Source organism: Lysinibacillus sp. NPDC098008, from assembly GCF_044760715.1.
Taxonomy (GTDB): domain Bacteria; phylum Bacillota; class Bacilli; order Bacillales_A; family Planococcaceae; genus Lysinibacillus.
In genome coordinates, this window is sequence record NZ_JBIWBA010000015.1 from 1 (window position 1) to 99,865 (window position 99,865).

General features: G+C 39.6%; 98 protein-coding genes, 1 other RNA gene and 2 pseudogenes. 32 read left to right on the plus strand and 69 right to left on the minus strand.

Annotation, left to right across the window (positions count from 1 at the left end; translation table 11 throughout):
* Nucleotides 1-123 precede the first annotated feature (123 nt).
* On the minus strand, nucleotides 124-561 hold the full coding sequence (locus ACIQVU_RS13020; protein WP_340805333.1) for a general stress protein: 438 nt from the start codon (nucleotides 559-561) through the stop codon (nucleotides 124-126).
* A 151-nt stretch (nucleotides 562-712) separates the two neighbouring features.
* Nucleotides 713-1,153: a Dps family protein gene (locus ACIQVU_RS13025; RefSeq protein ID WP_340805332.1), complete on the minus strand. Its 441-nt coding sequence runs from the start codon at nucleotides 1,151-1,153 to the stop codon at nucleotides 713-715.
* 197 nt (nucleotides 1,154-1,350) lie between these two features.
* Between ACIQVU_RS13025 and pepF the strand changes: the two genes are divergently transcribed.
* Nucleotides 1,351-3,162: an oligoendopeptidase F gene (pepF, locus tag ACIQVU_RS13030; protein ID WP_340805331.1), complete on the plus strand. Its 1,812-nt coding sequence runs from the start codon at nucleotides 1,351-1,353 to the stop codon at nucleotides 3,160-3,162.
* Between the two features lie 219 nt (nucleotides 3,163-3,381).
* Entirely contained in the window at nucleotides 3,382-4,365 is a 984-nt protein-coding gene (locus tag ACIQVU_RS13035; protein ID WP_340805330.1) for an SEC-C domain-containing protein, read from the plus strand.
* Between the two features lie 1,094 nt (nucleotides 4,366-5,459).
* On the opposite strand, the gene ACIQVU_RS13040 is transcribed toward ACIQVU_RS13035, so the two are convergent.
* Nucleotides 5,460-5,651 carry a zinc-finger domain-containing protein gene (locus tag ACIQVU_RS13040; RefSeq protein WP_340805329.1) on the minus strand — a complete coding sequence of 64 codons (192 nt, stop codon included), beginning with the start codon at nucleotides 5,649-5,651 and terminating at the stop codon, nucleotides 5,460-5,462.
* Between the two features lie 157 nt (nucleotides 5,652-5,808).
* On the opposite strand from ACIQVU_RS13040, the gene ACIQVU_RS13045 reads away from it, so the two are divergent.
* The 5 genes from ACIQVU_RS13045 to ACIQVU_RS13065 all read left to right on the plus strand — a co-directional run bounded on the left by ACIQVU_RS13045 (nucleotide 5,809) and on the right by ACIQVU_RS13065 (nucleotide 9,944).
* Nucleotides 5,809-6,198 (plus strand): ribonuclease HI family protein, encoded by a 390-nt coding sequence (locus tag ACIQVU_RS13045; protein ID WP_340805328.1) that lies wholly within the window; start codon nucleotides 5,809-5,811, stop codon nucleotides 6,196-6,198.
* 224 nt (nucleotides 6,199-6,422) lie between these two features.
* Nucleotides 6,423-7,223, plus strand: a complete 801-nt coding sequence (locus ACIQVU_RS13050; protein WP_340805327.1) for an amino acid ABC transporter substrate-binding protein — start codon at nucleotides 6,423-6,425, stop codon at nucleotides 7,221-7,223.
* 62 nt (nucleotides 7,224-7,285) lie between these two features.
* Nucleotides 7,286-7,942: an amino acid ABC transporter permease gene (locus ACIQVU_RS13055; protein WP_340805326.1), complete on the plus strand. Its 657-nt coding sequence runs from the start codon at nucleotides 7,286-7,288 to the stop codon at nucleotides 7,940-7,942.
* 11 nt (nucleotides 7,943-7,953) lie between these two features.
* Entirely contained in the window at nucleotides 7,954-8,700 is a 747-nt protein-coding gene (locus ACIQVU_RS13060; protein WP_340805325.1) for an amino acid ABC transporter ATP-binding protein, read from the plus strand.
* Nucleotides 8,701-8,960: 260 nt separating this feature from the next.
* Nucleotides 8,961-9,944 (plus strand): arsenic resistance protein, encoded by a 984-nt coding sequence (locus ACIQVU_RS13065; protein ID WP_402895902.1) that lies wholly within the window; start codon nucleotides 8,961-8,963, stop codon nucleotides 9,942-9,944.
* 20 nt (nucleotides 9,945-9,964) lie between these two features.
* On the opposite strand, the gene ACIQVU_RS13070 is transcribed toward ACIQVU_RS13065, so the two are convergent.
* Together ACIQVU_RS13070 and ACIQVU_RS13075 are read right to left on the minus strand one after the other, a co-directional pair.
* Nucleotides 9,965-11,143: an MFS transporter gene (locus tag ACIQVU_RS13070; RefSeq protein ID WP_402895904.1), complete on the minus strand. Its 1,179-nt coding sequence runs from the start codon at nucleotides 11,141-11,143 to the stop codon at nucleotides 9,965-9,967.
* Nucleotides 11,144-11,148: 5 nt separating this feature from the next.
* Nucleotides 11,149-11,547, minus strand: a complete 399-nt coding sequence (locus tag ACIQVU_RS13075; RefSeq protein ID WP_340805322.1) for a MarR family winged helix-turn-helix transcriptional regulator — start codon at nucleotides 11,545-11,547, stop codon at nucleotides 11,149-11,151.
* A 146-nt stretch (nucleotides 11,548-11,693) separates the two neighbouring features.
* Here ACIQVU_RS13075 and ACIQVU_RS13080 point away from each other — a divergent pair, with 146 nt between their 5' ends.
* Nucleotides 11,694-12,248 carry a DJ-1/PfpI family protein gene (locus ACIQVU_RS13080; protein ID WP_340805321.1) on the plus strand — a complete coding sequence of 185 codons (555 nt, stop codon included), beginning with the start codon at nucleotides 11,694-11,696 and terminating at the stop codon, nucleotides 12,246-12,248.
* A 123-nt stretch (nucleotides 12,249-12,371) separates the two neighbouring features.
* Here ACIQVU_RS13080 and ACIQVU_RS13085 read toward each other — a convergent pair whose 3' ends face one another.
* The 5 genes from ACIQVU_RS13085 to ACIQVU_RS13105 form a co-directional block, all read right to left on the minus strand.
* The gene (locus ACIQVU_RS13085) at nucleotides 12,372-12,698 is read right to left on the minus strand and encodes a DUF3889 domain-containing protein (protein WP_340805320.1); all 327 of its coding nucleotides are present in this window, start codon (nucleotides 12,696-12,698) and stop codon (nucleotides 12,372-12,374) included.
* 61 nt (nucleotides 12,699-12,759) lie between these two features.
* A complete protein-coding gene (locus ACIQVU_RS13090; RefSeq protein WP_340805319.1) occupies nucleotides 12,760-12,894 on the minus strand; it encodes a hypothetical protein in 135 nt (44 codons plus the stop codon).
* A 14-nt stretch (nucleotides 12,895-12,908) separates the two neighbouring features.
* A complete protein-coding gene (locus ACIQVU_RS13095) occupies nucleotides 12,909-13,133 on the minus strand; it encodes a hypothetical protein (protein WP_083448589.1) in 225 nt (74 codons plus the stop codon).
* Between the two features lie 181 nt (nucleotides 13,134-13,314).
* Nucleotides 13,315-14,151 (minus strand): type II pantothenate kinase, encoded by an 837-nt coding sequence (gene coaW, locus ACIQVU_RS13100; protein WP_340808555.1) that lies wholly within the window; start codon nucleotides 14,149-14,151, stop codon nucleotides 13,315-13,317.
* A gap of 394 nt (nucleotides 14,152-14,545) precedes the next feature.
* Nucleotides 14,546-15,280: an SDR family NAD(P)-dependent oxidoreductase gene (locus tag ACIQVU_RS13105; protein WP_340805318.1), complete on the minus strand. Its 735-nt coding sequence runs from the start codon at nucleotides 15,278-15,280 to the stop codon at nucleotides 14,546-14,548.
* A gap of 181 nt (nucleotides 15,281-15,461) precedes the next feature.
* Here ACIQVU_RS13105 and ACIQVU_RS13110 point away from each other — a divergent pair, with 181 nt between their 5' ends.
* On the plus strand, nucleotides 15,462-16,283 hold the full coding sequence (locus tag ACIQVU_RS13110) for a squalene/phytoene synthase family protein (protein WP_340805317.1): 822 nt from the start codon (nucleotides 15,462-15,464) through the stop codon (nucleotides 16,281-16,283).
* A 39-nt stretch (nucleotides 16,284-16,322) separates the two neighbouring features.
* Here the strand turns inward: ACIQVU_RS13110 and ACIQVU_RS13115 are convergent, their stop codons facing one another.
* A complete protein-coding gene (locus tag ACIQVU_RS13115) occupies nucleotides 16,323-16,811 on the minus strand; it encodes a metal-dependent hydrolase (protein ID WP_340805316.1) in 489 nt (162 codons plus the stop codon).
* Between the two features lie 180 nt (nucleotides 16,812-16,991).
* Here ACIQVU_RS13115 and ACIQVU_RS13120 point away from each other — a divergent pair, with 180 nt between their 5' ends.
* Complete coding sequence (locus ACIQVU_RS13120; protein WP_340805315.1) at nucleotides 16,992-17,618, plus strand: nitroreductase family protein; 627 nt, start codon at nucleotides 16,992-16,994, stop codon at nucleotides 17,616-17,618.
* 327 nt (nucleotides 17,619-17,945) lie between these two features.
* Nucleotides 17,946-18,434, plus strand: a complete 489-nt coding sequence (locus tag ACIQVU_RS13125) for a hypothetical protein (RefSeq protein ID WP_340805314.1) — start codon at nucleotides 17,946-17,948, stop codon at nucleotides 18,432-18,434.
* Between the two features lie 57 nt (nucleotides 18,435-18,491).
* On the opposite strand, the gene ACIQVU_RS13130 is transcribed toward ACIQVU_RS13125, so the two are convergent.
* Nucleotides 18,492-18,782, minus strand: a complete 291-nt coding sequence (locus tag ACIQVU_RS13130) for a hypothetical protein (protein WP_340805313.1) — start codon at nucleotides 18,780-18,782, stop codon at nucleotides 18,492-18,494.
* 146 nt (nucleotides 18,783-18,928) lie between these two features.
* Between ACIQVU_RS13130 and ACIQVU_RS13135 the strand changes: the two genes are divergently transcribed.
* Complete coding sequence (locus ACIQVU_RS13135; RefSeq protein WP_402895909.1) at nucleotides 18,929-20,089, plus strand: pyridoxal-phosphate-dependent aminotransferase family protein; 1,161 nt, start codon at nucleotides 18,929-18,931, stop codon at nucleotides 20,087-20,089.
* A 141-nt stretch (nucleotides 20,090-20,230) separates the two neighbouring features.
* Here the strand turns inward: ACIQVU_RS13135 and ACIQVU_RS13140 are convergent, their stop codons facing one another.
* Both ACIQVU_RS13140 and ACIQVU_RS13145 read right to left on the minus strand, forming a co-directional pair.
* On the minus strand, nucleotides 20,231-21,547 hold the full coding sequence (locus tag ACIQVU_RS13140) for a D-serine ammonia-lyase (RefSeq protein WP_340805311.1): 1,317 nt from the start codon (nucleotides 21,545-21,547) through the stop codon (nucleotides 20,231-20,233).
* Entirely contained in the window at nucleotides 21,540-22,013 is a 474-nt protein-coding gene (locus ACIQVU_RS13145; protein WP_402895971.1) for a YaiI/YqxD family protein, read from the minus strand. The genes ACIQVU_RS13140 and ACIQVU_RS13145 overlap by 8 nt, the downstream gene beginning before the upstream one ends.
* 174 nt (nucleotides 22,014-22,187) lie before the next feature.
* On the opposite strand from ACIQVU_RS13145, the gene gdhA reads away from it, so the two are divergent.
* The 3 genes from gdhA to ACIQVU_RS13160 all read left to right on the plus strand — a co-directional run bounded on the left by gdhA (nucleotide 22,188) and on the right by ACIQVU_RS13160 (nucleotide 25,190).
* Nucleotides 22,188-23,561, plus strand: coding sequence for an NADP-specific glutamate dehydrogenase (gene gdhA, locus ACIQVU_RS13150; RefSeq protein ID WP_402895911.1), 1,374 nt, complete (start codon nucleotides 22,188-22,190; stop codon nucleotides 23,559-23,561).
* A 165-nt stretch (nucleotides 23,562-23,726) separates the two neighbouring features.
* Complete coding sequence (locus ACIQVU_RS13155; protein ID WP_340805309.1) at nucleotides 23,727-24,413, plus strand: phosphoribosylaminoimidazolesuccinocarboxamide synthase; 687 nt, start codon at nucleotides 23,727-23,729, stop codon at nucleotides 24,411-24,413.
* Between the two features lie 123 nt (nucleotides 24,414-24,536).
* Nucleotides 24,537-25,190, plus strand: a complete 654-nt coding sequence (locus ACIQVU_RS13160) for a YIP1 family protein (RefSeq protein WP_340805308.1) — start codon at nucleotides 24,537-24,539, stop codon at nucleotides 25,188-25,190.
* Nucleotides 25,191-25,232: 42 nt separating this feature from the next.
* Here the strand turns inward: ACIQVU_RS13160 and ACIQVU_RS13165 are convergent, their stop codons facing one another.
* The 7 genes and pseudogenes from ACIQVU_RS13165 to ACIQVU_RS13195 all read right to left on the minus strand — a co-directional run.
* Nucleotides 25,233-26,435, minus strand: coding sequence for an NAD(P)-dependent malic enzyme (locus ACIQVU_RS13165; protein ID WP_340805307.1), 1,203 nt, complete (start codon nucleotides 26,433-26,435; stop codon nucleotides 25,233-25,235).
* Between the two features lie 421 nt (nucleotides 26,436-26,856).
* The gene (locus ACIQVU_RS13170) at nucleotides 26,857-27,687 is read right to left on the minus strand and encodes an MBL fold metallo-hydrolase (RefSeq protein WP_402895914.1); all 831 of its coding nucleotides are present in this window, start codon (nucleotides 27,685-27,687) and stop codon (nucleotides 26,857-26,859) included.
* A 54-nt stretch (nucleotides 27,688-27,741) separates the two neighbouring features.
* Nucleotides 27,742-28,296: a hypothetical protein gene (locus ACIQVU_RS13175; RefSeq protein ID WP_402895916.1), complete on the minus strand. Its 555-nt coding sequence runs from the start codon at nucleotides 28,294-28,296 to the stop codon at nucleotides 27,742-27,744.
* Nucleotides 28,280-29,053 carry a hypothetical protein gene (locus ACIQVU_RS13180; RefSeq protein ID WP_340805304.1) on the minus strand — a complete coding sequence of 258 codons (774 nt, stop codon included), beginning with the start codon at nucleotides 29,051-29,053 and terminating at the stop codon, nucleotides 28,280-28,282. Before ACIQVU_RS13180 ends, ACIQVU_RS13175 begins: the two co-directional genes overlap by 17 nt.
* A 172-nt stretch (nucleotides 29,054-29,225) precedes the next feature.
* Complete coding sequence (locus ACIQVU_RS13185) at nucleotides 29,226-30,020, minus strand: sulfurtransferase (protein ID WP_340805303.1); 795 nt, start codon at nucleotides 30,018-30,020, stop codon at nucleotides 29,226-29,228.
* Between the two features lie 10 nt (nucleotides 30,021-30,030).
* Nucleotides 30,031-33,642 carry a dynamin family protein gene (locus ACIQVU_RS13190; protein WP_402895919.1) on the minus strand — a complete coding sequence of 1,204 codons (3,612 nt, stop codon included), beginning with the start codon at nucleotides 33,640-33,642 and terminating at the stop codon, nucleotides 30,031-30,033.
* 98 nt (nucleotides 33,643-33,740) lie between these two features.
* Nucleotides 33,741-33,904 (minus strand): annotated as a pseudogene (locus ACIQVU_RS13195) (c-type cytochrome biogenesis protein CcsB); the annotation flags it as partial.
* On the opposite strand from ACIQVU_RS13195, the gene ACIQVU_RS13200 reads away from it, so the two are divergent.
* The 5 genes from ACIQVU_RS13200 to ACIQVU_RS13220 all read left to right on the plus strand — a co-directional run bounded on the left by ACIQVU_RS13200 (nucleotide 33,873) and on the right by ACIQVU_RS13220 (nucleotide 37,616).
* A complete protein-coding gene (locus ACIQVU_RS13200; protein WP_340805301.1) occupies nucleotides 33,873-34,154 on the plus strand; it encodes a LytTR family DNA-binding domain-containing protein in 282 nt (93 codons plus the stop codon). The pseudogene ACIQVU_RS13195 and the gene ACIQVU_RS13200 overlap by 32 nt on opposite strands.
* A gap of 490 nt (nucleotides 34,155-34,644) precedes the next feature.
* Complete coding sequence (locus ACIQVU_RS13205; protein WP_340805300.1) at nucleotides 34,645-35,106, plus strand: chemotaxis protein CheX; 462 nt, start codon at nucleotides 34,645-34,647, stop codon at nucleotides 35,104-35,106.
* Between the two features lie 223 nt (nucleotides 35,107-35,329).
* On the plus strand, nucleotides 35,330-35,452 hold the full coding sequence (locus tag ACIQVU_RS13210) for a hypothetical protein (protein WP_340805299.1): 123 nt from the start codon (nucleotides 35,330-35,332) through the stop codon (nucleotides 35,450-35,452).
* A 24-nt stretch (nucleotides 35,453-35,476) separates the two neighbouring features.
* Nucleotides 35,477-35,968 (plus strand): cupredoxin domain-containing protein, encoded by a 492-nt coding sequence (locus ACIQVU_RS13215; protein WP_340805298.1) that lies wholly within the window; start codon nucleotides 35,477-35,479, stop codon nucleotides 35,966-35,968.
* Nucleotides 35,955-37,616, plus strand: coding sequence for a b(o/a)3-type cytochrome-c oxidase subunit 1 (locus tag ACIQVU_RS13220; protein ID WP_340805297.1), 1,662 nt, complete (start codon nucleotides 35,955-35,957; stop codon nucleotides 37,614-37,616). Before ACIQVU_RS13215 ends, ACIQVU_RS13220 begins: the two co-directional genes overlap by 14 nt.
* Nucleotides 37,617-37,656: 40 nt before the next feature.
* Here ACIQVU_RS13220 and ACIQVU_RS13225 read toward each other — a convergent pair whose 3' ends face one another.
* From ACIQVU_RS13225 to ACIQVU_RS13350, 26 genes are all read right to left on the minus strand, one after another.
* Nucleotides 37,657-39,150, minus strand: coding sequence for a carboxypeptidase M32 (locus ACIQVU_RS13225; protein WP_402895922.1), 1,494 nt, complete (start codon nucleotides 39,148-39,150; stop codon nucleotides 37,657-37,659).
* Nucleotides 39,151-39,404: 254 nt separating this feature from the next.
* Entirely contained in the window at nucleotides 39,405-40,352 is a 948-nt protein-coding gene (mdh, locus tag ACIQVU_RS13230) for a malate dehydrogenase (RefSeq protein ID WP_340805295.1), read from the minus strand.
* The gene (locus ACIQVU_RS13235; RefSeq protein ID WP_340805294.1) at nucleotides 40,352-40,708 is read right to left on the minus strand and encodes a BMC domain-containing protein; all 357 of its coding nucleotides are present in this window, start codon (nucleotides 40,706-40,708) and stop codon (nucleotides 40,352-40,354) included. The genes mdh and ACIQVU_RS13235 overlap by 1 nt, the downstream gene beginning before the upstream one ends.
* Nucleotides 40,701-40,985 carry a EutN/CcmL family microcompartment protein gene (locus ACIQVU_RS13240; RefSeq protein ID WP_340805293.1) on the minus strand — a complete coding sequence of 95 codons (285 nt, stop codon included), beginning with the start codon at nucleotides 40,983-40,985 and terminating at the stop codon, nucleotides 40,701-40,703. The genes ACIQVU_RS13235 and ACIQVU_RS13240 overlap by 8 nt, the downstream gene beginning before the upstream one ends.
* A 36-nt stretch (nucleotides 40,986-41,021) precedes the next feature.
* Nucleotides 41,022-41,891 (minus strand): phosphate propanoyltransferase, encoded by an 870-nt coding sequence (locus tag ACIQVU_RS13245; RefSeq protein WP_340805292.1) that lies wholly within the window; start codon nucleotides 41,889-41,891, stop codon nucleotides 41,022-41,024.
* 12 nt (nucleotides 41,892-41,903) lie between these two features.
* Nucleotides 41,904-42,494 (minus strand): phosphate propanoyltransferase, encoded by a 591-nt coding sequence (locus tag ACIQVU_RS13250; RefSeq protein WP_340805291.1) that lies wholly within the window; start codon nucleotides 42,492-42,494, stop codon nucleotides 41,904-41,906.
* Between the two features lie 81 nt (nucleotides 42,495-42,575).
* Nucleotides 42,576-42,854, minus strand: a complete 279-nt coding sequence (locus ACIQVU_RS13255) for a BMC domain-containing protein (protein WP_004269321.1) — start codon at nucleotides 42,852-42,854, stop codon at nucleotides 42,576-42,578.
* Between the two features lie 16 nt (nucleotides 42,855-42,870).
* Nucleotides 42,871-44,361, minus strand: coding sequence for an aldehyde dehydrogenase family protein (locus tag ACIQVU_RS13260; protein ID WP_340805290.1), 1,491 nt, complete (start codon nucleotides 44,359-44,361; stop codon nucleotides 42,871-42,873).
* A 15-nt stretch (nucleotides 44,362-44,376) separates the two neighbouring features.
* Complete coding sequence (eutL, locus tag ACIQVU_RS13265; RefSeq protein ID WP_340805289.1) at nucleotides 44,377-45,027, minus strand: ethanolamine utilization microcompartment protein EutL; 651 nt, start codon at nucleotides 45,025-45,027, stop codon at nucleotides 44,377-44,379.
* Between the two features lie 12 nt (nucleotides 45,028-45,039).
* Complete coding sequence (eutC, locus tag ACIQVU_RS13270; protein WP_402895927.1) at nucleotides 45,040-46,038, minus strand: ethanolamine ammonia-lyase subunit EutC; 999 nt, start codon at nucleotides 46,036-46,038, stop codon at nucleotides 45,040-45,042.
* 9 nt (nucleotides 46,039-46,047) lie between these two features.
* Entirely contained in the window at nucleotides 46,048-47,418 is a 1,371-nt protein-coding gene (locus ACIQVU_RS13275; protein WP_340805287.1) for an ethanolamine ammonia-lyase subunit EutB, read from the minus strand.
* Nucleotides 47,419-47,423: 5 nt separating this feature from the next.
* Nucleotides 47,424-48,845, minus strand: coding sequence for an ethanolamine ammonia-lyase reactivating factor EutA (locus tag ACIQVU_RS13280; RefSeq protein WP_402895930.1), 1,422 nt, complete (start codon nucleotides 48,843-48,845; stop codon nucleotides 47,424-47,426).
* Between the two features lie 19 nt (nucleotides 48,846-48,864).
* Nucleotides 48,865-49,362: a EutP/PduV family microcompartment system protein gene (locus ACIQVU_RS13285; RefSeq protein ID WP_340805285.1), complete on the minus strand. Its 498-nt coding sequence runs from the start codon at nucleotides 49,360-49,362 to the stop codon at nucleotides 48,865-48,867.
* Nucleotides 49,363-49,372: 10 nt separating this feature from the next.
* The gene (locus ACIQVU_RS13290; RefSeq protein ID WP_274796475.1) at nucleotides 49,373-49,714 is read right to left on the minus strand and encodes a BMC domain-containing protein; all 342 of its coding nucleotides are present in this window, start codon (nucleotides 49,712-49,714) and stop codon (nucleotides 49,373-49,375) included.
* A 21-nt stretch (nucleotides 49,715-49,735) separates the two neighbouring features.
* Nucleotides 49,736-50,983, minus strand: a complete 1,248-nt coding sequence (eutH, locus tag ACIQVU_RS13295) for an ethanolamine utilization protein EutH (protein ID WP_402895933.1) — start codon at nucleotides 50,981-50,983, stop codon at nucleotides 49,736-49,738.
* Between the two features lie 84 nt (nucleotides 50,984-51,067).
* The gene (locus ACIQVU_RS13300) at nucleotides 51,068-51,646 is read right to left on the minus strand and encodes an ANTAR domain-containing response regulator (protein WP_340805283.1); all 579 of its coding nucleotides are present in this window, start codon (nucleotides 51,644-51,646) and stop codon (nucleotides 51,068-51,070) included.
* Nucleotides 51,639-53,045, minus strand: a complete 1,407-nt coding sequence (locus ACIQVU_RS13305) for a sensor histidine kinase (RefSeq protein ID WP_340805282.1) — start codon at nucleotides 53,043-53,045, stop codon at nucleotides 51,639-51,641. The genes ACIQVU_RS13300 and ACIQVU_RS13305 overlap by 8 nt, the downstream gene beginning before the upstream one ends.
* 285 nt (nucleotides 53,046-53,330) lie before the next feature.
* The gene (locus tag ACIQVU_RS13310; protein WP_402895935.1) at nucleotides 53,331-55,238 is read right to left on the minus strand and encodes an ATP-dependent DNA helicase; all 1,908 of its coding nucleotides are present in this window, start codon (nucleotides 55,236-55,238) and stop codon (nucleotides 53,331-53,333) included.
* An 85-nt stretch (nucleotides 55,239-55,323) separates the two neighbouring features.
* The gene (locus tag ACIQVU_RS13315) at nucleotides 55,324-56,460 is read right to left on the minus strand and encodes a THUMP domain-containing class I SAM-dependent RNA methyltransferase (protein WP_340805280.1); all 1,137 of its coding nucleotides are present in this window, start codon (nucleotides 56,458-56,460) and stop codon (nucleotides 55,324-55,326) included.
* 4 nt (nucleotides 56,461-56,464) lie between these two features.
* A complete protein-coding gene (locus tag ACIQVU_RS13320; protein ID WP_340805279.1) occupies nucleotides 56,465-58,210 on the minus strand; it encodes an EAL domain-containing protein in 1,746 nt (581 codons plus the stop codon).
* A 413-nt stretch (nucleotides 58,211-58,623) separates the two neighbouring features.
* An RNA gene (gene rnpB / locus ACIQVU_RS13325) (RNase P RNA component class B) lies at nucleotides 58,624-59,004 on the minus strand.
* Nucleotides 59,005-59,064: 60 nt separating this feature from the next.
* Nucleotides 59,065-59,382 (minus strand): cell division regulator GpsB, encoded by a 318-nt coding sequence (gene gpsB, locus ACIQVU_RS13330; RefSeq protein ID WP_340805278.1) that lies wholly within the window; start codon nucleotides 59,380-59,382, stop codon nucleotides 59,065-59,067.
* A 121-nt stretch (nucleotides 59,383-59,503) separates the two neighbouring features.
* Nucleotides 59,504-60,751, minus strand: a complete 1,248-nt coding sequence (locus ACIQVU_RS13335; RefSeq protein ID WP_402895938.1) for a ribonuclease H-like domain-containing protein — start codon at nucleotides 60,749-60,751, stop codon at nucleotides 59,504-59,506.
* A gap of 169 nt (nucleotides 60,752-60,920) precedes the next feature.
* Nucleotides 60,921-63,191: a DEAD/DEAH box helicase gene (locus ACIQVU_RS13340; RefSeq protein WP_340805276.1), complete on the minus strand. Its 2,271-nt coding sequence runs from the start codon at nucleotides 63,189-63,191 to the stop codon at nucleotides 60,921-60,923.
* On the minus strand, nucleotides 63,166-63,549 hold the full coding sequence (locus ACIQVU_RS13345) for a YppE family protein (protein ID WP_402895940.1): 384 nt from the start codon (nucleotides 63,547-63,549) through the stop codon (nucleotides 63,166-63,168). Before ACIQVU_RS13345 ends, ACIQVU_RS13340 begins: the two co-directional genes overlap by 26 nt.
* A 56-nt stretch (nucleotides 63,550-63,605) precedes the next feature.
* Nucleotides 63,606-63,800, minus strand: coding sequence for an endonuclease (locus ACIQVU_RS13350; protein WP_340805274.1), 195 nt, complete (start codon nucleotides 63,798-63,800; stop codon nucleotides 63,606-63,608).
* 338 nt (nucleotides 63,801-64,138) lie between these two features.
* Between ACIQVU_RS13350 and recU the strand changes: the two genes are divergently transcribed.
* Both recU and ACIQVU_RS13360 read left to right on the plus strand, forming a co-directional pair.
* Nucleotides 64,139-64,780 carry a Holliday junction resolvase RecU gene (gene recU, locus ACIQVU_RS13355; protein ID WP_402895942.1) on the plus strand — a complete coding sequence of 214 codons (642 nt, stop codon included), beginning with the start codon at nucleotides 64,139-64,141 and terminating at the stop codon, nucleotides 64,778-64,780.
* 3 nt (nucleotides 64,781-64,783) lie between these two features.
* Nucleotides 64,784-67,456, plus strand: a complete 2,673-nt coding sequence (locus ACIQVU_RS13360) for a PBP1A family penicillin-binding protein (protein ID WP_340805272.1) — start codon at nucleotides 64,784-64,786, stop codon at nucleotides 67,454-67,456.
* A 147-nt stretch (nucleotides 67,457-67,603) separates the two neighbouring features.
* On the opposite strand, the gene ACIQVU_RS13365 is transcribed toward ACIQVU_RS13360, so the two are convergent.
* From ACIQVU_RS13365 to ACIQVU_RS13390, 6 genes are all read right to left on the minus strand, one after another.
* Nucleotides 67,604-67,918, minus strand: coding sequence for a YpoC family protein (locus ACIQVU_RS13365; protein WP_340805271.1), 315 nt, complete (start codon nucleotides 67,916-67,918; stop codon nucleotides 67,604-67,606).
* Entirely contained in the window at nucleotides 67,915-68,577 is a 663-nt protein-coding gene (gene nth / locus ACIQVU_RS13370) for an endonuclease III (protein WP_402895945.1), read from the minus strand. Before nth ends, ACIQVU_RS13365 begins: the two co-directional genes overlap by 4 nt.
* Before the next feature lie 12 nt (nucleotides 68,578-68,589).
* Nucleotides 68,590-69,318, minus strand: coding sequence for a DnaD domain-containing protein (locus ACIQVU_RS13375; RefSeq protein WP_340805269.1), 729 nt, complete (start codon nucleotides 69,316-69,318; stop codon nucleotides 68,590-68,592).
* 78 nt (nucleotides 69,319-69,396) lie between these two features.
* The gene (gene asnS, locus ACIQVU_RS13380; protein WP_402895947.1) at nucleotides 69,397-70,692 is read right to left on the minus strand and encodes an asparagine--tRNA ligase; all 1,296 of its coding nucleotides are present in this window, start codon (nucleotides 70,690-70,692) and stop codon (nucleotides 69,397-69,399) included.
* A 28-nt stretch (nucleotides 70,693-70,720) separates the two neighbouring features.
* Nucleotides 70,721-71,914, minus strand: coding sequence for a pyridoxal phosphate-dependent aminotransferase (locus ACIQVU_RS13385; protein WP_402895949.1), 1,194 nt, complete (start codon nucleotides 71,912-71,914; stop codon nucleotides 70,721-70,723).
* Nucleotides 71,915-71,930: 16 nt separating this feature from the next.
* Nucleotides 71,931-72,413 carry a cell wall elongation regulator TseB-like domain-containing protein gene (locus ACIQVU_RS13390; RefSeq protein ID WP_340805266.1) on the minus strand — a complete coding sequence of 161 codons (483 nt, stop codon included), beginning with the start codon at nucleotides 72,411-72,413 and terminating at the stop codon, nucleotides 71,931-71,933.
* A gap of 371 nt (nucleotides 72,414-72,784) precedes the next feature.
* Between ACIQVU_RS13390 and ACIQVU_RS13395 the strand changes: the two genes are divergently transcribed.
* The 4 genes from ACIQVU_RS13395 to ACIQVU_RS13410 all read left to right on the plus strand — a co-directional run bounded on the left by ACIQVU_RS13395 (nucleotide 72,785) and on the right by ACIQVU_RS13410 (nucleotide 78,147).
* Entirely contained in the window at nucleotides 72,785-74,485 is a 1,701-nt protein-coding gene (locus ACIQVU_RS13395; protein WP_340805265.1) for a multicopper oxidase family protein, read from the plus strand.
* 139 nt (nucleotides 74,486-74,624) lie between these two features.
* Complete coding sequence (locus ACIQVU_RS13400) at nucleotides 74,625-76,382, plus strand: ABC transporter ATP-binding protein (protein WP_340805264.1); 1,758 nt, start codon at nucleotides 74,625-74,627, stop codon at nucleotides 76,380-76,382.
* Between the two features lie 14 nt (nucleotides 76,383-76,396).
* Entirely contained in the window at nucleotides 76,397-77,074 is a 678-nt protein-coding gene (locus ACIQVU_RS13405; protein ID WP_402895952.1) for a response regulator transcription factor, read from the plus strand.
* Entirely contained in the window at nucleotides 77,071-78,147 is a 1,077-nt protein-coding gene (locus ACIQVU_RS13410; protein WP_340805263.1) for a sensor histidine kinase, read from the plus strand. Before ACIQVU_RS13405 ends, ACIQVU_RS13410 begins: the two co-directional genes overlap by 4 nt.
* A gap of 18 nt (nucleotides 78,148-78,165) precedes the next feature.
* Here the strand turns inward: ACIQVU_RS13410 and ACIQVU_RS13415 are convergent, their stop codons facing one another.
* A complete protein-coding gene (locus ACIQVU_RS13415; protein ID WP_340808552.1) occupies nucleotides 78,166-78,753 on the minus strand; it encodes an NAD(P)H-dependent oxidoreductase in 588 nt (195 codons plus the stop codon).
* Between the two features lie 119 nt (nucleotides 78,754-78,872).
* Between ACIQVU_RS13415 and ACIQVU_RS13420 the strand changes: the two genes are divergently transcribed.
* A complete protein-coding gene (locus tag ACIQVU_RS13420) occupies nucleotides 78,873-79,310 on the plus strand; it encodes a MarR family winged helix-turn-helix transcriptional regulator (protein WP_340805262.1) in 438 nt (145 codons plus the stop codon).
* Between the two features lie 39 nt (nucleotides 79,311-79,349).
* Here ACIQVU_RS13420 and ACIQVU_RS13425 read toward each other — a convergent pair whose 3' ends face one another.
* The 5 genes and pseudogenes from ACIQVU_RS13425 to ACIQVU_RS13445 form a co-directional block, all read right to left on the minus strand.
* Complete coding sequence (locus ACIQVU_RS13425; RefSeq protein ID WP_340805261.1) at nucleotides 79,350-79,859, minus strand: QueT transporter family protein; 510 nt, start codon at nucleotides 79,857-79,859, stop codon at nucleotides 79,350-79,352.
* 151 nt (nucleotides 79,860-80,010) lie between these two features.
* A pseudogene (locus ACIQVU_RS13430) lies at nucleotides 80,011-80,758 on the minus strand (3-oxoacyl-ACP reductase).
* A 52-nt stretch (nucleotides 80,759-80,810) separates the two neighbouring features.
* A complete protein-coding gene (locus ACIQVU_RS13435) occupies nucleotides 80,811-81,035 on the minus strand; it encodes a DUF2829 domain-containing protein (RefSeq protein WP_340805259.1) in 225 nt (74 codons plus the stop codon).
* An 87-nt stretch (nucleotides 81,036-81,122) separates the two neighbouring features.
* Nucleotides 81,123-82,430, minus strand: a complete 1,308-nt coding sequence (locus ACIQVU_RS13440) for a GHKL domain-containing protein (RefSeq protein WP_340805258.1) — start codon at nucleotides 82,428-82,430, stop codon at nucleotides 81,123-81,125.
* A gap of 206 nt (nucleotides 82,431-82,636) precedes the next feature.
* Nucleotides 82,637-84,073 carry a spore germination protein gene (locus tag ACIQVU_RS13445; RefSeq protein WP_402895956.1) on the minus strand — a complete coding sequence of 479 codons (1,437 nt, stop codon included), beginning with the start codon at nucleotides 84,071-84,073 and terminating at the stop codon, nucleotides 82,637-82,639.
* Nucleotides 84,074-84,267: 194 nt separating this feature from the next.
* Between ACIQVU_RS13445 and ACIQVU_RS13450 the strand changes: the two genes are divergently transcribed.
* From ACIQVU_RS13450 to ACIQVU_RS13460, 3 genes are read left to right on the plus strand one after another with little or no spacing between them, the layout of a single operon-like run.
* Nucleotides 84,268-85,377 (plus strand): YibE/F family protein, encoded by a 1,110-nt coding sequence (locus ACIQVU_RS13450; protein WP_340805257.1) that lies wholly within the window; start codon nucleotides 84,268-84,270, stop codon nucleotides 85,375-85,377.
* Complete coding sequence (locus ACIQVU_RS13455) at nucleotides 85,374-86,144, plus strand: YibE/F family protein (RefSeq protein WP_340805256.1); 771 nt, start codon at nucleotides 85,374-85,376, stop codon at nucleotides 86,142-86,144. The genes ACIQVU_RS13450 and ACIQVU_RS13455 overlap by 4 nt, the downstream gene beginning before the upstream one ends.
* 60 nt (nucleotides 86,145-86,204) lie before the next feature.
* Complete coding sequence (locus ACIQVU_RS13460) at nucleotides 86,205-86,831, plus strand: HAD hydrolase-like protein (RefSeq protein ID WP_340805255.1); 627 nt, start codon at nucleotides 86,205-86,207, stop codon at nucleotides 86,829-86,831.
* 15 nt (nucleotides 86,832-86,846) lie between these two features.
* Here ACIQVU_RS13460 and ACIQVU_RS13465 read toward each other — a convergent pair whose 3' ends face one another.
* The 3 genes from ACIQVU_RS13465 to ACIQVU_RS13475 form a co-directional block, all read right to left on the minus strand.
* Nucleotides 86,847-87,815 carry a VanW family protein gene (locus ACIQVU_RS13465; RefSeq protein ID WP_340805254.1) on the minus strand — a complete coding sequence of 323 codons (969 nt, stop codon included), beginning with the start codon at nucleotides 87,813-87,815 and terminating at the stop codon, nucleotides 86,847-86,849.
* Nucleotides 87,816-88,074: 259 nt separating this feature from the next.
* Nucleotides 88,075-88,683 carry a CAP domain-containing protein gene (locus ACIQVU_RS13470; protein WP_340805253.1) on the minus strand — a complete coding sequence of 203 codons (609 nt, stop codon included), beginning with the start codon at nucleotides 88,681-88,683 and terminating at the stop codon, nucleotides 88,075-88,077.
* 231 nt (nucleotides 88,684-88,914) lie between these two features.
* The gene (locus tag ACIQVU_RS13475) at nucleotides 88,915-89,541 is read right to left on the minus strand and encodes a transmembrane-type terpene cyclase (protein ID WP_402895959.1); all 627 of its coding nucleotides are present in this window, start codon (nucleotides 89,539-89,541) and stop codon (nucleotides 88,915-88,917) included.
* 146 nt (nucleotides 89,542-89,687) lie between these two features.
* Between ACIQVU_RS13475 and pgeF the strand changes: the two genes are divergently transcribed.
* The gene (gene pgeF, locus ACIQVU_RS13480) at nucleotides 89,688-90,449 is read left to right on the plus strand and encodes a peptidoglycan editing factor PgeF (RefSeq protein WP_340805251.1); all 762 of its coding nucleotides are present in this window, start codon (nucleotides 89,688-89,690) and stop codon (nucleotides 90,447-90,449) included.
* A gap of 76 nt (nucleotides 90,450-90,525) precedes the next feature.
* Here the strand turns inward: pgeF and ACIQVU_RS13485 are convergent, their stop codons facing one another.
* The 6 genes from ACIQVU_RS13485 to ACIQVU_RS13510 form a co-directional block, all read right to left on the minus strand.
* A complete protein-coding gene (locus tag ACIQVU_RS13485) occupies nucleotides 90,526-90,735 on the minus strand; it encodes a hypothetical protein (protein WP_340805250.1) in 210 nt (69 codons plus the stop codon).
* Nucleotides 90,736-90,770: 35 nt separating this feature from the next.
* Nucleotides 90,771-92,261 (minus strand): NCS1 family transporter, encoded by a 1,491-nt coding sequence (locus ACIQVU_RS13490; RefSeq protein ID WP_340805249.1) that lies wholly within the window; start codon nucleotides 92,259-92,261, stop codon nucleotides 90,771-90,773.
* A 110-nt stretch (nucleotides 92,262-92,371) separates the two neighbouring features.
* Entirely contained in the window at nucleotides 92,372-93,634 is a 1,263-nt protein-coding gene (gene preA, locus ACIQVU_RS13495) for an NAD-dependent dihydropyrimidine dehydrogenase subunit PreA (RefSeq protein WP_402895962.1), read from the minus strand.
* Between the two features lie 14 nt (nucleotides 93,635-93,648).
* A complete protein-coding gene (locus ACIQVU_RS13500) occupies nucleotides 93,649-95,016 on the minus strand; it encodes an NAD(P)-dependent oxidoreductase (RefSeq protein ID WP_402895964.1) in 1,368 nt (455 codons plus the stop codon).
* A gap of 91 nt (nucleotides 95,017-95,107) precedes the next feature.
* On the minus strand, nucleotides 95,108-96,511 hold the full coding sequence (hydA, locus tag ACIQVU_RS13505) for a dihydropyrimidinase (protein WP_402895966.1): 1,404 nt from the start codon (nucleotides 96,509-96,511) through the stop codon (nucleotides 95,108-95,110).
* A gap of 36 nt (nucleotides 96,512-96,547) precedes the next feature.
* The gene (locus ACIQVU_RS13510) at nucleotides 96,548-97,792 is read right to left on the minus strand and encodes a Zn-dependent hydrolase (RefSeq protein ID WP_402895968.1); all 1,245 of its coding nucleotides are present in this window, start codon (nucleotides 97,790-97,792) and stop codon (nucleotides 96,548-96,550) included.
* 139 nt (nucleotides 97,793-97,931) lie between these two features.
* Here ACIQVU_RS13510 and ACIQVU_RS13515 point away from each other — a divergent pair, with 139 nt between their 5' ends.
* Nucleotides 97,932-99,101 (plus strand): PucR family transcriptional regulator, encoded by a 1,170-nt coding sequence (locus ACIQVU_RS13515; RefSeq protein WP_340805244.1) that lies wholly within the window; start codon nucleotides 97,932-97,934, stop codon nucleotides 99,099-99,101.
* 110 nt (nucleotides 99,102-99,211) lie between these two features.
* Here ACIQVU_RS13515 and ACIQVU_RS13520 read toward each other — a convergent pair whose 3' ends face one another.
* Nucleotides 99,212-99,709, minus strand: a complete 498-nt coding sequence (locus tag ACIQVU_RS13520) for a methylated-DNA--[protein]-cysteine S-methyltransferase (RefSeq protein ID WP_340805243.1) — start codon at nucleotides 99,707-99,709, stop codon at nucleotides 99,212-99,214.
* Nucleotides 99,710-99,865 lie beyond the last annotated feature (156 nt).

The following is a 99,865-nucleotide window of genomic DNA, read 5'->3' on the forward strand; positions in this document are numbered from 1 at the left end:
GGTTTTGGCTATCGAAATGAAAACCGTTTATTTCTTCGTTTACGTTTAGAAATAGGTCACTGATTTTGTCACCCACGGCTTTTGGTGAAGAACCATAATTATCCCTTTTCGTCTATTCACTATTTATAAAAGTCGTCGATACTGCTCTGCCTCAATTGAGCGCTTTTGCTCATCTAAACGCTTATCGAGCTCCTCTGCCGTAATTGGCTGTGTTTCTAGTGGATCTGAATCGTCCCCATGCTCAGCAAATAATATAATGCTGCCCTGCTCTACAAGATGTGCATAGTAGGCTGTTTGAGCTTCTGTTAACGGAAATCGCTTTAAGCCCTCTGCCACCGCTGAATCGCCTGTAAACCATGACTTAAATTGGTCTCGCCAATTACCAGCCTCATATGTTTGCACATCATCATCCCATTTAACATCCTCTAGCTGCTCAGCATCCTTGGCAATAATATGAATATCCTCTTTATGATAGCCCTCTAAACGCATGCTTTCTAAAATATGAAGCATTTCATCCTTTGTATGAGCCACTTCAATTTGTGGGTTTTGTTCATGCATCATGTTCAATTCCTCCTAATTTATATGGCTTAGTTAGCTTATTACCCTTCCACCCTATAACCAAACCAGCTTTTACAAACTGTTATCAGATTGTTATCTATTTGTTACAAAAAAAGCATTTGGAACCGTGCAAGCTCCAAATGCCCATTATATGCTACTTGCTAAGGAAGGCTTTTAGCATCCATGTATGTTTTTCAAGTGATTGATACATGGCATTTAGTAAGTCCTCTGTACGGTCGTCCCCTTCTTCTGCTGCAAGCTCCATTGTTGAATTTAAGGCTTTCATAACCTTTTCAAAGTCCTCAATTGTTGTTGCAACCATTTCCTCTGTTGTTTCATTTCCTGTTGCTTCCTCTACATACGATAGCTCAAGATGCTCTTTTAATGTCGCTACAGGCTTGCCATCCTTTGATAAGATACGCTCAGCAATCTCATCTAAATTTAAAGTGGCTTCATTATACAACTCTTCAAATTTTGCATGGAGTGTAAAGAACGCATGTCCTGTAACATACCAATGGTAGTTGTGCAGCTTTGTATAAAGCACAGACCATGTGGCAACTAACTTATTTAATTGTTTGTTTAAATTTTGTGTCATACGTATAGCTCCTCCAATATATGAAATGTTCTAGCCATTTATATCAAGCTGGCTACGTACTTATTGTTCCCACCTGACACTATTTCAAACATCTATTTTACAATATAAGAATATTGCCACTATTCTACGTAATTATTTCCCTTTCCGAAATAGTTTCGTTATAATAAAGTCACTTACATATGAAGGGGTGTTCAAAAATGGATGTTTTACCATTACGCAAAGATGTTGCGGTAGAAGAAACTTGGGATTTAACCGCCTTACTAAAAAACGATGCTGATTTTGACCCAATGCTTGCGCAGCTTGTAGAGGATGCACTTCAATTTGGGCAACAGTTTCAAGGGACAATTACAAATGCACAGCAAGTAATTGATGTACTAACAGCCTTTGAGGAACTCTATAAAAGCATTGTTCCTATCGGCACATATGCTAGCTTAAATCTTCAAGTAGACCGTACAGACGATAAAGCACAAATGCGTGCTGCTAAGTATAGCTCAGCCATCGGTAAAATTAGCAGTGCAATCGCTTTTGTTCGCAGTGAGCTGCTTGCCTTAGATGAAGCCATTTTACAGGAAGCCGCAGCAGTCAACCCGCTGTATCAGCACTATATTGCCGAGCTCTTAAAATACAAGCCCTATCAACTGCATCCTGAGGTAGAAAAAGCGCTTGCTGCCTTTAGCTCAACATTTGACGCACCATACGAAATCTATAACACAACAAAATTAGTGGATATGGACTTTGGGGAATTTGTAGTCAATGGTGAAAACCATCCGCTTAGCTTCGTACTTTTTGAAAATGACTGGGAGTTTGAAGCCGATCTAGATGTACGTCGTGCCGCATTTACAGCCTTTTCAAGCAAGCTGCGTGATTATCAGCACACAACTGCACAGGTTTATAACACACATATCCAGCAGGAAAAAACAATGGCAGATTTACGAGGCTTTAAGTCTGTCATTGATTATTTACTATTAGATCAGGATGTCGATGCTGCTCTTTATCATCGTCAAATTGATTTAATTACAACAGAGCTTGCGCCACATATGCGTCGCTATGCCAAATTAATTCAAAAAGCAAACGGCATTGACCAAATGACCTTTGCAGATTTAAAAATAGCGCTTGATCCCGACTATGACCCACAAATCTCAATGGCTGAGGCGAAGGAGTACGTTGAGAAGTCATTAGCAGTAATGGGAGAGGACTATAGTCATTTAATGGATAGAGCCTTTGCTGAACGCTGGATTGACTATGCACCAAACAAAGGGAAATCAACGGGGGCCTTTTGTTCAAGTCCATATGGTAGCCACCCTTATATTTTAATGTCATGGAATGAGCGTATGAATGAAGTCTTTACACTTGTTCATGAGCTTGGCCATGCGGGGCATTTTGCGAATACACATGCGCATCAATCTTATTTCAATAGTCGCCCTTCGCTCTACTTTATTGAAGCGCCATCTACAATGAATGAAATGCTGCTTGCTAATTATTTATTAACACACCATGATGATCTACGCTTTAAACGTTGGGTGATTTCGAATATTGTATCGAAAACATATTATCATAACTTTGTTACACATTTACTAGAGGCTGCTTATCAGCGTAAAGTATATGAGCTTATTGATGCTGGTGAAGCTGTCAATGCTACTATCTTAAATCACTTAAAACGTTCTGTACTTGAAGATTTTTGGGGTGATGCAGTCGATATTTCTGAGGGTGCTGAGCTTACATGGATGCGTCAACCGCACTATTATATGGGGCTGTATCCATACACATATAGCGCAGGCTTAACCATTTCTACACAGGTATCTCAGCGTATTTTACAAGAAGGTGATGTAGCCGTGCAAGAATGGCTAGCCGTGCTACAGGCTGGTGGCACAAAATCGCCTGTAGAATTAGCACAAATGGCGGGCGTGGATATTACAACGGATCAGCCATTAAAAGCTACCATTGCCTATATTGGTCATTTAATTGATGAGCTGGAACGCTTAACACTTGAAATCGAAGCTGCCCAATAATTGAAAACGGTGCTGTGCTTGATGGCGCAGCTCGTTTTCTTTTTTAGTTCTAAGTAGCACTATGCGTACATATACTAGAATCAGGGCGTCCCGCTATGTTTTTAGATATTTCAAAATAGATAATCATTTTTCTTCATACAAAAGTACCGTTATTATTAATAGTGCGCAAATTATTTAGCAATACATTGATTAACAATTTTCAAAGGAAGTGTTCTAATTATGGTAAAACGTAATGATCCATGCCCATGCGGTAGCGGCAAAAAATATAAAAAATGTTGTGAAGGCAAGCAACAAGTAACAGTAGAAGCTGTACAGGTTGAAGAATTAGAGCGTGTGCTGCAAACATTTTATCTAGAATATCCTGAGCGTAAAGATGTTCGTGCTTATATCGAGCATGTGGGCACATGGCAGCCTAAATTAGAGAGCGTTCTACAGCGTGAGCTAATTGAAGCCATTGCGCTAGACGACTTTTTCTTCCATCAAGAGCCCTCTATTTGGAAAGGCTATTTAAAGAAAACAAAGAAAAAGGCGGTCAGACCTTCCACTGTCAAAGTGCTAGAAGAATGGTCACAGCCAACGCTTTTTATTGGTACGGTGTCTGCTGTTGAGGAAAAATATTTTAAAGCTACACATTTGCTCACAAATGAGGAGCTATATATTCGTCGTGAAAATAATAAGCCAATTCCAGAGGGTATGCAGGTCTTTGCCTTTATCTTACCTGATGGGACAGCCAAATCGACACATTACTTAGCTGTATCCACGCTTATTTTCTTCCCAGACGATCATGCAAAAGTATTTGAGGAATTTAAGAAAAACTTTGAGGCATCTAACAAGAAGGTTCATGTATTCTTAAAAGAAGAGCATTTAATGTTCTGGGAGTTACTTGTTTCAAATGGTTATAAGGGAGAGGAGTTCACAAACTTTGAGAGCAATGTGCTAAGACAGGTGAAGGACTTTTTAGAGCAAAATAATCGTGAAACAGAGCCAATATTAGAGCTGTTAGAGGATTATTTAATCGAGGGACAACCTTCTGCTCGTAAAGAGGCTGCTATTGCTGCTGGCGCTATTCGCTATGGTCAGGAAAAGGAGCTGTTTGAATCGCTATCGATGACGGTAAAAGAAATTGCCGCAACATTCGATATTTCTGCCTCCTCCCTTACAAAGTATTACCAAGATTTAAGTAGCTATGCTGCGACAAAATAATCATCATTCAAAAAAGCTACCTTTATCACAAAGGTAGCTTCAGACTGTAGACAAACTCAATGAATTTTGAGTTTGCCTACAGTCTTTTTTCTTTTACAATGAAATCAAGGAAAGCCGTTGATTGCCACTACGGGCGGACGCTTTCCGCGGGAGTCGCCGCCCCATATATGTCAACTTAAGAGAATTTTAGAATCAAATGATTGTTTTTCCCTATTTGATGGTATAAGTAATTACCATCAATTGTAAGGAGGGATACCATATGAAGCACAAACATCCTGTTTTTCAGATGAAGCAGTTGTTTGACCTTCTGTCGCCCAAAAGAACTGTCCCGCATTGCTAAAGAAACCAACTTTATTCAAAGGGAACGCAAGTTAAATGTAAACACATTTCTTGCCCTGCTTTTCGACCAGCCCGGCATGATTGCGAGGTGTTCTCTCACTCATCTGTGTGCTAAGCTGACCAAACAGAATCTTTCCATGTCCAAACAAGCGCTTGATAAACGGTTTAATGAGTATGCCGTCAACTTTTTGGAACAGATTTTTCTTCGATTATTTGAGAACCTATCCATCTAAGAGTTCTCAAAGTTACCCATTGCCAGCACATTCAGATTCAGAAGTATACGCATCCTTGATGGCAGTTCCATTAAGTTACCTGATGCCCTTCAGTTGGCTTTTCCGGGTACAACTGGAGCTGGCGTGAAATGAACGTGAACAAGTAGAAATGTTAACGCTTGTTTCCAAGACCATTTAGTAGGAAAATTAGAGGCTGCTATTGATTTTTCATCTAACCATTAGTAGGAAATCTCTATTCATCACAAAAGAAATGATGCATCATGAACTCCTCCATGCAGACCATCTATTTATTGATGCTACACAAAGAAATTTTTCCATAAGCATGTATATATTAAAAATAAACACTATAGAAGAAAAAATGTTAGACCATTTACAAGTTTGGTCTAACATTTTTTTGCGTTATTAGAACACATATACTTTAATAAATCACAAAAATAACATTCATTTTTTGATTTTTCTCAATAAAATGAGTTATGTCCCAGCCTCTTTCCATCGTTAAACATCATTATATAAAGGGAGAGATTATTTGCTATAAACTTTTAAAAGCTCTTCTCCTAAAAACTGTAGCTTTTCGCCAACTGAACAGGATTCAATGCAGAAGCGATGAGCTCCAGGTTTCCCACGTTCTTTACGCAACTGCTGAATAACGAGGCAATCTGCACAATACGTGTCATGCAGCTCGTCAATATCCTTCATAACCATCACTTTATCCATACGAAACTCTCGCTCCTTTCAGGTTATGCTCAAAATTCGCTTCTTTCTATTATGAAGCGTTCATTTTAAACAAGCAACTATTTTGTCTATTTTTTCAACAATGTCCATCACCATGTTGTACAATAACAGGGAAGTTAAATTGCAAAGTAGGGATAATATGCTAGAAGTATATATTGATGCGGCAAGTGCAGGCAACCCCGGTCCTAGTGGTATTGGACTTTTTATCAAAGGGGAAGGTCACCATCTACAAATAAGTGAGTATATCGGGCAAACAAACAATCATATTGCTGAATTTACAGCTTTAATCCGTGGTCTTGAAGAGGCACAAAAGCTCGGCTCCACATTTGTATCTGTACGCTCTGATTCCAAAATTGTTGTTGCCTCTATGGAAAAAGAATATGTGAAAAACGAGGAATTTAAACCTTATCTTGAAAAGGCTTTAGCGCTTGCAGCAAGCTTCGAGTTATTTTTTATTAAATGGATACCTGATGCACAAAATAAAGCAGCAGATGCTTTAGCACGCCAAGCCATTCATAACCAACATTAATCAGACATTAACGGGGACTGTTTGCTAAGCAGTCCCTCTTTCACCCCACTCCTGCCACTATATTTATTGTCCCACCATATTATTTTTCAAAAAATGCTGGAAAATACGCTTTATTTTCTGATTAATACCAAACAATATTGACAATGTTGTAGCATGGTGATACCTTTAACACATTAGTGATTTAGCAAACGAAAGTGAAATAGTATAATTGGGGGAAATAAAGGATGAAACGTATTGTAACTTTATGTATGATGCTGATGGCAGTAATTGTGTTAGCAGCATGCAGCACAGCAAAAGAGGATTCGGCGGAAAAAAAGCCGGCAGCATCTGCTGACAACGAAAAAATTATTATTGGTATTGACGATAAATTTGCACCAATGGGCTTCCGCGATGAAAAAAATGACATTGTTGGCTTTGATATTGATTTAGCACGAGCAGCAGGAGAGCATATGGGCGTAGAGGTAGAATTCCAGCCAATTGATTGGAAAACAAAAGAGGCAGAGCTGCTGAGTGGACGTATTGATTTAATTTGGAATGGCTATACAATTACAGATGAGCGTAAAGAAAAAGTATTATTTACGAAGCCATATCTTGAAAATGCACAAGTTGTTGTAACAAAAGCGGATTCAGAGATTGCACAGCTAAGTGATTTAGCAGGTAAAGAAATCGGTCTTCAATCCCTATCCTCTGCGGCAAACGCATTAAATAGCAACCCTATTCATCAAGAAGTGAAAAACATTACAGAGTTTGCGGATAATGTACTAGCTTTATCTGATTTAAAAACAGGCCGTGTAGATGCTGTTATTATTGACGCTGTTGTGGCAGAATATTATATGACACAGGAGCCTGATACATTTAAGCTATTAGAAGAATCACTTGCACCTGAGCAATACGGAATTGGTGTAAAGCCAGGCAATGAAGCATTATTAGAAAAACTACAAGCTGCACTCGATAAAATGAATGAGGATGGTACGGCTGCTGAAATTTCTACAAAATGGTTTGGCGAAGATAAGGTATTAAAATAATGATAGGATTTTAGTAAGAGTTTCCTTTGTGAAGCTCTTACTCTTTTTGGAGGGACTTTGTTATGGCGGATTACTGGCAAACTATGATATTGCCGATGCTAGAAGGTGCGAAAATGACTGTATTACTGTTTATTATCGCGATTCTAGTATCCATTCCATTCGGCTTTTTATTAACACTCGCAGTAAAAAGTCGTATTAAACCACTTGCTTGGCTTGCACATACATATATTTACATCATGCGTGGTACACCGCTATTACTACAACTATTATTAATTTGCTTCGGTTTACCGATGCTGCCAGTAGTCGGTGAATATTTAGTGCTTGATCGTTTTGTGGCTGCTTGCCTTGGCTTTATTTTAAATTATGCTGCCTATTTTGCAGAAATTTTCCGTGGTGGGCTTCTTGCTATTGATAAAGGACAGTATGAGGCAGCCCAAGTTCTTGGCTTATCAAAATGGCAAACGACAACACGCGTTATTTTGCCACAAATGTTTCGTGTAGCATTGCCAGCATTATCAAATGAATCAGTAACATTAATTAAGGATACGGCTCTACTCTATGCGGTCGCTGTGCCAGAGCTGCTGCATTTTGCACAAACAGCCGTTAATCGTGACTTTACCATTACGCCATTCTTTATTGCTGGAGCTATTTATTTACTAATGACACTTGTCCTAACAGTGTTCTTTAAATGGCTGGAAAAACGCTTTAAATTTGAATAGAGGTGATACATATGGCATTGATAGAGGTAACAAACTTAAAGAAAGCCTTTGATAAGGTAGAGGTTCTTAAACAAATTACATTTACAGTAGAGAAAAATGATGTCATTGCTGTTATCGGTCCCTCTGGGTCAGGCAAAAGCACAATGCTACGAAGCTTAATTCATTTGGAAGAAATTGATGGTGGTAGTATTTTAGTGGATGGCGATTATCTGGTGCAGGAAGGTAGCTATGCAAAGCCACAGGACATCAAAGCTTTAACAGCGAAAATGGGTATGGTCTTTCAACACTTTAACCTGTTTCCCCATTTAACGGTGCAGCAAAACCTTGAGATGGCTCCTCGCCTATTAAAAACAGAATCAACAGAAGCCATTACGGCTCGCTGCCATGACTTATTAAAGAAAACAGGGCTTGCTGATAAAGCAAAGGCATACCCTGCCAATCTATCAGGCGGTCAAAAGCAGCGTGTAGCTATTGCCCGTGCGTTAATGATGAATCCTCAAATTTTATTATTTGATGAGCCAACCTCTGCCCTTGATCCTGAGCTAACAGGAGAGGTTTTAAAGGTTATGAAAAGCCTAGCGGAAGATCATATGACCATGATTGTTGTAACGCATGAAATGGGCTTTGCACGAGAAGTTGCCAACAAGGTAGTCTTTATGGATGGTGGCGAAATTATCGAAACTAACCATCCCGATCAATTCTTTACAAATCCACAGAATGACCGCACAAAGGCATTTTTGCAAAAGAATCTTAAATAAGAGCATGGAGAGTAGCTATTGTGCTGCTCTCCTTTTTAGTAGGCTTGTATCAAGGCTGTCGCCACACTGAGAAATTTATAAATAAGGCAATATCTATTTTGACGAAGAGTGCTAATTATGCATAACTATTGGCAATAATCCCTTCAGCTATAGTTATTGTTCATTATAGTATAATAGTTAAAGTACATTTAAAATTAAAAGATCGTTATTATGAAGCTATTAGCATTACGTCTTAAAAAGTAAAAGGAATGGTAATTAGGATGTTTACAAGAGAATGGTTAGAAAGTCAACAAATTTGGGTCTATGGGATTGCCCTGCTACTTGGTGGAATGATAGGACTTCTACATGAGGATTTTGGCAGCAGCTTGGATTGGACGATTTCACCACTAATCGCCATTCTTATGTATGGAATGTTTGCGCAGATTCCATTTTTAAAGCTACGTGAGGCAGTAGCAAACTTTAAATTTATTGCGGCATTATTAATCGGGAATTTTTTAATTATCCCTATTATTTTCTGGCTATTAACAATGCTACTTCCACAATCTCCACCTGTTTTATTAGGTATTTGTTTAGTATTGCTAACACCATGTATTGATTATGTTATTGTCTTTACACAGCTTGGTAAGGGCAATGCGCAACTAATGCTAGCCGCTACCCCTATTTTATTTGTTGTCCAAATGCTCTTACTACCATTGTATCTATGGCTATTTATCGGTAAGGAAATGGTAGGCATTGTACAAATAGCGCCATTTTTAGAAGCGTTTTTATTACTAATTATTGTTCCTTTGCTGATCGCCATTATGACACAATTATCGGCTCATAAAAATAGGCTTGGCGAAAAAGTGTTAGCGCTAACAGCATGGCTGCCCGTACCATTTATGGCGTTTGTTTTAATGGTGGTGGTCGCCTCACAAATTGGCAAAGTCTACAATGATTTTGAGGTTATTGTCCGCGTCATCCCTATTTATGTTGCTTATTTAATCATTACACCTATTACCGCCCGTTCTCTTGCAGTAATTTTTCAGTTGGAGCAAGGTGCAGGACGAGCATTAATTTTTAGTATGAGTACAAGAAACTCGCTCGTAGTTCTTCCACTAGCATTAGCTTTACCAGCATCATGGGCGACATTGGCAGCAGCGGTTATTGTTACGCAAACGATTATGGAGCTAATTGGAGAGCTTATTTATATTAAAATCGTTCCTAAATGGTTATTGAAGGATAAAGTACAAGGCATTAAGCGTTAATATGCTCAATGCCTTGTACTTTATGGATGAGCTCTCTGTTTTGCAAGACGTAGTAGATAAATTATCAACACAACACCAAGGACCATTGCCGCTGTTCCATAAACAACAGCATAGCCTGCCTGTACAGCCACCATGCCTAAAATATAGGAGCCCAGTGCAATGCCAAGATCGAACATCGTAAAGTATGTAGCAGTTGCATAGCCACTACGTTGAATGGTTGTTGATTGAATAGCTAATGCTTGGAAGCTTGTTGTTACGGCTCCATAGCCAAAGCCCACAAAAATGGCGGCACTTAAAAAAAGCACTGCCCCTTCTACAAATGCCAGCATAACAAGTCCAATGGCAAAGGATATCAAACCGGGCAAAATCACATAGTGCGGCCCCTTTGTATCATAAAGCTTGCCTGTATAAGGTCGCGTAATAAGCATTGCTGCTGCAAACACCGCATAAAAAAGGCTGGCAATAGCCATTAAGCCCTTTTGCTGTGCATAAATTGATAAAAATGATAGGACGCTTGCATAGGCAAACGATACAAGGCTCGCAATGGCGGCAATTGGCAATGCTTTGCGCTCAAATAAATCATTAAATTTAAAGATTAATGCTCCTTTTGAGGCAGGCTTTGGTAAATCATCTGTATTTACCGTTAATGCACAAAAGCCTCCTGCCAATATACAAATGCTCATCACAATAAATAATACGTTAAAGCTACTATATTGAATTAATAATAAGCCGATAAATGGCCCGATGACAACGGCAAGATTCGTGGACATGGTGAAATAGCCTAAGCCTGCCCCTTTGCGCTTAGCGGGAATAATATCTGCTGCTAGCGAGCCTGCTGCTGTTGTAATAATACTAAAGAAAATTCCTTGAATAAATCGAAGCCCAAGTAAAAGCCCGAACGGATGAATCACTAAATACAATACTGTACAAATAAAATAGCCTATTAATGATACTAGTAATAGCTTTTTCTTACCAAAAACATCTAATAGCTTCCCTGAGAATGGACGTACAATAATAGCGGATAGTAAAAAGCCGGATAATAATAGACCCGCCTCCTTATCCGTTTGATGTAGTTCCCCAATGGCATAAAGCGGCAAAGTGGTAACAAGCCCGTAAAAAACAAAAAACACTGACATATTCGTTAAAAACAGGCTTATAAAACGCTTTGTCCATATTTGTGTATGCTCTTCTTGCTGCATGTCAATCAACCTTTCATTTTTTCCAATAGCCCTATAAATTGCTGCTGCTCCTCAACAGTAAGGGAGCCAACCATTTCTTCCTCAAATGCTAAAATCGTTTCCTGAATGGCTGGTAAACGCTCCTCAGCCTGTGCGGATAAGGTAACAATTTTTTCACGCTTATCCTCACCATCTAAGCGTTCAACCCAGCCCAATGTTTCAAGTCGTGTAATCGCTCTTGTAATACTCGGCGCCTCCACATTTAAGTATTTCCAAATTTGGGTTAAGGTCATGGATCCGTTTTTATGTAAACAATATAAAATCGCCCATTGCGAGCTATATAACTCATGCTGCTTTAACACTTCATTTAAGCAATTTGTTAAATAGCGGCTTTTTTGAAATAAAGCATGGAATATTGGATTCATCTAGTAGCCTCCTACAATTATTTAACTAGCTAAATAAATACTATACGCCTCCTTTTTTTCTTTGTAAAGGTTTCTTTATTGGGAAGGAGATTTTTAAGCTATGTCGAATTTAGCAGTTAGACTCACAATATAAGGGAGATGAAATCATGGGCAAAAAGGTATTAATTTTAGCAGGGGATGCAGTAGAGGCTTTAGAAATTTATTATCCGTATTATCGCTGTTTAGAGGCAGGCTATGATGTGACCATTGCAGCTCCGTCCGCAAAGAAATTACAAACGGTTTTACATGATTTTGTAGATGGCGTCGATACATATATCGAGCGTCCTGCCTATGGGCTAGAGGCACATGCCGCATTTGCAGATGTTGATCCAGCTCAATTTGATGGACTAATTATTCCTGGTGGTCGTGCGCCAGAGTATATTCGTTTAAATGAGCATGTACCAGCGCTTGTTAGCCATTTCTTTGAAGCTAAGAAACCAATTGCTGCTGTTTGCCACGCGGCGCAAATTTTTGCAACGATTCCTGAAGTATTAAAGGGACGTGAGCTAACAGCCTATATTGCCTGCAAGCCAGAGGTGCAAGTAGCAGGAGGCACTTATATTGATGCTAATCTCCATACAGATGGTAATTTAGTAAGTGGACATGCATGGCCTGATTTACCAGACTTAATGCGTGAATTTATTGATAAATTAGAGGGTTAACCAATAAAGTAAAACGTCCAATCGGATTTTTACAGGCTGTTGATCCCCCACTTAAGTATCTGATGTCTTGAAATGGGGGTCTTACAGCCTGTTAATACAGGATAAATGAGGATGCCATCATTTCTAGGCATCCTCATTATTTTCATGCAATGCAATATGAATAAGCTCCCCTGTTGCAGTGATATAGCTAATTCGAACATATACACCGAATTCCTTATCACCCTGCGTTAGCCAAAGCTTAAACTTTTCAATCGTTGATTCTCCATGAACTTCTTTACCCTCATGCAAATAATCCACAATCTTCGCTTGAGGATATTTTGCCTTTACCTCCTTGACAGCCAATTGCCCCCATTTGGCATAAGCTGGTGCTTCCTGTTGCGCATTGACGATAGGTAAAGGTGCTGTATAACCAACCAAAAAAAGCGTCAGCATAAAAGAAAGTTTTTTCATAGCGGAATCCCCTCGTATAACAGACATGCTCCTAAAGCATACTACTAAAGGAGCTGTATTTTTATGATTGCTTTGGCTGCTGAGGATTATTATGAATCACTTGGTTAAACTCTGCTGAGTATTCCTCACGATCATTTTTATTGTGCGGCTTTTCCTGCTTCTTCTTTTTAAAGCTTGTTTTACTCTTTTTTGCCATCACAAATCACTTCCTTACTTTGTTTTATTGGATTGCTGATTTTTATCATGGTTTGTTTTATTGTTTTTATTTTTTGCCTTTGCATCAAATTCAGCGCCAAACTCCTCATTTAAGTTATCGTTCGGGTTATTATTATTGCTATTACTACGATCGAGGTCTTTGCTTTTGTAGGTTCCAAAAGGATTATGCGTTCTAACATTCATCGTTTTATTATTATTGCGATTATTGCGTTTGCCCACGTCACTTCACCTCCTACTTGTAATGTGCTCAAATAGCGGCGTTTTATGTAACCAATTACGTCCCAGCGTACATCCGCCGGAGCTTTTATCTTTGTTCAGTGAGCGTTTGGACACCCACTGAACCAAAATAAAAAAATGTACATTACTAATTGATCTTAGCCATGTACATTCGTTTCTGTCCCTAGACAGGTGTATATTCTGTAATATTAAGCAATGCCCCAACAGCGCCTGAAAAGCCATGGTCATTAATAAAAACAGGTGTATGTTTTTTTGTGCGTGTATAATTTGCAATTACACGCGAAAGATGCTCATTATTGCTTAACGTTGAGCCAATATACACAATATGCTGCGTATGTTTTTCCTCTGCATATTGAATACTTAATGTTGTAATCACCTCGCCTACAAGCCCTTGGACAGTCGCAATAATATCCTGTGCTTGGTGCTCAGTTGACTTAGTAATGCCTACTTTCCCAAAATTACTAGCTGTTAAATGGCCATCAATCGGTGTGTCCATGCCTTGATAAATATCCTTTACCAATAAATCAATGCCCTCACGGTTGCCACCTACCGCTAATTCCCGTATTTCATTATAATCTGTAATGCCCGTTGTAAGCGCTGACAATCCAATTAATGTCCCGCCGCCAATGCCTGTCCCGCCAACACGTATATGTGTATTGCCTTCCATATAGTGAATGGAAGTACCTGTCCCAATATTTGTAATAATACTACGCTCAAAAAAGTAGCCTTCTTTATTGAGTAAAAATCGGACACCTTTCAATGTTGCTTCAAATTCCACTATATAATGAATCGATTTCATTGTTTTAATGACATCAAGTAATTGTTCTGTACGTCCCCCCGTCACACCAATATCCTCAATACCTGGATGATTTATAATCCATTCCTTTACAGTGTGCAAATCATTCGACGGAAAGGTTTTTAAAACAAGCTCATTGCTTTTGTCTAAATAAGCAACCTTTGTCAATGTGCCACCTGCATCAATTCCTATAGCCTTTGGCATGCCAATCTCCTTTGCTTTTATTGCATATACCATCGTACTTAGTAGCCGATGATTCATAAAACTATGCTCTCTTAGGTGTCAAAGATTTTATTGCAGCGCTATTTGTGCAAACCTGAAAAAATCTTGACTTCTCTATTTGTTCTCGAAAGGCTAAATGTTCCCTTAAATAATGTACCGCTATTTTCGCCCTTTCTAAACTTTAACGCTGTTGAAATAATTGTGCAATAACTTCATAAATTTTCATGAAAAAATCACGAAAAATAGCAAAATTTTTCTATTTTATCACTGTATTTTCATGATTTTTTATAACTTTATCATCATTCTACTAAAAAAAATAAAAAAAGTGAAAATACCTGCTTATTAGGCATTTCCACTTTGTTTTCAGATTTTTGGATTAACGTGCAGAGTAACCACCATCAATTACAAGCTCGCTCCCTGTAATATAGGAAGCTTCGTCTGATGCTAAAAATAAAATGGCTTTTGCTACCTCTTCAGGCTGTCCAAGACGTCCCATTGGTGTAGCTTTGACAAGCATCTCCATTGCTTCCTTTGCCTCTGATAATTGAGCGGTCATAGGTGTTTCAATAACACCAGGAAATACAGTATTTACTCGAACATTGTATGCACCAAGCTCTGCTGCGGCTGCACGCGCAATCGCACGTAAAGATCCTTTCGATGAGGTATAGGCATTAAAGCCTGCACCAATAATGGCTGTATAAGAGGATGTATTAACAATGGAGCCCTTCCCTGCTTCCTTCATATACTTAGCTGCATGTTTAATCCCAAGGAATGGGCCGAATGCATTGATATTATGCATCATTGTCCAATCAGCCTGTGAAATTTGCTCTGGGTCTTTTTCCGAGGAAATACCAGCATTATTAATTAAAATATCTAGTCGACCATATTTAGCAATAATAGCTTCCATTACCTCCGCCCAATTGTCATCAGAGGAAACATCTAGCTTTATTCCTTCCACATTGTCTAGCTCCGAAATTTTTGCTAGGTTTTCCTCGTTAATATCTGCTGCGATCACCGTTGCTCCTTCCTCAGCAAACAGCTTTGCCATTGCCGCCCCCATACCAGATGCGCCACCTGTAATCATTGCAATTTTATGCTCTAAACGTCCCATCTTTATAAACTTCCTTTCCATTAAAATATATAGCTTTAAATAGTTTACTATTAAACTATATCACTACTTGTAAACGTTTTCAAAGAATATCTTCTTATTTACGAACAATCTGTTTTATCTTTCTTTCTATTTACGATACGATATACTATAGATGTGGAACCATTTGAACGGAGGAATACAAGTGAAAGATCAAAAAAGACTTTACAAAGAAGCAATGCAAGTATTAAAAGATACAAGCCGTACTTTTTATATACCAATTACGTTTTTAAAAAATGATTTAAAGCTATCCGTAGCAGCCGCTTATTTAGCCATGCGTGCGATTGATGAAATTGAAGACCATGAAAAGCTTACAAATGATGTAAAATTTGAGTTATTGTCAGCAACGAGTGAGTTATTAAAGGACACATTTAATGAAGAAGCCTATCAGGCATTACTCGCACCTTATGCAGATCAATTACCTGAAGTATCACTTCGCCTCGCTGATTGGCTAGCATTTTGTCCTGATGCATCACGACCTATTGTACAGGCTTCTACAAGTGAAATGGCTTTTGGTATGGCAAAGTGGGCGAAGGCAAATTGGCAGGTGCGTACACGTGAAGATTTAGACGAGTATACATACTATGTCGCAGGGCTTGTCGGAACAATGTTATCAGAGCTTTGGGCATGGGGAGCAGATGTGCAAACAGATCGCGAATTAGCAATTGGCTATGGACGTGGACTACAAGCCGTCAATATTTTACGCAACCAGCATGAGGATTTAGATGAGCGTGGTGTAAGCTTTGTTCCTGATGGCTGGACACGCGAGGATTTATTTGCCTATGCAGAAGAAAATCTTGCCAAGGCAGACCTTTATATAGCAGACATCAATAAACGTACTATTTTACTATTCTGTCGCTTACCATTGGCATTAGCTCATAAAACATTAAAGGCAATGCAGGAAGGTCGAGAGAAAATGACACGCGCAGAGGTTGAACAAACCGTCGAAGAAGTACAAGCTGATTAATTAATAAAAGCCCTAGTACATGAAAGCTAGGGCTTTTCTTTATGCAGAGGCAATAAATTCTGCTATTAATTGATAGCTAAAGTAAATCGAGCATATCACAAGCAGCATCAGTACAGCATTTTCAACCTTACTGCCTGTTTTTGTGGTCAATGGAAAGCGCACAGCTATGGAGGCAGGGAAAAATAATTTAACCCCTTTCTTTGTACACATATCGAGTAAAATATGACTCGCCATTCCTATGATGATCCCAACTGAAATCGCTCTATAGGGGATAAATGTATGTAAGACCACCATCATTAACAATAAAAATAGTAAGCTATGTGTAAAAGAGCGATGCCCAAATAATGTATTGACAAACTTCGATAGCATTGGAAATTTACGACCAATTTTGCTACCTTTATGGCATATATCTGGAAGCAATGCACCAATCGCACCTGCCCCGACTAATATAAGTGGATTGTCATTGGAATATTGTGCAAAGGCAAGTGCTGCTGTAATGCCCCCAACAATATGGGTGTTCCCTTGCATAATCTACATCCACTCCTTCTTTCCTAATCTTTTTCTCCTATTTACTGTACCATACTTTTATGCAAAAGGGAACATATATTCCGAACGCACGCTCGAATTTTATCCCAAGCAATTTACTTGGAAAAAAACTTTATTTATCGTATAGTAAAAACACATTTTATCATAAAGGAGATCACACTAATGCCTATTACAAAAAGCCATCTACATAAAGTGATGCATGAACGTAAATCTGTTCGTAAATACGACGCAAGCTTTAAAATTCCACAAGACCAACTAGAAGAGCTGCTAATCGAAGCAACGTCCGCTCCCTCCTCTAGTAACTTACAGCCATGGCGCTTCCTTGTTATTCAAGATGATACTGTCAAAAAAGAGCTACGCGCCATTGCCAATAATCAGGAGCAAGTGGAAACAGCCTCTGCCATTATTGCCGTTCTAGGTGATACAAAGATGTACGAAAATGCAGAGGCTGTTTATACAAAAAATTTCGAGCTTGGCTATATTAATGAAGCAACAAAAGATTTTATGATTAACAACTCCTATAAGCTCTATGCTCAGCTACCACAAGAAACATTAACAAACATCGTGACATTCGATGCAGGCTTAATTTCTATGCAAATTATGCTGTTGGCTAAAGATATGGGCTATGATACAGTACCGATGGGAGGCTTTTCAAAAGAAGCCTTTGCGAAATATTTCGACTTAGCCGATCATATTGTCCCAGTTATTTTAATTGCCATTGGTAAAGCAGCAGCACCAGCCTATAATTCCTCACGTATTGAGCTGAACAATATTGCTAAATTTATCTAATATCCATCAAGCCACCTTGTCAATCAGGTGGCTTTTTTCATGGAAAAGGGAATGTTCAACTAATTCAGACATATGCTAGTAGTGCTTTGTAGTAAGAAACGAAGCAAAAATGATTCTCTAAAACTAGCTTAATAAATTTTCCAAGGATATTTTTTGCATTTTTTTGTATCAACTACGCAAAAAATCATCATATATGATTTAAAAACAAACTTTATTCTAGTACAAATGTGTGATTTTCAATAAATATCACTTATAAATTATAATAGCATTAATAGTTTTAGCTTGTTATGATGGAGGGGAACTTACTTTCGAAGGGAGGTTTTACGGATGAATTATGATTCTTATTATTACAATGATTATGATGCATTTTTTGGAGGTTTATTTCTTGTAATTATTTTGGTAAGCCTTGTTCTAGGGTTAATCGCTTATGTGATTACTGCACTTATTTATTTTATGGCATCGAAAACAAATGGCTTTGGAGATGTTGCCTACATCGCTTGGATTCCGATCATTAATGTCTATAGCCTGTTCTTGCTCACAGCTGATGGATACGATCAAGAAACCGTACGTGCAACAGCTAAAAGAAATATCTTAATTTATGCTGGGCTGTTGATCATTTCATTTATACCATTTATAGGATGGATAGCTTCTATTGGTGCTGTCGGCTTCACACTCTATTTCACCTATCGCCTATTTTATCGTTGGTCTGGAGAAACGGGCAAAGCAGTCCTATACATTATTTTAACGCTGATCACAGGTGGATTATTCTTTATGATTTACGGCTTAATGCGTATGAATAGACCATTTGTTGTATAACTTCTCTAAGGAAAAGCCTCTTTATGCCAAAAAGCTAAAGAGGCTTTTCTATGCGATTTAGAGCTTCCCTCGAATGCTGGATTGCTGCTGTATGTAATCATTAATGCAATCGACAAGCTGATATAATTGATCTTGCGGGCCCCATATAGACCATCCTTCCAACGGGCTACTTTGTTCATGGTTAAACGTTGCAAACTGCTCATGCTGCTGAAGCATATACTGCCGCCATTCACCCTTTTCCGTAATATCCGCTAATGTTATATGCTTCAATGTCTGAATTTTATAAACCATCACATGATTTGGCTGTTGTAAAAAATAAATAAATGGATAACGCATTTTTGTTTGCATATAATCCCCCCTTTTTAAGAGATTTTATCATTCGTATGACAGGGTTTTCCATCGTTTTTCAAAAAAGCGTCTAGCATGGTCAATAAATATGTTATTATTTAGTTAGAAAATTTAGAATTTCTATTATGTAAAGGGGATTGATGATTGTGTATGAAAATATTTTAAGACACCCAGGGCCAACGCCTATTCCAAAAAAGGTTCAGCTTGCGATGAATCAGGATATTTTTAGTCATCGAAGTCAAGAATTCGTAGAGCTATACCGTGAAACAACTGAGCTTGTAAAGCCCGTTTTCGGCACAACACAGGACATCTTACTTTTACCATCAGGTGGGACAGCTGCCCTTGAAGCTGCGGCAGTCAATACGGTTTCTGCTGGAGAAGAGGTTGTTGTCATTACGGTTGGCGCATTTGGTGATTATTTTGTATCGATTTGTGAGCAATACGGCTTCCATGTACATAAGCTGGCAAAGGAATGGGGACAAGCTTGCACAGCAGAGGAGCTACGTGCCTTTTTACAGCCTTTAAATAATATTAAAGCTGTATTTGTAACGTACAATGAAACATCGACAGGTATTTTAAATCCAGTTGCAGCATTAGCGCAAGTTATTCGTGAGGAAACAGATGCTCTTGTTATTGTCGATGGTGTAAGCTGTATTGGCGGAGTACCTGCTGAAATGGATGCTTGGGGCATTGATATTTTAGTAACAGGCTCACAAAAGGCTATGATGCTACCACCAGGGCTTTCACTTGTTAGCGTTAGTGATAGAGCATGGAAAGTCATTGAAGAAAATCAAACACCATCCTACTATTTAAATTTACGCAGCTATCGTAGCTGGGCAGAAAAGGGAATGACACCAAATACCCCTGCAATTACATTGATTTACGGGCTGCATGAGGTTTGCAAGCTAATCGAGCAGGAAGGCGGCTTTGCACAAACAGTGGCTCGCCATGCATTAATGAAAGATATGGTGCGCAGTGCTATGAAGGCACTGAATATCGAGCTTTTAGCGGAGGAGCAATATGCCTCACCAACGATTACAGCTATTAAAGCACCTCAAGGCATTGACCTTGGCGAATTTTTAGCGCATCTTAAGCAGCACTATCATGTAGATTTTGCTGGTGGACTTGGTCATCTACAAGGGCAAATTTTCCGCTTCGGTCATATGGGCTATTGCTTCCCAAGCGATATTTTACAAGCCGTATCATTAATGGAAGCTGCCCTAAAAGACTTCTCCTACGATTTTGAGCCAGGAGCAGGCGTTCTTGCCGCACAGCAGGTCTTTTTAGCTGCACAACAAAAAGCATAAGAACTAGGAGGAGCCATTTAAGCAAGTGGCTCCTCCTAGTTTATTGAGCAAATGGATTCTAGTTTTGATCACTTACATACCTGTGTTGAGCGTATCTCTTCCATTTTTGATCACTTAGCAACTTAAATTGAGCAAGCTTCCCTAACGTTTGGCTAAATAGGCTGCACGCATGGCTTCGGGAACCATACTGCCACCAGTTGCCCAGACAAGATGTGTCGCTTGGTCCATCTGATTGACTAAGCTATGCTTCTCTAAATAGGATTGACCCTTTTGCCATAGACGAATAGCGCCAAACATACCCGCATGTGCGGAAGGCTCTAAAAATAACCCTTCATGCTCCATCGCTAAGCCGAGTGAAGCAAACAGCTCCTCATCTGTCACTGTATAGCAGCCACTAATATAGTGCTCCATCACCTTGCCTACAAATTTAGAAGCGCGTCCAACAGCAAGGCCATCCGCTTCAGTTTTATTATCAAGACCAATATCCTCTACACTAATCGCATCATGTAAACCTGTCATTAAGCCAATGGTCATGCAAGGGGAGGCAACTGGCTCTGCAAAGAAAATATGCACATGCTCACCAAATAATTCGCGTAACCCATAGGCAACACCCCCTGGACCTCCCCCTACCCCACATGGTAAATAGACGAACAATGGATGTGCCTTATCCACGAGTATATTTGCCTGTTCCAATTGATCTTTTAAACGTTTAGCGGCAACGGCATAGCCTGCAAACAAGTCCTTGGAATTTTCATCATCAATAAAATGACACGTAGCATCTTGTTCAGCTTCCTGTCGTCCCTGCTCTACTGCAACACTATAATCCGCCTGATGTTCAATAACTGTCGCTCCCTTTTCACGCAGCATAGCCTTTTTCCATTCCTTTGCATCACTCGACATATGTACAACGACATTAAAGCCGAGCTGCTTGCCCATAATGCCGATACTTAAGCCTAAGTTGCCTGTAGAGCCAACCGCAATCGTATACTGCTGGAAGAACGTCTGCCATTCCTCTGTTGCTAAAACAGCATAATCATCCCCTTTTTTTAGCTTGCCACTTGCTAATGCTAGCCGTTCAGCATGCTTTAGTACTTCATAAATTCCACCGCGTGCTTTAATGGAACCGGAAATCGGCAATGCATGGTCGCATTTCATGAATAATTGCCCTTGTATTGTGACCCCATAGAGCTTTTCAAGTGCCTGCTTCATTGCAGGAATAGCCTTAATCGCTGATTCAATCAAGCCATTGCTTGCCACAAGCTCAGGAAATACGATTTTTAAATAGGAAGAAAAGCGCTGCAATGTTTGTTCTGCATCTGCTACCTCTTGCATGGAAAAAAGGGTTGTAGTCGGTTCTTTTAACCAATTTGTATTTTCCCATAGTACCGTATGGTGCTTGGCGATATCTTTTAGCTGTGGAAATTGCTGCAATAGTGTGTCTTTATCGTTGTTATTCATCGATTGACTCCTCCGTTTTATAGGCTAAAATTGCTCGTTCACAAATTTGTCGAAATTTCATTTCAAACGAAATATTGTTTTCTTGTGTTCTTTTTTTCGGTCCCCTTGTACGTCCCCCTGCACGTCTAATTTTTTGTCCAACATGGCGCATTTCGAGCAAACGTTCGATATTTTCATTGGTCATTTCACGTCCATTTTGGTCAATTGGATAGCCCCCTCTTGCTAAAACCATCGCTGCTAAACCATAATCCTGTGTAATGACAATATCATGCTTTGAAAGCGCATTCACTAGCGTAAAATCAACCGAATCGGGTCCTTTTGGTACAATAATTGTTATTACATTATCACGTTCAATACGGTGGGACGTATCGCAAAATAAGATAGTTTCAATCTCAAACTCAGATGATATAGATAGCGCCAAATCCACTACTGGACAGGCATCAGCGTCAATTAGAACCTTTACAATAAGGCATCATTCCCTTCTCATAATTAGATGAATCATCCACTCCGTAATTATTTCGAAATAACATTTTCCCAGCCTCTCTTGCTCAATTTTTCACAAAGTCAAAAAATATTTTATTGAATAGTTTGAAAAATACATATACGATACACCTATCAAAATCAAATGGGGGTTTTCATTATGACAATCACAACGGTAAGCAATGAACAATTAGCAAAAGAATACGTAGACGGCGTATTTGAACAATTAAAACAACAAAATAGTCATCAAGCAGAATTTTTACAAGCGGCGGAGGAAATTTTTATTTCATTAGTGCCTGTCTTTGCACAGCATCCTGAATATATTGAAGCAAATATTTTATCTCGTATCGTTGAGCCAGATCGTATTATTTCCTTCCGTGTAGCTTGGCAGGATGATAACAACCAAGTCCAAGTGAACCGTGGCTATCGTGTACAATATAGCAATGTAATGGGACCATACAAAGGCGGTCTTCGCTTCCATCCTTCTGTAAATGAATCAATTATTAAATTCTTAGGCTTTGAGCAAATCTTTAAAAATGCTTTAACAGGACAGCCAATTGGCGGCGGTAAAGGTGGCTCTAACTTTGATCCAAAAGGTAAATCAAACGCAGAAATTATGCGCTTCTGTCAAGCATTTATGACTGAATTATACCGCCATATCGGTCCAGATGTCGATGTTCCTGCTGGTGATATTGGTGTAGGTGGTCGTGAAGTTGGCTATTTATGGGGTCAATACAAGCGTTTAACAAAAGCTAGTGAATCAGGTGTATTAACAGGTAAAACACCTGGCTATGGCGGCTCTTTAGCACGTAAAGAAGCAACTGGCTATGGTACTGTTTATTTTGTGAATGAAATGCTAAAAGACGCAAATGATTCATTCGAAGGAAAAACAGTTGTTGTTTCAGGCTCTGGTAATGTTTCCATTTATGCGATCGAAAAATCACAGCAGTATGGTGCAAAGGTCGTTGCTTGCTCTGATTCTTCAGGCTATGTGTATGACCCAGAGGGCTTAGACTTAGATGTTGTCAAAGAAATTAAAGAAGTAAAGGGTGACCGTATTTCAACTTACGTAAATTATCGACCAAATGCTACTTATACAGAAGGCTGCACAGGTATTTGGACAATTCCTTGTGATATTGCGCTACCATGTGCAACGCAAAATGAAATTAATGGTGAGTCTGCTCGTACATTAATTGCAAATGGTGTAAAAGCAATCGGTGAAGGTGCAAATATGCCATCTGACCTTGAAGCAATCAATGAATTTTTAGAAGCAGGCGTATTATTTGGTCCTGCCAAAGCAGCAAATGCTGGTGGCGTAGCAGTATCTGCACTTGAAATGGCACAAGATTCAAGCCGCGTATTTTGGTCATTTGAAGAAGTAGATGCGAAACTTCACCAAATTATGAAAGATATTTATGCAGATAGTAAGGCAGCCGCTGAAAAATATGGTTTCTCAGGCAACCTTGTAATGGGAGCAAATATTGCTGGCTTTGTTAAAGTAGCAGACGGCATGCTTGTTGAGGGCATTTACTAATCTCGAAAAAGGATGATAACAATTATTCGTTATCATCCTTTTTTTCTATAAAAATCACATGTTAAACAATCAGAAAAAGCTAGTTAAACGAACATTTTTATTATTAAACATTTGAAATATTCGTGTTATAATTGTAGTATTCTATAAAATATTGGAGGATTTGTTGTGGAATTATTGTATACAGGAAAAACAAAAAATGTATTTAAGCTAGAAGATGGTCACTATCTATTAAAATTTAAAGATGATGTAACAGGTGAAAATGGTGTATTTGATCCAGGTGCTAATACGGTTGGGTTAACAATTGATGGCGCTGGTCTAGCTGGTTTACGTTTAACCTCTTATTTCTATGCGAAATTAAATGAACAAGGTGTTCCTACGCATTATGTAGATGCTAACTTTGAGGACGCAACAATGACTGTTAAACCTGCAACCGTTTTTGGCAATGGCTTAGAGGTGATTTGCCGCTTTAGAGCAGTTGGTTCATTCCTACGCCGCTACGGTGCGTATGTGACGGAAGGACAAGAGCTAGATGCCTTTGTCGAAGTAACCATTAAAGATGATGAACGCCTAGACCCTCCAATTTCTGAAGATGCACTGGCAATGTTAAACCTACTAACACATGAAGAATATGCGATTTTAAAACAACGTACAATTGAAATTTCAAAGTTTGTAGCAGCAGAGCTTGCAAAAAAAGGCTTAACACTATATGATATTAAATTAGAGTTCGGTCGTGATGCTCAAACAAATGAGATTTTACTAATCGATGAAATTTCTGGTGGCAATATGCGTGCTTATAAAGGTGAGCAATATATTGAGCCATTAGAGCTTGAAAAAATTATGCTAGCTGAATAAGTCATCCAGAAGGGTATGTCTTAAGATAACTTTTTAAACATACCCTTCTTTTTTATGAAACTTTTCCCTATATAAGCCGTATAGTAAGGAAACAGCAAATTTTATTAGGTTGGAGGTAGTTTAATGGAAAATTATAATGAATCACCACAAGAAGAAAGAATAAAGCTAAATCCATTTTTATCCGTTTGGCTACACCCAAAGCAAACAACTCGTTATATGCTTCATGAAAAAACGATTGGCTTTGCCATTTTGGTGTTATCAATTGGTTATATTGGCTCTATTCTATCTGGGATAGTCGATATAGAGTTTTTAAATGATGTTGCACCTTGGCTCATAGTGTTAATATGCATTATTTTCGCCCCAATTGTAGGCATGATTAGTACAGCTTTTTCTGCCCTTGTCGCATGGCTATTTGGTAAGCTTTTTAAAGGTACTGGCACTTATTCAGATTTATTTAGAGGCTTAAGCCTAACAGCTATTCCATTTATCATTTTAATTCCGTTCTATCTTATTTGGTTAATGACTTCACCAGAATCTTTATTCAATCCAGATTACATAGGACCACTACCTTGGATTTTTTGGCCAGCTATTATTCTAACAATTGTTGTGAGTATTTGGGCATTTATTATTTCCATAGCTGCCATCGCAGAAGCACACCAATTTTCAAATTGGATGGCTTTCTTTACGATCCTCATTCCTTCGATTGTGTTAGGAATTATTGCCTTTGTCTTTATTTTCATTATTATAATTGGATTGGTCGGTATTGGCATGATGTAAAAAATCTCCCCTCTCGCTTTAGGAGAGTGGGAGATTTTTTTCTTATACCGATAATGCGATATTTTGTTGGAATAGCTCTGATACACCAGATTCAACAGCCGCACCACTAACAGCACGTGACACAATTTCTACTACGCGTTCATCTAAAGATTTTGGTACGATATATTCCTCTGTTAATTCCTCGTCACTTACAAGCGATGCAATAGCCTCTACCGCAGCAATTTTCATTGCCTCATTAATATCTGTTGCACGCACATCTAATGCACCACGGAAAATGCCTGGGAATGCTAGCACATTATTAATTTGGTTTGGATAATCTGAACGACCTGTGCCCATTACACGCACGCCCCATTTTCTCGCATTGTCATAGGTAATTTCAGGGTTTGGATTTGCTAAAGCGAACACGATAGGATCGTTATTCATAGACGCAATATGAGCCTCTGTTAATAAATTCGCAACGGATACGCCAATAAAGACATCTGCCCCTACAAGAACATCATCCAATGTGCCTTGAATTTTCTCTGGATTCGTTAAATGGGCAACCGTTTCTTTAATCGGATTCATGCCCTCTGGACGCCCCTCATAAATAACACCCTTTGTATCACACATATAAATATTTTTATAGCCCATTTGCACAAGGATGCGTAAAATCGCAATACCTGCAGCACCAGCCCCATTAATAACAACCTTCATTGTTGCTACATCTTTTTTGACAATACGATTGGCATTAATCATCCCTGCCCCTACAACAATCGCTGTGCCGTGCTGGTCATCATGGAACACAGGAATATCACATTCCTGACGCAGGCGATCTTCAATTTCAAAGCAGCGCGGTGCTGAAATGTCTTCTAAATTGACAGCGCCAAACGTTGGAGCAAGCGCCTTCACAATGCTGACGATTTCATCCGTACTTTTTGTATCTAGGCAAATTGGAAAAGCATCAACATTGGCAAAACGCTTTAATAAAATCGCCTTTCCTTCCATTACTGGCAATGCCGCCTTTGGCCCAATATCACCTAAGCCTAGCACTGCTGTTCCATCTGACACTACTGCCACCATATTGCCCTTCATTGTATAGTCATAGACCAATGATGGATTTTTTTCAATTTCTACACATGGTGCAGCTACTCCCGGTGAATAAGCAAGACTAAGATCATAAGAATCCTTAACAGGAACCTTTGAATTGATCTCTAATTTCCCACTATAGTGTACATGCATTTCTAAAGCCTTTTTCATTACGTCCATTTTACCCCATCCTTTTCCCTGTTGAATTATGATTATATTTCAGAATCATAATACTTTGTGAAAGCATAGTCAATAAATATTCTGAAAATTTATTATTTTCTTTTAAAGCATTAGACTTTTCAAGCTTATATACATTTTTCTGTCAAATTACGCTTTTCACAATCAATTATTTCAAAATAATCAATACAAATAGATGATCCTAAATGAATGTACAATTACAGCCATTTGAACTGTTCAGCTTTTCACATAGTATTTTTCTTATGTAATTGAGAAATTTTTCACAAACTTATGTAAGCGCATCCATTGTGGTGACTGGATTTGTCACATTTTCTTCACATTTTTTCACAAAGTTTTAGACATAAAGTGAAGCTTCAACCAGTGGGGGGCTTACACTCTGTTAATACGGGATAAAAAAAGAGCCCTAGCGATAGGACTCTTGTGTAAAGTGATGAATAAAAGCGGTTATCATATGCTTGGAAGACCATTGCTCCTCGGATACATGTGTTATAGGGTAATCACGCGGGACAATACTTTTAGTTATTTCCTCTACGGAATAGCCACGCTCAAAAAGCTGGCGGACCTTAGCCTCCATTTCTTCAATATACGTAATTTTTTCAACTATTCGCTTGCGTCCATCTGCAAGATAGCCCGCATGACAGCAATAAACTTCCTGAAAATCATAGTTTAATAATTTTTTTAAAGATGCTAATGTATGAACAATATTTTCTTCATCCAAGACAACCTTTGTTTTTGTTTGAACATATAGATCACCTGTAAACATTGCACCTGCTTCACGATTATAGAAAGCTAGATGATCGGTCGTATGGCCAGGTGTTTCAATAATATCCCATACGGCTGTTGCTGTTTGCAAGGTTGTGCCAAATGGTTGTGCCGTAAAGGCTGGACGCTCTCCCCATAATGCTTGCCGATACAATGGATATACCCCATCCTTTGCACAGCTCTGGATAGACTCATGATGTAGATAAATGGGGACATCCATATGCTGTTGTAGCCAAGCAGCATTGCCTGTATGATCCTCATGAGAATGCGTTAATGCGATTTGTTCGATCGGTAAATCCTTAAAAAATGGCTGAAATTCCTGTGCCAATGAAGCAGAGCCTGTATCAATTAATAAACCATCCACAAAGAAACTATAAACACCCATCCCAAAGCCTTGAACGGCTATTTTTCCATGTGCACATTGTACATCACTGTGCTGCTCCACCTTTATGCTTGTTTCACGCTTAAACATCCTACGTTCCCCCTTTTTACCAAAGTGTAGCATAAAATGAATAGCGAGTCATTTTCAGGAAGCCTTCACATGGGTAGCTACTTTTATATATTTTCTTACATCGTGTATATGAAGGAACAAACGAATTTTTACTGCTAATAGTACCATAACACCAATAAGCACTATGATAGAAGCAGTAAAAGAGTCAATATTCATTAGAAATGTCCAGCTCGCTGCCACTACTAGCACAAGCCATTGATAGCTTTTCATTATACGTGGTGTCGAAGCCTGTCCGTAATAGCGCTGTTCAATCGCTGCAACTGTTTTACTTAATTCAAGAATAATCAATAATTCAATGAGGATACTTAGGACGAAATACCATGTACCTGTGAATGTAGTCATTCGTAATATATACATTATCAGTAAGACCATATCGCTAATCAGTAAATAGTTCATCCATGTTTTTCTCGGGCAATACGTGAAAGCCTTTATACATGCACCGTAAAAAATCAATTGTTGCAAACAATAAGCAAACGGTATCATATTCAATAGCACAAGCTTGCAGCCTAGTGCAATCAATAGCCATTTCAAAAGCTGTAATTGTTGACACTTATCAGCCATAACAATCATCCTGTTGCAACTCCTTTTGTATACTTTCTAGATGAAAGGGAGCATCTCGGATTACAGATACTGGCCATACATGGTCTGGGCCACTAACACTTACCGTTGCAGAAACATCCGCCGCTGATTCATTAATCTGAAATGCTATATTTAACGTTTGCCCCTCGTTCACAGCAATCGGAAAATCCTCTTCCTTATATTGCTTACCATCGACCTCCACATGCTTAAAGTTCACACGGGACTTTAAGCATGCAGGTATATGAACTGTCTGAATACTTGTATTCTGTGCTACCTTATAGGTGACAGCGGTATCCCCATTGCTACTGCCAGATGATGCCAGAAAATAATCACCTTGTTGACGAGGCTCCTCCCATGCTAAGCCCAATGCTGCCGTTAGTCGTTCTCCATCACTCAGCACTAAAGACACTTGCTTGCTATGCAGCAAGGCATCGATTTCCTGATTGTTACCACTAAAATAAGCTACCCGCACCACTTGATGCGCATTTTCTTCTATTATATCTGTTGTACCACTTGTTTCTTCCAGTAAAATAAGAGAACCTGTTTCTAAATGGGTCACGAAGCGCTGATCACTTTTATTTGTTATATAATGAATTTTAAAATGGTGACTATCATTGCTACGATAAAAATCTTGAATAAGCGGCACTGTTATTGGCTGTGCTAATTGATGGTGAACATACACTATACTATTGCCAAGCAGCAACAGCATAATTACCCCTATCGCTACTACCTGTTTAAAATTCCCCATAGTTCCCCTCCTACTCTACTATTTTATCATATAAATTTGGGGTTCTATCCATCACATTTGAGATGCTATCCATCACATTTGAGATGCTATCCCTCACTTTTACTGTGCTATCCGTCACTTTTGCTGTTCTATCCATCCCCATAAAAAAACGCCCACGAATGTGAGCGTTTTTTTATTCTACATCATATTCTGTAATCCAATCACTAAAGCTACCTACATATAATTGGATATTATCATAGCCTTCATCTGCTAACACCGCATACAATGGTGAGGCTGTAACGCCGCTACCGCAATAGACAACGATATGCTCATCGCGTGCCACTTTTTGGCGCAATGCATCGTTTGCCTTTAATTGTCCATCTACCTTTAACTGCTCCCAATCAAAGTTTTTCGCTGTTGGAATATGCCCTGCTACCTTATCCAATGGCTCTACTTCTCCACGGTAGCGTTCAGCCGCACGTGCATCGAGTAAAGTTGCTTGTACCTCGCCATCCACAATGGCTTTCACAGCTTGTCTTGGCGCATACAGCTCATCTCGCCATACAAAGTCAATCTTTGTTGGAGGATATTTAATAACATCCTTCGTAAATGGCATTTTGGCTTCGAGTGCAGGTGCACCACCATTAACAATTATTACGTTTGGAAAGCCAGCATAAGTGAGCATCCACCATGCGCGTGGGGCGAATGGTGCAGCTCCTTGGTCATATACAACAATTTGATCCTCATAGCGTAAGCCTAGCTCCTGAAAGACCGATGCCAATTTTTCCTTGCTTGGCATTGGGTGACGCCCCTCTTTGCTATCCATATCTGATAGCTGCTGCTCTAAATCAAGATAAACCGCTCCTGTTGCATGCCCCTCTTCAAATGCTTTTCTGCCAGCCTCTTTATTTTGTAAATCGTAGCGGGCATCGATAAAGCGGACACCATCCAACTGAATATCATCCACTGTTTTGAATACTTTTCCCAAATGAACCACCTCATGCATATTGTAGTTGTGCATAAATCGCTTTCCAAGAAGCTAAACGGCTTTCTTCTTGCAATGCCTGTCTTTCTGTATCAATTTGTTCAAGTGCTTGATGATAAATATATTGACGTAAATTCTCTGCTTCCTCTGCAATAAAGGTAATCGCCCAAGTCATAAGGGAAACCTTTTGTGCATCTAAATACTCCTGTGCATCTGGCTTTGTTAATGCCTCTAACGCCTCACTTAATTTTACTTTCTCATTTTTCTCAAAGAATGCTTTTTGATTGCGGAAGTGTGATTTAACACTTGCATATTTTGAAGCATCCGTAAATGGACCATCGAAATCAAGTAAATTAGGCTCGGACGATTCAAAGGCTAAGAATGAGAAGCTACGGTTTAGCTCTTTTAGCTCACGTACTTCATCTTTAAAGCGCTGCTGCATCTTTTTGCTAATAAATTGCGATAAGCGGAAGTTTGTGACACGCATTTCCTGTGTAAAATCAAAACGTAAGCTTTGTAATACTTCCTTCAAAGCATGCTCCAGCGCTTGCTGTGCGGGCATGGCAGCAAATGTTGAAGGATTATAGCCTTCCTTAAAGAACTCAGGATAACGATAATAAACACGCTGTAGCACATAGTACAGTAGCTCATCTAGCTCCTGCTTTGTTTCACTTTCTAGCATGCTTGTGTTCAGCTCGCTAAATTTCGATTGAATATGCTGCTCAAGTACTGCTAACTCCTCTAAGCGTTCATCCTTACGCTTTAAGTTGTCCTCTGTCTGTGCGATTAAATCGGCTAGACGTTGCTCGGTTTTATCGACTTCCTCTGCAAGCGCTTGGACAGCTAATGCGCTTAATTCATCATTTAAGAATGTATGGAAATCTTCCTCAAACGGTGGCATCCCTGATGTTAAGTCAGTGCCCTCTACTTTTTCCTTTAATGCCAACAGACTGGATACACCATACAATCGTGGGAAACGAATACCGAAGCGCTGTAGCTCTGAGCGAACATAGTCCTTAACGTCTTCCTGCTCCTCCTCTGTTGTTGCCAAGTCAATCGCATTGACAATAAAGAACATTTTATCGAGCTCAAATGCATCTTTTACACGACCAAGCTGAATTAAAAACTCACGGTCTGCTTTGGCAAAGGCATGATTATAGTACGTAATAAATAGGATGGCATCGGCATTACGAATATATTCAAAGGCTACCCCTGTATGACGAGCATTAATGGAATCGGCTCCCGGTGTATCCACCAATGTAACGCCCATTCGTGTTAATGGGCTATCATAATAGAAGTCGATATTATCCACAAAGCATGATTTATTTTCTTGTGCAACAAATTTTTCAAACTCTTCTCGATCAACACGAATAACTGTACCAAGCTCAGATTTAAACGTTGGATAGCCTTCCTTATAGGCACGAATAAATGATTTATGCACATTTAAACGCTCATCCGTTAGCTGAACGGCAAGCCCTTCATCCGCACGATTAAATGCCTCCTCCAATGAAGACACAGACAAGCCAATCGCCACATAGGAGCCCTGAATATCCTCTAGCATTTGCTCCGCTGTTTTTAGCTGGACATCTGCTGTTTCATGTGGATGCTCAGGCGTTACAGGGCGTATTTTATTAATAGCTGCTGTAGTAGGGTTGGGCGATACAGGTAATACCTTCGCACCCATCAAGGCATTCGAGAAGGATGATTTCCCTGCACTAAATGCCCCAAATAAAGCAATCGTAAAGTCCTTTTTCTGTAAGCGTTCCACTTTATGCTCAAGATATTGGGCAACCTCTGCAAAGCCTTGTACCTCTTTTACCGCCTTAGCTGTATGCAGTGCCCGTTGAATCACACCATCTATTGGAAGGCTTACTGTCGCTACTGCTTGCTGTACTTCCTCCTGCTGAACAACTTCCTCCTTTGGCTTTAGCATGGATTCATCAAATAAACGAATATCTGCTAAATCTTGCTTAAAGGCATTTTCCCATGCTACAAGCTGTTGGTTGGCAATTTGACGCACTTCATTGCTTGCTTGGTGCATAATGCTTGCACTATATTGCTGATAGCCTTCGATTTCCAGCACAGCACGAATCGCATCCACCTTCGCCTGCATAGCTGCCATTTTTAGCTTGGATGGTGCAGCCGCTTCTGTTGCTACTGCTTCAAGTGTTGCTGCCTGCTCATCTTTCCAGCGATCCGTTTCCTGAATAAAGTAACGCTTGGTCGCCTCTGCCACACGATTCGCAAAGTTTAATACGGCATCACCTGTCAATATTGACCCTGTTTGCACTTGCTGCTCAATTAATGAGAAGGGCAGGTCAAACGTGTAGCCATCAATAGACGTCGCACGCTCTTCATTTAATGCACCAACATCCTTCAATGCCTTTTTCATGAGCCCTTTTAAATGACCTGTAATTTGCGCATGCACAACATTTTGATAGGCGTTATAGGCATCCTCTTTACGGCGGTTACGCTCTTCCTCTGTTTTTTTCTTCGCCGAAAAGAAGCCCCCTACTTTAAAGCCCTCCTGCATGCTTTCTAAATATAGACGCAAGCGGTCACGTAAATCGGCTGGCATAATGGCAGCATTGGCAAGTAATTCCTTGCGCTGCTCCTCAAATGTTTCATTCCATGCCTCAATAGAAAATAGCTCAACCTGACGATTTAATTTATTGTATTGCTCTAAAATATCTTGATGGTGTGCCCAATCATCGGCACTTAAAATATCCTCATCCACCGTTAAACGATCTTGTCTTTCTTCCATTAAATATTGCTCATGCTCACTTTGCAGCAACCGCAATGTATTTGTTGCTGTTTGTACAAGCTGTTCCTGCCAGTCGTTCATACTATCCATCACGATTTTCTTCACTGCCTCAAAATCATTGTATGGATGCTCAGGCTCTCGTAAGGACGTGAAAAATACACCCTTCGGCACAACGCCCCATGCTGCAAAGGATTGGTGAACGGTTGCTTTAAAGTCCTCAAAGCTTAATTCATTGTCCTTATGCTTATCAATCATATTGACAATTAAATAAACATTTGGATTGTATTTCATTAGTTGCTTTGTAAATTGGAAGTTTAGCTCTGATTGCACATGGTTATAGTCCATTGTGTAAAAGACAATATCGGCAATATGGAGTGCAGACTCTGTTGACATACGGTGTGCATCATCTGTGGAGTCCACGCCTGGCGTATCCATCACCGTTACACCAAATGGCAATGTAGAGGCACTATGACCAATCTCAATTTGCGACACTAAATCCCCATTTTTACTAAGCTCTTTCACCGTTTTAAAATCATAGCCAGCCTCAAATTTTACAGGCTTTTCATTGTGCATATAAACAATGGCAAAGTCTTCCTCTGACTTATGCACCTTGACGATATTGGCACTTGTTGGAATAGGACTCGATGCCAATAAATTTTCACCTGATAGCGCATTAATCATACTGGACTTCCCAGCAGAAAAGTGACCTGCAAAGCCAATGACATATTCCTTTTGCTGAATTTTACGCGCAAAAAGGGATGTTTTATCCATGCGCTCTGTATCACCATTATGCTGATATATTATGTATTGCAATGAGGCTTGCTTTAATAGCCCTTCCAATTGCTGTTCAAAATCTTTCATACGAAAAGTAACCCCTTCTTATTTCATTATTCATATTTAGTATTCTACATGATTCGACTTGCAATGTATAACACTAATTTAACAACAAACGGTTTGTATTATGCGTATGAATGAAGCCCTGCAATCACTAAGTTCACAAATATTTGATTAAATAAAATAATGCCAAAGCCATGCTATACGCTCTCCTTCCCAGCCCTTCGCCATATGTAGATGTAATAAATAGCCATGTGATGAATGCCCATACTTCCTTTAGGTCCCAGCCACATAAGCTTGAGCTATATGAGCGCAATGGACACTATTCCTTTTATGGCGCTTTAAAGGATTTAGCCTATTTAGATGACCATTTTTTCCGCTGCCATAAAAGCTTTATCATTCATTTAAAAAATGTGAAGGAGTTCAATTTTAAAAGCCGCTACGTGTTAATGGAAAATGGCAGCCGTTGCCCAATTGCCTTTCGACTCATCGTGCCGCTTCAAAAAAGGTTAAAAAGCTTAAAAGAGGATTTTGCATAATGTAGATGGCTGTAAAATTATTGAGAAACGCCGCTATTTTCACCATTATGCCATTTTCAATTTTATTTTTCTCAACAAACCTCCACAAAAATCATACACGTGGATATGTTTGTTTATAAATACAATATACTTAGCTACATAAATGGCAGCAATGTTCAACTTTAAAAATATTCTTAGCTACCATATAAAAAGACATAGCCCGTATTTGGACGATGTCTTTCAAAGCTTTATTTTAAATGTGCAGTTGCCTGTTTTACCACGTATTTCCCAACCCCAATATAAATGGCTACAGCCGCTCCAATCAATACGAATGTCATTGCTGACCGCTCCTTTTCTCGTAAAATTCAGTCTTTTTATGTATATCGGATGAATTTGAAAATCATTCTCACTCTTATCATATAAATTTCATGTTAATTCGTCAAGACATACTTTCATCTTACCCTTTTTACATGGTAAGATGTAGAAAAGTCGGAAAAAGGATGCGGTAATGATGAGTAATTCGAAGTACTTTCAAACTATTTTAAACGGGACGATCCATGCTTTAAAATCGATTCTTCCTATGGATATGGAAGTAAAGTCACCTAGCATTATTTCTGAACCCTTTCAACAGCAGCAAATGGGTGTACTAATTGGCTTAATTGGCGATTTAAAAGGTCGTGTCATCATCGATTCCTCTCCTGAAGTGTTCAGTGGGATTGGCAATACAATGTTCGGTATGCCTTTGGAGGGCGAAATGTTAGAGTCCTTTACGGGCGAATTTGGCAATATGATTGCAGGAAATTTATGTACAGCTGTTGGGCAAGAAAGCTTAGAAATTGATATCACACCGCCAACTGTGATGGTGGGCAATACAAAATTATACGGCTTTGAAAAAGCATTTGCTCTCCCAGTTTCCATTCCCAGCATTGGGGCTCTAACAGTTTTATTAACAATTGAGGAAGACGAAGAATAAGAACGATTTCACATAAGCTACGGTTCTGTTATTTGCCTGCAAGATTTATAGTCAATAAGCTATCTCAAATAGTTTGAGATGGCTTATTTTTTTGTGCTGTTAATTTTTCACACTTTCTTCACATTATTTACGTGGATGTGTGATTTTTTTCACATCAAAATGATAGGAATTTTTATATGATGGCAATAAGCAATATCATTATAAAAGCGTAGGAGGGGCAAAAATGGCAAACAAAAAGAAGTCAGATGACAATTTAAAAGGTTCACTCTATGCAGTTTTTGGGATTGGAATCATCATTATTTTACTTTGGGTATACTGCTTCGATTTATTTATTGGACGGTTTTAATCTACGAGGAAGGGACAGAAACATATGCACATACATAAGTATGAGAAGTATTGGCTTGTGTTCGGAGTCGCTACTTTAGTGGCATTCCTAATCATTCTCGGTATTGGGGCATTTCATCAGGGCTCCCATCCGAACAATGGTAAAAAAACACTCGATTATGAGAAAGTAAAAGAAACAGCACCTTTCGATAATCCTGGTGTTCATAAAGTCGAAGGAAAAGATTGGGATTATGAGGTAGTTGTTGTTGCCTCAGCATTTAACTATAACCCTATGGAAATTGAAGTACCGCTTGGCGCAAAGGTGAAATTTATCGCAACAAGTGAGGATGTTATGCACGGCTTTCAGGTGGCAGGCACAAATATCAATATGATGCTTGAGCCTGGTTATATTTCAGAATATGTCACAAAAGTCAATAAAGTCGGCGAGTTTTTAATTGTATGTAATGAATACTGTGGTACAGGACATACGATGATGCACTCTATGCTAAAGGTGGTGGACCCAAATGAGTCACACTAATTCATTGACAAAGGTAGATCGCCGAGATGCAAAGCTAGCTATGGCACATATTTATGTAGCATTTATCGCATTGCTATTAGGCGGTCTTGCAGGATTATTACAAGTATTTGTGCGTTCTGGTCAATTTACATTACCAGCAGGCATCGGCTATTATCAGGTTTTAACAGTTCACGGTGTATTACTTGGTCTTATTTTAACAACATTCTTTATTTATGGCTTCCAAATTGCTAGTGTCAGCCGCACGTCAGGTACATTTACAGCTGGTCAACGCAAGCTTGGCTGGATTGGTTTTTGGCTCATGACAATTGGGACAGCAGCTGCTGCCACAATGGTTTTATTAAATAAAGCAACGGTTCTTTATACATTTTATGCGCCATTACAGGCACACTGGATTTTCTATTTAGGCCTTACACTTGTCGTGGTTGGTTCTTGGGTTGGTGGTGCAGGTCAAATTTTACGCTATGTCCAGTGGCGCAAAGAGCATAAAGGTAGCGGACAACGTAGCCCATTATTATCATTTATGGTCGTTGTTAATAATTTGATGTGGTTTGTAGCAACGCTTGGTGTAGCAGTTTCCGTATTATTCCAGTTGCTTCCGTGGTCATTAGGCTTCATTGAGCGCGTGGATGTTGCCCTATCACGTACACTATTCTGGTATTTTGGCCATGCGCTTGTATACTTCTGGCTATTACCTGCCTATATGGTTTGGTATACGGTTATCCCAAAAGTAATTGGCGGTAAAATTTTCTCTGATTCATTAGCAAGACTTTCCTTTATGTTATTTTTAATCTTCTCGGTTCCTGTTGGAATTCACCATCAGCTAACAGAGCCTGGTATTGATGGCACGTGGAAGTTTATACAGGTTGTTTTAACATTTGCCGTAATCGTTCCATCGTTAATGACAGCCTTCTCTATGTTTGCGATGTTTGAATTACGTGGACGCGAGCTAGGTGGCAAGGGACTATTCGGTTGGTTTAAAAAATTACCATGGAAAGATGCACGCTTCCTTGTTCCATTTATCGGTATGGTTGCTTTTATTCCTGGAGGTGCAGGTGGGATTGTCAATGCATCCTATCAAATGAACCAGCTAATCCATAATACAATTTGGGTAACAGGTCACTTCCATTTAACAATTGCAACGGCTGTTGTCTTAACCTATTTTGGTGCAGCATTCTGGTTAATTCCACATTTAACAGGTCGTACACTCACAAAATCTTTAAATAGCCTGAGCAATCTCTCAGGGATTTTATGGGCTGTTGGGATGACAATCATGTCCTCTGCCATGCATATTGCAGGTCTTATTGGTGCACCTCGTCGCTCTGATTACTCAGAATATGGCGGTGCTCAGCAAGCCTATGATTGGATTCCTTATCAAATTGCACAGGCAGTAGGTGGAACAATTCTCTTTATTGCTATCCTTGTCATTATCTATATCGTTGTGCAATTAGCTTGGTTTGCACCAAAAGGTGAGGAAGAATTCCCTGTAGGCGATGTTCATCAGCATAGTGGTCCGACACCAGTATTGCTTGAAAACTTTAAGGTATGGCTTGTTATTTTAGTAGCATTAATTTTATTTGCTTACACAGTGCCAATTATCGATATTATTTCAAATTCACCAGCAGGCTCAAAAGGCTATCAATTGTGGTAAGGAAAAAGCGATTTCTCGTAGCTGAGAAATCGCTTTTACATTATAGTTGATAAAGTTGTGTATATTTATCCTGCAAATAGTTGGCTAAGTATGTGGCATTTAAGCCTTCCCCTGTCGCTTCTTGCAGCAATTCAAACGGCTTTTTCAATGCGCCGTACTGATGAATTTTCTCTGTTAGCCATTGTCGGATAGGCAGTAGCTCACCCTTTGCCAATAGCGCATCAAAGTTTGGTATATCTTGATCCATCGCATGCTTCCATTGTGCTGCATAAATCATTCCTAGTGCATAGGATGGGAAGTAGCCAAACATGCCTCCTGACCAATGCATATCCTGAAGCACACCCTGTGCATCCGTCGCTGGACGTATCCCTAAATATTCCTCATATTTATCATTCCATATTTGTGGTAAATCCTTCGCCTGTAAATCACCGTTAAATAAATCACGTTCAATCTCATAGCGAATCATAATATGTAATGGATATGTTAACTCATCCGCTTCAATACGAATAAAGGATGGTTCCACCATATTAATGGCACGTAAAAAGTCTGCTAATGGTACATCTCTAAACTGGGCTGGTGAATAGTGTTGCAGGCGCTCGTAATTGTGCTGCCAGAACTGCTCATTTCTACCGACAAAATTTTCATAAAAGAGTGATTGCGATTCATGGATGCCCATTGAAGTACCTGTTGCTAATGGTAGTCCCGCAAGCTTTTGATCAATATTTTGTTCATACATCGCATGACCACACTCATGAATTGTTCCAAAAATAGCCGTGCGGAAATCATGCTCATCATATTTTGTTGTAATACGGTTATCCCCAAGATTAAGCCCAATCATAAATGGATGGACACTTTCATCCAAGCGTCCTGCCTCAAAGTCATAGCCGAGCTGTGTGAGCAATTCCAGCGATAATGCTCGCTGTGCCTCACGTGGAAAATGCTTATATAGCATGCTTGTATCAGGCTTAGCTGCGGTCATAATTTTTTGCACCAGCGTCACAATCTTATCGCGTAAATCACCGAATACTTGATCTAAGACATCTGTTGTCATCTCTGGCTCATATAAATCGAGCAATGTATTGTATGGGGAGCCATTTTTTATGCCCCAATACTGAATAAATTTTTTCTGCCATTGAATAATTTCCTCTAAATAAGGCAGGAATAATGCAAAATTATTGGTTGCCTTTGCCTCTTCCCAAGCTGTTTCTGCCTTAGATTGTAAAATGACAAACTCCTTATACTCATCAGCGGGAATTTTTTTATTTTGGTCGTAATTTTTTCGTACTTCCTCTACTAAGCGGCGTGTTACATCATCCAAATCAGCCTGCTGTGCCTCTAATGCTGTTAAAAGCTCACCCAATTCATCACTTGTTTGCATCGCAAATAAGGAGGCTGACAATGTACCAACGACCTCTGAGCGCTGTGCTAGTCCCTTTTTTGGCGCACCCGTTCGCATATCCCAATAAATTACATTGAGTGCCTCCCCATAATGCTGCATCTTCTTTACATAGTCTGTAAATTGCTGAACAACCATTGCTTCTCCCCCTTTTTACGTTACTAGTTTATCATATTTTTGAAAATTTCATCTATTGCTAAGATGATTCGAATCCACCTTGAATCAATTTTTTCTCCATCACAAAAATCTTCATTAAAAAGAAAGACTGCAGCAAATTAGCTACAGCCTTTAGGGGATTTTTTCTAGCTTTTAAGTCCTGTTCGGTTTCCAATCAAACATGCAATAGCAAGCTGGGGATGCTTGCTATTGCTGGAGAATCGTGTCTGTTTACACTATTCTATGTTTTGGCAAATGGCAATAACTTGCTTGACAGCCTCCGCAGAATGCTGAAGTGCTGTTTGTTCTTCCTGCGTTAAATGTAATTCAATCACAGATTCGATACCATTGCCACCTAAAATGGTTGGCACACCTAAAAATAAGTCGTGATAGCCGTACTCTCCTTCTAATAAAGCAATAGAAGGAATAATTTTTCGTTGGTCTTTCATAATAATTTCGACCATTTGCGCACATGCAGCGGCTGGTGCATAATAGGCGCTACCATTTCCTAGCAAACCAACAATTTCGCCGCCACCTTTACGTGTACGTTCAACGATTTGTTGTAGTCGATCTTGGGGAATCAATTTTTCTAATGGAATGCCACCTGCATAGGAATAGCGAATTAATGGCACCATTTCATCACCATGCCCACCTAAAACAAAGCCTGATACATCCTCTGGTGCAATTTGCAGCTCCTGTGCAACAAATGTGTTGAAGCGAGCTGTATCTAAAACACCAGATTGACCAATAATGCGATGCTTCGCAAAGCCTGTTTCCTTGTGGCACACATATGTCATGGCATCAACAGGGTTGCTTAGCACAACGACAATGCTGTTTGGTGCATAGTGCTTAATTTGTCTTGATACTTGTTGTATAATTTTAGCATTGGTTGTCACTAAATCATCACGGCTCATGCCCGGTTTACGTGGTAGCCCTGCTGTAATAACAACAATATCTGCACCCGCAATATCCTCATAGCTGCTTGTTCCTTTAATGGACACATTAAACTTTTCGATAGGGCCTGTTTGTAGTAAGTCCAAAGCCTTCCCTTTTGTTGGATTTTCCGCTTCTGGAATATCGACAAGCACGACATCGCCTAATTCCTTCTGCGCTAAAAATAAACTTAGTGTGGAGCCTGTATGACCGGCTCCAATTACAGCAATTTTATTTTTACGAAAAGCCATTATGCCTCACCTCGATTATCCGTTGCTGCTGTTGTTTCTGCTGCTTTTTTAGCACGCGTTGATAAAGGCTTTTTCTTTGGTGCTTCTGGCCCCTTAATCATCTTAAAAACATCTTCATCAGGTCTTGGAATGACATGAGCGCCTAATAATTCTCCGACTCTTATGGCAGCGGCCTTACCAGCTTCTACTGCTGCTTGAACAGAGCCGACATCGCCTGTGACAACCACTGTCACAATGCCACCATCCACAAATTCCTGCTTCACAACTGTGACATCGGCTGCCTTAATCATCGCATCGGCTGCTTCATAAGAGCCGACCAAGCCTTTTGTTTCAATCATGCCAATTGCGCTACTCATTGTCCTCACCTCGCATCACTTCTGTAGAATCAATAATCCCAATAACAACTGCATCAATCGGGAGCGGATTTTCTCGCATAATATAGCGTGATGACCCACCGCTGGTCACAAGTACATCATCACCAATCCCTGCTCCTATACGATCTGCTGCAACAATTTCTGTGCGAATCGGCTGTTGATTGGAGTCAATTGGTTGAATGATTAATAATTTTAAACCATTCAGCCCTTCCTCCTTGCGTGTTGCCCATACACTGCCTATCACTCTTCCCATTTGCATGAACGTCACCCTCTTTACGCGACACAGCTTGTCTGTTTACTCTGAACGAACCGTTAATGTTTTATTTAACTCTCGTAATTTATCGTACGCCAATGCTGTGACAATGGTTTTCTTTGGCACAACAATTTCCTGTGCCTCTATTGCTAATATGTCTAATTGTGAAAGCAGCTTTTTATCATAGTAATAGACAGATGGCTGCTCTACCTGCTGAATAACTGGAGGTTGTGCATTCATAGCTATAGGCTGCTCAGACACTGGATGGTGAACAATTTCAGCAAGTGCACCCTGTTGAATCAATCCTGCATTTGCTTCATCTGTATCAATATGCATTTCTAAGCGATAACGCTCAGATACACGAATAACCACATTCGATAAAATAATTGGACGTATTCCTGCTATCTTAATTTGTACAGATTGTCCATCGACAACATTAAAGCTCGCACTATCTGCAGGCGACATATGAATATGCGCCTGTGCAACAATTAGCCCTTCCTGTAAGACAACACTGCCCTTTGGACCAATTAATGTTACAGGACTCGAGCCTTGAATATCACCTGAAATTCTTAATGGCGGCTTTAAGCCTAATTTCATGGCATCTGTCCAGCTTACCTCCACCTGCGATAGCGAACGGGCTGGCCCTAAAATACGCACACGTTCAATCGAGCCTTTTGGTCCAGCAATAACGACGGTTTCCTCCGCAGCAAACTGTCCTGGCTGGGAAAGCTCAAACTTTGGTGTTAGCTCGTAGCCCTTCCCAAATAGCTGCTCCACCTCTGCCTGTGCAAGGTGAACATGGCGAGCGGATACACCAATTGGAATTTTACCGTTATGTGGAGGGGCAGATTGATTTTTTAATACTTGCTGTAGAACTTGTTCCACGATTTTTTGCACTAAATGTTCTTGCATCTTACCTCCTCCTTACAATGATGCTTTCACTAATTTTCCTTGTGCCTGCTGTTCAATAAAGCCTGCATTCGCTTCATCTGTATCAATATGCATTTCCAAGCTAAAATCATTGGAAACACGTACAACGACACCACGGAATGTCACAGGTCGTTCACTGACAACTTCCACTGCTACAACTTCGTTATTGTGTACTGCTAATGCTTGCGCATCTTCCTCGGTCATATGGATATGTGCCTGTGCAATAATCACACCCTGCGGAATCACTAATTCACGCTCTCCATGAATCAGCTTAATACCAGCAGAGTTGTCAATATCGCCAGATTGTCTTAATGGCGGATGAATGCCTAGCTTCATCGCATCTGTTCGGCTAACCTCCACTTGCGTTGCTGCTCTTACAGGACCTAATACGCGAACATTGTGAATAATGCCTTTAGGTCCTTCAATTGAAACGCGCTCTTTGGCAGCAAATTGCCCTGGCTGTGATAAGTCAAAATCCTTTGTAAGCGTTGCATTGGGACCAAAAAGTGCTTGTAAATCCTCTTCACTTAGATGGATATGACGAGCCGAAATGGCAACTGGAAATGTTTTAATTGCTGTTGTCACACAAGCCACCTCTATATCTAGTTGATTGTTTCATAAGTTGAGAGCTGATCTACTACCGAATCAGCTCTCCATACTGATTCATTACGCTTCTGCTTTTGGTAAAATCATTTCTAATTCATGATGTGGACGTGGAATTACATGGACAGATAATAGCTCTCCTACACGTTGTGCTGCTGCTGCACCTGCGTCTGTTGCTGCTTTCACTGCGCCTACATCACCACGTACAAGCACCGTTACAATACCGCCACCAACATGTACTTTTCCTACTAAATTAACGCTTGCTGCCTTTACCATTGCATCCGCTGCTTCAATTGCTCCTACTAAACCTTTTGTTTCTACCATTCCTAATGCTGTACTCATTTGTCATTCCTCCAAATTATTTATTTTGTAATGTGATTTGCTTTAATACTTGGTCAACAATTTGTTGCACCACTGCTGTATCGAGAGCAGGCTCTTGTGATACAACCGACTCTACGACTGACTGCACTTCAACTTCTGGCTTTGGCACATCAACATCTTTAATGCCATACGCCATACGTTTAATATTGATTAAATGTCTTGCTGTAATATTGTCCGACGTAATATTGCCGCCAAATGTACCACAGCCTAATGTAAAGGATGGTGCTAAGCCTGTTGTACCGCCTACTGCACCGATGGATGATAATGTATTCACCACAATGCGAGATACAGGTAATTCAACAGAGAATTGTTCTGCTAATGCTGTATTTTCTGTATGGATGGAGCATGTATGTCCACGTCCGCCAATATTTAGCAGGTCAATCATAACTTGCTTGGCTTCTGTACTGTTTTCTACTATATAAAGTGCAAAGATTGGTGATAGCTTTTCAAGTGAAAATGGTATATTTTTGCCAATCATTGTTTCCAATCCAACAAGCACTTTCGTATCTGCTGGTACTGTAATGCCAGCAGACTGTGCTAGGCTAACGGCAGATTTACCAACAATTTTAGGGTTTACTTTCCCTGGTACTGGCGAAATCAACTGCTCCATCTTCGCCTTTTCCTCGGCATTTAAAATATAGGCATGATTATTCTTCAATTCTGTTAGCACGACCTCAGCAATCGCTTTATCGACAATAATGGACTGCTCTGTTGCACAAATTGTCCCATTATCAAATGATTTACTTTGCACAAGCTGGCGCACAGCCTTTTGAATAGTAGCCGATTTTTCAATATAAGCGGGTACATTCCCAGGACCTACACCGTAAGCTGGCTTGCCTGAGCTATAGGCAGCTTTGACAAGTGCACCACCACCAGTTGCTAAAATTAAATGTACATCAGGATGCTTCATTAGCTGCTGGGTTGCTTCCATGGATGACATTGTTAAACAGTGTAGTAAGCCCTCTGGTGCACCTGCTTGCTCTGCAGCTACTCGACAAATATCCAAAGCCTCTTTTGTACATTTCACCGCATATGGATGTGGGCTAATAATAAGCGCATTTCTTGTTTTTAATGAAATTAATGTTTTAAAAATAGCTGTAGACGTTGGGTTTGTCGTCGGTACAATACCTGCAATCACGCCAAAGGGGCTCGCAATTTCCGCTACTTTTTTCATGCGGTCATAGCCAACAATGCCAACTGTCTTTAAATCTTTAATATCTTCAAAGACATCTCGTGAAGCTACTTCATTTTTTATTTTTTTATGATTTGGGACACCCATTCCTGTTTCTTGCACAGCCATTTTAGCTAAACGATCTGCTTCCTTAAATGCCGCATCTGCCACTGCCTTTACAATGCTATCTACTTGTTGCTGTGAAAACTGCATATAGGCAGCCTGTGCTGTATTCGCCTGCTTCACGGCATCTCTCATTTCCTGAATCGCTAATAAGTCTTTGTCTAATGTGGCCATAAAGCCGCCTCCCTTCTAGATCACTGGGTTTCTTGCTATCTGTTCAATGGCTTCTCTAAAGGCATTTGCCGCAGCCTCGCAGGATGATTGACTGCCGCTTAGTAAGCCGCCGCCAAAATTGGTTTCTGATGGAGGGCCAAAGAACACCTTTAGCTCTACGTCTGCCGCCTTTAATGCTGCATCTAAGCCAACAACTGCCTCTAGTGGTGGGGCGATTACATATGCAAGGGGTGTGCCTACTTTGACATTTGCCACCTCAGCAAGATACGTACCACAGCTAGCTACTGTATGTGCAAACAATGCATGATTATCATTATTATTAATGGCTTCAAAATACGTATCAAATTGAATTTTTTGCTGAATGGCGTCTAGTCCGCTACGAATCTCATCTGGTGAACTGCCAGCAATAATGCCAATTACCTCTCCTGATAATGGGCCAGATGCATGTGCTGCTCCAGCATAGAAGCTTTTCGCATAGACAACATCCACATCTGCTTTTTTCGTTGCTTCATCTAATGCTACATAGGCAACATCATCAATGGTGAGTGTCACAAGCCCAATGCTATGGTGCGATGGCTTTAAAGCTAGCTGCTGCGCTAATTCACTATTAACCCTTGGAATAGTTTGCATTGCTAAAATTTGTGCCATAATTTTTTGAGGATTCATCTTATTAGCCCCCTAACCTTCTTTTGCGACAAGCTCTACACCACTTGCCTGATAATGCAAGATTTTTTGTACGACTGTTCCAAGATAAGCGCCAGCCTCTAATGGCGGAATACCACCTTTATGGATATTGGAAATAACCATGCGCTCCGCCTCCACCGTGCCAATTCTTGGCTTATAGCATAAGTACGCGCTCATGGATTCAGCCGATACAAGACCAGGACGCTCACCAATTAAATAAACAACGACATCTGGCTGTAATACCTCACCAATTTCATCCATTAAGGCAACACGCCCTTTATCAATATAGAACGTTGTCCCCATATCAATATTTAAATTGTTTAAGCTTTGCTGAAGGGCTAGGTAAACGTCTTGTACATTTTCCTCAATGGCACTGGCACTTAAGCCATTGGAAATAATAATTTGTACAGTGGGCTGCGCTTTACATTTTTGCTGAATCAATGCTTTTGCTTCATCCGATAAGCGACGACCTAAATCAGGTCTTGTAATATATTCCTCTTTATCTATCACTTTTGTTGTTACTTGAAACACATTCAGCTTTTGTAGTAGCTCCTCCGATACTTCACCATATACGGCATCCACTGCTGCTGCATGATCGAGTCGGAATTTTAACCATGTTTTTGTTTTTGGTCGTGTTCCTGCCCTGCCTACACCAATTCGCGCAGGTGTGTTTTTTTGGGCTGCCTGCACACTATCATTCAATGGCGCTGTATCAAATTGAAATGGCTGCGCTGGTGCAGCTTCTGGTAATGGCTGCTCAAGCGTTGTAGACGCTGTATGGAGCTGCCCATGCTGATATAGCTTAATTAATGGTTCGGATGCTGCTGCTTCAGGCTCTGTTATACTGTGCTGCGAGTTCGCTGGCTTATCATAAAATTGAATAAGTGGCTGTGCTGTTGGAGCAGCCGTTGCTTTAGCTGCTTGACTATCTGCACTTTGCGCCATTTTTTCCATGACAAGCTGCGTAATCATCGATACTATTTGTTCATTCACTCGACTCACCTACCTTTCAAAAATAGATAAATCACCAGCTCTTGCTGAAAGTCGACCATTTTCATAAATGCCCATTTTCTCTAACCATGCTAAGTATTCTGGTGCTGGTTTTTTACCAAATGTTTGGAGTAATGTAGCCACATCATGGAAGCTCATGGATTGATAATTGAGCATCACATCATCACCCATCGGTGCAGCAATAATAAAGTTGACGCCTGCTGCTGTTAATAGCACGCTTAAATCCTCAATATCATTTTGGTCTGCCTTAATATGGTTCGTATAGCAAATATCCACACCCATTGGAATGCCATGCATCTTACCCATAAAATGATCTTCTAGACCTGCTCGAATCACTTGTTTATTATTGTATAAATACTCTGGACCGATAAAGCCAACAACTGTATTGACAATATAAGGATTAAAATGTCTTGCAAAGCCATAATTGCGAGATTCTAGTGTTACTTGGTCAATGCCCATATGAGCCTCTGCCGATAGCTCTGAGCCTTGTCCTGTTTCAAAATAAAAGAGGTTTGGACCTGTTCCTGTCCCTTGCTTTTTAATAAGCTCCTCTGCTTCACGAATTAAATCCGCAGAAATACCGAACGAACGGTTCGCAATTTCAGTACCAGCAATACTTTGGAAAATCATATCTGCGGGTGCGCCCTGCTTAATTGCCTTCATCTGTGTTGTAATATGTGCCAATACACAGTTTTGCGTAGGAATCGACCATTCATTGATAAATTCCTTTGTCGCAGTCAACACCTTTTTAACACTTTCAACAGAATCATCCACAGGGTTAATGCCAATAACAGCATCACCAATACCGTAGGATAGCCCTTCCTTTAGCGAAGCAATAATGCCATCAATATTGTCTGTTGGATGGTTTGGCTGGAGCCTTGAAGACAATGTCCCCTTTTGCCCAATCGTAATATTACAGGTTGATAAAATTTCCACTTTATTGGCAGCATGAACAAGGTCTAAATTAGACATCAGCTTTGTGACAGCCGCAATAATTTCAGAATTCATGCCTTTGCTTAAACGCTTTAGCTCACGATCACCTGTGTCATTCGATAAAATATACTCTCGGAGCTGCTCAATGCTCCAGTTTTTAATTTCGCCATAGATTTGTTCATTCACATCACCTTCAATAATGCGTGAAACCTCATCATTTTCCTTTGGCACTAATGGATTTTCTCGAATATCTTTTACTAATAGCTCACTGAGCACAGCCTTTGCGGCAATGCGTTGCTGTACGGATTCAGCAGCAATGCCTGCTAGCTGATCACCTGATTTTTCTTCATTGGCCTTTGCCATTACATCTTTTAATGATTGAAAATTATATTTTTCTCCACCAAATATCACCGATAGATTCACATTCATCCTCCTTACTTTGAGTGGAAGGCAAGTGTTTTGACAACAACAGGTACAACGCCAGATGGCAGAACCTCTCCAATGTCGATATAATCGCCTGTATCCACTTTAATTTGATCGATGCAAAGTATTGGCACTGTAGGATCAATTGCCTGTATCGTTTGACCAATAATTTTTGCATAATCTGATTGAATGACTATGATAATTGGTATGTCCTTGGAGCATTTTATTGCCAAATGCTGCAAAATCGCCTGACACAATGTCTGGACATCCTGAAAGCTCAAATAAGGCAATTCACTAAAATAGAGGGCAAATGGTGAACGATTATCCTGTATGGTAAATAAATCATCTGCCCGCTCTACGGCTGTCTTCACTGTCGTGTGAAAGTCTATTGATGCATCTATATGACAGTTGAAGACAGGTACATTTTTTAACGGTAACACCTCGGCATCCACTTGAATTGTTGCTCCGCTAATGTCAGTTGTTTGTGTGCCAGCACCTGTTACTGTGGCACGTGCTGTTTCCTTTGGCTGTAACCATAAAAATGATTGGAGCTGTTCATGCTGTAGCAGCATCTTCGCTAATTTCTCACCAAGATCATCATATTGACGCTGTGTGCAGTCATTTTCATAAATGCAGGAAGCTACACCACCAGAAAAGACGATAGCATCTACTGGTTTATGCCAGTTTGGTAAATGCCCTAGCAATAATGGATGCCCTTCATCCTGACATTGACCGTGTAAAATCATGGCAAGTGTCTTAACCATTTCTTCCACACATTGTGACACTCGCACATCCTCTGCTGAATCACCAACAGCTAACGGCTGAGGCCATTTTTCCATCAATCGCATGAGCGGTGGAGAGATTGATTGAATTTTGCCAGCCTGAAACTCAATCAATCTACCACCAACATGCAAGGTGCAAGTACCAATTACTTCGCCAAACTGCATCACCGCAATATTGGCAGTGCCTCCGCCAATATCAATATTGGCAATGACTTTGGATGAATTCTTTGATTGCTGTAATGTACCTGCACCTTTTGCAGCAATAATGCTCTCTAAATCAGGTCCCGCGGTAGCAACTAAAAAATGACCAGCGCCATCTGCAATCGTATGAACAACCTCACGTGCATTTTCCTTTGTGGCAGATTCACCTGTAATAATAATGGCTCCTGTTGAAATATCTGTTGGTGCAATTTGTGCCAATTGATATTGCTGAAAAATAAATGCTTCAATTTTTTGCATATCAATCATGTCTTTATTTAGAAACGGTGTTTTAATAATAGGACTTTGATGCAACACTGTTTTCTCAATAATTTCAATTCTTGGCACATGTGTAACGCCTGCCACATTTTTTAATAGAAAACGACTGACAACCATTTTTGTGGTGCTTGTTCCAATATCAATGCCTGCACTATATATTTTTTCAGTTTTCACCCTATGCCTCCTCTCACCACTATGGGTAATACATGAGATACGGACTATCGCAATCCTTGACATATTGACGAATTTCCTCATTAGTACGAAGCTGGATAAGCGGCGCTATAAACTCCACGCCCTGCTTTTTCCATGAAGAGGTTTTGACAATAGCACCTTGCGTGATGACATTTTTTAGTAACTCAGTTGCCCGTTCAACATCTGCATTTGGTGCATCAATTTTCGTAATCACGCCTATTTGGATTTTAGGGATGCCTAAGCTAAATTGCGGTGGAAACACGCTTTTAGCTGATGTTGCATCCTGTAAATAAATAACATGTGTCACTTCCAATGATGTTGCCATAATATTTCTGTAATACATAGGGTTTTCAATATATTCACCCGGTGTATCAACAATCCAGTCATCATAAACGAGTGCCTGTGTTTTATTGGCTGTGCTTTCTTTGCCTAGCAAGGTATTCATCAATGTTGACTTTCCTGCCTGTACACCACCTATTATCATTACTCGATTTTTCATATGACACATCCTATGACTTCGTTATTTTCGATGGTGTATAGCCTAATACCTCAGATAAAAAACGATTAATTTCTAGCATTGCCATTTCCACCTCTGACACACTGCCAACAATAACAAGACTGCCTGTAAAACGATCTAAAAAGCCTAATTTGACATTGGCAGCCTTTGTCGCTAAATCTCCTGCGATAATAACCGTTTCACTTGGCGTACAGGTCATAATACCAAGCGCACCTGCTTCTTGTATGCCAAGCTTTTGAAACATGTCAGGATCAGGATTGGCAATTAAATGACTTAATGTTAGCTGCTTCCCCGGCACAAACTCCTGAATAAACCGTTTCTTTTCTTCACTCACCTGCTATCACCTTGCCCTTCTTTATTCAGATTTTTGATCTGTTAAATATTCGCCCTCTTTAATAATGCCTGCCTTGCGATCTTCAATTTCTAGCTTTAAAGCCGTTGGAACAGATAGCTTATACGCTAAAATAATCGCAATCACACCTGCTAAAAACTTACCAGCAATTACAGGTAAAATAATTGTTGGCTGGAAGTTAGCTGTAAATGATAAATGGTCGCCTAATAAAAATGCCGCACATACTCCAAATGCAATATTAATAACTTTATCCTTTGGTGGCATTTGGCGTACAAGTGTAAACATTGCTAAAATATTGGCAACAGTTGCTAAAATTCCAGCACTTCCTACTGAGGATAAGCCTAATTTTTTACCAGCAGCCTCAAGCGGTTTCGAAGCATATTTTCGGATTAAATACACCATTGGGAAGGCTCCCGCTAGCATAATCCCGATATAGCCTGCTGTTTCCAATGCACGGAATTGATCGATCTCATCAGCCATAATCGGATCGAAGCCCCATACACCAAAAATCTTGGTAAAAAGACCTGTAAAAATTTCAACAATTGAGAAAACAAGGACAAGCTTAATCCCCGCATCCATAATGCGTCCAAACAGCATAAAGCCTGTAATCATTGCATTTGGCACAAGCTTTAAGCCTAATGCGATTAAAATAACAAAAATAAATAAAGGCAATAAATTAATTAATATTTGTAAAATTGAAATCGCAAATACATATGCTGGAGCCTCTGTTGTACTAATCACTTCACGGACTTCCGTGTTAAATAGCACGATCATAACCGATGAAATAAATGCACCAATCGGAATTGTTAATACACCAGCCATAATGCCTAGTGCCATATATTTATGATCACGCTTGTCTAGCATCGCAAGCCCCATTGGAATGGAGAAAACAATGGTAGCACCTGACATAAAGCCAACAACAAGAGCCATCACCCATCCCTCATAGGACTCTTTTAAAGCATTGGCTAATTGGTAACCACCCATATCCGAAGCTAAAATGGTTGTCGCTGCAATCGCGGGGTCTGCACCAATAAATTCAAAAATCGGACTAATAAAATGACTAATAAACCATGTTAAGTAAGGTATAGCTGCCATGATTCCTGCTGCAGGGACAAAAATATGCCCAACTGTATGTATACCATTCATAAATTCTTTACCAATGCCATACTCAGCATCTCGGATTGCTCCAATTGCCCCTAAAACTGCACAAATCATAATAATATAAACGATAACCGTTCCTATCATTGCCATCCTACTCATCACCCCTTTTTTAATGAATTAATATATATAAAAAAAGGCACTTTAAAGAAAAAATCTCTTTAAAGCGCCTTTGCTTCAACTATTGACTTGTAAGGTATGAATAATTTGTTTGGCGATATGCACCATTTCCTGCTGTGTTTGCATACTTTCATTGCGAATTTTACGATAAGCCTCGTCCTCGCTTATATTTTCAGCCTGCATCAGCAAGCCCTTTGCGCGTTCGATGACTTTTCGCTTTTCTAATTGTGTTTCCTTATGTAAAAGCTCTCCATTGAGTCGGTTGAATTTATCAATTTGATGGAATGCAACCTCTAATACAGGCAACACATTTTTTTCGGAAAACGGTTTCATTACATAGCCTAATATATTATCTTGTTTCATATATAGCAACAATTCTTTCTCACTATACGCTGAGATGAAAAGAACAGGTATACCAAGCTGTTGTTCAATAATTTTACTTGCCTTTAAGCCGTCCAGCTTAGGCATTTTAATATCCATTAAAATTAACTGTGGCTTATGCAAAAAGGCTAGCTCAATGGCAGCTTCGCCATTATTTGCTTGCGCTACGACCTCGTAGCCATTATCTTCTAGCATAAACTTTAAATCAATTGCAATCAGTGATTCATCTTCGACAATCATAACTTTCCTAGCCATTTACGATAAATACCTCCTCACTTACAGGAAACTGAATTTGAGTGTGTGTACCTTCTTCACTAGGGATAATTGAAAATGAGCCAGCTAAATCATATTCCACAAGCCTTGTGATTATCTCCATACCGAAAGATGCCTTCACTTCTTGCATTCCAACGCCGTTGTCAGAAATATGAAGCACAATATTGCAATCTTCCTGCATAAATTGAATATCAATCGTTCCTTCCTTGCGACCGATAAATGCATACTTTAATGCATTTTGCAATAGCTCACAAATAATGAGTGCAAGCGATACTGCCTTTTTCGAATGACAAAATAGCTGCATATTATCATGCTGAAAGGCTAGTTGAATTGTGGCTGTATTGGATGTACCAATCATTTTATGACCAATTTTTTTAGCTAATGCGATAACATCTACCTTCTCTTCGGCGTTATCCTCATTTTCTAAAATAAGCTCATAAACAGATGAAATACTATATATTCGATTTAATGCCTCTTGAAAAGCACTTGCATTCGCAGCAGATGAGTCATTTCGCATTTGCAAGCGTAGTAGGCTTGTTACCGTTTGCAGATTATTTTTCACACGATGGTGAATTTCCCGTATCGCAAATGTTTTCATCATCAGTTCATTTTCCTTCAGCTTTAGCTCTGTAAGATCATGAATAATTAGCAGTGTAACTTTATCATGTTGACTGCGAATTGGAATTTTCTTGACAATAAAGGATTTACGCTCAATCGTAATTTCTAGGAAAAAGACATCGTCGCCTTGATCATAGACTTCTTGTAAAAACGGTAACATTTTATCCAATGCAACATTATCAAAGTTTTCCAATCCTGATAGCTCAGAAATGAATCGATAGCCTGCAGGATTACTATAAATCACTTTGTTTTCATGATTTGTTAAAATAATCGACTCTACCAATAAATCTGATACAACTGGCATCGGCTGAGAATTTGGCTCTACAATATGCTCAATTAAGGCAAAGGGCATATTGTGAAAATCATCCTTTGGTGTTGTTTGCATCTTCACCATTTTTTCCTGAATTAACACTGCAATCACTTGCTGCTGCACATTCAAGATTGGCACAACATACTGCTCTACCGTGATGCCCTCCTGTGTTACAGCTCTGGAGATGGATGACTTTTCTTTATGCTTAAACGCAGCGAAGACGGCTGGTTCAAAGCTTTCAAATACGAATTTTCCAATAACAGATTTTTCGTATAAACCAATTTCCTTCTTTGGGAATGCCTCTGCCACAACAATTGCATGTGGTAAATTTTCTAACATACAATCGATGAACATATAACAATCCGTCAGCTCAGCATAGTACGCTAATGTAGCTTCTAGTTCAAGTAACTTCTCAATATCTGCTGCTGATAGATTTGTATATTTTCTACACAATGATTGAACGTTCGACAGGATTAAGCCCCCTATCAAAGAATAGCTAACCAACAATATGACTATTCTTAAAAAATTCTTGTCATCATTATAAACCTTTTGTGAAATCATTTTCAATACAAAAAACATTTTATTTTATCAAAATTCATTACACAACTAACAACTATATAGTTTAAAAGAGAAATATTCAACACCTTCTTAAAAATAACATTATTTACCTGAACGAATTTAGTTATTTTAATATAACAAAAAAGCAAGCTTGCTTTCTAGGCAAACTTGCTTTTTTCACTACTTTATTTCTGGAACAACCGCTAAAATATTGTCAAAGGCTGCCCGCTGTTTTTGTTCCTCTTCGTTTAATAAAATATGAATATCACCATGGTCATTTGAGGTGCGGATTAAACGCCCCATCCCTTGCTGCAAGCGGAGTTGCATAAAAGGTAACTCCACCTCTTCAAATGGGTTTTCTGCAAATGTACGCTTGGCATCAAATAATGGATCATGTGGTGGGAATGGCAGGTCATAAATAATGACACGCGTTAAAGCTTCCTCAGGTAAATCTAAACCTTCCCATAAATGATAGGAGCATAATGTTTTAATCGTTCCTTCCTGGAAATCTCGCACAATAGCTGATAGCTCTCGATCTCCTTCAAATGCAACATGCATACGCTCCATCAACGGCAATTGCTCCTTAAAGTTTAACATCGCCTGCTTTGACTTAAATAAAATCAATGTCTTTTCACCATTGCGCAAAAGCTGCTGAACACGCGCTGCTTTGTCGTTTTGAGCAAGTTCATGTAAATAAATTTTCATCACTTCTTCATAATCAAATGGCGAAGGGACAGAAAATGATTGATAATCTCGAATCCCTAAACTATAGGCAATATATGAGAAATCTTTATTGACAGCTAATGTTGCTGATGAAAAAACAATTGGCAGCTTTTTAGAAAATAATTTTTCTGCTAAAACTTCTGTAATAAGTCGAGGCATAATAACAAGCGTTTCCTCGCCATCTGTTTCCTCTAACCAGTCCACCGCATCGCCCTGTGCAATAAAAATACGTAAGGAAGCCTCATATTGCTCTAAATATTCTTCTGCCATATTTAATTCATATTCAGGAATCATATACATCTCTGACTCAAAGACAAATTCCTCCATCAATGCTTCAACATCATCTATTAGCTGCTTACCATATGCTAATAGTGTTGCTGATTTATTAATACGTTTACGATCCTCATTGGACGCCACAACATCATCACGTACCTGGTCAAAAAATAGCTCATGATCGTCCTGTAGCTTTTCCATTGCATATAGCGTGCGCTCTCGCACACCATCCACCATTAAGCGCTCTAATAAATTAACAATCGTTGTTGCCTGCACTTTATAAGTCATTGCCTTTTGCGCCGCATACTCTAATAGATGTCCCTCATCTAGCACAATCATTGATACTTCAGGCAGTAGTGCAAGCTGCCCCTCACGCTCACGAGATTCTTTTGTCGCTAAATGCTCCATTAAAAAGTCTTGTGAGCAAATAACAAGATCTGTAGATTTACGATAATGGGCACGATGTAATGTTTGCCCACAGCGATTACGAAGGTCACAAACAGAGCATTGCATAATCGCGTTGTAGTTGACTTTTTGCCAATCTTCATCGCTCACCGTTGGATAATCGCTCCGTTCCCCATATGGATGAACAGCAATCATCGAGCCCTGTGCATAGACACCGTCAGGAATAGAAAAGGCAATATCATCGATCCACTCATCTGTTTCTACTTTTTCTGCCTCCTCAAAACGTTTTAAGCATAAGTACTGATCTCTTGATTTTGCAAGACGAACATCAATATCGAGCCCTAATGTTTGCTGAAGCTTATAAATATCGCCGCCCTCTTTCACAAGCTGGTCGATTAAAGTTTCATCGGCACAAGCAATAAGTGCAGGCTTGCCTGTGTAGCGTGCATAGGAAATAGCTGGTAGCAAATAAGCAATCGTTTTACCAGTACCCACACCTGCTTCTGCAAAAAGCACATTTTTTTCTTTCAGTGCTTGTTCAATTTGATAAGCCATAAATATTTGTTCATCACGGCATTCGAAGCCTTTTTCAGGTAATTCGTCATAAAGAACATCGCCCATCCAATCACCTAATGATTCAAAAAACGAACGATCCTTTGATAATGCAAATGGTAAAGATTTACGCAATTGATGTTCCCCCTCTAACAATCTGTTCCTATTATACGCGACGAAACGGAAGATAAGAAAAAACCTTATCTTCCGTTAGTATTCGTTAATCTCTTTTAGATTTTTGACCCCAGAATTGATAATAATTTGTTTCGATAAAGCCATTAAATAATTTCCGCTTTTTCGTCGCTTGTCGACCATATAATTCTTCAAAATTTTTCATGGAAGATAGCATATAGACAGACCAAGTTGGATAGTTTTTCATCACTTTACCGAGATCACGGATTACCTGCTCTACGACTTCTACATCACCAATACGTTCTCCATATGGCGGATTCCCAATCATCACACCATCCGTTAATTGCGTGGTAAAATCGCGTGCCTGCATTTGCTTAAACGTAATCAACTCACCAAAGCCTGCTTCCATCGCATTTTCTTGTGCAATGCTGACCATGCGATGGTCAATGTCTGAGCCAATAATTTCTAATGGCTGATCGTAATTTGCTAAACTTTCAGCTTCATCACGAACAGTATCCCAAATGGCAGCTTTCATCCACGACCATTGCTCTGAAATAAATTCACGATTATAGCCTGGTGCTATATTTTGTCCAAGCATCGCCGCTTCCAATGCAATCGTTCCAGAACCGCAGAACGGATCAACAAACGGACGATTTGGATTCCATTTTGAGATTTGTACAAGCGCTGCTGCTAATGTTTCCTTTAATGGTGCTTCACCCTGTGCCTGACGATAGCCACGCTTATGCAAGCCAGCACCAGATGTATCAATTGTTAGTGTCGCCACATCTTTTAAAATTGAAACCTCAATTTTATATGTTGCACCAGATTCGTCTAAAAAGCCAAGACGCTTATAATGCTGCTTCATTCGCTCAACGATTGCTTTTTTGGTAATGGCTTGACAATCAGGTACACTAAATAATTTCGATTTTACGGACTTCCCTGATACTGGGAAGGCAGCATCCACTGGTAAATATTTTTCCCAAGGGAGTGCTTTCACACTTTCAAATAATTGCTCAAACGATTTTGCTGGAAATTGTCCTACAACGATTTTGACACGATCTGCTACACGCAACCATAAATTAGTGCGCGCAATCGCTGTTTCATCTCCATTAAAATATACTTTGCCATTATCAACGGTTGTTTCATAGCCAAGTGCCTTAACTTCTTGTGCTACAATTGCCTCTAAGCCCATTGCAGCTGTAGCTACTAATTGATAGTTTGCCATAAGATTATTTCCTTCCTTGATGCTCAATTTCCCAATACTCCATAAACTCTAAAAGCTCGTTTATTGGTAATGGCTTGCTGTAATAATAACCTTGGATAATATCACAGTTCATTTTACGTAGTATATCCACTTGCTGTGCTTGTTCTACACCCTCTGCTACAACTTTCATTTTAAGTCGATGAGCCATTTGAATAATGGCATCTACCACTGCCTGCTTTTCAGCGAGTGAGCCAATATGCTGAATAAAGCTGCGATCAATTTTCAAACAATCCAATGGGAAGCGCACTAAATAGCTTAAAGATGAATAGCCTGTGCCAAAATCATCGATAGAAATTTTAAAGCCTAATTGCTTTAAACGCACTAGCTTGCTGACGGTTTCATTCGCACTATTCATCACCGTGCGCTCTGTTACTTCAATTTCAAAATTACTCGCGGGCATATTATAGCGTTCAAGTATTACTTGTATAGACTCTAAAAAGTTTTGCTGTTTAAAGTGAATGCTCGAAATATTAATGGCTATTGGAATTTTCCAGCCGTATTGTTGCATTTCACTAACAGCCTCACATGCTTTTTCAATAATGGCCTCACTTAGTGGAATAATTAAGCCCGTTTCCTCTGCGTACGGGATAAACTCTGCTGGGGATACAAATCCTAGCCTCTCGTTGTTCCATCTAATAAGTGCCTCTAAACCTTGAATTTGTTCATTTTGTATTGTAACTTTAGGCTGAAAATAAAGCTCAAACTCACGGCTTTCAATCGCTTTTCTTAGCTCTGTATCTAGCAATAAAACACGCTGTGCATCTGTATGCAGTTCATCAAAATAGAAGGCATAGCCGTTTACGCCATTGTTTTTTGAATAGCTCATAGCCTTATCCGCGCAATTAATCAGTTCCTCAGTTTTTTTCCCATCTGTTGGATATATGCTAATGCCAACACTTGTAGAAATAAAAATCTCTTGATTATTCACCTTGATTGGCTGTTCAATCGTATGAATAATCTGCTCTGCGAACTTTGCGGCTTCTTTTATATTTTTAACATTTGTTAATGTAATAACAAACTCATCTCCGCCATATCGAGCGATAATATCTTTATTTTTCAGCAGCTTTTTTAAACGTTTCGCCACTTCCGTTAAAAGAAAATCCCCAACAGTATGACCTAATGTATCATTAATTTGCTTAAAGCGATCCAAATCTAAAAAATAAACAGCATGCTGTACTGAACGAGAAACAGTAGCCGTTGATTCCAGCAGGCTATCCATTCTTTCAATATATGCAAATCGATTGGATACATCTGTTAATGAATCGGTTAACAAACGTTTTTCTAATTCATTTTCAACAATTTTTCGTTCAGACAAATCTGTGAAAATACCACAATAATTTACAATCTCTCCCTTATCATCGGTTACGCGCATAATCGTTAGCCATTCAGGATATAGATCCCCTGTTTTACGGCGATTCCATATTTCTCCTTGCCAAATACCTTCTTGTCGTATCTGTTCCCACATTTTTAAATAAAATGGCAATTCATGTACACCTGATTGTAAAACGGCTGGCGTTTTTCCTACAACATCGTCACGTGTGTAGCCTGTTACAAATTCAAAGGCAGGATTAACCATTATTATTTTTTTATTTTCATCAGTAATCATGATGCCTTCAGATACATTTTCGAAGATTTTAAAGATTAAGGTAGTAGGGCATTTTGAAATCAAACTGAATGCATCCTTACTTTCCCAATTATTCACTTCGTTCATGTCCCGCTCCATCCTATCTTTTTATACTCCCCCTCATTAGGGTATTTCCAGTAGACCAACTCGTATGTATACAAATTTATCTTAAATTATGATGCGATAACCGTCTTCAGGTGTTATGACTTCGAAGGTAGCGATAGGGGCTTGACTAACATTTTGCCTATTCTCAAACGTATCGCGTATACCAAGACTTGACTAACGAGGTTACTTTTCCTTATCAATTATACTTCGCATAATTGTAGCCGGATTTTGTGAACTCACTTGAAAAGTGCCTCTGCCAAATCCGTGACATCCGCTCAAAGTTCTATCTTACCTCAGCGGGAGTTGATACAGCCATTGAAGCAAGATAAGCTCAAAAGAAAAGCTCTCCACCGAATTGGAGAGCGTTTGTTATTTTGTAGATAAGCATCAAAAAATTCCATAAGCCATGTTTTGTTCCTGGGTACTCAAACAGCTTGATGCCTCGTACGATCAGGTGGTAATCATCTATCTACAGAGCAAACTCTGTCCCTCTATCCGTTCAATTCCTTCTAGAGAGTGCCCCTACCATAATTTGGGTTTCTCACTCGTGGGGTTTACCTCGTTCCACCTTGCCAGTTTCCAAGCAAGCTTCGTCACTGTGGCACTTTCAGGAAGTTTCAACCATATCCGAAGACTTAGGTTTTCCTTCCGCCGTCAGCTATAATAGCTGCCTTACCTTATTTTTTCAGTAAGCACGAACACTACGGTCATCTCAGAACCGTGTGAGCATGGACTTTCCTCTACGACGTCTAGCGCCGCAGCGATTACCAGAATTTCATGATGATACAAAATATTATACTAAAGTTTTATATTAAAGACAATATTATTGAACAAATTTATTCATAGAGCTTACTGCCAAATACATGCTTTTCTAAATTAGAAAGACGCTTTAAAATATCAAAATTCGTTGTACCAGCCGCTGCCGATGCAATCGGTTGTCGTTTTGGTGTACTATCGATTTCTTCTTTTAGCTGTCTATTTTCCTCTTTTAGTTGTCCATTTTCTTCACGTAGTTGGGCCACCACTTTTTCAAACGTTTCATAATCTTGAATAATTTCATCAAGAAAAGAATCGACTTCTTCCACATTGTAGCCTTTAAAATTCTTTTTAAATTCCTTTTCAAGGATCATTTTTGACGTTAATTTAATGTCCATTTGCATCGCCCTTCCTCACACTACATACACGAATTCATTATACCATACTTCCTCACATTATATCGTCTGAAAGCACCAATTGTAAGGCAAAAGTTGTCGTTTCTTGCGTTTACCTAGGAAATTATTTCTTATTTCCTAATCTGTGTAATCGCTTTTCCCAGGAAATTGCCCATTTTTGTTTTTGTTCTACTCTCCATTGCTCATTATTTTGGATTAATTGTATGCCTTCTTGCGTATAATAAAGGGCCTGCTCATAATCCTTCATTTGATGCTCATAAAGTATGGCTAGCTGCTCAAGCGCATGCAACTTTGTTCTTGGTTGCACAAAATGGAGAGATGCCACAAAAGCATCAATCGCTTCACTATAGCGTTTATTTTTCTTATGCTGTAACGCTAAATAATAGTGTGCATTGCCCGCCTCTAGCTCATTAAATTGCGCTGTCACCCTTTCTAACACTTTAACACTTTGTGTACTTTCCTTTAAATCGCCATACCACTTCCCAATATTGGTAAAGGTTTTTGCCGATTCCTCCTGATTGTCCTCAAACAATAAATGTGTAGAGTGACTATAAAGCGTAATTAATGAAAGTAAATCCCACTCATTATGATACAGCACCTTTAGTAAGGCATCTGGTATACCACTTTTCACAGCATCTAAATAAATAATTGGTGCGAGATAGCCAGGAATATCGCCCACACGGGAAAAGCCAAGCTTCTCTTCCTCCACAGCTTTTAATTTTAAGCGTTCCATATCATTTTTCCATAAACGCTTCGAACTATGCAATAAATCAATATGTCGCTGTGTACGTAATTTTGGTAATGTTTTTTGATGCAATGTCCAGCGCGTTTCAAGCTGTGGCCAATCAAAGCTTTTGCCATTATACGTAATAACCGTTGCCGTTTTTTGCCAAAGTTTGGATTCAAACAGCAATGCTGCTTCATGGGCAGGATCAGCAAGAATATATTGCGTCAGCATAAAGCTGTCCGCTGTTACCTCTAAAAAGCCAAGCAAAAAAATATGTGTGCCCACGCCCTTTAAGCCCGTTGTTTCTGTATCAAAAAACAGCACACGTTCATCACTATCAAGCGCATAAGGATGGTCAAAGTCCGCAGCCTGCCACTTTTGCACAGCATCCAAAAAGGATTGCAATTGATAATCACCATGCTGATACGAAAATGGATAGCTTACCTGTCGCTTAAAGACAATGCCAAAATCATTTTCTACAACCGTGAGCCCCGCCTTTTCCCATTGCTCTGTATAGCTTGGTTTTGCAGGCTTTTGATAGGCTGGTTGTTGTATTTTTGGCTGAGTCGTTGATTTTTTACCGAGCATTTTTTTCATTTGTAGTATTTTATTTTCGTAAGACATAGCATTCACTCTTTTTCTGCATGTAGTAGTTCTTGCAAGATTACCATGACTATTCGGTGCATTCAAACGATTCACTTACCCGCGCTATCACAGCAAATACCCGCGATGGGAGGATGTTTACGCGTGAAGCGTAGCCTAATACCTGCGATAAAGGGACATTTACCCGCGACTAAAAAGCGTTTAGCAATTGAAGCAATTTCACAACTTTATTTTTGACACTTAATACAGCGTCCTGTGCGCCAATGCAAGATGGACAGCCTGATTCACAAGGGCAATTTATAACATGCTGCTGTGTCTTTGCTAATAAATCCTCCCATAAATCATAGACCTTTTCACTGAGCCCAATACCACCTGGATATTTATCATAAATAAAAAATGTTGGACGCTCATTATGGGTTGCCTTGACCTGAGGCACAACCGCAACATCGCTGCTATCACATTGGATAAATAATGGTATAAAGGCATTCATTGCATAGGCTGCTCCTGTCATAGCATCTGTTAGCTCCTCCTCTGTCCATTTTTCCGGTGCTGCAAAGGATAGCCATGACGCATTTGTATGCATTTCATCTGGCGGCAAATGAATCGGCCCTGACCCAATATTATCATGCGTGCCAAAGCGTATCTTTTTAAAAATGGTTGCCTGTGCGACTAAGCCAACATCGCCAAAGCTAATTGTGCCGCCTACGTAGTGTCGGCTACGATCTTCCTCTAGCACCTTCATTTCTACTGCAAGATTTGCATCTGTATAGTAATCAACATCTACCTCACGTACATAGGCCTTCTTTTCCTCCCAATCCAGCTTCTCCACTTGAAACTGAATGCCTTGATGCAAATAAATCGCTTCCTCATGTAATAATGTCATCGCACTATGACGATCCATTTCACCAATCACCTTTGTTTGCGCTGGTGTAGATATATCAATAATTACTACATTTTCCTGTGAGGCGGAGCGCAGGCTAATATCATGAGCTGGGAAACGATCACTCATCCAATGCCATTTATCGCTTGTTTTAAAGACAATCCCTTCTTCTGCTAAATAGGCCAGTAATTCCTGAATGTCATATTCGCCATATGTATCGTCTATGGAAAATGGTAGCTCAAAGGCTGCACATTTTAAATGATCCATTAAAATAAGCATATTTTCAGGATAAATACGTGCCTCCTCAGGTGTACTGCCAAGTAAAAATAATGGATGATTGACAACATATTGATCGAGTGCAGACGATTGTGCCACATAAATAATTAATGCCTCATCCTGCCTTCTTCCTGCGCGTCCTGCCTGCTGCCAAGCGCTGGCAATATTCCCTGGATAGCCTGTCATAATACACGCCTGTAATTGACCAATATCGACTCCTAATTCTAATGCATTTGTACTAACAACCGTTTGAATTGTTCCATCGCGTAAGCCCTTTTCAATCGCGCGTCGCTCAGATGGCAAATAGCCGCCTCGATAGCCACGCACAGACTCATCCAGCAGTTTATTGCGCGTTAGCTCCTTTAAATAGGTAACAATCATCTCAACGCGCACGCGGCTTTTTGCAAAAATAATGGATTGAATGCCCGCCGTATAAAGCCTTTTTGCTAAATCGCTCACCTCTAAAACAGCGCTTCTCCGCACTCCAAATGTTTTATGAATAATCGGTGGGTTATAAAATAAAAAGGTTTTTTTACCGACAGGAGCGCCCGATTTAGCAATAAGCTGATGGGATTCATTTGTTAAAAGCTCTGCAAGCTCCTGAGGATTTTTAATTGTTGCTGATGTACAAATAAACACAGGCTGACTGCCATAAAATTCACAGATACGCTTTAGTCTGCGAATAACGTGCGCAACATGTGAACCAAATACACCTTTATATGTATGCAACTCATCTATTACGATATATTGCAAATTTTCAAAGAGGGACACCCATTTTGTATGATGTGGCAGTATACCTGAATGTAGCATATCGGGGTTCGTCATTACAATATGTCCTGCCTTGCGTACCTTTTGACGAAGCCCTGGAGCTGTATCGCCATCATACGTGTAGCTTAAAATTTCCTCACCGCTTTGCTCAATCAGCTCATTTAAGTCATTTTTTTGATCCTGTGCCAATGCCTTTGTTGGAAATAAATAAATGGCACGTGCATTGTTATCCTCTAATATTTTTTGTAGCACTGGTAAATGATAGCAATATGATTTACCAGATGCTGTCGGTGTTACCGCTGTAAAGGAAGAGCCGCTTTGTGCTAAATCAAAAGCCTCTCGCTGATGTGTATAAAGCTGCTCAATCCCTCTTTTTTGCAATGCCCTCTTTAAAGATGGATGTAGATTTTCTGGAAAAGGCGCATATTTGGCTGGTCGCCCCTCAAGCGTCTGCCAATGTAAAATACGCTCCTTTAATTCTTCATCATAGCGCCATTCATTTAAAAGCTCACTAATCGTTCGTTTCTTCGATAGCATCCTGCACGACCTCCTTTAGTAAGCGTTCAAAGTTTTTTAATGTATAGGAGGTAGAATGGATGGCATCTAAAAAACGTTTTTTACTTGTTTCTTTATAAAAGGATTGCACAACAAATTGCTCCATCGCTTCCTTTGCTGAAGCAATTTGCTGTGTGTGCATATATTTGGGCTGGTGCCTGTGTATCCATTGATTGGCTTCTTGCTGCCATTCTGTTAACAGCGTGTGAAGCTCATCTGCATACGGCTTTACCTCTTGATAAAAATCGGGTGTACGATCCTCCTCGCGCATTTGCCAAAAGCGTGTCACACATTGCTCGCATTCCTCTATTAACTTTGTTGTTTGTTCCAACACTAACATATTCGCACCTCATCTCTTCCCTTTCATTGCTGATGAGATAAGTGTACCAAAGTCTATCATTTTTCACTACTAATAGGCGAACAAGCATTCTTTACTTGCCAGCTCTTTTCTGCTAAGCTTACTTTCTGGCTAACTGCTTTTAGTTGCATAAAAAAATGCATACAGTGTGCATTGCTTTCCAGTGACACTCTCGTGCAAAGTAGCTGATTCACCAGCTCTAACTGTGCAATTAATTGCTCTAACTTGTTCAATATAACGCCTCCTCCTATGCTTTACTTTAGTATTCCTTGCATGTATAAAATCACCTTCAAGCATGACAAAATAAGCGTAAGTTAGTTGAAAGAAGAAAATTTTCGATAAAATTTTAGGCATGAATGTGCATTCTAAAAAATCGTTATTTACTGAAAGATGTGGAGCTACCTCTATTTCACGTTTAAAATTATCTGGTATTTTGACGATTTGAGGAATACAGGAGCTGGCGATTTTTCGACGCAAATGAAATTATTGTCTAACTGATAGAAGTAGAGAATAGCCACTAAAACATGGTAAACTATTGACTAGAAAAGCAGTATAATAGAGGGTGAGCTAAATGACAATTCGTTATCCAAACGGGAAATTGTATACCCCGAATCCTTCTGTGCAGAAAGCAGAGAAAAAGAACAACAAAGATTTATCTTTTAGCAATCGTGGAAAGACGCTAGAAGATGAAATTAATGAAGCAAACGACTATTATATAAAAAGGCGGCTTGCAATTATTCATAAGAAACCTGTTCCTGTACAAATCGTCAAAGTAGAGTACCCTTCACGTAGTGCTGCTGTTATTCGTGAGGCTTACTTCAGAACGCCTTCCACAACCGACTACAATGGCGTTTGGAATGGGCACTATATCGATTTTGATGCAAAGGAAACAGCTTCCAAAACAAGTTTCCCATTAAAAAATATTCACGCGCATCAAATGATCCATATGCAGCAAGTGACGGAACAACATGGTGTGGCTTTTATTATCGTTCGTTTTTCAGCCTATGAACGATATTTTATTGTGCCATACCAAGTTTTACAAAAGGCCTGGAAAGCAATGGAAAATGGTAAACGTAAATCGATACCCTTGTCGACAATCGAGCAAGAGGCATATGAAATTCCAACCAATTATTATCCACGTATCGATTATTTACCCATTATCCAACAGCTCATTGATGCAAAATGCTACCAGTCTGAAAGTGAGGAGAAATAGAGAATGACTGAACGTCGTCGAACACGGGGAGAGCATCAAAAGGCTCTCGCTGAAAAAAATAAAAAGAACAAACAGAAACCAGCCTCCACTGCTAAAACATGGTTGAAGCGCATTTTCTTAACTTTATGTACCATTGTGGTGGTAGGTTTACTTGGAGGCGCTGGGTTATTTGCCTACTATGCTAGCACGGCACCAGAGCTTGATGAAGAATTATTGAAGGACCCTGTTTCTTCAGAGTTCTACGATAAAAACGGTGAACTGTTTGCAACGATCGGTGCTGAAAACCGTAAATATATAAAATACGAAGATATACCAGAAGATATGGTTAACGCGATTCTAGCAACCGAAGATGTACGCTTTTTCGAGCACCACGGGATGGATTTTTATCGTTTAGGTGGGGCCATCCTTGCCAACTTCCGAGATGGCTTCGGTGCACAAGGGGCATCTACCCTAACACAGCAAGTTGTTAAAAACTCATTTTTACAAAATGAAAAGAAATTAAAGCGTAAAGCACAGGAAGCTTGGCTTGCCTTCCAGCTAGAGCGCAAATATTCAAAAGAAGAAATTTTTGAAATGTACTTTAATAAAATGCTGATGTCAGGACGTATTTATGGCTTTGGTACAGCAGCTCAATATTTCTATGGCAAAGAATTAAAAGATTTAACATTAGAAGAAGAAGCATTATTAGCAGGCTTAGTACAGCGCCCGAATGCTTATAATCCATTAAAAAATCCAGAGCTTGCGAAAAAACGTCGTAATACGGTACTAGGGTTAATGCATCAGCACGGTAAAATTTCAAAAGCGGAAATGGAAGAAGCACAGCAAGCAGACGTCCAAGCAGGTTTAGCAGACGATGCCACACGCCAATCATTTGCAGGCTCTAAATATGATGCCTTCCTTGATATTGTAATTAATGAGCTAGAGGAAAATGGCGATGGTACTGCAATGGCAGAAGGAATTAAGGTTTATACAACACTTGATCCAGCAGCACAAAAGGTTGTAGAAAATGTAATGAATGATGATAGCAACTTCCCAACAGAAGAAATTCAATCAGGTGTTGCGGTTATTGATACAAAAACAGGGGCAATTCAAGCTGTTGGTGGTGGTCGTCATTACGGTGCAGAGCGTGGCTTTAACTACGCAGATGATCTGTCAAAAAATCAGCCCGGCTCAACAATGAAGCCATTAATTGATTACGGACCAGCCATTGAATATTTAAAATGGTCAACAGGTCAAACACTTGTCGATGAGCCAATGACGTACACAGGAACAAGGCAAACTATTACTAACTGGGATGGTCGCTATATGGGGGCTATTACCGCTCGTAAGGCGCTATACGCTTCACGTAACGTACCTGCCGTTAAAGCATTGCAAGAGGTTGGTACGGATAAAGCGAAGGAATTTATTGGCCGTTTAGGCATTGAAACAGATAATGTATATGAATCTGATGCTATTGGCGGTGGAGCGATTACAATGTCCCCTATTCAAATGGCAGCCTCTTATGCAGCCTTTGGTAACAACGGAGTCTATACGGACCCACATGCCATTACTAAAATTGTCTATCGTGATGGCAAAACATCTAAAAACTACAAGCCTGAGCCTACTGTTGCAATGAGCGATTATACAGCTTATATGGTAACAGATATGCTGCGTGATGTAGTTGGCAATAAGCCTGATGCATCAGGTACTGCTGCAAATGTACCTGGCTTAGATATTGCAGGTAAAACAGGTACAACAAACTACTCAGCAGAGGATTTTAGCAAGTATAATTTACCAAATACAAGTGTGCCAGATTCATGGTTTGCTGGCTACACAACAAACTACTCCATTGCGATATGGAGTGGCTATGAGAAACACTTTGACCCTATTACAACATGGGAAGAGCGTCGATTACCGCAAAATTTATTTAAGTCGATTATGCAAGAAATTTCAGCGAATGTTGAAACAGAAAGCTTTAAAAAGCCAAGTACAGTTGTAGAAGCAACGATTGAAGTAGGCTCTAATCCTCTGCGTTTAGCGAGTGATTATACGCCAAATGAATTACGTCAAACAGAGCTATTTGTACGTGGTACTGAGCCAACGGAGGTATCTAGCGTCTATGAGGCTCCATCATTATCTACGCCTTACAATGTAACGGCAAGCTTAGACTTAGAAGGACAGTCTATTGATATTTCTTGGGAGCATGATGCAATGCTAGACCCTGAAACAGATGAGCCATTACCAACTTCATTTGAAGTGTCTGCTACACGTGAAGGTGGCGACTCCATTATCCTTGGCACAACAGATAGCAAAGGCTTAACGGTAAGCAATACACTAGAAGAAGGTAATTACACCATCTCTGTTGTCGCTATTGTGGACGGTACGCGCAGTGAACCTGGCACAACCTCCTTCCAAATCGTCGGCACAACAGAGGAAGAACCAGATGTCGAAGAGCCAGAGGAAGTAGAGGAGCCAGATACTGAGCTGCCAACAGATCCTGGTGAGGATGGCAATGAAACCGATATAGAGAATGGTGAAAATGGCGAGGGCAATAATAATAGCAACAATAACGGAAATAATGGCAATAACGGCAATAACGGCGGAGATACTAATGGTCCGATTGATCCTACTCAGCAGCAGCCAATAGTTCCTACTGAGCCGCTAAGTCCAACAGAAGAAGAGCAAAGCACAGAATAATAAAAAGTCGGGCACACATATCCAAAAAATATGTGCTCGACTTTTTTAAATTATCCATCACTTTTGGGATTCTATCCGACACTTTGTGTATGTTATCCGTCACTTTTTGCGCTCTATCCGGCACTTTACGCATTCTATTCGTCAAAGCTACCCTTTTGTTGCTTGAATGCGTAAGCGTGCTATGCGCTTTTTTGTTTCCTTAAATAGTTCATCTAGCTGGCGATAGCAGGCATATTGACCTGGCTTCGCTTTAATAAAGGCAAGTCGTTCAACCCCATTAATCGGCAATACCTCATCTCCTGCAGCTTGTACAAGCTGGTCAAATAGCTCGATGGCTTCTTCCATTAATGCTTTTGCCGCACCATTTCGAGCATTATGGGCTGCATGAATTGCCTCTTGCAAAGTCAGCCATTGTGCAAACCAAGCATCTACTTTATCCTTGGCAATTGCCTCCATATTCACGCTTCCTTCACCAAGCCTTTCTTTAAGCGCTTTTGCCCTTCACGACAATCATCAAGCAACGGACAGACATTGCATCCCGGATTTTGTGCCTTACAATGATAACGCCCAAAGAAAATAAGCTGATGATGCGTTTTCGACCATTTTTCCATCGGCGTTTTTTTCATAATCGTTTCTTCCACTTCAAGCACGGAATCCTTCCATCGACAAAGCCCTAAACGCTTTGATACACGCTCAACATGCGTATCGACTGCTAATGCTGGAATATCAAAAGCTACTGATAACACAACATTCGCTGTTTTACGCCCTACACCGGGCAATGTCACAAGCGCTTCCCTTGTTGCAGGAATTTCACCATTATATTCATCTAGCAATCGTTGACACAAAGCTTGAATATTTTTCGCCTTATTGCGATAAAGCCCGATTGAGCGAATATCCTGCTGTAATTCCTCCAATGGTACAGCTAAATAATCCTCAGGTGTTTTATATTTTTGAAATAATGTTTTCGTTACTTTATTGACAAGCACATCTGTACATTGTGCAGATAATAATGTCGCAATTGTTAGCTCAAAGGCATTGTCATGCACAAGCTCACAATGTGCGTTGGGAAACATTCGATCCATCTCTGCTAGACAATGCTCCCACTGTTTTTTCGTTAACAAACTGGATGCCCCCTATTCTCTTTCTTCTAACCAGTTATAAAATGGCACTTTACCCGTTGACTGCGTTTCTTGTGAAGCTGCTCGTGCTGGCATTCTATGAAAGGTTTGCTTTTCACGGAACTGCTCACTTTGCTTCTGTGCGGCCTGTGGTGTTGTAATATTTTTCTTTTTCCACTCCAATAAAATACGGTCAATATAACGAATACTAAGCTTTCCCGCAAAGACCGCTTCCTTTAGTGCCTCCTTAATAAGCGCTGGGCTGTGCTTGTCCTCATCAAGCCAAAGCCCTATTTTTTCAAGCTCTAAAGGAGATAAAAGACGCCCCATTTCCTCCTCAAATAATCGAAATAGCTCGCCCTCTTCTTGTTGAAGTGTCGTTACAGATTTTTGCTGCTCTTTCATATCCATCATCTGCATAATTCGCTCCCAAAGCGGATAAACGGAATATTTTTCATAGAGCTTACCACCTGCATCCACATCACGCATAATTTCAAGAAAGCCCTTTTGCATTAAGCGCTGCAAACGTGTTGTAATCTCATTGTCAGACATTGTCAGGCGACTTTTTAAATCATTCGGTGTTGGAAAGTCATTCCCCTCCATATGAAAGGCTAGTAAATGCATCACAATTAACGCCTCTTCATCCTCGATATTTAACTCCTTATAAAACTGAAAAAAAAGCTGTGGAATGGAAATCATTCGTTGTTCAGTCCATGTATGGAGTCGATGATTATTTGTGGTCATATTTTCTCTAGACTCCTTCTTTAAGTAAGTAGAAAAGCCGCGTAGATTGTCCACTACGCGACTTTTAAATTGATTAGCTTATGGGTATAAGCGATTTAATAAACGTGGGAATGGAATCGTTTCACGAATATGCTCTGTGCCTGAAATCCATGCCACTGTACGCTCTAGCCCAAGACCAAAGCCTGAATGCGGTACAGAGCCATGTTTACGAAGCTCTAAATACCATGCATACGCATCTAATGATAGATGATGCTCCTCTAGACGAGATTTTAATAAATCATAATCATGGATACGCTCAGAGCCACCAATAATTTCACCGTAGCCCTCTGGTGCAATTAAATCAGCACATAGTACAACATCATCACGCTCTGGGTGTGGCTGCATATAGAATGGCTTAATGCCTACTGGATAGCATGTAATGAATACTGGCTTATCAAATGTATTAGCAATCGCTGTTTCATGCGGTGCACCAAAATCATCGCCCCATTCAATATCATCAAAGCCTTGTTCATGTAATAGCTTAATCGCATCATCATAAGAAATACGAGGGAATGGCGCTTTAATATTTTCAAGCGTCGATGTATCACGACCAAGTCGCTCTAAATCTAACTTGCAGTTTTTTAGCACAGCTTGTACGATATGCTCGACATATTGCTCTTGCACTTCTAAATTTTCTTCAAATTCCACAAATGCCATTTCAGGCTCAATCATCCAAAACTCAATTAAATGACGGCGTGTTTTTGATTTTTCGGCACGGAATGTTGGGCCAAATGAAAATACTTTGCCTAATGCCATCGCAGCCGCTTCCATATAAAGCTGCCCCGATTGAGAAAGGTATGCATCCTCATCAAAATATTTTGTATGGAACAGCTCAGATGTCCCTTCAGGTGCTGAGCCTGTTAAAATTGGTGGATCCATTTTTGTAAAGCCGTTGTTATTGAAAAATTCGTATGTCGCACGAATAATTTCATTGCGGATTTTCATAATGGCATGCTGTTTACGGGAACGTAGCCATAAATGACGGTTGTCCATTAAAAATTCAGGACCATGCTCTTTTGGTGTAATTGGGAAATCTGTTGCTTCGTGTAGCACCTCAATCCCTGTTACAGCAAGCTCACAGCCAAAGCTTGAGCGCTCATCCGCTTTTACTTCGCCTGTAATATACATGGACGTTTCTTGCGTCATACCCTTTGCTGTTGCAAAAATGTCCTCGCCTACCTCTTCTTTTACGACAACACCCTGCACAAAGCCAGAGCCATCGCGTAGCTGTAAGAAGGCAATTTTCCCGCTTGAGCGTTTATTCGCCAGCCAAGCGCCAATTTTAACTGTTTCACCGATATGCTGTGGCATATCTTTAATCATAATTTTCTTCATAGAAATCCTCCAAAGTCGATTAGAAGGATTAGTCTTGCCATTTTGATTTTACAAATGCATCAATACGACGGACTGCCTCTTCTAATAATTCTAAAGATGTAGCATAGGATAATCGCATTGTAGTTGGTGTGCCAAAGCCAGAGCCCGGAACCACTGCTACGTTCGCCTCTGTTAAAATATCCGCAGCGAATGCATCTACTGAATCGTAACCAGTGTGTGCCATAGCTTCTGCTACGTCTGGGAATAAGTAGAATGCACCCTGTGGCTTTAACACTTGGAAGCCAGGAATTGCGCTTAACTGCGGATAAATTTTTTCAAGACGTGATTCAAACGCTTGACGCATTTCCTCTACTGCGTCTTGTGGACCATTATACGCCTCCACAGTTGCATATTGTGCTGTTGTTGTCGCATTAGATGTCGAGTGGGATGCAAGGTCAGTCATTGCTTTAATAATAGTTGCATCTCCTGCCGCATAGCCAATACGCCAGCCTGTCATAGAGTGGGATTTTGCCACACCATTTACAACGATTGTACGTGCTTTCACTGCATCAGAGAGCTGTGCAATTGAAAAATGCTCAATACCATTGTATACAAGCTTCTCATAAATTTCATCTGACACGATTAAAATATCTTTTTCTTCTGCGACAGCAGCAAGTTCTGCTAGCTCCTCACGAGAATAAATCATACCTGATGGGTTGCTAGGTGAATTGATAATAACCGCCTTTGTTTTCTCTGTGATTGCCGCACGTAGTTGGTCAGCTGTAATTTTATAGCCTTGTTCACCTGTGCTCTCTACATATACAGGTACACCACCTGCTAGCTTTACTTGTTCAGGATAGGATACCCAGTAAGGGATCGGAATAATGACTTCGTCGCCATCATTTAAAATCACTTGGAATAGTGTGTATAAAATATGCTTTGCCCCAACACCAATAATTACTTCATTTGGCTGATAGGCAAGGCTGTTATCACGTTGAAGCTTATCAATAATAGCTTGTTTTAAAACGGGAAGTCCGCCAGCAGGTGTATATTTTGTATAACCCTTTTCCATTGATGCAGTGGCTGCATGTAAAATATTTTGAGGTGTATTAAAGTCTGGTTCACCAGCTCCTAAACCGATTACATCAATCCCTTGTTCTTTCAATGCTTTTGCTTTTGCAGTAATGGCTAATGTTGAAGATGGTGTTAAAGTTTTTACACGATTTGCTAATACATTTTTCATTCAGAATCTACTCCTCTTATAAATTCGTTATACGTTTCCACCAGTTGCCATCCTTAAACAGAATATAGACATAGTTAAGCTGGTCATGGTCGTTTAGATAGGTAATTTCCCAAACTGCCCCAGGCTCCTCATAGCCTAATTTCATGTGGAGGACTTTTTGTACATTTCCTTCATTTTTAAAAACCGATAATGCTTGCTTTTCCGTAATACCATCTTCTAATAACACTTCCTGAATAGAATCCTCGTCCAGATTCGTTGGGACAAAGACAGCTTTTTTATCACCATATTCGTCTACCCCGAACACGGTAACATACGAATGTTTGCCATTATATGTGTAGGACTCCGATACAGCTGCAAGAGCTTTGGCATCGATTGCCAGCTGTTCAGCCTGTTCTTCAATTGAACGAAATGGAGCCTCGGCTTTCCAGAGTACTAAAACGCTAATGACAAGTGACAATGAAACAATAAAGACAGAAATGAAAATCAACCAGTTTTTCATACAGTCACCTTATGTTTCCTATCAAGCTGATTTTGCATAGCATATAGTTGCTGTTTGTATGTATTCACAGCTACGGTACCATTCATTTTGCTTTTCATTTTGTCAACCTGCTTTCTTTCCTCATACCACAATATTATACAACAATTTTGTGCTGTCGTGTTTCTTAATTTTATGTTGCTAAAATATGATATTACTAGTTTTCCTGATCATTCATACAAGTGCCCTACTTACTTTTATAGGATCTCTTTTTTAATCAAAAAGTTTCTTATTAGTGGTAATTTTTATGCGCTTCTCCATTTTTGTCCCGATGTTCTATTATCTTTACCCATATGATGGAATAATTAGCTATTTTTAATAAGGGATGTGATGTTTTGAGTACACCTATTAATCCTGCTGACCCAGCAACAATTCCCAAATTCGTCGATGAACTACCTAAGCCTATTGTCGCGAAGCCTAAAAAATATAATTATTATGAGTTAGTAATGATGGCGGGAGAGCATCGTTTTCATAAGGATTTTCCACTCTCAATGATTTGGGGCTATAATGGGCTTTATCCAGGACCAACGATTGAAGCTATAAAAGATCAAACAACCTATGTAAAATATAAAAATCAACTACCTTTACAGCACTTTTTGCCAGTCGATTTTTCACTACATGCTGCCAGTGATTCACCAGAAGTAAGAACGGTTACACATTTACACGGCGCCAAAGTCGATTGGGAAAGTGATGGACACCCAGAGGCATGGTATACAAGAGATTACCGTCAAACAGGTCCAAAATTTAACAAGGAAATCCATGAATATACCAATCATCAGCCTGCTGCTACACTATGGTATCATGACCACGCAATGGCATTAACACGTTTAAATGTCTATGCAGGTTTAGCAGGCTTTTATTTAGTAAGAGATGCGCTAGAACAACGCTGTCATCTGCCGTGTGGCGACTACGAATATCCTATATTAATTCAAGATAAATCCTTTCATGAAGATGGCTCATTATTTTATCCAGATGAGCCACCATTCCCTGTAGATGTTCATCCATCCATTACACCTGGCTTTGTCGGCAATACCATTGTTGTGAATGGCAAGCTATGGCCCTATCTTAATGTGGAGCCACGTAAATATCGCTTTCGCTTGCTCAATGGTTCCAATCGCAGAGGCTATATACTTAGCCTGTCAAATGACCAGCCAATGATTCAAATTGGCACAGATGGCGGCTTTTTAGCTACACCACAGGATATTCAAGCTGTGGAGCTGCTGCCTGCTGAACGTACAGATATTATTATTGATTTTTCAGGCTGTGAGGGGCAGGCTATTACTTTGCTGAATACCGATACAGATTTTAGTGATGAGCATACAAATGTTATTATGCAGTTTCGAGTAACTGTGCCTTTAAAGGGCGAAGATACTAGTGAAATTCCAGAGCGGCTCGCTATGGCAATGGATTTACATCCGCATCATGCGCATATTGATCGGCAATTGCCATTAACTGCAACAACCGATGAATTTGGGCGACCAATGCTACTATTAGGCAATCATATGTATCATGACCCTGTCACAGAAAAGCCAGCCTTAGATAGTATTGAAATATGGAGCTTTATTAATACCACACCCTTTGTCCACCCAATACATCTCCATCTTGTGCAATTTAAAATTTTAGAGCGTAGACCCTTTGATGTGGAGCTCTATGAAAATGAAGGAAGGCTAGTTTTTACAGGGCCGCCTGAAGCACCACGTGATTATGAGCTTGGCTGGAAAGATACCGTGAAAGCTGATGCCAGCAAAGTCACCAAAATTATTATGCATTGGAAGGATTTTAGCGGTCATTATATGTGGCATTGTCACTTCCTTGAGCATGAAGATCATGATATGATGCGTCCAATTCTTGTGATCAAGGATATGCATGCCGTGCAGCAGCCACATGCAGCCATCACACAACCTGTAGCACAGCAAGAAATGATTGCTCATCATCCAGTCAAAGAAGAAACGACACAAGAGGCAATAGCTCTTCATATCGGCAATAATACACAGCATAGCCCCCTGCTTTTCCTACCATCCCATACAGCAATATAATCAATAGTGCTATTGAGCTGATTCATATTCGCTCAATAGCTTTTTATGTTGAGCATTGTTTACCATTTCATATTCAGTTCATAGAGTCGTGTTATAGTAAAAGCCGTAGCAATTAAGCGTATAAAGGAGGCATATTTCTTTGCAAGAGATAGCACAAACAACAACAAAAAAACAAGACTGGCGACGCTTTATCCAGTTAGTGAAACAAGCGGAGCCTCCGATTTGGTTACTTATTATCGCTTTAGTAATGAGTTTAGCAACAACGGGCGTTGGCTTTGTCGTACCGTTATTTACAAAACAATTGGTGGATGGCTTTTCATTAGCATCCCTTAATTATTGGCAAATCGTTTTACTTGGTATTGCCTTTATTGCACAAGCGATTGCAAGTGGATTATCCATTTATTATTTGAATCGAGTTGGGCATCATGTTGTAGCGAAATTACGCGATCAGCTTTGGCGCAAGCTACTGCATTTACCCATCCCCTATTACGATGAACATGATACAGGTGAAACATTAAGCCGTGTAACCAACGACACAGCCGTTGTCAAAGAGCTGATTACTGAGCATTTAGCAAACTGTTTATCAGGCGTGATTTCCATTGTTGGTTCCATTATTATTCTGTTAATTTTAGATTGGAAAATGACATTAGTCATGCTGATTGCTGTACCGCTGGCAATGATTATTTTAATGCTGCTTGGTAAACGCATGTTTGTGATTTCTAAGGGGATGCAGGATGAAACTGCGAAATTTACAGCGATATTAAATCAGGTTTTACCTGAAACACGTTTAGTAAAGGCTTCTAATGCTGAACATGTCGAATATGAGCGTGGAAAAAAAGGCATTACAACCCTTTTTACATTTGGTTTAAAAGAGGCAAAAATTCATGCGTTAATTTCACCATTAATTTCCCTTGTCTTAATGTCCGTGCTTGTTGCCATTATTGGCTATGGCGGTGTACGTGTTTCCTCTGGTGAACTAACTGCTGGTGATATGGTGGCATTTATTTTATATTTAATCCAAATTATTATGCCAATGACGCAATTAACGATGTTCTTTACACAGCTTCAAAAAGCAATGGGAGCTACAGAGCGTATTAGCACATTGCTGGAGCATGAAGAAGAGCATATCCACGATGGCTTAACATTAGAAAAGGTGGATCAACCTATTCATTTAAAAAGCATTGATTTTTCTTATGGTGAAGAACCGATTTTATCCGATATTAACTTCACCATTGAGCCAGGCAAGGTGACGGCTATTGTAGGGCCAAGTGGCGGTGGTAAAACAACTACCTTTTCTCTATTAGAGCGCTACTATCAGCCAACTGGCGGCAGTATCACGCTAGGAGATACGCCAATTGAAGCCTTTTCACTCCACTCTTGGCGCAGTCAAATTGGCTATGTCGCTCAGGAAAGTGCATTGCTCTCAGGAACAATTCGTGACAATATTTGCTACGGAATTGAACGCGATGTATCTGATGAAGAGCTGGAAAGCGTGGCAAAAATGGCTTATGCGGACCAATTTATTTATGAGCTGCCACAGCAATTCGATACAGAGGTTGGGGAACGAGGCATTAAGCTATCTGGAGGACAGCGTCAACGTATTTCAATAGCTAGAGCCCTGCTGCGTGACCCGCAAATATTAATGCTGGATGAAGCAACCTCAAGCTTAGACAGTAAATCAGAAATTTATGTACAAAAGGCATTAGATAATTTAATGCAAGGTCGCACAACATTAGTAATTGCACACCGCCTATCAACAGTGGTAGATGCCGATCAAATACTATTTGTTGAAAAAGGACATATTACAGGCTGCGGTACACATGATACGCTATTTAAAACACATGCGATGTATCGTGAGTTTGCCAAGCAGCAATTACGTATTAAAGAGGAATCATGAAGGGATTTGTTGCCATGACAAAACTACTTGTAGTGGATGATGATGCGCATATTCGAGAATTAGTCAAAGTCTTTCTACAAAATGAAGGGCTAGAGGTGATAGAGGCAACAGACGGTGTGGATGCACTGTCCACATTAGCCTCTGAAAAAGTCGATATGGTCATTATGGATATTATGATGCCTAATATGGATGGCTGGACATTGTGCGAGGAAATCCGTTCATTCCATACAGAGCTACCCATCCTGATGCTAACAGCGAAAGGCGAAACCGCACAAAAGGTCAAAGGCTTCCATCTAGGGACAGATGATTATCTTGTCAAGCCATTTGAACCAGCCGAGCTTATTGTACGTGTAAAGTCCATTTTAAAACGATACCATATTTCCCTATCACAAATTATTGAAGCTGGCAATATTAAGCTTAATCGTCAGACATATGAAGCTCATGTCAATGGCGAAATCATTATACTGCGCTTAAAGGAGTTTGAGCTGTTATTTACACTGGCAAGCTATGCTGGCAAAACATTTTCACGCGAGCAGCTAATTGAAGAAATTTGGGGCTATGATTATGAGGGTGATGAGCGTACAGTCGATGTCCATATTAAAAGAATTCGTGAACGCTTTCCACAGGAGAGTAGCGGCTTTGTTATTCGGACGATTCGTGGTCTTGGCTATCGTTTGGAATTCGTGACATGAGAAAACGAAGACTCTTTGTAAGATTGATCATCACTTTTTGCCTGTTTCTTATTGCGAATACTGTCTTTGCTGCTATTTCCTATTATGCAACCACATGGCTATATGGACGCTTAGAGATAGCGCCTCATGGTTTTTGGCTGCAACTAACAACCGTAATTGGTGTATTTCTGCTCTTTGCCTGTTCAGCGGCTATTATCTTTTTAATTGGCTTGAACCGACAACGTAACTACTGGGATACGATTGTGGATGCATTAAGTCGCATGGCAAAGGGCGATTTCAATATACAGCTAGACCTAAAGGCAGATGAAGAAGACCAATTTGGACAATTAATCCATGGCATTAACCATATGGCTGTTGAATTAGGTGAGCTGGAAAGAATGCGTCAGGAATTTATTTCAAATGTTTCCCATGAAATTCAGTCACCTTTAACATCTATTAACGGCTTTGCCAAAGCCTTAAAAAATATTAATTTACCTGCGGACAAGCGTCAGCATTACTTAGAGATTATCGAAATGGAAAGTTATCGTCTATCAAGAATTAGTGAAAATTTACTAAAACTAACATCTTTAGAATCACAGCACCATCCATTTGAGGCAAGGCACTACCGACTCGATAAACAATTACGCCATGTGATACTAGCCCTTGAACCAAACTGGCTGGCAAAGCAGCTAGACTTTGACCTTCAACTTGACCCCATCAGTATTACAGCAGATGAGGATTTAATGAACCAAGTATGGATGAACCTACTGACAAATAGCATTAAATTTACACCCGCTAAAGGCATAATTACAGTAGCGCTCGCACAGCAGCACGACACACTCACTGTTCGTATACAAGATACAGGCATTGGTCTAACAGAGGAACAGCAATTGCATATTTTCGAACGCTTTTATAAGGCTGAGCAAGCACGAACAGCCGCAAATGGTGGCAGTGGCTTAGGCTTAGCCATTGTTAAAAAAATTATTGATATGCATCATGGCACAATTACGGTAAACAGCAAGCTTGCTGCGTATACAATCTTTACAGTAACATTGCCGATTGATACTATTCAGGCTCGTGCAAACGATCAATAACGTTTGCACGAGTTTTTGCTAGTAAGCTACTTTTTTAAAATATTGATATATTTTCTGAAGCTTGTGCTGCTGCCTTCCCTTTTTACTTTCCATATGACCAAACTCAAAAAACTTTACTTTCTTAATGCCAACAAAGTTAAAGAGCGCTCTTTTCATTAATATTTTATGAGCATTATGCAGCCAAATAAATGGATAATGCGTCGGTCCCTTCATTGTCGATACACAGACAACAGACTTTCCTGTCAAAAGCCCTTCTGGAAATAGCCCCTTTGTATCCCGATAGGCAAAATTCGCTGCAAATAATTGATCGATATATCCTAATAGCATTGCTGGGGGTCTTCCCCACCAAATTGGATAAACAAAGACAATTTGATCTGCCCATAAAAGCTGCTGACGATATTTTTCCATTTTCGGCTCCCGATACATATCTCGACGTCGTTGCTGCTCATGGAAAATTAAACGTGGGTCGAATTCCTCTTGGTATAAATCAAGTATTTGAAGCTCCTCAATAGCAGGATTTTCACGACAGCCCTTTATCACCTCCTGTAAAAAAGCATAATTTAAGCTTTGATGATTTGGATATGTATAAACAATTAATGTATTCATCATAATCCCCCATTGCTTATCATTTGATAACAATATCATAATCTGCTGTATTTTAGTTGTCAAATGATAATTGTTTTAAGATAAGTTTTTTGCTATCTTGACAGTAAGAGGTGATTCAATTGGATAAAAGCGCATTATTTCATCAGTTTATAACGTTTACAGCAACTCTCCATCAAGTTACACAGAAGCTTACACAGCATATAACGGTCGCTAATATTACACCGCTTCAATATAAAATTCTTGAATATATTAAGGTTAGTCAGCCTGTAACTCCCACAGACATTAGCGAATGCCAGCATATGTCCTTACCAAACACAAGCCGTGAACTACGCAAATTACAGGAAAGACAGCTTATTGAAAAATTTAGTGACACAGAGGATCGAAGAAAGCACTATATTCGCTTGTCCAAGGATGGTGAACAAATGATGGCGCAAGCCTTTGCCTGTATCGAAGAACGCTTTTTACAGCTTATACAGCATGCAACGCCAGAGGATATAAAGGATATTCAGCATGCTCTGCATACGCTTGAGCAAAAGGTCTTTCAGCACTATGATTAAAAAAGACGAGCCTCCTAATATGGCGGCTCGCCTGAAATTTTATTTTGATAAATCAATTTTTTTATTTAATAAATAAATCGTTAGTCCACCAACAGTCATGGACAATAATTCTCCAATTCCTACAGTCAACCATGTCGCCCAAAAAGGAAGGTCATACAAAATCGTTAATTGTCCAGCAACCGTAAACATTGATACAGCAAAAATCAATGCGGTTACCACCATTTTTCCAATATCGTTTGTCATATGCTTTGTTACGCGTCTGCAAAGAATTAACACAAGAAAGGTCGCAATGCCCCCAATAGGGACATCCAATATCCATGTTGGCGACATAAAATTGGCAAGTATAACGCCTAATGTGACCGCCACAACATAACGCTTATTGTACAATGCCAGATAATTAAACATCTCTGACAATCGTAGCTGAACAGCGCCAAAGCTAATAACTGACAATAAAACCGTTACAGCTACGTATAAAGCTGCAACAAGTGCCGTTTTTGTAAGCTCACTTACAGAAATACGACCTGACTCTTTTACAATCGATGTATTCAATTTTATTCTCCTTTGTAAAATAGCACATCGCTATTTTAGTAATAACTACGACCAAAGGAAGAGAGCAAATTGCCCTATCTGAAGTGCCGTAGTGCAAGCGAATTTTTGCTTACGTGCGTATTATAGCAAAGGACTATCGCAGTGAACAAGACTATTTTATGAGCCAGCCTCCATCGATTGGTAGCACTGCTCCATGAATATAATCTGCGGCTGAGCTTGCTAGAAATAGCGTTAAATTTGCGACCTCATAAGGCTGCGCCCAGCGGCCTGCTGGCGTTTCGTCGGCTACCCATTTCGCCATCCCCTTCAAAGTCCGCCTGATTCATCGGCGTTTGAATGGCTCCTGGCGCAATTGCATTTGCACGAATTCCCATGCGACAATAATCTAAATCTAGCTGCTTTGTATAGCCAACAATGGCATGCTTGGAAGCTGTATAGGCTGCTCCACCGCCACCCGCAACAAGCCCCGCAATGGAGGCCATATTAACAATTGTACCAGCGCCACGCTCCACCATATGTGGTAATAGCATATTTGTCACAAAAAATGTTCCCTTGACATTGGTATTCATAACGTTATCCCATAGCGTCTCATCTGTTTCAAGCGTTTTGGCAAAGCCATCTAAAATACCCGCCGTATTACATAAAATATCAATTTGTTGAAATCTCAATATTGCTGCTACATACGCCTGCTCCACAGCCTTATGCTCACAAACACTTCCTACCTTGTAGGCAAAGCGCTCAGGATATTGTTGCTGTAAATCGATTAGTCCTCGCTCCTCTACATCAAAGCCAAATACATTTGCCCCGTTTTCTAAAAATGCAGCAGCCTGAGCATAGCCAATACCCGAGGCTGCTCCCGTAATAAATACTGTTTTATTGTTATATTCTTCAAACTTCATATAATAGCTCCTTATAGAAAGAAGCCATCCCACTACGAGATGACTTCTTTCATCATAATTCTACAATGCCCCAATCTTCTGCTAATATGTCACACACAGTAGGCGTAAACATTGTATAGCCCTCACCTCGTACATTAATTAAAAAATAAGGGTTCAATATTTCGCCATCATGCTCGCCTTGACCAACAAGCTTTACATAGAGCTCAGCGCCACCCCAGCCTTCACGAATCACCTTTTGGCCTGCCTTTAAGCGTGGTAATATCTCTTCAAATGTCATACATTTCATCCTTTATATAGTTTTTTAGCCTGCTACTACAAGATAATATTCCTTAGGATACCATTACCAGTTCCATCTGTGTAGCTCTTATTTCACTGGAATTTTAACAATAACTGTTGTTTCATGATATTTGGATGAATCGAAAACAATCTGACCGTTATATTTTTGAATCGTTTCCTTCACAATAAATAAGCCCTGCCCTCTAATTCTTCCATTCTCTTGTTTTTTTGTAGAGAAGCCTTGGTCAAATATATAATTGGCATCTTCAATATTCGGCCCTGTATTTGTTACACTAAATTCATAGTAGCTGTCATCCGCTTTACAGCAAATTATAATTTTACGCTGATCCTCTGGCAATTCAGTAGCTGCCTCAATCGCATTATCAATTAAATTCGATAAAATTTTAATTAAATCCGTTGTTTTAATGTTAGGAAAGGCATTTTCAGCAATGGTAAATTCCATATCAATATTATGATTTTGAGCTGTTAATTTTTTCGTTTGCAATAAAATTGATAAACCTGGATGATCTATATTTAATTGCAAAGACTTAATGGCTTGTACATCTTTCGATAATGAGCATAAATATTGCTTTGCCTGCTCTGTTTTTTCTAATTGCAGCAGTCCGTGTAACACTTGAATATGATTTGTAAAATCATGGCGTAACGATGATACGGAAGCAATTAATGTTTTAATTTCAGCTTGGTATGTATCCTCTGTAGCACCGACTTCCTTTGCCACCTCTTTTTGATACCATCTTTGTAGCAATAAAAAGGAAGCAATCACCACTAAAATTAAGACACCATTGAAAATCAACATAAAAATATTATCTTTTATAATTTTTCCTTTAATACCATTTAACATATCTGCACTAATATCAATGCCAAGATAACCGACAATTTCGCCTACCTCATCTTTAATGGGTGCACCAACGGAAACATAAGAACCATGTACAACATCATCAATAATCTTTGTTACATAGGTTTCACCATAATAAGCTTTACGAACTTCACTAGCAGGCACCGTACAAATTTCACCAATATCAAAATTCTGTGTAGCATCTCTTGGCATCCCCATAATCATTGCCTTTGACACTTCTGGATTATCCACCTTAATTGTATACACAAATAAAGCGCCTATTTTTACTCTTGCATCATTTAAGTAGCTTCTTATTTCCCAATAATAATCATTTTTTTGGGGGTCCTCTAAAAATTCCTTATATGTATCTGTATCAATAGAAGAAGCAATAGAAATAGCAGCTTCTAAGCTTTGATTCGTAATAGACTCCTCAACAGTCTTTTTTATTTTTACATAGGATATAATAATATTTAAGCTTGTAAACAGGCATAATAACATTGCTGATAGTATTAAAATTAGTTTTATTTTTCGATTTTTCATAAAAAGCGGAACTTCCTCATCTTCTAGAAATTAACAAAAATTCAAAGATAATTAACTTTATTTTTCATTTGTAAGCAAACATTGCTTGTATATCCTACATAAATTAAGCTATAAAATCAATTTTTATTTTATAAAATATGAAAAATGAAGTTGTAATCAAGCTGAATAGCAATGGGACTGTCGAGAAGCTCTTCACGACAGTCCCATTATTTTTTAATGGTAGTACGTGTTCCATCCTCAGGCTTTAAAAAGGCTGGTCGTCTGCTATAGCCTTTTGGTGTTAAGCGCAATAAAGATTTTCGAATATTGCCCTTTTCAAAATCTGCACTAAAGTTAATATATGGTACACCTAGAACACGCATATTTGCTGTATATAATAGGATGAAAAATACGGAAATAAAAAAGCCAAATAAGCCAAAAAAAGCAGCCGCAATAATAATAATTAAGCGAAAAATACTCATAGCTGTCACAAAGGATTGGTTCACGAGTGTAAAGGCAGCAATACTTGAAATGGCAATGACCACAATCATGGAAGGGCTTGTGACACCTGCTTTAATGGCAGCATCCCCAATAATTAATCCGCCCACTACGCTGACAGAGCCGCTAATGGCACTTGGCAAACGTAAATTGGCCTCTCGAAATAGCTCAAACATAAAGAGCATCATTAATATTTCTAGAATGGTTGGAAACGGTAGCCCTGTTCTTGATTCTACAATTGTTGCTAATAACAGGAATGGTAGCTGCTCTTGATGATATGTTGTCAGTGCAAGCCAAAATCCTGGCAGCAGCATACTAATTAACACGCCTACAATCCGAAGCAAGCGTTCCATTGAGCTAACAATTATTGGATATTCATTATCCTCACCTGATTTAAAAAGCAACATAATATTGGCAGGTGTAATAATAGCATAAGAAACGCCATCAACCATAACTAAAATTCTTCCTCGAATTAATGACTGAATGGCTGAATCAGGGCGAGCCGTATAATCATGCCGAGGCAAAACCTTACCTGTTTCTTCAATCACCTCCATCAAAAGGTCACCATTTATCACAATATCTGAATCAACCTTTTGAAGCTGTACCTTTATACGCTCTAACATATTTTTATTGACAATATCATCCATATAAAGAACAGCTACGGTTGTTTTCGAGCGCTTACCAATTTCTAATGTATCAACACTAAAGGAGTTTGTTGGTAGCCGTTTTCTTAATAAAGCGATATTAATAAAAACATCTTCAATAAAATCATCCCTAGGTCCTTTCATCACAAGCTCCAGCGTTGTTTCACCAGGCTCTCGATTAGGCTTTTGCGCAATATCACTTGCATAAAGCAATTGAACCTCTTCAATATATATTAGCACATGACCTCTATAAACCTTTGTAATAGCCTCCTCCTTTGTTACCACCTTTTGCAAAGAAGGAATATATAAATACTGCTCAATTTGCTCCTCCAACGCTTCATCAGAGATGTCCTCTAATAAGGCCTGAACCCGCTGAACAACAACTGCCTGTAGCATTTGTTCATTAACCATGGCATCACATGTTATAAAATGTACCGTATATTGCTGAAATTGATACTGTTGAAATTGTACATCAGCAGAGCGTTGAAATAGTGATTTCAATATTTTTATATTTAATTCCATTGTTGAAATACTTCTCATCTCCCACTGAGCCAGCTCAAGATTAGCACATTTATTAAAATTATAAATACACTTACGCATATTTTCTCCATGGTGATAAAAAATATGCAGATGATTTGGGTGCGCTATCCGTTTATTTTGGAGGTCTATCCGTCACTTTCGCTTCTCTTTCTGTATAATAATTGGGGGTGATTCATTTGCAAATTTTCAAAAAAACAGCATGCTATGGCTTATTAGCACTTTGCTGTATCGCTTCGATTATTTTTGTGCATCACAATGAGCAATTTTATAAGCGTCCCATTGCAGAGGTCATAAAAGCAGAGGCGACAGCATCCGAGCCAACAACAGATATGTATGAGAATAATGATAATTTATTTACACAGCATCTTACAGCCGTTATTAAAAACGGGCAGCAGAAGGGGCAACAAATTCACCTAACCAATGAATATTCCTCATCAGGTGCTTTTGACCAGCAATATCATGTTGGTCACAAAATTTTTGTTGCCATTAATGCTCAAACAACGCAAAACGAGCTAACTGGAACGATTATAGATGTAAAGCGGGATCAAACAATTGTGATCATTGCTTGGATTTTTATTTTCGCCTTATTAATTATTGGCAAAAGGCAAGGTTTATTTGCCATTATTAGTTTAGTGATGAATGTACTTGTTTTATCGTTTGCTTTAGACCTTTATGTGAAGCATGGTCATATAAGCTTATTATTGATTAGTGGCATTTGTGCGATTTTATTTACAATGATTTCATTGCTGCTTATTAGTGGCTTTCATACAAAAACATATGCGGCAATTATTTCAACATTGCTTGGTACAGCGATTGCCCTTGTTATTAGCTCTATCGTAATGTGGCTAACGGGTGAAAATGGACTTCGCTATGAGGAAATGCAGTTTTTAACACGCCCTTATCACACCGTTTTTATGGCGGGATTATTTATTGGCTCACTTGGCGCAGTGATGGATGTATCCATTACAATGACATCCTCCATCTTTGCTTTATATGAGCAAGACCCTACAATTTCTGTGCAGGCTTTAAAAGCTTCAGGGCAGGAAATCGGCAAGGATATTATGGGTACTATTACAAGTATTTTATTTTTTGCTTATCTGTGTGGCTCCATTCCAATGATTATTCTGTATTTAAAAAATTCCTATCCATTAGGACTTACACTTTCCTTAAATCTTTCGTTAGAGCTAGCGCGTGCCTTAGCAGGTGGTATCGGTGTTGTTTTAACGATTCCGATTAGCCAGTATATTGCTATATTTTTCATTAATCGAAAGAAGGTTGAAGGATGAATGTTATTGTTTTATTAGCCATTATTTTATGTCTTTTAATGATCGTGATAGGTGGCAAGCAAGGGCTGCGTTCCTTCCTATCATTATTTTTAAATTTTGGGGTGCTCTTTATTACAATTTTTTTAATGACAAATCCTAAAAATAGCCCTGTTATTTTAACGTTTATTGCCTGCACCATTATTAGCTGGATTAGCCTATTTTATATTAATAAAACAAGCAGCAAAACCATTACAGCCTTTATTGCTACAATGGTGACCATTGTTATTTTATTGCTTTTTATTACGTTCGTTACGAAGAAATCAATGATTCAGGGCTTTAGTGAGGAATCCACGGAGGAAATCAGTATTTTTTCCTTATATATCGGGGTCAACTTTGTGCAAATTGGGGCGTCTGTTATTATTATGAGTACCATTGGAGCAATTATGGATGTAGCTATTTCCATTGCTTCTTCCATGCATGAAATTTTTCATCGCAATCCTGCAATTAGTCGAAAATCGCTATTTACAGCTGGTCTAAGCATTGGAAGAGATATTTTAGGAACTGATACGAATACGTTATTTTTCGCTTTCTTTGGTGGCTATTTAAGCTTATTAATTTGGTTTAAAGACCTTTCCTATTCAATTGGCGAAATTATTAATTCCAAAGTGTTTAGTGCCGAAATGCTGACAATTGTTTGTGCAGGGATTGGTATTGCATTAATTATCCCTATTGCTTCCTTTATCAATGCCTATTATTTAGTAAGAACAAGGGCAAAAATCCAAGCATAGTGCCTATACGATGTAGCCTTTCTTCGCATACAATTAGCTGATAAAGGAGTAGTGTTGACGATGAAGTATCTGATTTTTGACTTTGATGGAACACTGGCAAATTCTATAAAGGCTCTTATCACAGCATGGAATACAATTGCACAAAAATATCAATTAAAAGAGCTTGAATTTAAAGATATTGCGGTATTAAAAAAATTATCACTTACAGAGCGCAGTAAATTTTTAAACTTGCCTCTGCATAAAGTACCGGTGATTTTACCGCAATTTTATCAATTGTATCACCAATCATTACAGCATATTCATCTTTTTGATGGCATAAAGGAGGTGCTGCTGGAGCTTGAGCAAAAAGGCTATCACATCGTTATTATTTCCTCTCATGCAAAGGATACGATTTTAGCATTTCTAAATATAAACGGTATTCAATGTGTAGCAGAGGTGCTTTGCTCAAACCCTTTTGCAGGCAAGGATAAAGTATTGAAAAAGTTTCTGAAAGCAGCCTCTATGCCATCATCTGATATACTCTATATTGGCGATGAGCTACGAGATATTATCGCCTGTCAAAAAGCAGGTATCCCGATTATTTGGGTAGCATGGGGCTATGATGCAAAAGAAGCCATCCAACATATAGCACCCGATTATCAAGCTGCAGCACCACGGGACATTTTAACGATTATAGATAATGCATAACTATATGTTTAAACACTATTGCTGCTTTGTAACAAGGGCTACATATTTTTCTGCTGTTCGAATTTCAATCGTTAGAAAATCATCTCCATAGATGGATTTGATTAAAAATGGTGCATCGCTAATATTTTGAAAGCGAAAATCTAAGCTACCATAGGCAACAGTGGCATCCCTTCCTCTTGGCACATAGCCAATATTTAATGAATGGTGATGACGCTCAATCAATTTCACTGGAATTTGATCTACAGCATTAAATAAGGTGGAGGATGTTTGGCAAATCCCTCCACCAATGCCCATCACAATTTGCTTATTTATAATTTCTGGTGCAGGCTGGTAGCCATTTGCCTCATCTCTTGGTCCTACAATATGGTTAAAGGAAAAATAATCGCCACTGCCAACAATTATGTTATGAATGGCCTTGGCAGAAAGCTCAATATTTTTATTCCTGCCTACCTCTGCACGATTAAAATAAGTCGTATAAGTTGCTACAACAACATCCTCTAAATAAGGAATATCGTCAAGAGAGTAGCTACTTTTAGTAATCGTAAGTGGCATTTCTACCTGCCCACCTGTTGCAGAAACAGCTAGTATGCTTTCCACTAATTCACGCTCTTTTAAAATTGTATGCGGTCTACCCTTGATAATTTTCCCTTGCTCATCCAGTTTATCAAGCACCATATGCTGGTCATAGCCCACAGTGGTGGCTGTTCCTCTTGCCAAATCTTGCGCTAGCTGTGCAATTTGCTGTTGATAGGCTTGCATATCTGTATCATAGCCAAATGCTTGTGGTGAAATAGTATCAATGATTGTATTGGTAGTCGGATCAACCACTTCTACAACAGGATTGGTTTGTGGTGCTGGTTCATAGATTACAGGCTCTTCTAGCTGTTGACTCTCAGGTATTTTAGGGTTTGCTGATTTTCCCTGACACCCTATCAATCCAGCTGTACAAATTATCCATGCGATAACTATCCATTTCTTTGTCAACCGCTCACACCTACCTTTATCGTTTTACTACAGAAACATCTTATTCGGCTATTGCTAATAGTGTGTTGCTTTTGATGTATTTTTATTTGTTTTGGCACAAAAAAACATTCTCCTAGGGATATTAGAGAATGCTTGATTTACTACACTTTATACTCTAGCTTATTGACGCTTTACTTTCCTAACCTCAAGCATTCACACTTCAATCCTAAAAAACTGTCCTGACCTTAGTCATCGCTAAGTTCAGGACAGTTCCATATCATTATTTTTGTATAAACATTTGTGTCCAGTAGTTGCCATCCTGTACATACCCTACACCGATATGCGTGTAGCTTTTGCTGAGGATATTGGCGCGATGTCCATCACTGTTCATCCAAGCTGTTACGACTTCTTGTGCTGAACGTTGACCTTTTGCAATATTTTCACCAGCTGATTTATACGTAATGCCAAAGCTTTTCATCATGGTAAAAGGTGTACCATATGTTGGGCTTGTGTGGTCAAAATATTTTTTATCATGCATATCTTGAGATTTATATTTAGCTACTCTTGATAGCTCCCAATCCTCTTGTAATGCTGGAAGACCTGCTTTGGCACGTTCCACATTGACAAGCTTAACAACCTCTTGTTCAACACTTGCCTGTTCCTTTACAGGGATATGAATGTTTTGCCCTGGTTCGATTTGATTTGGATTGGCAAGCTGTGGATTCGCATCAATTAGCTCCTGTACACCCGTTTCCGTTTTTAAGGCAATTTTCCACAGCGTGTCACCCGGTGTCACTGTATAGGATTCGGCTGCCATTGCCGCTACTGGTACGACTAATGAAGCTGCTACTACTGAAGCGAGTGTTACTTTTTTTATTTTTTTAAACATATCTACCATCCTTCCTGTTTGCTCTATGATTATCGTAAAGCGTTACAAAGCAATAATCACCACAAAATATTTGGAAGGATTTTTACAATTGCATGACACACGTAAAGAATAAGATGCTGATGCCCGTTCTAACGCCATTCCTTAATATAAGCCTTGTCATAAAGTTGCAACATTCTTGTAATTGGGATACATTACTAATAAATTGCATAATAAAAGAATGTTTAAAAAAGCCTATTTCGCCAATTTTTTATGCTGTAATCGATAAATTAATAGAATATAGAGCCAATCATAAAAGAGGGTTGCCATAGAGATAATGGTAATCAATGGTGTTCTAAAGTAAAGGTAAAAGCCAACTGACGCGAACAACGTACCAATCATTTTACAGAAAGCTATCCCCATCGATTGACCAGCTAAATTCCCTCTTTGCACCAATAAGGCAATAAATAATCCTGACATCATAAGATTTTGGAAAAATGCTGCGTACTTCCCTTCAAAATCATGAAACTCATGGACAATACCTAAAATAATGAAAAAGCTAGCAATCAACGTGATGACAAAGGATAAATATAATAATTTGCTAGAAATAATTTTTTTGTATTCTTTTGGCGCATAGCGTAAAAATTGCATTAATATAAAGATGTCTAATACTAGCCAAATAAGCGTAATAACTCGCTGTAGTTCATTTTGTGGATAGAGAAAAGCAAAGATAAACTCCCATGAAATATTGGCACAAATGGCAGCCATAGGCATACCGTATTTTTTCTCTTGCCATCCTTTATAAATAATCAATAGATATGTAATAATCCAAAAAAGGCCCATACCTAATTGGCAAAGTAGTAATATATTTAGTTGATTCACTGTTTATATTTCCCCCCTCTACATGACTCCTCCATACTATATGTGAGGGAGGCGATTTATTATGTCTAGGCAAGGGAAAGAAGGTGCGTCAAAACGCAACCTATGCATTTCGTAAGTCATCCTATATAGGAAAATGAGGTGAGCAAATGAAAACAAAAATTTATATAGATAATGAACGCTTTATTGCAGGTACTACCTTAAAGAACATAATGGCGCACGAGCACAATAATATGGCATTGCATATTTGTGATAACACTCAAAATATCATTGAAAACCGTCAACAACTAGCAACTGCCCTACATTGTGATTTACAGGACTTTGTCTGTACGGAACAAACACATAGTGCCAACTTTCATCGTGTTACAGCGGCTGATAAAGGGCGTGGTGCTCTCCACATGGATAGCGCAATTAAAAATGCTGATGCGCTTTATACACTAGAGCCACATATTTTATTATGTAGCTTTACAGCCGATTGTGTGCCTGTTATGTTTTATCATGCTGCTACAGGGCTGGTTGGTGTTATTCATTCGGGCTGGCAAGGAACTGTGAAGGAAATTACGCCTAAGCTATTCCAACATTTACTGACAGAAGAGCATTGTCATCCAGAGGATTTCCATGTGCAAATTGGTATGGCACTTAGTCAGCAAAAGTTTGAAGTGGATGCGGATGTCTTTGAAAAGTTCCATCAGCTTGGCTATGCAGAGGACTTTATGTATTACAACGCTGATACGAATAAATATCATATTGATAATCAACAAACCGTCAAAAAGCAATGTGAGCTTGCGGGCATTCCAGCTACGCAAATCCATATTGATACAACATGTACATTTTTAAGTCCCACTGGCTTCTCCTATCGTCAAGATAAGCAAGCAGGCAGGCATTTAAGCTTTATTATGCGTAAAGGGTAAAGCGAGCAAAGTGCTTAATATACCATAAGACGAAAACGCTATTCCATTTAGGCAACAAATGGAATAGCGTTTACAATTATTGTAATAATGTCTGCTCCTGTAATTTGGCAGCGAAATATTTGCGTGCATCTGCTGTTAAAATTTGTAGTAATATAGCCTCTTTTTGACGTGTAAATTCCACAAACATTCCGCTTAAATTTTCATAGACATAGTTAATTTTATAGCCCTTATCCAAATACTGATCTATTTTTTGGATTTCTTCGGTACTTTGTTGGAATTCGGACATGCGCCATCCTCTCACCTTCTTTTAAATTTTCCTGATCATTTTATTTCTAACAAAGGGTCTGGTTGCTCTGGCAGTACAGCCTCCTCTGGTTCCTGTGAGCCAAATAATTCATCTAAATTACGTCCAACTGTAATGCCTAAATATTTAGCATCACTCGGCTCCACTAGCTCAGCTTGTGGGTATTTTTTAAACCACCAATATTTTGCTAAAAGATAATAGACAAATGCACCAACAACAAACCCTACTAATGCAGAATAGGTTGAGAAAATATTGGCGATAGCACCACCAATCACCCACGCAATTAAACCAGCGAAATTAAAGCCCTTATAATACTTAAATTGCCCCTCTAGTTCATAAAGGTCTTTCACATATACACGACGTTTGCGAATTAAATAATAATCAGCAAATAAAATACCAACAATTGCGGTTAAGATTCCACCAATAATGAGTAATACATTGACCATTACATCAAATAAGCTCCATGGCTGTGCTAAAATACCGATTAGCCCAGCAATGACTACGCCTACCCAGAACGGTACTTTTGGCCCGCCAATATTGGAGAAAATCGTGGCGGCTGGCACAACATTTGCAGAGGTATTTGTGGACCATTGCGCTAATACAATCATCAACAATAAAATACCTAAAATAAAGCCGCTTGCACTTTGCTGTAAAGCATTAATAGGGTCAGCGGATGCTACAGCCATATAGCAAATCGCCCCAATTGTCACAATAAATGTATTGGTAATGGGCATCACAATTAATGAGCCCACAAGCTGTGTTTTATTGCGCTTAAACCAATTACGCTCATTTTTCGGTGCTTTAAAGAAGCGCGATAATGATGGCATATCTGCTGCTAATGTTGCCCAAAAGCCCATATTTGCCATCACTACTACCATAAATGCCGTAAAAGCAGCTAAGCCTGTTGTTGGAGCTTCCACCCACGTCCAAACATTTTTACCTTGCGCTGCTGCTGTATCTGCAAGTGTATAGTACATCCAGCAAGAAATTAAAATAATAATCGGTGCGGCTAAATCTGCAAAGCGTTCAATCGATTTAATGCCTAGTGATGTATTAAAAAGCTGAAGTGTTGCAAAAACAAGGAAACAAATAAACCAATTATCAAAGCTAAATAATAGATTTAAAATACCGTTAATGGCTAATGCCCCAAAATAAGTGTTGAGTCCAAACCAACAGGCAGCCGTAACCCCACGCACAAGTGAAGGGATATGCGTACCAAATATACCAAATGGGGCACGCATATAGACAGGGAAGGATAAACCATGCTCAATGCCTATATCGCCAATTAATGTCATAAAAATACCGATTAAGCAAGACCCTACTAGCGTCGCTAAAATCACCATTGGCAAGGATAGATTGATAATGGCTGAGCCGCCAATGGCAAAGGCAGCTAACACAATTGCCATACCTACCCAAATTACCGCAAAACCAAATGTTCCAATATTTCTTTGTTGATGTGTCACTGGAAGCAAATCTGGGGATTTTAAATAATTCCCTTCACGTTCCATAAAGTTTCTCTCCTTTTATGTGGATTTCCGTGACAACTTACAATGAAGCTATGCCTTCCCCCATCGCAATCGCTGAGGGAAGGTGGAATTTCGATTTTAGTTAAGCGTCTTTATTTTGCTAGACTGCTTAGCAGTGCTTGGCGTTCATTCCACGTCATCGCTGGAATCGTTGATGGACGTTCAACCATTGTAATCGCACCATCCACTGGACAGACAATGGAGCATAAATTACAGCCGACACAATCCTCCTCACGCACCTTTAGCATTGGACGCCCATTCTCTGTATATAAATCAATACATTGATGTGATGTATCCTCACAGGCAATATGACATTTATTACAATTAATACAAATATCATTATTAATTTCTGCAACAATTTTATAATTTAAGTCTAAATCGCCCCAGTTCGAATACCTTGGCACAGAGCGACCAACCAAGTCCATAACCGATGCTAAGCCTTTATCATCTAAATAATTATTTAACCCGTCAATCATATCCTCGACAATGCTGAAGCCATGATGCATTGCCGCTGTACATACCTGCACGCCTGTTGCGCCCATTAAAATAAACTCTGCTGCATCCTGCCAGCTTGAGATGCCTCCAATACCTGAAATCGGTACATTGACCAATGGATTACGCGCACATTCTGCCACCATATTGAGCGCAATTGGTTTAACAGCAGGGCCGCAATAGCCGCCATGTGCTCCTTTACCTGCCACATGTGGCACTGTATTCCATGATTCTAAATCGACACCTGCTAAACTATTAATGGTATTAATCATACTAACTGCATCTGCTCCGCCTCTTGTTGCCGCTTCCGCCGTTACTGTAATATCCGTAATGTTTGGCGTTAGCTTGACAATAACAGGTGTACGTGCCACTTCCTTTACCCAGTACGTTTGTTTTTCCACCAATTCAGGGACTTGACCAGAGGCAGAACCCATTCCTCGTTCTGCCATCCCATGTGGACAACCAAAGTTAAGCTCAAGACCATCCACCCCCACATCTTCTACACGCTTTACAATTTCATGCCACTTTTCCTGCTTTGGCTCCACCATTAGCGAGGCAATAATCGCGTGATTCGGAAATTTCTTTTTCGTGTCATAAATTTCTTGTAAATTTACTTCTAACGGACGGTCTGTAATAAGTTCAATATTGTTGAAGCCTGCAACACGCTGACCATTATAGCTAACAGCAGCAAAGCGTGAGGAAACATTTAAAATCGGCTCCCCTAATGTTTTCCATACAGCACCACCCCAGCCTGCTTCAAATGCCCGTTGCACCTGATAACCTGAATTGGTTGGTGGTGCGGATGCTAGCCAAAATGGATTCGGCGATTGGATGCCCGCTAAATTAATGTGTAAGTCTGCCATGTAAGCTCCCCCTTTTATGCAATCTCACTTGGTTTTCTTAAACGTTCATGAATCTTGTATGCTGCATCTTTTCCTTGCTGTACAGCGGTCACCACCATCGCTTCACCCTGTCCATTGCCAAAGACAACATCTCCACAGGCAAACACTTTGTCATTAGATGTTTGCATTGTTGTTTCATCAATATCAACAACCCCATTGGTATGTGCCAAACCAAATGCTTCAATTAGCGAAACAAAGCGCGTTTGCCCAATCGCTTTAATAACGGCATCCACTTCAATCACAAAATTAGAACCCTTTATTTCCTCTGGTCTTTGACGTCCATCAGGGTCAGCCTCACCAAGCTGCATTTTGACACATTCAATCCCTGTCACTTGCCCGTCTTTATTGCCAAGTATTTTCTTTGGTGCTGTTAGCCACTTAAATTCTACCCCATCCTGCTTAGCAAATTCATATTCAAATTTATACGCTGTCATTTCTTTTTGTGTTCTTCGATATAAAATTTGGACATTATCTGCCCCTAGACGTACTGCACATGTTGCACCATCAATTGCTGTATTACCAGCACCAATCACCGCTACACGCTTGCCAGCAAGATCATTTGTAAGCGTTCCTATCTTTGTTGCTCGCACAAATGCAATCGCATCATGTACACCCTGTAAATCCTCACCTTCAATACCTAAGTTAGGTACTGCCCCCATCCCAACTGCTAAAATAACGCTATCGTACTGCGCTAAAATATCATCTGCGGTAATATCCACACCAACTGTTGTATTGGTTTGAATCGTCACACCAAGCTGTTCAATTTGTGCCACTTCCCAATCGACCACTTCATTTGGTAATCGGAATGCGACAATACCATAGCTGCCTAAGCCTCCAGCCTTTGCCTCGGCCTCATAAATCGTTACTTGATAGCCTAATCGACTTAGCTCACGCGCTGCTGATAAACCAGCAGGGCCCGCACCAATAATAGCTACCTTCTGTCCATTGCTTTGCCCAGCCTTAAATAGCTGTGCATTTGTTTCCATTGCCCAATCTGTTGCATAGCGCTGTAACTCGCCAATTCGAATCGGCTTTGTTGCAGCATGTAAGACACACGCCCCTTCACATAGTTCCTCTGTTGGACAAACCCTTGCACAGCTTGCACCAATAGGGTTTGCTTCTAATATAGTCGTGGCAGAGCCCTTCATATTACCAGATGCAATTTTTTTTATGAAATTTGGAATTTGAATACTTGTTGGACAAGCTTGAATACAAGGTGCATCATAGCAATATAGACAACGATTGGCTTCCTCAATCGCTTCACTCTTTGTCATTTTCTTGGTAATTTCCACAAAATTACGCTTCAACTGCATGGTCATCGTATTTTCTTGAATCGGAGCCATTTCCACATCCCCCTCATGTGTTCATTTTTTCCGTGCATCTACGACAAAACCGATTGCTTTGCTCTCCATCCAAAACAATCGGCCCGCTCCATTAAATCTCCAATGCTTCCTTCGTGACTGCCTGTAATGGACGTTTAATATATTGCCCGCTACCAAGTACGCCTACAAATTCCTTGTTTTTAATAACATATTCTCCTCGAACAAGTACACTAACAGGTTCACCCGTCACCTCCCAGCCTTCATATGGGTTATAATCAACATTCATATGATGTGTTTTAGCAGAAATTTGGCGCTTTGCCTCAGGATCAAAAATAACAATATCCGCATCAGAGCCAATAGCAATTGTTCCCTTTTGCGGGAATAAGCCAAATATTTTTGCGGCACTCGTAGCAATCATATCAACAAATTCATGGATGGAAATTCTACCTTTTGCTACACCTTCGGAATATAAAATACTGAAGCGGTCTTCAATGAATGGTCCGCCATTTGGTATTTTCGAGAAGTCATTTAAGCCTAGCTGCTTTTTACCCTTAAAGCTAAAGGAGCATTGGTCAGAGCCAATTGTCTGTAGCTGCTTTGCCTTTAATGCATGCCATAAATGCTCCTGATGGTATTTCGGACGCAGCGGTGGTGACCAAACATATTTTGCACCCTCAAAGCCCGGCTGTGCTAAAGCAGATTGATCAAGCGTTAAATATGGTGGACATGTTTCACCATAAACATCATAGCCCTTTTCACGCGCAGCAATAATTTCATCCACTGCTTCCTTGCATGTAACATGCACGACATAAAGCTTCGCACCTGCGATATGCGCTAATTCAATAGCACGCTTTGTTGCCTCACCCTCAAGCTCTGCTGGACGTGTCAATGCATGATAAATTGGCTCCTTCTGACCAGCGCTTCTCGCTTCTTCCACAAGCTCATCAATCACAGAGCCATTCTCACAATGCACCATCACTACTGCCCCAAGGTTCTTGGCAATTTTAAAGGCTTTAAATAATGTACGATCTGTCGCTTGAAATTCCTTTGCATATGCCATAAAGACTTTGATGGAGGTAATCCCCTCCTGCTCTAAAATTTTAGGTAATTCGGCTGTGGTTTCTGGTGTTAAATCACCAATCATTAAATGGAACCCATAGTCAATAGCAGATTTCCCTTTTGCCTTGTTATGCCATTTGGCTACGGCTGTTGCTAGCTTTTCCTCTCCTGCTGTTAAACAAAAATCCAAAATCGTCGTTGTGCCACCAAATGCTGCTGCAATCGTGCCAGATTTCCAGTCATCATCTGTTACCGTATTATTAAATGGCATATCTAAATGTGTATGCGGATCAATTCCCCCTGGTAGTACAAGCTTACCAGTGGCATCAATTACTTCCGCACCAGCAGCCTCTAAGCTTTGCCCAATTTGCGCGATTTTTCCGTTCTCAATTAAAATATCTGCCTCAAAAACATCCGCAGCCGTTGCTACTCGTCCACCTTTAATGATTTTTTTCATTATGCCCTCACCCTTCGTTACAAAATTAGAGAATGCTTAATGCAATGTATATGTTTCGCCCATACTAAATTTCGTCTGTAGCGTTAATACCGTTTCTAATAAAATATCCGCGCCCTTTACACAATCCTCAAAGGTTGTTGCTTCTTCCTCACAATGACTTTTACCTTGTATACTAGGCACAAAAATCATCGCTGAAGGAACAATGCTTGCCATATACTGTGCATCATGTCCTGCACCACTAAACATACGATGCGCAGTATACCCAAAGCGCTGACAGGCTTGCTCTACTTCATGACAAATCGTGGTATCAAAGTACACCGTTTCTCTGCCCCATAGCTTGACTGGCTGAATAGAACAGCCCGCCGCCATTTCTGGCAGTGCTAGCAAAATATCCTCAACCTGCTGCATCACCTCTGGCTTTTGATGACGTGAATCAATCGTAAACGTTACCTTATTTGGAATAACTGTATGAATATTTGGTGTAACATGCATACGACCAAATGTATAGACAAGCTGTTCATCAATGTTCCCTAGCTGCTCATGTAACTCCGTTATGATCGTTGACGCTACAATCATAGGATCCTTGCGCATTGACATCGGTGTTGTTCCCGCATGATTCGATTGCCCCGTAATCGTTAGCTCATAGCAAACCATGCCAAGCACACCCTCCACAACACCAATTTCACATTGCTGTGCCTCCAATATAGGACCTTGCTCAATATGCAGTTCAAGATAGGCAAGTGCTTCTGTTAAACGATGCTCCTTTTTCCCTTGATAGCCACTTGCCTGTAATGCCTCTTGAAAGCTAATGCCATTTTTATCTGTAGATTGCAGCATTTTCTCTTTAGCAAACTTCGAGGTAATCACCCCTGAACTCATCATGGCTGGGTCAAAGCGTGCCCCTTCCTCATTTGTAAAATTGACGATTGTAAGAGGTATCTCTATATCAATACCATTTTCTTTAATTGTTCGAATCGCTTCGATTGCTGTTAATACACCTAATACGCCATCGAATCTTCCACCCTTTTCAACCGAGTCTAAATGGGAACCCATCACAATTGGGGGTACATTCTTTTTGCCGGGCAATGTGGCATAAATATTCCCCATATCATCTATTTGAATATTCATCCCCAATGCCTCACAACACTCACAAAAATAGTTTCTCGCTAATATATCCTCATTCGAAAGAGATAAACGTGTAACGCCTCCATTATCAGTGGCTCCAAACCGACTAAATTGTTCGATTAACTCTTGCAATCGTCTACTATTACATTTATACATATGCAAGTCCTCTCTTTCACAGTAGTTATTAAACATTCTAAAATAGATAAAAGCTACGAGATATGGAGAGAAAACTAAAAAAATATGTGCAACTGCACATTCTATATGGTACGTTATGTTCATAATAAGGGGGGAAAATATGGGGACGATTCGTAAAATGGTAGAGGGCATTCAATTCCCGATGCTAACATTAGTCGCTGGACATAGTGGTACGTATCGACGCGTGACAGGTATTAATGTTGTAGAAAGCCTTGATTTAATGATGTTTTGCAGACCTAATGAATTAGTTGTCACAACGGGCATTCATATAGATGCATATGAAAATGCTCTAGAACAGCTTGTACAGCAAGCCTACGCCAAAAAGGTAGCTGGCTTTATCATTAACATAGGTCCATATATTCCTGATATTCCACAGGCTGTTATCGCTTTTGCCAATAAGCATGATTTCCCTATTTTTCAAATGCCATGGCATTATCGTATTGCCGACCTATTAAAAACAACCTTTCAATTTATTGCTAGCCACCATCAAGAGCTGTCCGTTGAGGAGAAGGTGCTATTCCATCTACTTTTTCAGGACAAGCATAACGCTCATTCGATCAAAGAGCAATTAGCACAGCTAGGATTTCCGCAAGGCAGAGAATTGGCGATTATTACGTGTACAACCATTGATACACAAGCAGCCATTGACCGCTATGAAGTGATGATTCAATTCGCTTTTCAAAATCGCTATAAGCACTTCCTAAAATTAAAGCATAAAAATCACCTTATTTTTTTAATTGATAAAGCACAAATCAATACACCAAATATTCCATTCTCAAAAATTGTTGAAGATATTTATCACAAAATTATGTTAAAAAATGGTGCTGTCGATCTAATGATTGGTAAAGGTAATTTCTATAAAGAGCTTGAGCATATTCGCACAAGCTATGAGGAGTCATTAGCGGTTATCCATTTAGCACAGCTTCACAACAATCGGTATTTATATAAATACAAGGAAATAGGTGTCTATAAAATTATTATGGCGATACAAAATCAAACGCTAATGAAGGCCTTTAGTCAGGATATTTTAGGGCAGCTTTATCGTTATGATGAATTGCACAATACCGATTATGTGTCCTTTTTGCGGATATTCCTTGAGGAAAATGGCAGCACAAGCAGAATTAGTGAGCGTCAGTTTATTCATCGTAATACAGTGCTTTATAAAATCAAAAAAATTGAAATGCTTTTAGATATGGATTTAAGTAATCCATTTACAAAAACCAATTTATATATTGCCTTTTTAATTGAGGATGTCTTAACACATCAATAAAATAAACAGCCCTCGACTCACCGTTGAGGGCTGTTTATTTTATTGCGAATGCCTAGAAATTTATTAATTTTGGTTCCCCTAGAGTTGCACCCTATTTTCATCATTAGACGTTAATTCTCTGGCTGTTTGATCTTCTCATAGTGGGCTTGTTCATGCTGGAGCAACCATTCTTTACGCCACATACCGCCGCCATAGCCTGTTAATGTCCCATTTGAGCCGATAATGCGGTGGCAAGGAACAACGATGCTAATATTATTTTTGCCATTCGCACTACCAACAGCTCTTACCGCCTTTTCATTGTGAATAGCAAGAGCAATATCTTTATAGGAAGCCGTTTTACCATAGGTAACATTTGGTAAGGCATGCCATACTGCTTGCTGAAAGGCTGTTCCCTCAAATTGATAAGGAAATGTAAAGTCAAAGCGCTCCCCTATAAAGTATTCATCCAGTTGCTTGTAGCAGTCTAGCATAACTTGCGGTGTGTCTTGCTGTGGCATATGTACAAGCTGCTCTCGCTCTGAAAAATTAATGCCATAAATCGCTGTAGCTGTACCTTCAATTTCAATCACACCAATTGGTGATTGATAATCTAGTTTATATCGTTTCATATAATGACCTCCTTGAACTACCCCCACTTAGTTATTGAAGTAGGGGATTCCTAAGAACACTAGCGTCACCGCCAGTTATGGATTAGGCTATCCCCGTAGTCCCTACGGTTAGAAGCCTTATCGCTTCGTTTTTCAGATTTTGTCCTGCGTTCATAT

Bases quoted from the DNA above. Each gene is read 5' to 3' on its own strand.
- ACIQVU_RS13070 (WP_402895904.1), bottom strand. From the start codon at position 11,143: ATGCAGCAAGAAGAGCATACACAAATATGGACAAAGCGTTTTATAAGC.
- ACIQVU_RS13510 (WP_402895968.1), bottom strand. From the start codon at position 97,792: ATGTATAAATGTAATAGTAGACGATTGCAAGAGTTAATCGAACAATTT.
- eutL (WP_340805289.1), bottom strand. From the start codon at position 45,027: ATGAATCCTCAAAAAATTATGGCACAAATTTTAGCAATGCAAACTATT.
- ACIQVU_RS13320 (WP_340805279.1), bottom strand. From the start codon at position 58,210: ATGAACGAAGTGAATAATTGGGAAAGTAAGGATGCATTCAGTTTGATT.
- ACIQVU_RS13345 (WP_402895940.1), bottom strand. From the start codon at position 63,549: ATGTTAGTGTTGGAACAAACAACAAAGTTAATAGAGGAATGCGAGCAA.
- ACIQVU_RS13215 (WP_340805298.1), top strand. From the start codon at position 35,477: ATGCACATACATAAGTATGAGAAGTATTGGCTTGTGTTCGGAGTCGCT.
- ACIQVU_RS13245 (WP_340805292.1), bottom strand. From the start codon at position 41,891: ATGCAAGAACATTTAGTGCAAAAAATCGTGGAACAAGTTCTACAGCAA.
- mdh (WP_340805295.1), bottom strand. From the start codon at position 40,352: ATGGCTTTTCGTAAAAATAAAATTGCTGTAATTGGAGCCGGTCATACA.
- ACIQVU_RS13115 (WP_340805316.1), bottom strand. From the start codon at position 16,811: ATGCAAGGGAACACCCATATTGTTGGGGGCATTACAGCAGCACTTGCC.
- ACIQVU_RS13485 (WP_340805250.1), bottom strand. From the start codon at position 90,735: ATGTCCGAATTCCAACAAAGTACCGAAGAAATCCAAAAAATAGATCAG.
- ACIQVU_RS13435 (WP_340805259.1), bottom strand. From the start codon at position 81,035: ATGACATTTGAAGAGATATTACCACGCTTAAAGGCAGGCCAAAAGGTG.
- ACIQVU_RS13160 (WP_340805308.1), top strand. From the start codon at position 24,537: ATGGAAAATTATAATGAATCACCACAAGAAGAAAGAATAAAGCTAAAT.
- ACIQVU_RS13375 (WP_340805269.1), bottom strand. From the start codon at position 69,318: ATGACCACAAATAATCATCGACTCCATACATGGACTGAACAACGAATG.
- ACIQVU_RS13235 (WP_340805294.1), bottom strand. From the start codon at position 40,708: ATGAGTAGCGCAATTGGCATGATTGAAACAAAAGGCTTGGTCGGCTCT.
- ACIQVU_RS13410 (WP_340805263.1), top strand. From the start codon at position 77,071: ATGAGAAAACGAAGACTCTTTGTAAGATTGATCATCACTTTTTGCCTG.
- ACIQVU_RS13415 (WP_340808552.1), bottom strand. From the start codon at position 78,753: ATGAATACATTAATTGTTTATACATATCCAAATCATCAAAGCTTAAAT.
- ACIQVU_RS13020 (WP_340805333.1), bottom strand. From the start codon at position 561: ATGATGCATGAACAAAACCCACAAATTGAAGTGGCTCATACAAAGGAT.
- gdhA (WP_402895911.1), top strand. From the start codon at position 22,188: ATGACAATCACAACGGTAAGCAATGAACAATTAGCAAAAGAATACGTA.
- ACIQVU_RS13300 (WP_340805283.1), bottom strand. From the start codon at position 51,646: ATGGCTAGGAAAGTTATGATTGTCGAAGATGAATCACTGATTGCAATT.
- ACIQVU_RS13440 (WP_340805258.1), bottom strand. From the start codon at position 82,430: ATGAAAAATCGAAAAATAAAACTAATTTTAATACTATCAGCAATGTTA.
- asnS (WP_402895947.1), bottom strand. From the start codon at position 70,692: ATGAAGAAAATTATGATTAAAGATATGCCACAGCATATCGGTGAAACA.
- ACIQVU_RS13460 (WP_340805255.1), top strand. From the start codon at position 86,205: ATGAAGTATCTGATTTTTGACTTTGATGGAACACTGGCAAATTCTATA.
- ACIQVU_RS13340 (WP_340805276.1), bottom strand. From the start codon at position 63,191: ATGCTATCGAAGAAACGAACGATTAGTGAGCTTTTAAATGAATGGCGC.
- ACIQVU_RS13200 (WP_340805301.1), top strand. From the start codon at position 33,873: ATGAATGCCCATACTTCCTTTAGGTCCCAGCCACATAAGCTTGAGCTA.
- eutH (WP_402895933.1), bottom strand. From the start codon at position 50,983: ATGGCAATGATAGGAACGGTTATCGTTTATATTATTATGATTTGTGCA.
- ACIQVU_RS13050 (WP_340805327.1), top strand. From the start codon at position 6,423: ATGAAACGTATTGTAACTTTATGTATGATGCTGATGGCAGTAATTGTG.
- gpsB (WP_340805278.1), bottom strand. From the start codon at position 59,382: ATGGACATTAAATTAACGTCAAAAATGATCCTTGAAAAGGAATTTAAA.
- ACIQVU_RS13040 (WP_340805329.1), bottom strand. From the start codon at position 5,651: ATGGATAAAGTGATGGTTATGAAGGATATTGACGAGCTGCATGACACG.
- ACIQVU_RS13385 (WP_402895949.1), bottom strand. From the start codon at position 71,914: ATGAAAAATGTATTAGCAAATCGTGTAAAAACTTTAACACCATCTTCA.
- ACIQVU_RS13390 (WP_340805266.1), bottom strand. From the start codon at position 72,413: ATGAAAAACTGGTTGATTTTCATTTCTGTCTTTATTGTTTCATTGTCA.
- ACIQVU_RS13180 (WP_340805304.1), bottom strand. From the start codon at position 29,053: ATGGGGAATTTTAAACAGGTAGTAGCGATAGGGGTAATTATGCTGTTG.
- ACIQVU_RS13500 (WP_402895964.1), bottom strand. From the start codon at position 95,016: ATGGCTCCGATTCAAGAAAATACGATGACCATGCAGTTGAAGCGTAAT.
- ACIQVU_RS13405 (WP_402895952.1), top strand. From the start codon at position 76,397: ATGACAAAACTACTTGTAGTGGATGATGATGCGCATATTCGAGAATTA.
- ACIQVU_RS13470 (WP_340805253.1), bottom strand. From the start codon at position 88,683: ATGTTTAAAAAAATAAAAAAAGTAACACTCGCTTCAGTAGTAGCAGCT.
- ACIQVU_RS13025 (WP_340805332.1), bottom strand. From the start codon at position 1,153: ATGACACAAAATTTAAACAAACAATTAAATAAGTTAGTTGCCACATGG.
- ACIQVU_RS13170 (WP_402895914.1), bottom strand. From the start codon at position 27,687: ATGTTTAAGCGTGAAACAAGCATAAAGGTGGAGCAGCACAGTGATGTA.
- pgeF (WP_340805251.1), top strand. From the start codon at position 89,688: ATGAAAACAAAAATTTATATAGATAATGAACGCTTTATTGCAGGTACT.
- coaW (WP_340808555.1), bottom strand. From the start codon at position 14,151: ATGCCAAAGGCTATAGGAATTGATGCAGGTGGCACATTGACAAAGGTT.
- ACIQVU_RS13275 (WP_340805287.1), bottom strand. From the start codon at position 47,418: ATGAATGTGAATCTATCGGTGATATTTGGTGGAGAAAAATATAATTTT.
- ACIQVU_RS13065 (WP_402895902.1), top strand. From the start codon at position 8,961: ATGTTTACAAGAGAATGGTTAGAAAGTCAACAAATTTGGGTCTATGGG.
- ACIQVU_RS13240 (WP_340805293.1), bottom strand. From the start codon at position 40,985: ATGCAAATGGGAAGAGTGATAGGCAGTGTATGGGCAACACGCAAGGAG.
- ACIQVU_RS13335 (WP_402895938.1), bottom strand. From the start codon at position 60,751: ATGTCTTACGAAAATAAAATACTACAAATGAAAAAAATGCTCGGTAAA.
- ACIQVU_RS13130 (WP_340805313.1), bottom strand. From the start codon at position 18,782: ATGCAAACAAAAATGCGTTATCCATTTATTTATTTTTTACAACAGCCA.
- ACIQVU_RS13445 (WP_402895956.1), bottom strand. From the start codon at position 84,073: ATGGAATTAAATATAAAAATATTGAAATCACTATTTCAACGCTCTGCT.
- ACIQVU_RS13085 (WP_340805320.1), bottom strand. From the start codon at position 12,698: ATGAAAAAACTTTCTTTTATGCTGACGCTTTTTTTGGTTGGTTATACA.
- ACIQVU_RS13190 (WP_402895919.1), bottom strand. From the start codon at position 33,642: ATGAAAGATTTTGAACAGCAATTGGAAGGGCTATTAAAGCAAGCCTCA.
- ACIQVU_RS13105 (WP_340805318.1), bottom strand. From the start codon at position 15,280: ATGGGACGTTTAGAGCATAAAATTGCAATGATTACAGGTGGCGCATCT.
- ACIQVU_RS13060 (WP_340805325.1), top strand. From the start codon at position 7,954: ATGGCATTGATAGAGGTAACAAACTTAAAGAAAGCCTTTGATAAGGTA.
- ACIQVU_RS13125 (WP_340805314.1), top strand. From the start codon at position 17,946: ATGAATTATGATTCTTATTATTACAATGATTATGATGCATTTTTTGGA.
- ACIQVU_RS13520 (WP_340805243.1), bottom strand. From the start codon at position 99,709: ATGAAACGATATAAACTAGATTATCAATCACCAATTGGTGTGATTGAA.
- ACIQVU_RS13260 (WP_340805290.1), bottom strand. From the start codon at position 44,361: ATGGCCACATTAGACAAAGACTTATTAGCGATTCAGGAAATGAGAGAT.
- ACIQVU_RS13225 (WP_402895922.1), bottom strand. From the start codon at position 39,150: ATGGTTGTTCAGCAATTTACAGACTATGTAAAGAAGATGCAGCATTAT.
- recU (WP_402895942.1), top strand. From the start codon at position 64,139: ATGACAATTCGTTATCCAAACGGGAAATTGTATACCCCGAATCCTTCT.
- ACIQVU_RS13515 (WP_340805244.1), top strand. From the start codon at position 97,932: ATGGGGACGATTCGTAAAATGGTAGAGGGCATTCAATTCCCGATGCTA.
- ACIQVU_RS13175 (WP_402895916.1), bottom strand. From the start codon at position 28,296: ATGATTGTTATGGCTGATAAGTGTCAACAATTACAGCTTTTGAAATGG.
- ACIQVU_RS13165 (WP_340805307.1), bottom strand. From the start codon at position 26,435: ATGGACGTAATGAAAAAGGCTTTAGAAATGCATGTACACTATAGTGGG.
- ACIQVU_RS13360 (WP_340805272.1), top strand. From the start codon at position 64,784: ATGACTGAACGTCGTCGAACACGGGGAGAGCATCAAAAGGCTCTCGCT.
- ACIQVU_RS13140 (WP_340805311.1), bottom strand. From the start codon at position 21,547: ATGAATAACAACGATAAAGACACACTATTGCAGCAATTTCCACAGCTA.
- ACIQVU_RS13255 (WP_004269321.1), bottom strand. From the start codon at position 42,854: ATGAGTACAGCATTAGGAATGGTAGAAACAAAAGGTTTAGTAGGAGCA.
- ACIQVU_RS13055 (WP_340805326.1), top strand. From the start codon at position 7,286: ATGGCGGATTACTGGCAAACTATGATATTGCCGATGCTAGAAGGTGCG.
- ACIQVU_RS13075 (WP_340805322.1), bottom strand. From the start codon at position 11,547: ATGAATCCAATATTCCATGCTTTATTTCAAAAAAGCCGCTATTTAACA.
- pepF (WP_340805331.1), top strand. From the start codon at position 1,351: ATGGATGTTTTACCATTACGCAAAGATGTTGCGGTAGAAGAAACTTGG.
- ACIQVU_RS13220 (WP_340805297.1), top strand. From the start codon at position 35,955: ATGAGTCACACTAATTCATTGACAAAGGTAGATCGCCGAGATGCAAAG.
- ACIQVU_RS13120 (WP_340805315.1), top strand. From the start codon at position 16,992: ATGCCTATTACAAAAAGCCATCTACATAAAGTGATGCATGAACGTAAA.
- ACIQVU_RS13210 (WP_340805299.1), top strand. From the start codon at position 35,330: ATGGCAAACAAAAAGAAGTCAGATGACAATTTAAAAGGTTCACTCTAT.
- ACIQVU_RS13455 (WP_340805256.1), top strand. From the start codon at position 85,374: ATGAATGTTATTGTTTTATTAGCCATTATTTTATGTCTTTTAATGATC.
- ACIQVU_RS13090 (WP_340805319.1), bottom strand. From the start codon at position 12,894: ATGGCAAAAAAGAGTAAAACAAGCTTTAAAAAGAAGAAGCAGGAAAAG.
- ACIQVU_RS13315 (WP_340805280.1), bottom strand. From the start codon at position 56,460: ATGGCAAACTATCAATTAGTAGCTACAGCTGCAATGGGCTTAGAGGCA.
- ACIQVU_RS13080 (WP_340805321.1), top strand. From the start codon at position 11,694: ATGGGCAAAAAGGTATTAATTTTAGCAGGGGATGCAGTAGAGGCTTTA.
- ACIQVU_RS13045 (WP_340805328.1), top strand. From the start codon at position 5,809: ATGCTAGAAGTATATATTGATGCGGCAAGTGCAGGCAACCCCGGTCCT.
- ACIQVU_RS13490 (WP_340805249.1), bottom strand. From the start codon at position 92,261: ATGGAACGTGAAGGGAATTATTTAAAATCCCCAGATTTGCTTCCAGTG.
- preA (WP_402895962.1), bottom strand. From the start codon at position 93,634: ATGGCAGACTTACACATTAATTTAGCGGGCATCCAATCGCCGAATCCA.
- hydA (WP_402895966.1), bottom strand. From the start codon at position 96,511: ATGAAAAAAATCATTAAAGGTGGACGAGTAGCAACGGCTGCGGATGTT.
- ACIQVU_RS13035 (WP_340805330.1), top strand. From the start codon at position 3,382: ATGGTAAAACGTAATGATCCATGCCCATGCGGTAGCGGCAAAAAATAT.
- ACIQVU_RS13285 (WP_340805285.1), bottom strand. From the start codon at position 49,362: ATGAAAAATCGAGTAATGATAATAGGTGGTGTACAGGCAGGAAAGTCA.
- ACIQVU_RS13205 (WP_340805300.1), top strand. From the start codon at position 34,645: ATGAGTAATTCGAAGTACTTTCAAACTATTTTAAACGGGACGATCCAT.